This is a genomic window from Serratia sp. KG1D, from assembly GCF_037150675.1.
Classification (GTDB): Bacteria; Pseudomonadota; Gammaproteobacteria; order Enterobacterales; family Enterobacteriaceae; genus Serratia; species Serratia nematodiphila.
In genome coordinates, this window is record NZ_JBAGIH010000005.1 from 1 (window position 1) to 114145 (window position 114145).

At 60.5% G+C, this 114145-nt stretch carries 105 protein-coding genes and 4 tRNA genes (1 of these 109 cut by a window edge); 30 read left to right on the forward strand and 79 right to left on the reverse strand.

The window, feature by feature from the left end:
- Nucleotides 1-40: 40 nt before the first annotated feature.
- From hemG to WFM45_RS20810, 5 genes are all read right to left on the reverse strand, one after another.
- Nucleotides 41-574 carry a menaquinone-dependent protoporphyrinogen IX dehydrogenase gene (hemG, locus tag WFM45_RS20790; protein WP_004934493.1) on the reverse strand — a complete coding sequence of 178 codons (534 nt, stop codon included), beginning with the start codon at nucleotides 572-574 and terminating at the stop codon, nucleotides 41-43.
- A gap of 21 nt (nucleotides 575-595) precedes the next feature.
- Nucleotides 596-2047, reverse strand: a complete 1452-nt coding sequence (gene trkH, locus WFM45_RS20795; protein WP_004934492.1) for a Trk system potassium transporter TrkH — start codon at nucleotides 2045-2047, stop codon at nucleotides 596-598.
- A gap of 35 nt (nucleotides 2048-2082) precedes the next feature.
- Nucleotides 2083-2697 carry an IMPACT family protein gene (locus tag WFM45_RS20800; RefSeq protein WP_004934489.1) on the reverse strand — a complete coding sequence of 205 codons (615 nt, stop codon included), beginning with the start codon at nucleotides 2695-2697 and terminating at the stop codon, nucleotides 2083-2085.
- On the reverse strand, nucleotides 2697-4028 hold the full coding sequence (gene pepQ / locus WFM45_RS20805; protein WP_004934485.1) for a Xaa-Pro dipeptidase: 1332 nt from the start codon (nucleotides 4026-4028) through the stop codon (nucleotides 2697-2699). Before pepQ ends, WFM45_RS20800 begins: the two co-directional genes overlap by 1 nt.
- A gap of 112 nt (nucleotides 4029-4140) precedes the next feature.
- The gene (locus WFM45_RS20810; RefSeq protein ID WP_336957127.1) at nucleotides 4141-5337 is read right to left on the reverse strand and encodes an MFS transporter; all 1197 of its coding nucleotides are present in this window, start codon (nucleotides 5335-5337) and stop codon (nucleotides 4141-4143) included.
- A gap of 233 nt (nucleotides 5338-5570) precedes the next feature.
- Between WFM45_RS20810 and fadB the strand changes: the two genes are divergently transcribed.
- Nucleotides 5571-7760, forward strand: coding sequence for a fatty acid oxidation complex subunit alpha FadB (fadB, locus tag WFM45_RS20815; RefSeq protein ID WP_336957129.1), 2190 nt, complete (start codon nucleotides 5571-5573; stop codon nucleotides 7758-7760).
- A 10-nt stretch (nucleotides 7761-7770) separates the two neighbouring features.
- Nucleotides 7771-8934, forward strand: coding sequence for an acetyl-CoA C-acyltransferase FadA (fadA, locus tag WFM45_RS20820; protein WP_049241621.1), 1164 nt, complete (start codon nucleotides 7771-7773; stop codon nucleotides 8932-8934).
- 173 nt (nucleotides 8935-9107) lie between these two features.
- Here the strand turns inward: fadA and fre are convergent, their stop codons facing one another.
- The 3 genes from fre to pepE form a co-directional block, all read right to left on the reverse strand.
- A complete protein-coding gene (gene fre / locus WFM45_RS20825) occupies nucleotides 9108-9809 on the reverse strand; it encodes an NAD(P)H-flavin reductase (RefSeq protein ID WP_004934474.1) in 702 nt (233 codons plus the stop codon).
- A 50-nt stretch (nucleotides 9810-9859) separates the two neighbouring features.
- Nucleotides 9860-11380 (reverse strand): 4-hydroxy-3-polyprenylbenzoate decarboxylase, encoded by a 1521-nt coding sequence (gene ubiD, locus WFM45_RS20830; protein ID WP_033631521.1) that lies wholly within the window; start codon nucleotides 11378-11380, stop codon nucleotides 9860-9862.
- 62 nt (nucleotides 11381-11442) lie between these two features.
- The gene (gene pepE / locus WFM45_RS20835; RefSeq protein ID WP_076741130.1) at nucleotides 11443-12168 is read right to left on the reverse strand and encodes a dipeptidase PepE; all 726 of its coding nucleotides are present in this window, start codon (nucleotides 12166-12168) and stop codon (nucleotides 11443-11445) included.
- 244 nt (nucleotides 12169-12412) lie between these two features.
- Here pepE and rfaH point away from each other — a divergent pair, with 244 nt between their 5' ends.
- On the forward strand, nucleotides 12413-12901 hold the full coding sequence (gene rfaH / locus WFM45_RS20840; RefSeq protein WP_004934466.1) for a transcription/translation regulatory transformer protein RfaH: 489 nt from the start codon (nucleotides 12413-12415) through the stop codon (nucleotides 12899-12901).
- A 45-nt stretch (nucleotides 12902-12946) separates the two neighbouring features.
- On the opposite strand, the gene hemB is transcribed toward rfaH, so the two are convergent.
- The 12 genes from hemB to udp form a co-directional block, all read right to left on the reverse strand.
- Nucleotides 12947-13969 carry a porphobilinogen synthase gene (gene hemB / locus WFM45_RS20845; RefSeq protein WP_004934463.1) on the reverse strand — a complete coding sequence of 341 codons (1023 nt, stop codon included), beginning with the start codon at nucleotides 13967-13969 and terminating at the stop codon, nucleotides 12947-12949.
- A 14-nt stretch (nucleotides 13970-13983) separates the two neighbouring features.
- Complete coding sequence (gene tatD, locus WFM45_RS20850; RefSeq protein ID WP_048326672.1) at nucleotides 13984-14766, reverse strand: 3'-5' ssDNA/RNA exonuclease TatD; 783 nt, start codon at nucleotides 14764-14766, stop codon at nucleotides 13984-13986.
- A gap of 53 nt (nucleotides 14767-14819) precedes the next feature.
- Nucleotides 14820-15590: a Sec-independent protein translocase subunit TatC gene (gene tatC / locus WFM45_RS20855; protein ID WP_004934456.1), complete on the reverse strand. Its 771-nt coding sequence runs from the start codon at nucleotides 15588-15590 to the stop codon at nucleotides 14820-14822.
- Between the two features lie 3 nt (nucleotides 15591-15593).
- Entirely contained in the window at nucleotides 15594-16145 is a 552-nt protein-coding gene (gene tatB / locus WFM45_RS20860; protein ID WP_021504797.1) for a Sec-independent protein translocase protein TatB, read from the reverse strand.
- Between the two features lie 3 nt (nucleotides 16146-16148).
- Nucleotides 16149-16412, reverse strand: a complete 264-nt coding sequence (gene tatA, locus WFM45_RS20865) for a Sec-independent protein translocase subunit TatA (RefSeq protein ID WP_004934452.1) — start codon at nucleotides 16410-16412, stop codon at nucleotides 16149-16151.
- An 80-nt stretch (nucleotides 16413-16492) separates the two neighbouring features.
- Nucleotides 16493-18124 carry a ubiquinone biosynthesis regulatory protein kinase UbiB gene (gene ubiB / locus WFM45_RS20870; protein WP_004934451.1) on the reverse strand — a complete coding sequence of 544 codons (1632 nt, stop codon included), beginning with the start codon at nucleotides 18122-18124 and terminating at the stop codon, nucleotides 16493-16495.
- On the reverse strand, nucleotides 18121-18729 hold the full coding sequence (ubiJ, locus tag WFM45_RS20875) for a ubiquinone biosynthesis protein UbiJ (RefSeq protein ID WP_088381142.1): 609 nt from the start codon (nucleotides 18727-18729) through the stop codon (nucleotides 18121-18123). Before ubiJ ends, ubiB begins: the two co-directional genes overlap by 4 nt.
- Nucleotides 18730-18742: 13 nt before the next feature.
- Nucleotides 18743-19498 (reverse strand): bifunctional demethylmenaquinone methyltransferase/2-methoxy-6-polyprenyl-1,4-benzoquinol methylase UbiE, encoded by a 756-nt coding sequence (ubiE, locus tag WFM45_RS20880; RefSeq protein WP_004934443.1) that lies wholly within the window; start codon nucleotides 19496-19498, stop codon nucleotides 18743-18745.
- A gap of 78 nt (nucleotides 19499-19576) precedes the next feature.
- Nucleotides 19577-21124, reverse strand: a complete 1548-nt coding sequence (gene rmuC / locus WFM45_RS20885) for a DNA recombination protein RmuC (RefSeq protein WP_118892556.1) — start codon at nucleotides 21122-21124, stop codon at nucleotides 19577-19579.
- 140 nt (nucleotides 21125-21264) lie between these two features.
- On the reverse strand, nucleotides 21265-21795 hold the full coding sequence (locus tag WFM45_RS20890; RefSeq protein WP_004934438.1) for a DedA family protein: 531 nt from the start codon (nucleotides 21793-21795) through the stop codon (nucleotides 21265-21267).
- A 79-nt stretch (nucleotides 21796-21874) separates the two neighbouring features.
- A complete protein-coding gene (locus WFM45_RS20895) occupies nucleotides 21875-22657 on the reverse strand; it encodes a tyrosine-protein phosphatase (protein ID WP_015376302.1) in 783 nt (260 codons plus the stop codon).
- Between the two features lie 294 nt (nucleotides 22658-22951).
- Nucleotides 22952-23713, reverse strand: coding sequence for a uridine phosphorylase (gene udp, locus WFM45_RS20900; protein ID WP_004934432.1), 762 nt, complete (start codon nucleotides 23711-23713; stop codon nucleotides 22952-22954).
- A 493-nt stretch (nucleotides 23714-24206) separates the two neighbouring features.
- On the opposite strand from udp, the gene WFM45_RS20905 reads away from it, so the two are divergent.
- Nucleotides 24207-25034 carry a dienelactone hydrolase family protein gene (locus WFM45_RS20905; RefSeq protein ID WP_099981884.1) on the forward strand — a complete coding sequence of 276 codons (828 nt, stop codon included), beginning with the start codon at nucleotides 24207-24209 and terminating at the stop codon, nucleotides 25032-25034.
- Nucleotides 25035-25120: 86 nt separating this feature from the next.
- Here the strand turns inward: WFM45_RS20905 and metE are convergent, their stop codons facing one another.
- Nucleotides 25121-27409 (reverse strand): 5-methyltetrahydropteroyltriglutamate--homocysteine S-methyltransferase, encoded by a 2289-nt coding sequence (metE, locus tag WFM45_RS20910; RefSeq protein ID WP_085337568.1) that lies wholly within the window; start codon nucleotides 27407-27409, stop codon nucleotides 25121-25123.
- A 90-nt stretch (nucleotides 27410-27499) separates the two neighbouring features.
- Here metE and metR point away from each other — a divergent pair, with 90 nt between their 5' ends.
- A complete protein-coding gene (gene metR, locus WFM45_RS20915; RefSeq protein ID WP_015376299.1) occupies nucleotides 27500-28444 on the forward strand; it encodes an HTH-type transcriptional regulator MetR in 945 nt (314 codons plus the stop codon).
- Nucleotides 28445-28460: 16 nt separating this feature from the next.
- Here the strand turns inward: metR and WFM45_RS20920 are convergent, their stop codons facing one another.
- Nucleotides 28461-29321, reverse strand: coding sequence for a carboxylate/amino acid/amine transporter (locus WFM45_RS20920; protein ID WP_085337569.1), 861 nt, complete (start codon nucleotides 29319-29321; stop codon nucleotides 28461-28463).
- A 151-nt stretch (nucleotides 29322-29472) separates the two neighbouring features.
- Here WFM45_RS20920 and WFM45_RS20925 point away from each other — a divergent pair, with 151 nt between their 5' ends.
- Nucleotides 29473-29802, forward strand: coding sequence for a hypothetical protein (locus tag WFM45_RS20925; protein WP_016929457.1), 330 nt, complete (start codon nucleotides 29473-29475; stop codon nucleotides 29800-29802).
- Here WFM45_RS20925 and WFM45_RS20930 read toward each other — a convergent pair.
- The 12 genes from WFM45_RS20930 to WFM45_RS20985 all read right to left on the reverse strand — a co-directional run bounded on the left by WFM45_RS20930 (nucleotide 29783) and on the right by WFM45_RS20985 (nucleotide 42069).
- A complete protein-coding gene (locus WFM45_RS20930) occupies nucleotides 29783-30739 on the reverse strand; it encodes an AEC family transporter (protein ID WP_336957147.1) in 957 nt (318 codons plus the stop codon). The genes WFM45_RS20925 and WFM45_RS20930 overlap by 20 nt on opposite strands.
- A gap of 60 nt (nucleotides 30740-30799) precedes the next feature.
- Nucleotides 30800-31537, reverse strand: coding sequence for a glycerophosphodiester phosphodiesterase (ugpQ, locus tag WFM45_RS20935; protein ID WP_016929459.1), 738 nt, complete (start codon nucleotides 31535-31537; stop codon nucleotides 30800-30802).
- Entirely contained in the window at nucleotides 31537-32607 is a 1071-nt protein-coding gene (locus tag WFM45_RS20940; protein WP_038874163.1) for a sn-glycerol-3-phosphate import ATP-binding protein UgpC, read from the reverse strand. Before WFM45_RS20940 ends, ugpQ begins: the two co-directional genes overlap by 1 nt.
- Nucleotides 32608-32612: 5 nt before the next feature.
- The gene (gene ugpE, locus WFM45_RS20945) at nucleotides 32613-33458 is read right to left on the reverse strand and encodes a sn-glycerol-3-phosphate ABC transporter permease UgpE (protein ID WP_033638989.1); all 846 of its coding nucleotides are present in this window, start codon (nucleotides 33456-33458) and stop codon (nucleotides 32613-32615) included.
- On the reverse strand, nucleotides 33455-34342 hold the full coding sequence (gene ugpA, locus WFM45_RS20950) for a sn-glycerol-3-phosphate ABC transporter permease UgpA (protein WP_015376293.1): 888 nt from the start codon (nucleotides 34340-34342) through the stop codon (nucleotides 33455-33457). The genes ugpE and ugpA overlap by 4 nt, the downstream gene beginning before the upstream one ends.
- Before the next feature lie 78 nt (nucleotides 34343-34420).
- Nucleotides 34421-35740, reverse strand: a complete 1320-nt coding sequence (ugpB, locus tag WFM45_RS20955) for a sn-glycerol-3-phosphate ABC transporter substrate-binding protein UgpB (protein WP_004934396.1) — start codon at nucleotides 35738-35740, stop codon at nucleotides 34421-34423.
- A 187-nt stretch (nucleotides 35741-35927) separates the two neighbouring features.
- Nucleotides 35928-37115, reverse strand: a complete 1188-nt coding sequence (locus WFM45_RS20960) for an aminotransferase-like domain-containing protein (RefSeq protein ID WP_164123529.1) — start codon at nucleotides 37113-37115, stop codon at nucleotides 35928-35930.
- A 44-nt stretch (nucleotides 37116-37159) separates the two neighbouring features.
- On the reverse strand, nucleotides 37160-37861 hold the full coding sequence (livF, locus tag WFM45_RS20965) for a high-affinity branched-chain amino acid ABC transporter ATP-binding protein LivF (protein WP_085058463.1): 702 nt from the start codon (nucleotides 37859-37861) through the stop codon (nucleotides 37160-37162).
- Between the two features lies 1 nt (nucleotide 37862).
- Nucleotides 37863-38633, reverse strand: a complete 771-nt coding sequence (livG, locus tag WFM45_RS20970) for a high-affinity branched-chain amino acid ABC transporter ATP-binding protein LivG (protein ID WP_336957156.1) — start codon at nucleotides 38631-38633, stop codon at nucleotides 37863-37865.
- Nucleotides 38630-39913, reverse strand: a complete 1284-nt coding sequence (locus WFM45_RS20975) for a high-affinity branched-chain amino acid ABC transporter permease LivM (RefSeq protein ID WP_004934385.1) — start codon at nucleotides 39911-39913, stop codon at nucleotides 38630-38632. The genes livG and WFM45_RS20975 overlap by 4 nt, the downstream gene beginning before the upstream one ends.
- A complete protein-coding gene (gene livH / locus WFM45_RS20980; RefSeq protein WP_015376290.1) occupies nucleotides 39910-40836 on the reverse strand; it encodes a high-affinity branched-chain amino acid ABC transporter permease LivH in 927 nt (308 codons plus the stop codon). Before livH ends, WFM45_RS20975 begins: the two co-directional genes overlap by 4 nt.
- Before the next feature lie 117 nt (nucleotides 40837-40953).
- Nucleotides 40954-42069: a branched-chain amino acid ABC transporter substrate-binding protein gene (locus WFM45_RS20985; protein ID WP_015376289.1), complete on the reverse strand. Its 1116-nt coding sequence runs from the start codon at nucleotides 42067-42069 to the stop codon at nucleotides 40954-40956.
- A gap of 405 nt (nucleotides 42070-42474) precedes the next feature.
- Between WFM45_RS20985 and panM the strand changes: the two genes are divergently transcribed.
- Genes panM through WFM45_RS21000 form a run of 3 tightly spaced genes read left to right on the forward strand, consistent with a single transcriptional unit; the run spans nucleotide 42475 to nucleotide 46137 of the window.
- Entirely contained in the window at nucleotides 42475-42867 is a 393-nt protein-coding gene (panM, locus tag WFM45_RS20990; RefSeq protein ID WP_004934355.1) for an aspartate 1-decarboxylase autocleavage activator PanM, read from the forward strand.
- On the forward strand, nucleotides 42864-44081 hold the full coding sequence (locus WFM45_RS20995) for a DUF3142 domain-containing protein (RefSeq protein WP_033631506.1): 1218 nt from the start codon (nucleotides 42864-42866) through the stop codon (nucleotides 44079-44081). The genes panM and WFM45_RS20995 overlap by 4 nt, the downstream gene beginning before the upstream one ends.
- Before the next feature lie 43 nt (nucleotides 44082-44124).
- Nucleotides 44125-46137 (forward strand): hypothetical protein, encoded by a 2013-nt coding sequence (locus WFM45_RS21000; protein WP_443005964.1) that lies wholly within the window; start codon nucleotides 44125-44127, stop codon nucleotides 46135-46137.
- A gap of 64 nt (nucleotides 46138-46201) precedes the next feature.
- Here WFM45_RS21000 and rpoH read toward each other — a convergent pair whose 3' ends face one another.
- The 4 genes from rpoH to ftsY all read right to left on the reverse strand — a co-directional run bounded on the left by rpoH (nucleotide 46202) and on the right by ftsY (nucleotide 50628).
- The gene (gene rpoH, locus WFM45_RS21005; RefSeq protein ID WP_004934345.1) at nucleotides 46202-47059 is read right to left on the reverse strand and encodes an RNA polymerase sigma factor RpoH; all 858 of its coding nucleotides are present in this window, start codon (nucleotides 47057-47059) and stop codon (nucleotides 46202-46204) included.
- A 317-nt stretch (nucleotides 47060-47376) separates the two neighbouring features.
- The gene (ftsX, locus tag WFM45_RS21010) at nucleotides 47377-48330 is read right to left on the reverse strand and encodes a permease-like cell division protein FtsX (RefSeq protein ID WP_336957160.1); all 954 of its coding nucleotides are present in this window, start codon (nucleotides 48328-48330) and stop codon (nucleotides 47377-47379) included.
- Nucleotides 48320-48991 (reverse strand): cell division ATP-binding protein FtsE, encoded by a 672-nt coding sequence (gene ftsE / locus WFM45_RS21015; protein WP_004934337.1) that lies wholly within the window; start codon nucleotides 48989-48991, stop codon nucleotides 48320-48322. Before ftsE ends, ftsX begins: the two co-directional genes overlap by 11 nt.
- Nucleotides 48992-48996: 5 nt before the next feature.
- Nucleotides 48997-50628, reverse strand: coding sequence for a signal recognition particle-docking protein FtsY (gene ftsY / locus WFM45_RS21020; RefSeq protein ID WP_336957162.1), 1632 nt, complete (start codon nucleotides 50626-50628; stop codon nucleotides 48997-48999).
- Nucleotides 50629-50870: 242 nt separating this feature from the next.
- Here ftsY and rsmD point away from each other — a divergent pair, with 242 nt between their 5' ends.
- Together rsmD and WFM45_RS21030 are read left to right on the forward strand one after the other, a co-directional pair.
- Nucleotides 50871-51491, forward strand: a complete 621-nt coding sequence (rsmD, locus tag WFM45_RS21025) for a 16S rRNA (guanine(966)-N(2))-methyltransferase (protein WP_015376284.1) — start codon at nucleotides 50871-50873, stop codon at nucleotides 51489-51491.
- Entirely contained in the window at nucleotides 51481-51753 is a 273-nt protein-coding gene (locus WFM45_RS21030) for a DUF1145 family protein (RefSeq protein WP_004934327.1), read from the forward strand. Before rsmD ends, WFM45_RS21030 begins: the two co-directional genes overlap by 11 nt.
- A 3-nt stretch (nucleotides 51754-51756) precedes the next feature.
- Here WFM45_RS21030 and WFM45_RS21035 read toward each other — a convergent pair whose 3' ends face one another.
- Entirely contained in the window at nucleotides 51757-52113 is a 357-nt protein-coding gene (locus tag WFM45_RS21035) for a DUF2500 domain-containing protein (RefSeq protein ID WP_015376283.1), read from the reverse strand.
- A gap of 159 nt (nucleotides 52114-52272) precedes the next feature.
- Between WFM45_RS21035 and WFM45_RS21040 the strand changes: the two genes are divergently transcribed.
- Nucleotides 52273-52899 (forward strand): lysoplasmalogenase, encoded by a 627-nt coding sequence (locus WFM45_RS21040; RefSeq protein ID WP_015376282.1) that lies wholly within the window; start codon nucleotides 52273-52275, stop codon nucleotides 52897-52899.
- A 40-nt stretch (nucleotides 52900-52939) separates the two neighbouring features.
- Here WFM45_RS21040 and WFM45_RS21045 read toward each other — a convergent pair whose 3' ends face one another.
- Entirely contained in the window at nucleotides 52940-53317 is a 378-nt protein-coding gene (locus WFM45_RS21045) for an AprI/Inh family metalloprotease inhibitor (protein WP_082997364.1), read from the reverse strand.
- Nucleotides 53318-53372: 55 nt separating this feature from the next.
- Nucleotides 53373-54836 (reverse strand): serralysin family metalloprotease, encoded by a 1464-nt coding sequence (locus WFM45_RS21050; protein ID WP_016929476.1) that lies wholly within the window; start codon nucleotides 54834-54836, stop codon nucleotides 53373-53375.
- Nucleotides 54837-55519: 683 nt separating this feature from the next.
- On the opposite strand from WFM45_RS21050, the gene WFM45_RS21055 reads away from it, so the two are divergent.
- Nucleotides 55520-57838, forward strand: a complete 2319-nt coding sequence (locus WFM45_RS21055) for a zinc/cadmium/mercury/lead-transporting ATPase (protein WP_060558173.1) — start codon at nucleotides 55520-55522, stop codon at nucleotides 57836-57838.
- 80 nt (nucleotides 57839-57918) lie between these two features.
- On the opposite strand, the gene tusA is transcribed toward WFM45_RS21055, so the two are convergent.
- The gene (tusA, locus tag WFM45_RS21060) at nucleotides 57919-58164 is read right to left on the reverse strand and encodes a sulfurtransferase TusA (protein WP_004934314.1); all 246 of its coding nucleotides are present in this window, start codon (nucleotides 58162-58164) and stop codon (nucleotides 57919-57921) included.
- Nucleotides 58165-58384: 220 nt separating this feature from the next.
- On the opposite strand from tusA, the gene WFM45_RS21065 reads away from it, so the two are divergent.
- From WFM45_RS21065 to WFM45_RS21075, 3 genes are all read left to right on the forward strand, one after another.
- Nucleotides 58385-59044, forward strand: a complete 660-nt coding sequence (locus WFM45_RS21065) for a 7-cyano-7-deazaguanine/7-aminomethyl-7-deazaguanine transporter (protein ID WP_004934310.1) — start codon at nucleotides 58385-58387, stop codon at nucleotides 59042-59044.
- Between the two features lie 41 nt (nucleotides 59045-59085).
- The gene (locus WFM45_RS21070) at nucleotides 59086-59520 is read left to right on the forward strand and encodes a GNAT family N-acetyltransferase (protein ID WP_049186133.1); all 435 of its coding nucleotides are present in this window, start codon (nucleotides 59086-59088) and stop codon (nucleotides 59518-59520) included.
- A gap of 80 nt (nucleotides 59521-59600) precedes the next feature.
- Complete coding sequence (locus WFM45_RS21075; protein ID WP_336957169.1) at nucleotides 59601-60164, forward strand: DcrB family lipoprotein; 564 nt, start codon at nucleotides 59601-59603, stop codon at nucleotides 60162-60164.
- Nucleotides 60165-60198: 34 nt separating this feature from the next.
- On the opposite strand, the gene glpC is transcribed toward WFM45_RS21075, so the two are convergent.
- From glpC to glpA, 3 genes are read right to left on the reverse strand one after another with little or no spacing between them, the layout of a single operon-like run.
- On the reverse strand, nucleotides 60199-61398 hold the full coding sequence (gene glpC / locus WFM45_RS21080) for an anaerobic glycerol-3-phosphate dehydrogenase subunit GlpC (protein ID WP_016929482.1): 1200 nt from the start codon (nucleotides 61396-61398) through the stop codon (nucleotides 60199-60201).
- Nucleotides 61395-62663 carry a glycerol-3-phosphate dehydrogenase subunit GlpB gene (gene glpB, locus WFM45_RS21085; RefSeq protein WP_336957252.1) on the reverse strand — a complete coding sequence of 423 codons (1269 nt, stop codon included), beginning with the start codon at nucleotides 62661-62663 and terminating at the stop codon, nucleotides 61395-61397. Before glpB ends, glpC begins: the two co-directional genes overlap by 4 nt.
- Nucleotides 62653-64302, reverse strand: a complete 1650-nt coding sequence (gene glpA / locus WFM45_RS21090) for an anaerobic glycerol-3-phosphate dehydrogenase subunit A (protein ID WP_336957171.1) — start codon at nucleotides 64300-64302, stop codon at nucleotides 62653-62655. The genes glpB and glpA overlap by 11 nt, the downstream gene beginning before the upstream one ends.
- 364 nt (nucleotides 64303-64666) lie before the next feature.
- Between glpA and glpT the strand changes: the two genes are divergently transcribed.
- Together glpT and glpQ are read left to right on the forward strand one after the other, a co-directional pair.
- Nucleotides 64667-66019 (forward strand): glycerol-3-phosphate transporter, encoded by a 1353-nt coding sequence (gene glpT, locus WFM45_RS21095; RefSeq protein ID WP_015376273.1) that lies wholly within the window; start codon nucleotides 64667-64669, stop codon nucleotides 66017-66019.
- 82 nt (nucleotides 66020-66101) lie between these two features.
- Nucleotides 66102-67181 (forward strand): glycerophosphodiester phosphodiesterase, encoded by a 1080-nt coding sequence (gene glpQ, locus WFM45_RS21100; protein WP_336957174.1) that lies wholly within the window; start codon nucleotides 66102-66104, stop codon nucleotides 67179-67181.
- A gap of 43 nt (nucleotides 67182-67224) precedes the next feature.
- On the opposite strand, the gene yigL is transcribed toward glpQ, so the two are convergent.
- Both yigL and pldB read right to left on the reverse strand, forming a co-directional pair.
- On the reverse strand, nucleotides 67225-68022 hold the full coding sequence (gene yigL / locus WFM45_RS21105; protein WP_004934290.1) for a sugar/pyridoxal phosphate phosphatase YigL: 798 nt from the start codon (nucleotides 68020-68022) through the stop codon (nucleotides 67225-67227).
- Between the two features lie 4 nt (nucleotides 68023-68026).
- Nucleotides 68027-69070: a lysophospholipase L2 gene (gene pldB / locus WFM45_RS21110; protein ID WP_085337576.1), complete on the reverse strand. Its 1044-nt coding sequence runs from the start codon at nucleotides 69068-69070 to the stop codon at nucleotides 68027-68029.
- A gap of 147 nt (nucleotides 69071-69217) precedes the next feature.
- Here pldB and rhtB point away from each other — a divergent pair, with 147 nt between their 5' ends.
- The gene (gene rhtB / locus WFM45_RS21115) at nucleotides 69218-69838 is read left to right on the forward strand and encodes a homoserine/homoserine lactone efflux protein (protein ID WP_336957176.1); all 621 of its coding nucleotides are present in this window, start codon (nucleotides 69218-69220) and stop codon (nucleotides 69836-69838) included.
- Nucleotides 69839-69886: 48 nt separating this feature from the next.
- Here rhtB and rhtC read toward each other — a convergent pair whose 3' ends face one another.
- From rhtC to pldA, 3 genes are read right to left on the reverse strand one after another with little or no spacing between them, the layout of a single operon-like run.
- Nucleotides 69887-70507: a threonine export protein RhtC gene (rhtC, locus tag WFM45_RS21120; protein ID WP_048326581.1), complete on the reverse strand. Its 621-nt coding sequence runs from the start codon at nucleotides 70505-70507 to the stop codon at nucleotides 69887-69889.
- Nucleotides 70508-70519: 12 nt separating this feature from the next.
- On the reverse strand, nucleotides 70520-72352 hold the full coding sequence (gene recQ / locus WFM45_RS21125; protein ID WP_004934274.1) for an ATP-dependent DNA helicase RecQ: 1833 nt from the start codon (nucleotides 72350-72352) through the stop codon (nucleotides 70520-70522).
- 43 nt (nucleotides 72353-72395) lie between these two features.
- Complete coding sequence (gene pldA / locus WFM45_RS21130; RefSeq protein WP_004934270.1) at nucleotides 72396-73274, reverse strand: phospholipase A; 879 nt, start codon at nucleotides 73272-73274, stop codon at nucleotides 72396-72398.
- 203 nt (nucleotides 73275-73477) lie between these two features.
- On the opposite strand from pldA, the gene WFM45_RS21135 reads away from it, so the two are divergent.
- Both WFM45_RS21135 and rarD read left to right on the forward strand, forming a co-directional pair.
- Nucleotides 73478-73948 (forward strand): thioesterase family protein, encoded by a 471-nt coding sequence (locus tag WFM45_RS21135; protein ID WP_033631494.1) that lies wholly within the window; start codon nucleotides 73478-73480, stop codon nucleotides 73946-73948.
- 66 nt (nucleotides 73949-74014) lie between these two features.
- Nucleotides 74015-74902, forward strand: coding sequence for an EamA family transporter RarD (rarD, locus tag WFM45_RS21140; RefSeq protein ID WP_033631492.1), 888 nt, complete (start codon nucleotides 74015-74017; stop codon nucleotides 74900-74902).
- Nucleotides 74903-74918: 16 nt separating this feature from the next.
- On the opposite strand, the gene corA is transcribed toward rarD, so the two are convergent.
- Entirely contained in the window at nucleotides 74919-75869 is a 951-nt protein-coding gene (gene corA / locus WFM45_RS21145) for a magnesium/cobalt transporter CorA (RefSeq protein WP_004934262.1), read from the reverse strand.
- A gap of 445 nt (nucleotides 75870-76314) precedes the next feature.
- Here corA and WFM45_RS21150 point away from each other — a divergent pair, with 445 nt between their 5' ends.
- A complete protein-coding gene (locus WFM45_RS21150) occupies nucleotides 76315-76788 on the forward strand; it encodes a WbuC family cupin fold metalloprotein (RefSeq protein WP_004934257.1) in 474 nt (157 codons plus the stop codon).
- A gap of 43 nt (nucleotides 76789-76831) precedes the next feature.
- Here WFM45_RS21150 and uvrD read toward each other — a convergent pair whose 3' ends face one another.
- From uvrD to lptM, 6 genes are all read right to left on the reverse strand, one after another.
- Nucleotides 76832-78994, reverse strand: a complete 2163-nt coding sequence (uvrD, locus tag WFM45_RS21155; RefSeq protein ID WP_015376268.1) for a DNA helicase II — start codon at nucleotides 78992-78994, stop codon at nucleotides 76832-76834.
- A 78-nt stretch (nucleotides 78995-79072) separates the two neighbouring features.
- On the reverse strand, nucleotides 79073-79789 hold the full coding sequence (yigB, locus tag WFM45_RS21160; RefSeq protein ID WP_033631490.1) for a 5-amino-6-(5-phospho-D-ribitylamino)uracil phosphatase YigB: 717 nt from the start codon (nucleotides 79787-79789) through the stop codon (nucleotides 79073-79075).
- Nucleotides 79789-80700 carry a tyrosine recombinase XerC gene (gene xerC / locus WFM45_RS21165; RefSeq protein WP_015376266.1) on the reverse strand — a complete coding sequence of 304 codons (912 nt, stop codon included), beginning with the start codon at nucleotides 80698-80700 and terminating at the stop codon, nucleotides 79789-79791. The genes yigB and xerC overlap by 1 nt, the downstream gene beginning before the upstream one ends.
- Nucleotides 80697-81410, reverse strand: coding sequence for a DUF484 domain-containing protein (locus WFM45_RS21170; protein ID WP_004934247.1), 714 nt, complete (start codon nucleotides 81408-81410; stop codon nucleotides 80697-80699). The genes xerC and WFM45_RS21170 overlap by 4 nt, the downstream gene beginning before the upstream one ends.
- Nucleotides 81407-82231: a diaminopimelate epimerase gene (gene dapF, locus WFM45_RS21175; protein ID WP_015376265.1), complete on the reverse strand. Its 825-nt coding sequence runs from the start codon at nucleotides 82229-82231 to the stop codon at nucleotides 81407-81409. Before dapF ends, WFM45_RS21170 begins: the two co-directional genes overlap by 4 nt.
- Before the next feature lie 71 nt (nucleotides 82232-82302).
- The gene (lptM, locus tag WFM45_RS21180; protein WP_079007581.1) at nucleotides 82303-82509 is read right to left on the reverse strand and encodes an LPS translocon maturation chaperone LptM; all 207 of its coding nucleotides are present in this window, start codon (nucleotides 82507-82509) and stop codon (nucleotides 82303-82305) included.
- A 78-nt stretch (nucleotides 82510-82587) separates the two neighbouring features.
- On the opposite strand from lptM, the gene cyaY reads away from it, so the two are divergent.
- A complete protein-coding gene (gene cyaY / locus WFM45_RS21185; RefSeq protein WP_033631487.1) occupies nucleotides 82588-82908 on the forward strand; it encodes an iron donor protein CyaY in 321 nt (106 codons plus the stop codon).
- Nucleotides 82909-82944: 36 nt separating this feature from the next.
- Here cyaY and WFM45_RS21190 read toward each other — a convergent pair whose 3' ends face one another.
- The gene (locus WFM45_RS21190; RefSeq protein WP_033631486.1) at nucleotides 82945-85497 is read right to left on the reverse strand and encodes a class I adenylate cyclase; all 2553 of its coding nucleotides are present in this window, start codon (nucleotides 85495-85497) and stop codon (nucleotides 82945-82947) included.
- Between the two features lie 316 nt (nucleotides 85498-85813).
- Here WFM45_RS21190 and hemC point away from each other — a divergent pair, with 316 nt between their 5' ends.
- Genes hemC through hemY form a run of 4 tightly spaced genes read left to right on the forward strand, consistent with a single transcriptional unit; the run spans nucleotide 85814 to nucleotide 89839 of the window.
- Complete coding sequence (hemC, locus tag WFM45_RS21195) at nucleotides 85814-86755, forward strand: hydroxymethylbilane synthase (protein WP_033631485.1); 942 nt, start codon at nucleotides 85814-85816, stop codon at nucleotides 86753-86755.
- Entirely contained in the window at nucleotides 86752-87492 is a 741-nt protein-coding gene (gene hemD, locus WFM45_RS21200; RefSeq protein ID WP_103086098.1) for a uroporphyrinogen-III synthase, read from the forward strand. The genes hemC and hemD overlap by 4 nt, the downstream gene beginning before the upstream one ends.
- A 22-nt stretch (nucleotides 87493-87514) precedes the next feature.
- Nucleotides 87515-88639, forward strand: a complete 1125-nt coding sequence (hemX, locus tag WFM45_RS21205) for a uroporphyrinogen-III C-methyltransferase (protein WP_336957185.1) — start codon at nucleotides 87515-87517, stop codon at nucleotides 88637-88639.
- A gap of 3 nt (nucleotides 88640-88642) precedes the next feature.
- A complete protein-coding gene (gene hemY / locus WFM45_RS21210; RefSeq protein WP_033631483.1) occupies nucleotides 88643-89839 on the forward strand; it encodes a protoheme IX biogenesis protein HemY in 1197 nt (398 codons plus the stop codon).
- Nucleotides 89840-90681: 842 nt separating this feature from the next.
- Here hemY and WFM45_RS21215 read toward each other — a convergent pair.
- From WFM45_RS21215 to trxA, 19 genes are all read right to left on the reverse strand, one after another.
- Nucleotides 90682-90758, reverse strand: a tRNA-Pro gene (locus WFM45_RS21215).
- Between the two features lie 74 nt (nucleotides 90759-90832).
- A tRNA-Leu gene (locus tag WFM45_RS21220) sits at nucleotides 90833-90919 on the reverse strand.
- A gap of 42 nt (nucleotides 90920-90961) precedes the next feature.
- Nucleotides 90962-91037 (reverse strand) — tRNA-His (locus tag WFM45_RS21225).
- Between the two features lie 63 nt (nucleotides 91038-91100).
- Nucleotides 91101-91177: transfer RNA gene (locus WFM45_RS21230), tRNA-Arg, on the reverse strand.
- Between the two features lie 135 nt (nucleotides 91178-91312).
- Nucleotides 91313-92716, reverse strand: a complete 1404-nt coding sequence (thrP, locus tag WFM45_RS21235) for a bifunctional threonine/serine APC transporter ThrP (protein ID WP_004934226.1) — start codon at nucleotides 92714-92716, stop codon at nucleotides 91313-91315.
- A gap of 365 nt (nucleotides 92717-93081) precedes the next feature.
- Entirely contained in the window at nucleotides 93082-93822 is a 741-nt protein-coding gene (wecG, locus tag WFM45_RS21240) for a lipopolysaccharide N-acetylmannosaminouronosyltransferase (RefSeq protein ID WP_048326574.1), read from the reverse strand.
- 14 nt (nucleotides 93823-93836) lie between these two features.
- Complete coding sequence (gene wzyE, locus WFM45_RS21245; protein ID WP_004934221.1) at nucleotides 93837-95204, reverse strand: ECA oligosaccharide polymerase; 1368 nt, start codon at nucleotides 95202-95204, stop codon at nucleotides 93837-93839.
- Nucleotides 95201-96286, reverse strand: coding sequence for a TDP-N-acetylfucosamine:lipid II N-acetylfucosaminyltransferase (locus WFM45_RS21250; RefSeq protein ID WP_033631480.1), 1086 nt, complete (start codon nucleotides 96284-96286; stop codon nucleotides 95201-95203). The genes wzyE and WFM45_RS21250 overlap by 4 nt, the downstream gene beginning before the upstream one ends.
- Nucleotides 96283-97533, reverse strand: coding sequence for a lipid III flippase WzxE (gene wzxE, locus WFM45_RS21255; RefSeq protein WP_336957192.1), 1251 nt, complete (start codon nucleotides 97531-97533; stop codon nucleotides 96283-96285). The genes WFM45_RS21250 and wzxE overlap by 4 nt, the downstream gene beginning before the upstream one ends.
- Nucleotide 97534: 1 nt before the next feature.
- Nucleotides 97535-98665 carry a dTDP-4-amino-4,6-dideoxygalactose transaminase gene (gene rffA, locus WFM45_RS21260; protein WP_048326565.1) on the reverse strand — a complete coding sequence of 377 codons (1131 nt, stop codon included), beginning with the start codon at nucleotides 98663-98665 and terminating at the stop codon, nucleotides 97535-97537.
- The gene (gene rffC, locus WFM45_RS21265) at nucleotides 98652-99380 is read right to left on the reverse strand and encodes a dTDP-4-amino-4,6-dideoxy-D-galactose acyltransferase (RefSeq protein WP_048326564.1); all 729 of its coding nucleotides are present in this window, start codon (nucleotides 99378-99380) and stop codon (nucleotides 98652-98654) included. Before rffC ends, rffA begins: the two co-directional genes overlap by 14 nt.
- Nucleotides 99358-100239 (reverse strand): glucose-1-phosphate thymidylyltransferase RfbA, encoded by an 882-nt coding sequence (gene rfbA, locus WFM45_RS21270; RefSeq protein WP_033631476.1) that lies wholly within the window; start codon nucleotides 100237-100239, stop codon nucleotides 99358-99360. The genes rffC and rfbA overlap by 23 nt, the downstream gene beginning before the upstream one ends.
- A gap of 48 nt (nucleotides 100240-100287) precedes the next feature.
- On the reverse strand, nucleotides 100288-101355 hold the full coding sequence (rffG, locus tag WFM45_RS21275) for a dTDP-glucose 4,6-dehydratase (protein ID WP_048326563.1): 1068 nt from the start codon (nucleotides 101353-101355) through the stop codon (nucleotides 100288-100290).
- A complete protein-coding gene (wecC, locus tag WFM45_RS21280) occupies nucleotides 101352-102614 on the reverse strand; it encodes a UDP-N-acetyl-D-mannosamine dehydrogenase (RefSeq protein ID WP_015376252.1) in 1263 nt (420 codons plus the stop codon). The genes rffG and wecC overlap by 4 nt, the downstream gene beginning before the upstream one ends.
- Nucleotides 102611-103741 carry a non-hydrolyzing UDP-N-acetylglucosamine 2-epimerase gene (wecB, locus tag WFM45_RS21285; RefSeq protein ID WP_004934198.1) on the reverse strand — a complete coding sequence of 377 codons (1131 nt, stop codon included), beginning with the start codon at nucleotides 103739-103741 and terminating at the stop codon, nucleotides 102611-102613. The genes wecC and wecB overlap by 4 nt, the downstream gene beginning before the upstream one ends.
- An 86-nt stretch (nucleotides 103742-103827) precedes the next feature.
- Nucleotides 103828-104880, reverse strand: a complete 1053-nt coding sequence (gene wzzE, locus WFM45_RS21290; protein ID WP_033631474.1) for an ECA polysaccharide chain length modulation protein — start codon at nucleotides 104878-104880, stop codon at nucleotides 103828-103830.
- 20 nt (nucleotides 104881-104900) lie between these two features.
- The gene (gene wecA / locus WFM45_RS21295) at nucleotides 104901-105998 is read right to left on the reverse strand and encodes a UDP-N-acetylglucosamine--undecaprenyl-phosphate N-acetylglucosaminephosphotransferase (RefSeq protein WP_004934192.1); all 1098 of its coding nucleotides are present in this window, start codon (nucleotides 105996-105998) and stop codon (nucleotides 104901-104903) included.
- Between the two features lie 296 nt (nucleotides 105999-106294).
- The gene (rho, locus tag WFM45_RS21300; protein WP_004934188.1) at nucleotides 106295-107554 is read right to left on the reverse strand and encodes a transcription termination factor Rho; all 1260 of its coding nucleotides are present in this window, start codon (nucleotides 107552-107554) and stop codon (nucleotides 106295-106297) included.
- 400 nt (nucleotides 107555-107954) lie between these two features.
- The gene (trxA, locus tag WFM45_RS21305; protein ID WP_135637704.1) at nucleotides 107955-108281 is read right to left on the reverse strand and encodes a thioredoxin TrxA; all 327 of its coding nucleotides are present in this window, start codon (nucleotides 108279-108281) and stop codon (nucleotides 107955-107957) included.
- Between the two features lie 131 nt (nucleotides 108282-108412).
- Between trxA and rhlB the strand changes: the two genes are divergently transcribed.
- On the forward strand, nucleotides 108413-109699 hold the full coding sequence (gene rhlB, locus WFM45_RS21310) for an ATP-dependent RNA helicase RhlB (RefSeq protein ID WP_015376249.1): 1287 nt from the start codon (nucleotides 108413-108415) through the stop codon (nucleotides 109697-109699).
- Between the two features lie 5 nt (nucleotides 109700-109704).
- Nucleotides 109705-111201: an exopolyphosphatase gene (ppx, locus tag WFM45_RS21315; RefSeq protein WP_082997370.1), complete on the forward strand. Its 1497-nt coding sequence runs from the start codon at nucleotides 109705-109707 to the stop codon at nucleotides 111199-111201.
- Nucleotides 111202-111233: 32 nt separating this feature from the next.
- Here ppx and rep read toward each other — a convergent pair whose 3' ends face one another.
- Nucleotides 111234-113258, reverse strand: coding sequence for a DNA helicase Rep (gene rep / locus WFM45_RS21320; RefSeq protein WP_336957200.1), 2025 nt, complete (start codon nucleotides 113256-113258; stop codon nucleotides 111234-111236).
- A 109-nt stretch (nucleotides 113259-113367) separates the two neighbouring features.
- Between rep and ppiC the strand changes: the two genes are divergently transcribed.
- The gene (ppiC, locus tag WFM45_RS21325) at nucleotides 113368-113649 is read left to right on the forward strand and encodes a peptidylprolyl isomerase PpiC (protein ID WP_004934175.1); all 282 of its coding nucleotides are present in this window, start codon (nucleotides 113368-113370) and stop codon (nucleotides 113647-113649) included.
- 24 nt (nucleotides 113650-113673) lie between these two features.
- Here ppiC and WFM45_RS21330 read toward each other — a convergent pair whose 3' ends face one another.
- Nucleotides 113674-114145, reverse strand: the 3' end of a protein-coding gene (locus WFM45_RS21330; protein WP_250602276.1) for a M16 family metallopeptidase. 1031 nt of this gene lie beyond the right edge of the window; only the last 472 of its 1503 coding nucleotides appear in the window; its start codon lies beyond the right edge, outside the window; it ends in the stop codon at nucleotides 113674-113676.

Here is a 114145-nt window from a genome sequence, read left to right on the forward strand (position 1 = left end):
GGATTTTTTCGGCAAAACGCTGGCCAAACCCGCGTTTTTGTCACTTTTCGTACTGGATCTGGCTAAATTCCTGGGCGAAACGATCGACCTGCTGCCAATCTGTGTACTCCACTTCCTTACTGGTATCCGTTTCACCGCCCGTCATACGCATAATAAATTGAATCATGATGCGGTCGAACCAACGATAGCGCGGATACCGCAATGCGCCGGCAAACACCGCGCACTGTTTTGGCTGCCACGGCGAGGCCAGCAGGAACTTGCGGGTATAAGCGTTGGTTTGCGGCGAACGCTTTTCCGGTTTACGCGCGGTCAGGTTCACGGCGAAGAAGGCGCTCGGCATCCTATTCAGCTGTTCGGCATGGCGCTTAACGAATTTATCCAGCACCGGGTTAAAGTGCCCATAACGGATAGAAGCACCGATCATCACCTGCTGGTACTGACTAAGGTCGACCTGTTCCGCCTGCAGCAAATCAATCACCTCACAACGCAGCGTGTCCTGCAACTTGCTTGCTATATAAGAAGCGATAGCACGTGTTTGCCCGTCACGGCTCGAATAAAGTATCAATGCCTTCATGGCATACTCCTTATATCAGGCTCACTCACGCCAAAAAGTTGGCGTGAACAGCACCAGCAATGTAAATACTTCCAGGCGCCCGAACAGCATCGTCACCACCAGGATCCACTTGGCCGCCGCCGGCATCGTGGTGAAGTTATCCGCCACCACGCCCAGGCCGGGGCCAAGGTTATTGAGTGTTGCCGTCACTGCGGCGAACGCGGAAAAATCGTCAACGCCGGTGGCAATGATCGCCAGCATGCTGACGATAAACACCAGCGCATAGGCGGAGAAGAATCCCCATACCGCTTCCAGAATGCGTTCCGGCAGCGCGCGATTGCCCAATTTGATGGTATAGACCGCGTTGGGGTGCACCAGCCTCTTCAACTCTCGCGAGCCCTGCAGGTACAGAAGCAGAATACGGATTACCTTCAGGCCGCCGCCGGTCGAGCCGGCGCAGCCGCCGATGAACGCCGAGCACAGCAACAACATCGGCAGGAACAGCGGCCACTTGGCGATGCTGTCGGTCGTAAAACCGGCCGTGGTCGCCATCGATACCACCTGGAAGAACGCCTGATTGAGCGTTTCCATACCGCTCTTATAGACGCCATGTCCCCAGAGCACCAACGTGCATACCACCACCAGCGTCAACTGAACGAAGATGAACATGCGGAATTCAGGATCGCGCCCGTACACCTTCAGACTGCGGCCGCTTAGCAAAGCGAAGTGCAGGCCGTAGTTACAGCCGGAAATCAGCAGGAACACGGCGATGATGGTGTTGATAGTCGGACTGGCGTAATAACCGATACTGGCGTCGTGGGTAGAAAAACCGCCGATGGCGATGGTCGAGAAACTGTGGCCGATGGCGTCGAACACCGACATCCCGGCCCCCCAGAGCGCCAGCGCACAGGCGACGGTCAGCAACACATAGATTAGCCACAGGGTTTTGGCGGTTTCGGCGATGCGTGGACGCATCTTGTTATCTTTCAGCGGCCCGGGCATTTCCGCTCGATACAGCTGCATGCCGCCGACGCCAAGTATCGGCAGTATCGCCACCGCCAACACGATGATCCCCATGCCGCCCATCCATTGCAGCATTTGGCGATAGAACAGGATGGCCTTCGGCAACGAGTCCAGCCCCACCAGCGTCGTTGCGCCGGTAGTCGTCAATCCCGAGAAGGATTCAAAGAAGGCGTCGGTCAGCGACAAGTTGGGCCGTTCCGAAAACAGGAACGGCAATGCCCCCACGCTGCCCAGCACGGTCCAGAACAACACGACAATCAGGAAGCCTTCACGGGGCTTCAGCTCGTGTTTCTGTTTGCGGTTCGGCCACCACAGCATCAGACCGATGGTCAGCGCCACGAAGAAGGTTTGGCTGAACGCGCGCCCCGCCCCATCGCGGTAAATCAATGCCACCAGGCCGGGGATAAACATCGTCCCGGAGAACAGGATGACCAGCAGACCAACGATACGGGTTATGGCGCGAAAATGCATTTCAGCACGATCCTTAGCAATTCAATTGGGAGGAATTATTGCGAAATGGGGGTTAATTGCAAATTACCGCGACTGAGATCACGCAATTTATTCCCAAACAGTTCGACCTCGGTGGCCGGCAACGCCAGATGCAGCACGACGGCGGCGCCGTATTCGCCCTGCAGGATCCGACCTGCGGTTTGCTGCAGCAAGTTCTCCACCAACGCCAACTGCGCATAGTCGCACTGCAAGATATATTCGGCTTCCGGCACCTTTTGTGCCAACGCTAACTGCTTCAACGCCTGTTGAACACCGTTGCCATAGGCTTTCACCAGCCCGCCGGTGCCCAGCTTGACGCCGCCATAGTAACGAACGACCACGGCGGTCACTTCACCGATGCCGCTCCCCATCAGCTGCGCGAGGATCGGTTTGCCGGCGGTGCCCGACGGCTCTCCGTCGTCTGAGAACCCCAGTTGCTGCGAGTCATCGGGGCTGCCGGCGACGAAAGCCCAACAATGGTGTCGCGCCGCCGGATGCTCATCCCGCACCTGCTGAATAAACGCCTTTGCCGCTTCTACCCCGCTGGTCGGCGCCAGCAGGGTGATAAAACGGCTCTTCTTTATTTCTTCGGTAAAGCAGGTGGCTTCCGCCGGTATCGGGTAAGGCCGCATCAGGCCAGGTTCAGATCGCGCGTCATGTTCTCGATGCGCTTTTCGTGGATCACGATGTTGTCTTCGATACGGATGCCGCCATACGGCTTCAGCGCATCGATACGATCCCAGGCGAAGTGCTGCTTGAATTCACCGCTGCGCCACGGTGCCAACAGAGACTCGATGAAGTACAGACCTGGCTCGATGGTCAACACCATGCCCGGCTGCAACACGCGGGTGCAACGCAGGAATGGATACTTGGACGGCGCCGGCAGATGGGTGCCTTGCTCGTCCTGCATAAAGCCGGCGGCGTCGTGCACCTGAAGGCCCAGCGGATGGCCCAGCCCGTGCGGCAGGAACGGCGTGGTAATACCCGTTTCAACCATCGCCTCTTCGCTGAGGCCGTTCACCAACTTGTGATTCTTGAGCAGCTTGGCGATGCGCTGATGCATTTGCACATGGTAGTCGGTATAGCGCACGCCGGGCTTGATGGTGTCGATCAGCGCCAGCTGTTCACCATTGAGATCTTTCACCAGGTGGGCGAACTCGCTGCCGCTTTGCGCCGCGTAGGTGCGGGTCAGATCGGCGGCATAGCCGTTATATTCCGCGCCGGCGTCGATCAGGAAACTCAGGGGTTCGGCCGGCGGCTGATGATCCAGCTTGGTGTAGTGCAGTACCGAAGCGTGTTCGTTCAGCGCTACGATGTTGTCGTAAGGCACGTCGGTATCGCGGTGGCCTGTCGCCGTCAGGTAGGCCAGGTTGATGTCGAACTCGCTCATGCCGGAGAGGAACGCCTCATGCGCCGCACGATGGCCGGTTACCGCCGTCTTCTGCGCTTCGCGCATGCAGGCCAGCTCGTAGCCGGTTTTGATAGAACGGTGGAAATCCAGGTAGTTCAACACCGCTTTCGGGTTGATGTTTTCAGAAGAAATGCCGAGATCGCGTGCGCGCTGTTGCGCATAACCGATATAGCCCACGCGCTCGCGCTGCGGCGGAAGCTGCTGGGCGATGGCGTCGGCGTTGGCCAACGGCATCAATTCAAGGGATTTGGTCCAGAAACTGTCCGGCAGCGGCTCTACGCTGTGCCAGTAGTCGACCGGGGAGTAGAACCACAGCTTCGGCTTATTGACACCGTCGATCCACAACCAGCAGTTCGGCACCGACGTCACCGGCACCCAGGCTTTGAAATGCGCGTTCACTTTGAACGGATAGCTATGGTCGTCCAAAAATACCTTTTGCAGCTCACCGGAGTGAATCAGCAGCGCATCCAACTTGTTGCGCTCCAGCACTTCGCGCGCGCGTTTTTGCAGCTCTGCCAGGTGGTCGTTATACAAAGAAGCCAGCGTTTCCATCACAGTACCCTTATGCCTTAGCACGAAAGAAGTCATCTTAACACAGCGCTCCGGCGCACCAACCTTATCGCGTTGGGCATGCGGAGCAGCTCGCAATTCCCTGCAAATGCCGTTACATCCGCAGTTTAACCATTAGCCAGCCGGCCAGGCCGAGCAACGCTATCGCCAGCGCCCACAGGCCATGGTGCTCCAACAACACCGCGCCGGCCGCGGCAACGCCCGCCAGACACTGCTGCAGAAAGCCGCACAGCGCCATCGCATAGGCGCCGTGCTCTTTGGCGTCGCTGACCGCCATCGCCATGCTGTTGGGAAACAACACCGCCTGGCCAAAAATGGTCAGGCAATACAGCGCGATGAACAGCGCCATACCGGAAAGGCCGGCCAGAATGCCGCTCCACCACAACAGCAGGATCGCCGCCGTCGCCAGAGCCACGATACCGCTGCCGGTTTGCATCAGTTTTTTCCCGCCGACACGCGCCACCGTGCGGTTCACCGTCAGCGCCCCGCTGAAGTAGGCGACGCCGATCACCAGCCCCAGCGCACCGAACGCCGTAACGTTGAGACCAAAACCCTGCTGCATGACGAACGGGCTCACCTCCTGCAATGTCACCGTGGTGGCGAAGCCCAGCCCGCCGACGCAGGCCGGCCAGAAGAACCCCGGCCGCCGCAGAATGGCGAAATAAGTGGCCGCCATCGCCGGGCGTGGCCCACGTGCGCGCCCCGCCTCAAGCGGCAGCGTCGCCATCAGCGCCAGAATGGCCAAACCGGTGGCGCCCATCAGGACGAAGCCCATCTGCCAGTGCGAATATTGGCTGAGCAGGCCGCCGACAAACTGACCGCCGCCCAGCGCGGTGATAAAAGCGATGGAGAGCACCGATAACCGACGCGCCAACTCGTCACCGCTCCAGTTATCCCGCACGATGATACGCGCAATGATCGCCGCACCGCCGGCGCCGACGCCCTGCAGCGCACGCAGCGCCAGCAGTTGGGTACCGTTGCTGCACAGCGCCAACAGCCCGCTGCAGCCAATGAAAAACAGCAGGGAAAGCGTCAGCGGCACTCGGCGGCCAAAGCGATCGGCCGCCGCGCCCCAGAACAGCACCGGCAAGGCAGCGCCGATGACGAAGATCGAAATGGACAGCTCGGTGGCGCGCCGGCTCATCGCCAGCTCGCGCATCACCGTCGGCAGCGAAGGCAGATACACGGTCGTCGCCATCTGCGCCATAAACACCAACAGACACGCCAGCGTCATGGTTCTGGCGGGAATGCTCCATAAGCCGCTGCGTTTGACACAAGCCGCCTTAGTCATGCCTAACCTCGTCTGAATGATAAATCGCTGCAGGCAAGTGTATGAGGGCCGACAACCACCAGCAAATGCCGATAGCACATAAAATATAACTCCGTTTTAAATCAAAACACTAACTTGGTGAGATGTGATCAGACCAGCAAATATGCAATCTCTCATTTGCATATTTTTAACATAAAAACCACACTCCTCTTCATCTGGTCATACCAGATCATACGCTGATTCAGGAGATAGACATGCTCTACCAAGGCGAAACATTACAACTGCACTGGCTCGATAACGGCATTGCCGAGCTGGTGTTCAACGCATCAGGCTCGGTCAACAAGCTGGACACCCGCACCGTCGCCAGCCTGGGCGAGGCGCTCACCGTGTTGGAAAACCAGCCTGAGCTCAAGGGGCTGCTGCTGCGCTCCACCAAAGCCGCATTTATCGTCGGCGCCGATATCACCGAATTCCTTTCTCTGTTTGCCGCACCGGCTGAAAAGCTGCACGAGTGGCTGGTATTCGCCAACAACGTCTTTAACCGGCTGGAAGATTTGCCGGTACCGACCATTTCGGCCATTAACGGCTATGCGCTCGGCGGCGGTTGCGAATGCATTCTGGCGACCGATTTCCGCGTCGCCTCGCCGGACGCGCGCATCGGCCTGCCGGAAACCAAATTGGGCATCATGCCGGGCTTCGGCGGTTCCGTCCGTCTGCCACGCCTGCTGGGTAACGACAGCGCGCTGGAAATCATCGCCGCCGGCAAAGACGTCAGCGCCAAAGACGCGTTGAAAGTCGGCCTGGTCGATGCGGTAGTGGCGCCGGAAAAACTGGCCGAAGCGGCGCTCAACATGCTGCAACAGGCGATCGACGGCAAGCTGGACTGGCGCGCCGCGCGTCAACCTAAGCTGGAGCCGCTGAAACTCAGCCCGATTGAAGCGGCGATGAGCTTCACTACTGCCAAAGGCATGGTGCTGCAGACCGCCGGTAAACATTACCCGGCGCCGATGACCGCAGTGAAGACCATTGAAGCCGCCGCCAAGCTGGGCCGCGATGAAGCGCTGAAACTGGAAACCGCCAGCTTCGTGCCGTTGGCCCGCTCCAACGAAGCGCGCGCGCTGGTCGGCATCTTCCTTAACGATCAGTTCGTGAAGGGCCAGGCGAAAAAGCTGGCCAAGAATGTGGATGCGCCAAAACAGGCGGCGGTGCTGGGCGCCGGCATCATGGGCGGCGGTATCGCTTACCAATCGGCGCTGAAAGGCGTACCGGTGATCATGAAAGACATCAGCGACAAGTCGCTGACGCTGGGCATGAGCGAAGCGGCCAAGCTGCTCAACAAGCAGCTGGAGCGCGGCAAGCTGGATGGCCTGAAAATGGCGCAGGTGCTGTCGACCATTCAGCCGACGCTGGACTACGCCGGCATCGAGCGCGCGCAGGTGATCGTTGAGGCGGTCGTCGAGAATCCGAAAGTCAAAGCCGCCGTGCTGTCGGAAGTGGAAGGCCTGATCGGTGAAGACACCGTTCTGGCGTCGAACACCTCGACCATTCCGATTAATCACCTGGCAAAATCGCTGAAGCGCCCGCAAAACTTCTGCGGCATGCACTTCTTTAACCCGGTGCACCGCATGCCGCTGGTTGAAATCATCCGCGGCGAACAGACCAGCGATGACACCATCGCCAAAGTGGTGGCCTACGCCAGCCGCATGGGCAAAACGCCGATCGTGGTGAACGATTGCCCGGGCTTCTTCGTCAACCGCGTGCTGTTCCCGTACTTCGCCGGCTTTAGCCTGCTGCTGCGCGACGGCGCCGACTTCCGTCAAATCGATAAAGTGATGGAAAAACAGTTCGGCTGGCCGATGGGCCCGGCCTACCTGCTCGACGTCGTGGGCATCGATACCGCGCACCACGCGCAGGCCGTGATGGCCGCCGGTTTCCCGGATCGCATGAGCAAAGACTACCGCGACGCCATTGACGTGATGTTCGACAACCAGCGCTTCGGTCAGAAAAATCAACTGGGCTTCTACCGCTACAGCCAGGACAGCAAAGGCAAGCCGCGCAAGGACAACGATGAGCAGACCGATGCGCTGCTGGCCGAAGTGAGCCAACCGCGCCAGACCATCAGCGACGAAGCAATCATCGCGCGCATGATGATCCCGATGATCAACGAAGTGGTGCGTTGCCTGGAAGAAAAGATCGTCGCCAGCCCGGCCGAAGCCGATATGGCGTTGGTCTACGGCATCGGTTTCCCTCCGTTCCACGGCGGCGCGTTCCGCTACCTGGATACGCTCGGCACCGCCAACTACGTTGAGCTGGCCCAGCGTTACGCACACCTCGGCGCCCTGTACCAGGTGCCGGCCGGTCTGCGCGCCAAGGCCGAACGCAATGAAAGCTACTACCCGGTGGCGACACCGCTGTCCGACGTCGCTACCCGCCAACCGGCATGAGGTCATAAAGATGGAAAACGTAGTTATTGTTGATGCCGTACGCACGCCGATGGGCCGCTCCAAGGGCGGCGCCTTCCGCCAGGTACGCGCCGAAGATCTCTCCGCTCACCTGATGCGTGAAGTGCTGAGCCGCAATCCGGCGCTGGACGCCGCCGAGATTGATGACATTTACTGGGGCTGCGTACAGCAGACGCTGGAACAAGGCTTTAACATCGCCCGCAACGCCGCGCTGCTGGCCGAGATCCCGCACCGCGTGCCGGCGGTGACCGTCAACCGCCTGTGCGGTTCTTCGATGCAGGCGCTGCACGACGCGGCGCGCGCCATCATGGTGGGCGACGCGCACGTCAGCCTGATCGGCGGCGTGGAACACATGGGCCATGTGCCGATGAATCACGGCGTGGATTTCCATCCGGGCCTGAGCCGCAGCGTGGCCAAAGCCGCCGGGATGATGGGGCTGACCGCCGAAATGCTGGCCAAGATGCACAACATCAGTCGCCAGATGCAGGATGAGTTCGCCGCGCGCTCTCACCAGCGCGCGCATGCGGCAACGCTGGCCGGTTACTTCAAAAACGAGATCATACCGACCAACGGCCACGACGCCGACGGCGTGCTGACCCGTTACGATTTCGATGAAGTCATTCGCCCGGAGACCACCGTCGAAAGCCTGTCGGCCCTGCGCCCGGCATTCGATCCGGTCAACGGCACCGTCACCGCCGGCAGCTCCTCCGCCCTGTCGGACGGCGCTTCCGCCATGCTGCTGATGAGCGAATCGCGCGCCAAAGCGCTCGGTTTGAAGGCCCGCGCCCGCATCCGCTCGATGGCGGTCGTCGGCTGCGATCCGTCCATCATGGGCTACGGCCCGGTGCCGGCCAGCAAGCTGGCGCTGAAACGCGCCGGTCTGAGCGTGCAGGACATCGATCTGTTCGAGCTGAACGAAGCGTTCGCCGCCCAGTCGCTGCCGTGCATCAAGGATCTGGGGCTGATGGACAGCCTCGACGACAAGATTAACCTGAACGGCGGCGCCATCGCGCTCGGCCACCCGCTGGGGTGTTCAGGCTCCCGCATCTCGACCACCCTGTTGAACAACATGGAACGTCGCGACGCGCAGTTCGGCCTGGCGACCATGTGCATCGGCCTGGGCCAGGGCATCGCCACCGTGTTTGAACGCGTTTAGCTGTGTCTATCTTGGGATGACCGCGTCACCACTTCAAATCGCGGCATCCCGCCAAGTTTAGTTGCCGTTCTTCCCGCCTGTCAGGGGCGGGTTTTTTATGCCTGAAGTTAGCCGACGCCCAAATAAAAACGGGGCGACCCTCGGCCCACCCCGTTCACTGCGCATCGCCTCTGTCAGATAAACGAAAACGCATCGCCAAACATATGCGCTTCCAGCGCGCCGCGCTCGGCGCAGAAACGCTCGCGGGCGATTTTCGCCATCTCGAAACGCCCGGCGATGTAAATGTCATGCTCCGCCAGCGTGCCGAAATCCTGCAGCACCGCGCTAAGCACGGTGCCGCTGCGGCCACGCCATTCAGCCTCCGGCTGCTCGACCACCGGGATCACCTTCAGATTCGGATGCTGCAGCGACAGCGCTTCCAGCTCGCTCAAATCGTACAGGTGCTTCAGCTCACGCCCGCCCCAGTAGATTGAAATGTCGCGATCCGGCTGCTGCTCCAGCGCGGTCAACAGGATTGAACGCGCGTAAGAGAAACCGGTGCCGCCGGCGATTAGCACCAGCGGACGGCTGCCCTCTTCCCGCAGCCAGGCGTCGCCATGCGGCACGTCAACGGTGATCGCCTGCTCTTTCAGGATGCGATCCATCACCGCCATGGCGTACAGATTCAGCTCAGAAGCGCCGATATGCAGCTCGATGTAATCTTGCTGCGTCGGGGTTGATGCCAGTGAGAACGGGCGCTTGTCGCGCTCATCCATCACCACCATCAGATATTGCCCTGCCTTGAAAGAAAACGGCTGTTCGGGCACCAGACGTACCCGATAAACCGTATCGGTAATGGCCTCTACCGAGGTCACTTTACAGCTCAATATTGTCATGCGTTCCCTCTGTCGGGTCATCAATGCAAAGCTGAGAACAGGGCCTGACGCTATAACGTCGGTTCCCTGTCACTGAAGATTGCGAGCTCATCCCAGATTTCGTCGACGCGCGCACGTACCTTTTCATCCATCTGAATCGGACGGCCCCATTCGCGATCGGTTTCACCCGGCCATTTATTGGTGGCGTCCAGCCCCATCTTCGAACCCAGGCCGGAAACCGGCGAGGCGAAGTCCAGATAGTCGATCGGCGTATTCTCCACCAGAACGGTATCCCTTGCCGGATCCATTCGTGTGGTGATCGCCCAAATCACGTCGTTCCAGTCGCGCGCATTGACGTCATCATCACAGACGATAACAAATTTGGTGTACATAAACTGCCGCAGGAACGACCAGACGCCCATCATCACGCGTTTAGCGTGGCCGGCGTACTGTTTTTTCATGGTCACTACCGCCAGGCGGTACGAGCACCCTTCCGGCGGCAGATAGAAATCAACGATTTCCGGGAACTGCTTTTGCAGGATCGGCACGAACACTTCATTCAGCGCCACGCCCAGGATCGCCGGCTCATCCGGCGGGCGGCCGGTGTAGGTCGAGTGGTAGATCGCGTTGCGGCGCTGGGTGATGTGAGTAACGGTGAACACCGGGAACTGGTCGATTTCATTGTAGTAACCGGTGTGGTCGCCGTAGGGGCCTTCCGGCGCCATTTCACCCGGCTCGATATAGCCTTCAAGCACGATTTCGGCGCTGGCGGGCACTTCCAGATCGTTGGAAATGCACTTGACCACTTCGGTTTTATTGCCGCGCAGCAGCCCGGCAAAGGCGTATTCAGACAGGGTATCCGGCACCGGCGTGACCGCACCGAGGATGGTAGCGGGATCGGCGCCCAGCGCCACCGCGACCGGGAAACGCTCACCCGGGTGCGCCTGGCACCACTCCTGATAATCCAGCGCGCCGCCGCGATGCGACAGCCAGCGCATGATCACTTTGTTCTTGCCCAGCACCTGCTGGCGATAGATGCCGAGGTTTTGCCGTTCCTTATGCGGGCCGCGGGTCACCGTCAGCCCCCAGGTGATCAGCGGCGCGGCGTCTTCCGGCCAGCAGTGCATCACCGGAATACGGCCCAGATCGACATCGTCGCCCTGCCATACCTGCTCCTGACAAGGCGCGGATCCCAGCACCTTGGTCGGCATGTTCAGCACCTGCTTGAACTTTGGCATTTTGTCGAACAGATCGCGGAAGCCTTTCGGCGGCTCCGGTTCTTTGAGGAACGCCAGCAGTTTGCCGACTTCGCGCAGCGCGCTGATGTCTTCCTGCCCCATGCCCATCGCCACGCGATTGGCGGTGCCGAACAGGTTACAGAGCACCGGCATGTCATACCCTTTCGGGTTTTCAAACAGCAGTGCCGGACCGCCCGCTCGCAGGGTGCGATCGGCAATCTCCGTCATTTCCAGGTAAGGATCGATCGGCTGGCTGATGCGTTTTAGTTCCCCTCTCTTCTCCAGCAACGAGAGGAAATCGCGTAAGTCACGGTATTTCATGCTGATCATTATAACGGCCAGTGGGGAGGGCATTATAAGCCCTCTTCACGGTTGTTGCTGCAATTTTGTTAACGCCGCCCGCCGCCGGGTGGCCCTCAGCCGCAGTTGAACGGCACCAGCGCAGCCAGCGCGCGCGTATCCTGATATTCACGCGTCTCCTCACCGTGGCGGAACACCTTGAAGCCCTGCCCGTTAGCGCTGAAGTAACGCAGCGCATTGCCTTCAACGTGCAGCAGGCTACCTTCACGCAGCGCCACCACCGACTCGCTTGGATTGACCGCGCAGAACTCCGCCAGGCGCTCGTCACGGGTTTCGCCCATGTGGCCGCTGATATGTGCGTCGATGTAGTGCGGGTTGATCTGCACCGGGAACAGCCCCAGCGCCGGCAGCACCACGCTGCAGCGCACCGGCATGTCATTGGTGGTGCGAATGCTCGGCGTGGCCACGTTGCAGCCGGCGCTCCAGCCGACGTAAGGCACTTCACGCTCGCGCACCGCGCGCTGGATGGGCACGATCAGGCCTTGTTCGTGCAGCATTTGGTTCAGCAACCAGGTATTGCCGCCGCTGACCAAAATGCACTCCGCCTGCGCGATCGCCGCCGCCGGCGAAGCCGCGTGATGGATGCTGGTGACTTCAATGCTCAGCGTTTGCGCCAGCTCCTGCGCACGCTGGTCGTAGTCGTAACGGATCAGGGCGTAAGGGATAAAGACGGCGGATTTGATGCCGCGACGCGCAATCATCGCCAGCAGTTGGCTTTTGGCGTACCCCAGCAGCTCGGCTTCGCCAGACAGCTTGCCGTTGCTCAACAGAAACAGCTCCATTTCTTTCCCTCTCGGTCAAAACGATGAATAGCGTCACAGCCAGCGGCGCAACGCCTGCCATACTGTGACGGTAACAAATTTTTAGCCCTCTGTTATACCAGCGCCGTATCGATAAGTGTGTGACCCCTCGCTAATAGCCGCAGATTCATAGAGATAGGTGATGTTACACGCTGAAACTTGCATCACTATGTATCCGGAATAGCTTTTGATATGCTTACCGGCTGGCAGAAAGGCATGTGAAACTATGGAATCCTGGTATCTACTTTATTGCAAACGCGGTCAGCTGTTGCGGGCGCAGGAACATCTGGAACGGCAGCAGGTAAACTGCCTCAGCCCGATCATCACGCTGGAAAAGATCGTGCGTGGTAAGCGCATCGCGGTCAGCGAACCCCTGTTTCCCAACTATCTGTTTGTGGAGTTCGACCCGGAGCGCATTCACACCACCACCATCAGCGCCACCCGTGGCGTCAGCCACTTCGTGCGTTTCGGCGCGTTGCCGAGCGTCATCCCGAGCAAGGTGATCGATGAGCTGCGCACGCACGCCAGCGAAACCTATGTCGATCCGGAAACCCCACAGCCAGGGGATACCGTTCTGATCGTCGACGGCGTGTTCGAAGGGCTGCAGGCGATCTACACCGAACCGGACGGCGAGGCGCGTTCCATGTTGTTGCTGAACCTGATCAACAAGCAGGTCAGTCAAAGCATCGACAACCGACAGTTCCAGAAGATGTAATGCAAAAGGCGCCCTCAGGCGCCTTTTTGTTGGCTCATTTTGCGCTTAGCGACGCATCGCATCGTCGTGCAGCCACTGGGCGACACGCTTGGCGAAGTAGGTCAGCACGCCGTCGGCGCCGGCGCGTTTGAAGCACATCAACGATTCCATCACCGCAGGTTGCTCCTGCAGCCAGCCGTTCTGAATCGCCGCCATATGCATGGCGTACTCGCCGGACACCTGATAAGCGAAGGTTGGCACACCGAAGGTATCCTTCACGCGGCGCACGACGTCGAGGTACGGCATGCCCGGTTTCACCATCACCATGTCCGCACCTTCCTGCAGATCCTGCGCAATCTCCTGCAGCGCTTCGTCGCTGTTGGCCGGATCCATCTGATAGGTCTTCTTGTTGCCGCCCTTCAGGTTGCCGCTGGAGCCCAACGCATCGCGGAACGGGCCGTAGTAGCAGGAAGCATACTTGGCGGAGTAAGCCATGATTTGGGTATTCACCAGGCCCTGCAATTCCAGACGATCGCGGATCGCCCCGATGCGGCCGTCCATCATGTCGCTCGGCGCCACGATTTCCGCGCCCGCTTCGGCATGGGACAGCGCCTGACGCACCAGAATGTCTTTGGTCACGTCGTTAATCACATAACCCTGCTCATCGATCACCCCGTCCTGCCCATGCGTGGTGTAGGGATCGAGCGCCACGTCGGTCAGAATGCCCAGCTCAGGCACCGCGTCTTTCAGCGCGCGCACCGTGCGCTGTACCAACCCTTCTGGGTTATAGGCTTCTTCCGCATGCAGCGATTTCAGGCTCGGTTCAATTACCGGGAACAGGGAAATCACCGGCACGCCAAGTTTGGCGATGGTTTCCGCTTCCTTCACCAGCAGATCGATCGTCATGCGCGATACGCCCGGCATCGAGGCCACTTCTTCCTGGCGGTTGCTGCCTTCCATGACAAACACCGGATAAATCAGGTCGTTGACCGTCAGTTGGTTCTCGGCCACCAGGCGGCGGCTGAAGTCGTGACGGCGCACGCGGCGCATACGGCGACCAGGGAAGGTGCCCGGAAATGCATAGCTCATAGTTTTCTCCTAGCTCAAACCAGCCGGAATAGCCGGCGGGCGTTCTCATCGGTTTTTTGCCCCAGCCATTGCGGCTCTTCCTGTCGCCAGACGGCGACCTGCTGCACGATGTGGGGCAGGAAACAGGGTTCGTTGCGGCGAGATGCGGGTTTAGGCTGTAAATCCCGGGGCAACAGATAAGGGGCGTCCGTTTCCAGCAGCAGACGCTCGGCCGGGATCTGCGGCAACAGGGCGCGCAATTCCAAGCCGCGCCGCTCGTCGCAGACCCAACCGGTGATCCCGATCGACAGACCCAGCGACAGGCAGCTTGTTAATTCTTCGGCGGTGCCGGTGAAGCAGTGCACCACGGCCGCGGGCAGTTTATCCAACCACGGCGTCAGTAGCTCGGCAAAACGTGCGTGTGCGTCGCGGCAATGAAGAAACACCGGCAGCGCCAACTCCGCCGCCAGCGCCAGCTGCGCGGTGAACGCCGCTTCCTGCTGTACGGGCGTCGAGAAATTGCGATTGAAATCCAGGCCGCATTCGCCGATCGCCGCCACTTCAGGGCGTACGGCTAACGCATAAATCTGCTCGGCGGTCTGTTCATCCCAACCGCTGGCGTAATGCGGATGCACACCGGCGGTAGACCAACCGTAGCCCGCATGTTGCTGCGCCAATTCCGCCGCTTCGCGGCTCTCTGCCAGATCGGTGCCGGTAATCAATATCCCGGTAACGCCCGCCGCGCGGGCGCGCTCCACTACCGCCTGGCGGTCTTTGGCGAATTGGCTGCTGGTGAGGTTAACGCCGATATCAAACATGATTTTTTCCAAAGCAAAAGCCGCCCAATGGGCGGCTTAGCAATCAAGATGGATCAAGGGGCTGGCGGTTCGTCACCCTCGTCTTCTTCTTCCGCCTGTGGACGACGTTTGCCGGTATAGAAGCGAGCGAAGAACACCCCCACTTCAAACAGCAGGTACATCGGTATTGCCAACAGGGTTTGCGAGAACACGTCCGGCGGCGTCAACAGCATGCCGACCACAAACGCGCCGACCAACACATACGGCCGTTTCTTCTTCAGATCTTCCGGCGAGGTGACGCCACTCCAGCACAGCAGAATGATAGCGACCGGCACTTCGAAGGCGACACCGAACGCCATAAACAGCGCCATGACGAAATCGAGGTAGTTTTTGATGTCGGTGGCAATGGTCACCCCCATCGGCGCGGTCTTGGCAAAGAAGCCGAAGGCCAGCGGGAACACGATGAAGTAGGCGAAAGCCATGCCGAGGTAGAACAGCAGGCTGCTGGACACCAGCAGCGGCATCATCAGGCGGCGTTCATGCTTGTACAGCGCCGGCGCGATGAATGCCCACACCTGATACAAAATCATCGGCGCGGAGACGAACACCGAGACGATCATGGTCAGCTTGATCGGCGTAAAGAACGGTGACGCCACGTCGGTAGCGATCATGCTCGCCCCGGCCGGCAGCTGCTTGAGCAGCGGCGCAGAGACCAACTGGTAGATGTCGTTGGCGAAAAACACCAGCACCACGAACACCGCCAGCACGCAAATAATCGAGTTAAGCAGCCGCTTGCGCAGCTCTATCAGATGACTGATAAGGGGTTGGGTATCTTCAACAGCCATGTATTAACGATCGCCACTAGGTTGGTGAGACGCTGGGGTTTTATCCGCAACAGGTTCGACAGGTGCCGGCGCGGTTTCCGCCGGCGCTTTAGCCGGTTGCGCCGCCACCGGCGCGACGGCTTCAGGTTCCGCTGCCGGTTTTGGCGCGGCGGCGGGCGCACTGGCGCGGGTTGCCGCTTCCGCCGGCGTCACGCCGTCGTGCAAGGCTTCCGGATCGGTGATCTGCGGGTTATGAATGGTGTTCGCCAGCTCTTCTTTCTCGCCCTGGTAGGTGCGTTTCAATGATTCCGCCGCGTCTTTCAGCTCATCCATCGACGCCTTCAGTTCCGGCGTCAGGTTCTGCAGGCCGGCCTGTTCCGCTTTTTTCAGGCTGTCCTGCAGCTCCTGCAGCTTCAGCTCCTGAGACAGTTCGTGCTGCACCGAGGCCGCCAGCGAGCGCAGCGCGCGGATCCAGCCCGATACCGTTCTGACCGCGACCGGCAAGCGTTCCGGCCCCAGAACAACCAGGCCGATCACCAGCACCAGCAGCAGCTCACTAAACCCAATGTCAAACACGGTTTATACCTGCTCTTTGTTCTTCGACTCTTCCGGTTTCACTTCCGGCTGCTTATCGGTAATAGGCTTGGCCGAGAAGTCAGCGTCATCCAGGCTGCTTTTCTCAGCCGTGTTGGGGGTCGACGGCGTATCGTCGCCGATCGCCTTCTTGAAGCCCTTGATCGAGGCGCCGAGATCGGAGCCCAGCGTGCGCAGTTTTTTGGTACCGAACAACAGCACCACGATCACTGCGATGATCAACAATTGCGTAATACTAATACCGCCCATTTTAATTACCTCTAATTTTAAAGGGTCTTTTAAAGCCAGCCCGCATTATAGAGCCGACTTTACCAGAGTAACGAATTAAATCAGGTGGTTCGCTTCCAGCCAATCACCCAGCATACGATGCCAGCGGCCATCATCCAGGCGGGAAACACCTCGATTTGCCCCAGCAGCAACAGCGTGCCGCTTACCAACAGTGTAGCGCCAACGCCGAACAAATAACGTGACTGCCCCTGACGAACCCGCTGAGCCTGCATCTGGTTGGTCAGCTTATCAACGCTTTGTTGCAACAGTTTATGCTGCTGCAAGCTGTCGTAAAACAGCTCGGGCAGTTCCGGCAGCTTCTCCGCCCAAAACGGCGCTTTCTCTTTCAGCGCACGCACCACGGCGGGAATGCCGACCTGATCGCGCAGCCAGCTCTCGAGGAACGGCTTGGCGGTGGTCCACAGATCCAGCTGCGGATAGAGCTGACGCCCCAGTCCTTCAACATACAGCAAGGTCTTCTGTAATAACACCAGCTGCGGCTGCACTTCCATATTGAAGCGTCGCGCGGTGTTGAACAGGTTCAGCAGCACGTTGCCGAAGGAAATCTCCGCCAGCGGCTTCTCGAAAATCGGCTCGCACACGGTGCGGATGGCGAATTCGAAGTCTTCCACGTTGGTGTCGCGCGGCACCCACCCGGAGTCGACGTGCAGTTCCGCCACCTTGCGGTAATCGCGGTTGAAGAAGGCGATGAAGTTTTCCGCCAGGTAGCGTTTATCATCCTTGTTCAGCGAACCGACGATGCCGCAGTCGATGCCGATGTAGCAAGGATCTTCCGGATGTTCGTAGCTGACGAAAATATTACCGGGATGCATGTCCGCATGGAAGAAGCTGTCGCGGAAGACCTGGGTAAAGAACACCTGGACGCCGCGTTCCGCCAATAGTTTCATGTTGGTGCCCTGCTGTTCCAGCGTGGCGATGTCCGAGACCGGAATGCCGTAAATGCGCTCCATCACCAATACGCTTTCGCGGCAGTAGTCGGAATAAACTTCCGGTACGTACAGCATTGGGCTGCCGTCGAAATTGCGGCGCAGCTGAATGGCGTTAGCCGCTTCGCGCAGCAGGTTCAATTCGTCCAGCAGGGTTTTCTCGTACTCGCGTACCACTTCGCGCGGGCGCAGACGGCGGCCGTCCGGCAACAGCTTCGGCACCCAGCCTGCCAGCCGGTACATCAAGCGCACGTCGGCCTTGATGATCGGCCCGATATCCGGCCGGATCACCTTCAGCACCACTTCCTGGCCGGTGGTTTTCAACCGCGCGGTATGCACCTGCGCGATCGAGGCAGAGGCCAACGGCTGCTGATCGAAGTCATCGAACCAGGTCTCCAGCGGGCCGCCCATCGCCAGCTCGATATGCTTACGCGCCAACGCGCCATCGAAAGGCGCCACCCGATCCTGCAGCAGCGTCAGCTGATCGGCAATGTGCGGCGGAAACAGATCGCGGCGGGTCGACATCATTTGGCCGAACTTGATCCAAACCGGCCCCAATTCCTGCAGCGCCAGCCGCAGACGTTCACCCAACGGTTTGTCCTTATGCCGATTCGGCATCCAGAACAGCAGCCGGCGGCCAAAGCGCAGCGGCAGCGTCAACCGCATTTTAGGGATCAGCTCGTCCAGCCCGTAGCTGAGAAAAACGCGGACGATAAAATACAAACGGCGCAGTTCGCCTGGGGTCATCGCTTGCCCTCCAACTTGTCCATGCGGGCAATCAGCGCTTCCGCGCCGCGGGCGAGTGCGTCAACTTCTTCGTTGAACCACACCACCTCCAGCGGCCCCGGCGCCAGGCGCCACTCTTCCGTCAGCGCCTCAGCCATGTCTTGCTGCCGGCGCATAAAGCCGGCTTTCAGCAGTGAGGCGCCTTTTCCCAGCGCCTGTGTAATGCCTTGGGCGGCGATATCGCCGATGTAGGGCGCCAGCCACTCCGCCGGATCCCACTCCGCCAGATCGAGCAGGCCAACCAGCTGTTGCACCACCTGAATATCGCCTTCCACCGTCAATTCGCCGCTGCGCATCAGCACCGGCAACTGCTGGCGATCGCGCAGCTTCAGCAAGGAGGGAATGCGGCTACGCACGGTGCAATCGGCGCTGTCTTCAGACTGCCCCAGCACATCCACGCGCAGTTCGCTGAACACCAGCACCAGCGGCGAAGCCAACTCTTCCAGTTCGATGCGCAGCACCTTGCCCGCCAGGCGTTGGCGGGCGGCTTTCATGCCGCGATCGCGAAACAGCAGGTTATTCAGCGAGGTTTCCAGCGCACCGGTCAGCAGAGGGGTAAACAGCATCGGCATCTCCCTCTCAGAACTTGAAGCCGCGATGCAGGGCGACAATCCCACCGGTCAGGTTGAAATAGGTGACGTTTTCAAAACCGGCGTTGCCCATCATGCCCTTCAGGGTTTCCTGATCGGGGTGCATGCGGATCGATTCCGCCAGGTAGCGGTAGCTGTCCGGATCTTTCACCACCAGCTCGCCGATCTTCGGCAGCACGTGGAAAGAGTAGGCGTCATAGGCTTTGCTCAGCGGCGCCAGCAGCGGCTTGGAAAATTCCAGCACCAGCAGACGGCCGCCCGGCTTCAGCACGCGGAACATCGAGCGCAGCGCTTTGTCTTTGTCGGTGACGTTACGCAGGCCAAAGGAGATGGTGATGCAATCGAAGTAATTGTCCGGGAACGGCAGCGCTTCGGCGTTGGCCTGCACGTAATTGATGTTGCCGACGATGCCGCGATCGCGCAGCTTCTCGCGCCCCATCTTGAGCATCGAATCGTTGATGTCCGCCAGCACCACCTGCCCCTGCTCGCCCACCATGCGGGAGAACTTGGCGGCCAGGTCGCCGGTACCGCCGGCCAGATCCAGCACGCGCTGCCCGCGGCGCACGCCGCTGCAGTCAATGGTGAAACGCTTCCAGATACGGTGAATACCGAACGACATCAGGTCGTTCATCACGTCATACTTTGCCGCTACCGAATGGAAAACGTCCGCCACCATGGCCTGTTTTTCGTCTCTAGCGACGGTGCGAAAACCGAAATCGGTGGTTTCCTGCGATTGATCTGCCATTGTCCTGCCTGCTATTCAGTCAATTTTGTGTGGATGAGTGTACCAGAAGCCCGGTGAATACCCCACCTCGCCACGGCCTCAGCCGTGCGAAACGAAGCCCGGTTCCCCGGCGGTATCGTCATCGTCGTTCGTCTGCGGCAGCGCGGCGACATCATCGTCGTTCGCCTCTTCCGCTTCATCGTGTTGCGCGCCGGCTTGCTGCGCCAGCAGCGGGTTTATCGGCCGTTTGACCTCAACCCCCAACGCGCGGAAACCTTCAATTTGGCCGATAAGATTACCACGGCCTTCGCTCAGTTTGTTCATCGCCTGACGATAACTGCCCTGCGCCTTGTCCAGGCTCTGCCCCAGCGCGGACATATCGTCCACGAACAGCCGCATCTTGTCATACAGTTTCGCCGCGCGATCGGCGATGCGCTGGGCGTTCTGGCTCTGATGCTCATAGCGCCACAGGTTGGTGATGGTACGCAGCGCCACCAGCAACGTGGTCGGGCTGACCAGCATGATGTTGTGTTTAAGCGCTTCGCTGATCAGCTCCGGCTCGCGATCGATAGCCAGCAGGAAGGCGGGCTCGACCGGAATGAACATCAGCACATAATCCAGCGAACGCAGCCCCGGCAGCTGCTGATAGTCCTTGCGGCCCAGCATGCGGATATGGCCGCGCAGCGAAGCGATATGCTCGCTCAGCGCCGCTTCGCGCTCCGCCTCATCCTCGCCGTTGAAATAGCGCTCGTAGGCGATCAGCGACATCTTGGCGTCAATCACTACATCCTTACCCTGCGGCAGGCGCACGATCACATCGGGCTGCATGCGGCTCTGATGATCCACCCGCACGTTGACCTGCGTTTCATACTCATGTCCTTCGCGCAGGCCGGAAGCCTCCAGCACCCGGCTCAGCACCACCTCGCCCCAGTTGCCCTGCGTTTTGTTGTCGCCTTTCAGCGCCTTGGTGAGGTTGATCGCCTCGCGCGCCATCTGCGCGTTCAACTGCTGCAGATTGCGTATCTCGTGCGTCAGCGTATGGCGCTCACGCGCCTCCTGGCCAAAGCTGTCCTGCACCTGCCGGCGGAAACCGTCCAGCTGTTCGCGCAGCGGCAACAGTAAACGATCCAAACTTTGCTTATTTTGCTCGTCCACCTTGCGGCCGCTGTGTTCAAAAATGCGGTTGGCGAGATTTTCAAACTGGGTGGTGAGCCGCTGTTCGCTGTTGATCAGCAGGCGCTGCTTCTCCTCCGCCGCCATGCGCGTCTCTTCCAGACGGATGGTGACTTCGCGCAGCTCGGCCTCCTGCGCGCTGTTCACCTCGCGCTGGGCGCGCAGCTCTTGGTTGAGCAGCTCGCATTCGTTGCGCCAATGGTTGAGCTGTTGCAGCTTCTCATGCCCGGCCGCCAACTGGCTGTGCAAGTTACGCAGCTCCAGCTCGCTCTGGCGCGACTGCTGTTCGTGGCGCTGCAGGGCCTCCTGCCGCACGGCCGTCTCCTGCTGCGCCTGCTGCAACGCTTGCTCCAGCAACCGCAGTTCGGTTTCATGTTGCGCGTTTGTCTGCTGCACACGCAGACTGGCGATCAGCCACCCCAACAGCATACCGATCGCGACGCCGCCAATCCCATAAATCAGACTGGTATCCACCCTGCCTCCTGTTGCACCTTGCCGTTCCAGCGTTTCGCACGCCCATTGCCCGTCACGTTAAGGGGAGGCTGTATGGATGTCCAGCCTGATTTTGCCCGCCGCGCACAATATTGCGCGGCGCTGCGCAATTTAGCGAGAAATCAACCCAGCCACTGGCTGAGCCACTTGATGCCGAACGCCCCCGGCGCCAGAATGCCGAACGCCCAGATCATCGCCGACGTGACGTTGGCCAGTTGGAAGTAGCGCTGCGGCATGCCGCAAATGCCGCCCACCAACGGCACCACGGCGCGCAGCGGGCCGAAGAAGCGGCCAATGAAAATGCCCAGCACGCCCCAGCGTTCAAAGAAGGCGTGGCCGCGCGCCAGCAGCTGCGGATTGCGCGACAGCGGCCACATATGGGCCACGCGATCCTGATAGTGATAGCCGATCCAGTAAGAGAGCCAGTCGCCGAAAAACGCCCCGGCGGCGGCGGCGGCCCAAATCGGCCAAAAGGCGATGCCGCTTTCGCCGATCAGCGCGCCCAGCGCCAGCAGGATCACCGTGGCCGGCAGCAGCAGCGACAAAAACGCCAGCGACTCGCCGAACGCCAGGAAGAAGATGATGGGAATGGCCCAGCCTTCGTGCTGACGCACGACGTCGCTGACCCAGTTGATAACGTCATTGAGGCTCAATACGGGGCTCCTGATACGCGATGGTTCGCCGCCTAGGATAAGCCGGGGCGAGTTAAACCCCGGTTAAACACGCAGCGATTTACTCGAGGTAGAACGCCTGCAGCGCTTCGCGCTGGGCCGCGCCCAGACCGTATTCCGCTTCCAGCCAGCGGTCGGTGGAGCCGTATTGCTGACGGATGCAGCCCAGCGCCGTCATCAGGAACTCCTCGCGCGCGCTGAGCACGTAGGCGAATTGCTCCAGCGCCGCCGCATTCAGCTTGATAGAGAGCTGATCCAGCATCTGCTCGCGGAAAGTGGCCAGCGTGGTTTCAGTCAGCAGATAGTCTTCCAGCACCGTCGCTTCGTCGGCCCCCAGCGCGAACAGCACCAGCGCCGAACCGACCCCGGTGCGATCCTTGCCGACCGCGCAGTGCTGCACGATCGCGCCGCCGCCGGGGTTGCTCAGCAGCTGCGCCAACCGCTGATAGGCCACATTGCCGAACGGCAGGCGGCGATACAGTTCCAGCATGAACGCGCGGGCGTCGAAAGCGGCCAGCGTTTCGTTGGTGAGCTTCTCCAGGTTGGCGTTGACTTCGCTGCTCAGCGGGTTGGCCGGCACGTGATGATAGTCGGCGCCATTCCACAGAATATCCGGTTTGGCCTGCACTTCGTCGGCATCGCGGTAGTCCAGCACCGAACGCACCGGCACGCCGGCGAGAAAGGCGCAGTCGTTTTCCGTCAGCCGCTCGAGGGAACCGGAACGAAACAGCAGGCCGCGCTTGATGCGGCGCCCGTCGGCCACGCCGTTGCCGCCGAAGTCACGGAAATTAATGCCGCCGTCGAGCGGCGCAAGCGAAGGATGAAGCAGGATCTGGGCGGTCATAAACGTCCTCGTTGTTTTTGTTATGACAACGCGCGGCGGCCATCGGCGCAGCGCTGAGGAGTATCACCGTAACAGATTAGTCGCGAATGGAAAAACGGGCCGCGTCGGCGGCCCGTTCAGTCCGTTGACAAAGGAGGAAAAAGCGTGGTTTTTCCTCCTTTGTGGTTATCAGCCGAAAATCAATAAATTGATTTTCCCTGTTTGTTATCCGCTGCTTTCTGCAAACCGGGCAATGGCATGAGGTTTGTCATCAATCTCAACGGGCCGCGGCGGCGGCCCGTTCAGGGGAGGCGATTACAGCAGACGGCGGGCGGCATCCACCACGATCTGCACCGCTTTGCTTTCGGTGTTTTTCATGGTCTCGGCGTTCGGGATCTCTTGCTGGGTGCGGTTAACGATCACCCCAGCCACCATGCCGGCACGCAGGCCCTGGCTGGCGCACATGGTCAGCAGCGTGGCGGACTCCATTTCATAGTTCATCACGCCCATCGCCTGCCACTCTTCCATCGAGCCTTTAAAACGGCTAACCACACGGCCGGAGTAGGTGTCGTAACGTTCCTGGCCCGGGTAGAAAGTATCGGAAGAAGCGGTTACGCCAATGTGGGTGGTCGCGCCGCTGGCTTTGGCCGCTTCCACCAGCGCGGTGGTGCAGGCGAAGTCCGCAACCGCCGGGAACTCCATCGGCGCAAAGTGCAGGCTGGCGCCGTCGAGGCGTACCGCCGCCGTAGTCACCAGCACGTCACCGACGTTGATATTGGCCTGAATGGCGCCGGTGGTGCCGATGCGCAGGAAAGTGCGAATACCCAGCTGCGCCAGCTCTTCCACCGCGATAGAGGTAGACGGGCCGCCAATACCGGTGGAGCAGACGATCACCGCCTTGCCGTCCAGCTCTGCGCGCCAGGTGGTGAATTCACGATGGGAGGCCAGATGCACCGGATTTTCCATCAGCTTGGCAATCTTCTCTACGCGCTGCGGATCGCCCGGCACGATGGCAAGCTGGGCCCCTTGTAAATCGTTCTTGGTGAGGCCGAGATGAAAAACGTCAGACTGAGACATACGAGACTCCTCATGGATCATGTTTATTGGGAGGAACAAAAAAGCACTCTACTGAAAATCGCCGCTTAATTTCGTGACGACAGTCACTATGAAAAGAGAAACAAATTACATGCTACATATTTTTTGTGATTTTTATCACAAAAAAGCACTATCACTATAAGGCATCCAGAATGCACCGCTAAACCTCAGTCTAGCCGACAAACCTTGCAGCTCCCTGCCCGTTGGTTGCCGACTGAAACTATTTAGCTCATCAATCCGAAATAACTCCATCTTATCGGTTGCTTAGGGGCAAAAAAGCCCTCTAACGCACCTTATGGCACTTACGCGGGCCAAAACGCGTAATAACATGATAAAAAGCGCTTAAAAATGCCGCAAAGCCAGATAATTAGCCGTTTTTTATCGACTTGTCCGAAAGTGCGCCACGCAGCGCCAATAATGGGTAATCTTTCCTATAGTTAATCTCAGCGCTTTTTTCTATTGCACGGAGACCGCAATGAAAACCGAACATGTGATGACATTAGAACAGGCTCAGGGGGGATTCGCCCCGGCCGCCGCGCCGTTGGCCGCCTCCGCGATTATCACCGACGAACAGGGCATTCATGCCGGGCAAACGACCATCCCTTCTCAGGGCGACGCGCTGCCGGCCTACGTCGCCAAACCCGCCGACCATAACGGCCCCTTTCCCATCGTGCTGGTGGTGCAGGAAATCTTCGGCGTCCATGAGCACATTCAGGATCTGTGCCGTCGCCTGGCCAAGCAGGGCTATCTGGCGATCGCGCCCGAGCTCTATTTTCGCCAGGGCGATGCCAACGACTACAGCGATATCGGCGAGCTGTTCCAGCAGTTGGTGACCAGGGTGCCGGATCGCCAGGTGCTGTCGGATCTGGATCACGCCGCGCACTGGGCTATCCGCCACGGCGGCGACGCCGGCAAGCTGGCGATCACCGGCTTCTGCTGGGGCGGCCGCATTACCTGGCTGTACGCGGCGCACAACCCGCAGTTGAAGGCGGCGGTCGCCTGGTACGGCAAACTGGTCGGCGAGAAAACGCTGAATTCACCGAAGCATCCGGTCGATGTCGCCACCCACCTGTCGGCGCCGGTACTGGGGCTGTATGGCGGGCAGGACAGCGGCATTCCGCTGGAGACGGTGGAAACCATGCGCCAGGCGATACGCGCCGCCAACGCCGAGGCCGAAATCGTGGTGTACCCCGAGGTCGGGCATGCGTTCAACGCCGATTATCGTCCCAGCTACAACGCCGAAGCGGCGGAGGACGGCTGGCAACGCATGCTGGCGTGGTTCGCCCAGCACGGCGTCAAGTAACCTCCACCGCATAAAAAAGGGCGCCGAAGCGCCCAATCATCACACCAGTCAATCTGTAAGCGGCGGAGCTCATCCGCCGCACGCCATCACGCCTGCTCGCGCAGGCGCTGCGCCGCCAATACCATGTTGGCCAGCGACTGCCGGGTTTCCGGCCAGCCGCGGGTTTTCAGGCCGCAGTCCGGGTTAACCCACAGGCGTTCCGCCGGGATGTTCTGCGCCGCTTTACGCAGCAGCGCTTCGATCCATTCCACGCTCGGCACGTTCGGCGAGTGGATATCGTAGACGCCCGGCCCGATTTCGTTCGGGTATTCGAACTCTTTGAAGGCTTCCAGCAGATCCATATCGGAACGCGAGGTCTCGATGGTGATCACGTCAGCGTCCAGCGCGGCGATGGAGTCCATGATGTCGTTGAACTCGCAGTAACACATGTGGGTGTGGATCTGGGTGTCGTCCCGCGCCACGGCGGCGTTCAATTTGAAGGCGTCCACCGCCCAGTTCAGGTAGGCGGCCCAGTCGGATTGACGCAGCGGCAGCCCCTCGCGCAGCGCAGGTTCGTCGATCTGAATGATGCCGATGCCGGCTTTTTCCAGATCTTCCACCTCGTCGCGCAGCGCCAGCGCAATCTGCTTGGCAATCACTTCGCGGGTCACGTCTTCACGCGGGAACGACCAGCACAGGATGGTCACCGGCCCGGTCAACATGCCTTTTACCGGCTTGTCGGTCAGCGACTGGGCGAATTTCGCCCATTCGACGGTAATGGCTTCCGGGCGGCTGACGTCACCGATGATCACCGGCGGCTTCACGCAGCGGGAGCCGTAGCTCTGCACCCAGCCGTTCTGGGTAAACACGAAGCCGTCGAGGTTCTCGCCGAAATATTCCACCATGTCGTTGCGCTCGGCTTCACCGTGCACCAGCACGTCCAGCCCGAGGCGCTCCTGCTCAACGATCGCCTGTTTGATGTGCTCACCGATGCTGGTGCGGTAGTTGCTGCCGTCCAGACGGCCCTGCTTGAAGTCCAGACGCAGGCCGCGGATCTCGGTGGTCTGCGGGAACGAACCGATGGTGGTGGTCGGCCAGGCCGGCAGGTTGAAACGTTCGCGCTGCGCCCTGGCGCGCTCGGCGTAAGCGCTGTGGCGCTCGCTGTCCTGCGCGGTGATCGCGGCCAAACGGCGCTCAACCTGTGGGTTATGCACACGGCTCGACTGACGGCGGGCGCGGATCGGTGCGCTGTAGGCGTCCAGTTCGGCTTGCTTCGCCGCGTCAGGCGCGTTCAGCGCCGCAGCCAGCAGCGCCAACTCGGCGCATTTTTGCAGCGCGAAGGCGAACCAGCTTTTCACTTCTTCATCCAGACGGCTTTCCACGCTCAGGTCGATCGGGCTGTGCAGCAGTGAACAGGAGGTGCCGATCCACAGTGGGCGGGTGCCCACCAGCGGCTGAAGACGTTCGAACCAGCGGCTCAGATCGGCGCGCCAAACGTTGCGGCCGTTGATCACGCCCAGCGACAGCAGCCAGTCTTGCGGCAATGCGGCGCTCAACGCGGCGATATCGTCATGGCCGGCGACCAGATCGACGTGCAGCCCCTGCACCGGCAGCGTGCGAATAGTGTCGAGGTTGTGGCCGACGCTGTCGAAATAGGTAGTCAACAGCAGCTTAACCTGCCCCTGCAGCGCGTCGTAAGCCGGTTTAAAGGCGTCCAGCCAGGCCTGCGGCAGCTCCAGCACCAGCGCAGGCTCGTCAATTTGCACCCACTCGACGCCGCGTTTCGCCAGCTCGGCCAGCACCTGTTGGTAAACCGGCAGGATATCTTTCAACAGCGACAGGCGATCGAACGGCTCGCCCTTCACTTTACCCAGCCACAGATAGGTCACCGGGCCCAGCAGCACCGGTTTGATGCGGTGACCAAGCGCCAGCGCTTCGTCCACTTCATCCAGAAGTTGGGTCCAGCCCAGCTTGAACTGCTGGCCTTGTTGGAACTCGGGCACCATGTAGTGGTAGTTGGTGTTGAACCATTTGGTCATTTCCGCCGCGGCCGCCGGCTCGCCGGTCGGTGCGCGGCCACGGCCGATGCGGAACAGCGTGTCCAGATCGATCGAGCCATCCGCATTCTGATGACGCGCCGGCACGTTGCCCAGCAGCAGGCTGGTGGTCAACACATGATCGTACCAGGCGAAATCGCCGACCGGCACCAAATCTACCCCGGCCTGCTGTTGCTGTTGCCAATGGCGAGCGCGCAGCTCGCGGCCAACCGCCAACAGCTCTTCCTGCGTTGAGTTGCCAGCCCAGTAGCTTTCCTGAGCTTTTTTCAGCTCACGTCGTAGCCCAACGCGAGGAAAACCCAGTGTGTGATTCAAAATTGCCATCGTCTCATTCCCCATTTAGCCGTCCAGATGTTTACACATCCATAATCAGCAGGTACTGTATTAACCACAAGCGCAATTTATTCACTGTCAATGTGAAGGACTCTCATGATCGAACTGAAACATTTACGGACGCTGCAGGCCCTGCGCAGCAGCGGTTCGCTGGCGGGGGCGGCGGCCCAACTTCATCAGACGCAGTCTGCCCTGTCGCACCAGTTCAGCGATCTTGAGCAACGTCTGGGCTTCAAGCTGTTCGTGCGCAAGAGCCAACCGCTGCGCTTCACCGCCCAGGGCGAGATCCTGCTGCAGCTGGCGGAACAGGTGCTGCCGCAAATCTCACAGGCGCTGCAGGCCTGCCACGAGCCGCACCAGACCACGCTGCGCATCGCCATCGAATGCCACAGCTGCATTCAGTGGCTGACGCCGGCGCTGGACAACTTCCGCCAGCGTTTCCCGCAGGTGGTGATGGACTTCACCTCCGGCGTGACTTTCGATCCGCAGCCGGCCCTGCAACAGGGCGAGCTGGATCTGGTGATGACGTCGGATATTCTGCCGCGCAGCGGCCTGCACTATTCGCCGATGTTCGATTTCGAGGTGCGTCTGGTGCTGGCGCCGGATCATCCGCTGGCCGGCAAGCCGCACATCGAGCCGGCAGACTTGAGCGATGAAACGCTGTTGATTTACCCGGTGCAGCGCCAGCGGCTGGATATATGGCGGCATTTCCTGCAGCCGGCGGGCGTCAACCCGGCATTGAAGAACGTCGATAACACGCTGCTGCTGATCCAGATGGTGTCGGCGCGGATGGGAATTGCGGCGCTGCCGCATTGGGTGGTGGAGAGTTTCGAACGGCAGGGGCTGGTGGTGACCAAAACCCTGGGTGACGGCCTGTGGAGCCGCCTGTACGCCGCCGTGCGCGACGGCGAACAGCGCCAGGCGGTGACCGAAGCCTTCATCCGCTCGGCCCGCCAGCACGCCTGCGATCATCTGCCGTTCGTGCGCGACGCGGCACGCCCCGGCGCGACCGGCGCCAAAGCGTTGGCGGCCGGCGTATAAACTGTCGGCCTCCCGTTTAGCCGAGCTGTTTCGGCGCCACCCAGCGGCGGTGCACCCACAGCGAAGCGACGATCACCGCTCCGCCGATGATAAAGCTCGGCCAGTGCGGCTGTTGCTGCCAGATGGCCAGGTTGACCAACAAGCCGGCCGGCACATGCATGTTGTTCATGATGCCGAGCGTGCCGGCATCCACCTGCGTCGCGCCGTAGTTCCACATGAAATAGCCCAGCCCCGACGCCACCACGCCCAGCCAAACCAGCACGCCCCACTGCAGGTTGGTCGTCGGCAGCTGCTGCGGATTGCCCCACAGGAACCAGGCCGCCACCGCCACCGCCGCCGCCCCCAGGTAGAACCAGGAAAAGGCGGTGTGTTGCGGCAAGGGGTGCACTTCCATCAGGCGCTTATAGCCGACCATGCCGATGGCGAAGCTGATGTTCGCCGCCTGCACCAACAGCAGCCCCCACCAGAAGTGTTCGCTCAGTTGGTGATAGCGAATGATCGCCGCGCCCAGCACCGCCAGCAGCGCGCTGAACACATAGCCCCAGCGTAAACGTCGGCCGCTCAGTAAGTCGTAGATCAGCGTGATGTACAGCGGCGTCAACACGGTGAACAGCAGGAATTCGGGTACCGTCAGGTAGAGATAGGCGCGGAAGCTGAACAGATACATGATGCCCAGCTGGAAGGCGCCCACCAGCATATACAGCAGGATCACCCTGGGCTTGATATTGCGCCAACGCAGGAACGGCAGGAACACCAGCGCCGCCAGCCCGATGCGCACCAGCGCCGAAAACCCGCTGTCGACCTGACCCGCCAAATACTCGCCGATCAGGCTGAAAGAAAACGCCCACAGAATGGTGGTTATAACCAAAAGCAGCACGATGGGTTCACCCTAAAAAGACCGAAAGGGCGATTGTAACGGAAGATGGGCACCGCGTTGGCGAAAAGGCGGTTTACATTTGAACAAAATACAAACTACCAGCAAAATTTCACCGCTGGGTTAGGCTTAATAAAAAAGCGAGGTAACCATCATGAAAACGTCTCACATCCTGTTCGCTCTGCTGTTGCTGCCCGGCCTGGCTGCAGCGGCCAACGGCGTAACCGATCTGCGTTCACAGCAGCAGCTTCTCAACCAAAACAGCCAACAGGCGCAGCAACAGCGCTTGTTGAACAACCGGCAGATGGATCAACGCCGCCTGCAACAGCAGCGCCAGTTCGACAATCAACGGCAACAGCTGTTGCAAACCACGCCGAACGGCGGCCAGCTGCTGCCTAACGGCAACCAGCCGCGCGATCCGTTCAACCGCACCGCGCCGGCGGTGCCGCAGGCCCCGCTGCCGGCTACGCCCGCACGCCCATAACGGTGAGGATCAGCGGCGTGGTGATCGCCGCCAGCACGGTGGACATCACCAGGCTGGTGGCGGCCGGGCCGGTGAGCGTATTGAACTGACGCGACATCAGGTAGACATTCACCCCCACCGCCATTGAGCCCAACAGCACCACCACGCGGGTCTCCATCGGCGGCAGATCCATCATCCAGGCCAGCAGCCAAATCACCAACGGCTGCACCAGCAACTTCAGCACGCAGATGGCGCTGCTCAGCTGCCAGCCTTCGCTGATGCGATACTCCGCCAGGCCCATGCCGAGCACCACCAGCGACAGCGGCGCCGCCACCTGGCCGAGCATGCTGACCGGCCGATCGACGAAGTCCGGCAGCGGCAAGCCGGTCAGGCTAAACAGCGTGCCGGACAAAATGCCGACGATCAGCGGGTTGGTCAGCACGCTGCGCGCGGTTTTAGCAAAGCCCCCCAGCGTCGGCGAGCCGTTGCGCGCCCATTCGATCGACACCGTGACCAGCGTCCACAGGATCAGGCCGTTGAACACCAGCACCAGCGCCACCGACGGGATCGCCGCCTGCCCCAGCATCACGCTGGCGATCGGTAAACCGAGCATCACGTTATTGGAGAAAATACCGCCCAGCGCAAACACCGATCCGGCGACGCCATCCAGCCGGAAGAGGTGCCGGGCAACCAGGCGGCCGAGTACGAACACGATCAGGCAACTGCCGAAGAACGCGATCAACAGCCGGGCATCGACCGCCGGGCGCTGCGAGAAGTCGCACATCATGCGAAACAGCATGGCGGGCAAGGCGAGGGAAAACACAAAGCGCGTCAGGCCATCGGTGATGCTGGAAGGCCATTTCCCCCAGCGAATCAGCCCATAACCCAACGCGATCAGGACGAACAGCGGTAAAGACAGCACGATCTGGTGCCACAGTGACATCATAAAGCCTGGCATCGCATTCCTTCCGTTGGCGCGGCGGCAAGGCTTGTCGTCGCGGGATTTATCGGCGCCGGATTAAAAATCCGAGCCAATCAAATCTATCCGGTCGGTGCAAATGCAGTCAACGCCCCAGTCGAGCAGCAGGCGCGCGCGATCCGGTTGGTTGACGGTATACACCAGAATGCGCAGCCCGGCGTCTTTCAACGCGTTCACCCGCTCGGCGGTCAGCGCTTTGTGGTCGATATGCAGCGAGACGCAGTCCAGACGCTCCGTCAGCTCGCGCCAGTTGTCGTCCCACTCCTCCAGCAGCAGGCCACGCGGCAAATCCGGCACGGTGCGCTGCGCCGCCGCCAACGCTTCCACCGAGAAGGAGGAGAGCAGCGGGTCGGTCTGCCCTTGCCACAGCAACCGCGCCGCCAGCGCCACCACCCGGCCGGTTTCATCGTCGCTGCCGGTGGTCGGTTTGATCTCGATATTGGCCATCAGGCCATGTTCCCGGCAGCGTTCCGCCACCTCCGACAGCAGCGGCAGCCGCTCGCCCTTGAAGGCCGAGCTGTACCAGTTGCCGGCGTCCAGCTGCACCAGTTTATCCCACGGCAGTTCGCCCGCCACGCCCCAGCCGTTGCTGGTGCGATCCAGCGTATCGTCATGCAGCAGGAAAATTTGTCCGTCCTGCGCCAGCTTGGCGTCGAACTCGATCATCTTGTGGCCGTGGCGCGCGCCGACGTCGATCGCCGCCAGAGTGTTTTCCGGCGCCAGAGAACCGCCGCCGCGGTGGGCGACAATATGAGGGTAAGGCCAGGGTCTCGTCATCAATCCATCCGTAATCCGCTGTGGGTGTCAAAGAAGTGCAGCGCCTGAGCAGGCAGCTGCAAATATAGCGTACTGCCCGCCGCCGGCAAGGTTTCATGCGACAGCCGCGCGATCACCCCGTGACCGCCCCACTGGCCGTGCGCCAGATTATCGGCTCCCAGCAGTTCCAGCGTCTGCAGCTGCAGCGGCACGCCCTGGCCTTGCGCCACCAGCTGAATATGCTCCGGCCGAATGCCCAGCGTCAACTGCCGTCCCGCCCACTGCGGCTTGGCCGCCGGCAACGGCAGCGCCATGCCGTCCGCCAGCAGCAGCTGGCCGCCGTCGGCGCTCAGGGTGCCGGGCAACAGGTTCATCGCCGGCGAGCCGATAAAGCCGGCGACGAACAGCGAAGCCGGCCGTTGGTACACTTCGCTCGGGGTGCCGATCTGCTCCGCCACGCCCTTATTCATCACGATCACCCGCTGCGCCAGCGTCATCGCCTCCACCTGGTCGTGGGTCACGTACAGGCTGGTGGTTTTCAGGCGTCGGTGCAGCTGTTGCAGCTCCAGGCGCATCTGCACCCGCAGTTTGGCGTCCAGGTTGGACAGCGGCTCGTCGAACAGGAATACCGCCGGTTCGCGCACGATGGCGCGCCCCATCGCCACGCGCTGGCGCTGGCCGCCGGATAGCTCGCGCGGTTTGCGCTTGAGCAGCGGCTCCAGCTCCAGAATGCGCGCCGCCTCCTCCACCCGCTGGCGGATATGATCCTTGCCGAAACCGCGGATCTTGAGGCCGTAAGCCATGTTGTCGTACACGCTCATGTGCGGATAGAGCGCGTAGTTCTGGAACACCATCGCGATGCCGCGATCCTTGGGCTCCAGATCGGTCACGCGCCGGGTATCGATATAAATATCACCGCTGGTGGTGCGTTCCAGCCCGGCCACCATGCGCAGCAGCGTGGACTTGCCGCAGCCGGACGGGCCGACCATCACGATGAACTCACCGTCCGCCACATCGAGATCGATCTGTTTGATCACCGGCGTTTTACCGTCGTAAGACTTGGTGACCGCCTGTAGTTTTAATCCTGCCATCGTCGTTATTTCTCGCTATCAACCAGACCGCGCACAAACCAGCGCTGCATCAGAAGCACCACCGCCAACGGTGGCAATAAAGTCAGAATCATCGCCGCCATCACCTGGTTCCACTGGGTCGGCGCGCCGGAAGTGGAGATCATGCTCTTGATGCCCGCCACCGCGGTGCCCATCGAGGCGTCGCTGGTGATCAGGATCGGCCACAGGTATTGGTTCCAGCCGTAGATAAAGGTGATGACGAACAGCGCCGCCAGATTGGTTTTCGACAGCGGCAACACGATGTCCCAGAAGAAACGCATCGGCCCGGCGCCGTCGATGCGCGCCGCCTCCAGCAGCTCATCCGGCAACGTCATGAAGAACTGGCGCAGCAGGAAGGTGGCGGTGGCCGAGGCCATCAGCGGCAGCGTCAGGCCGGTATAGCTGTCCAGCAGGTTGAGGTTGGAGATCACCTCCACCGTCGGGAAAATGCGCACCTCCACCGGCAGCATCAGGGTGAGGAAAATCAGCCAGAAGAACAGGCTGCGCAGCGGGAAACGGAAATATACGATGGCGTAAGCCGACAGCACCGACACCGCGATCTTGCCGCAGGTGATCGCCAGCGCCATGATCACGCTGTTCAGCAGCAGCAACGAGAAGGGCACTTTGAGGTTGCCCACGCCGCCCTGCCAGATATTGCGGATGTTCTCCCACAGGTGGCCGCCGGGCACCAGCGTCATCGGCACCTGAAACACCTGTTTGTCGTCCAGCGTGGCGGCGACAAAGGCCACGTACAGCGGGAACAGCACCACCAGCACGCCGATAATCAGCATCACATGGCTGAAGACATCCAGCCCGCGTCGATTCTCAATCATTGGTAGCGCACCTTACGTTCAACGAAGCGGAACTGGATCACCGTCAGGCCGATCACCAGCAGCATCAGGATCACCGACTGCGCGGCGGAGCTGGAGAGATCCAACCCGGCGAAGCCTTCGCGGTAGATCTTGTAGATCAACGTGGTGGTGGACTGCACCGGCCCGCCGCCGGTGGCGGCGTCGATCACCGGGAAGGTATCGAAGAAGGCGTACACCAGATTGACCACCAGCAGGAAGAAGCTCACCGGCGCGATCAGCGGCAGCACCAGATGGAAGAAGCGGCGTACCGGGCCGGCGCCGTCGATGGCCGCCGCCTCCACCAGCGAACGCGGGATCGACTGCAGCGCCGCGAGGAAAAACAGGAAGTTATAGCTTATCTGCTGCCATACCGAGGCCAGCACCACCAGGAACATCGCCTGGCCGCTGTTTTGCGCATGGTTCCAGTTATAGCCCAGCCCATTGAGGAAGTGGGTGATCAACCCGAGACCGGGGTTGAACAGAAAGATCCACAGCACCGCCGCCACCGCCGGCGCCACCGCGTAGGGCAGGATCATCAGCGTGCGATAGAGGCGGCTGCCGCGCAGCACGTAGTCCACCAGCGCAGCGAAGAACAGCGAGACCGCCAGCCCGATGCCCGCCACCAGGAAGCTGAAGATCAGCGTGGTGTAGAACGAGTCGAGGTAGTAAGGATCCTGGAACAGCTGCTTAAAGTTATCCAGCCCGACAAACTGGCTGGACAGGCCGAACGGATCGAGACTCTGCACCGAATACCACAGCGCCTCGCCGGCGGGCCATAAAAAGAACACGGCGGTAATCAGCAGCTGCGGCAGCACCAATGCATAGGGCAACCAGCTGCAGCCGAAACCGGGACGGGAAGATGACATAGCAGTTAAACCATTAATCGGGCACGGAAGGATCGGCGTGAAGACGCGGGCCCGGTCCGCCGGGCCCGCGACGCAGGGTTATTTGGTTGATGCTTCGAAGCGACGCAGCAGTACGTCACCGCGCTGCACGGCCGCGTCCAACGCCTGCTGAGGCGTTTTCTTGCCGGTCCACACGCCTTCCAGCTCCTCATCCACCACGCTGCGGATCTGCGGCATGTTGCCCAGGCGCAGGCCCTTGGTGAACGGCAACGGCGGCTTGTTCAGCATCTGGCGAGTGGCGACGTCGGCGCCCGGGTTCTTGTCATAGAAGCCCTGCTGCTTGGTCAGGTCGTAAGCCGCGGTGGTGATCGGCAGATAGCCGGTCTTCTGGTGCCATTCGGCGGCGATTTCCGGCTGCGCCAGGTACTGCAGGAATTCGGCTACGCCCTTGTAGGTGGCGGCGTCTTTGCCGTTCATCACCCACAGGCTGGCCCCGCCAATGATGGCGTTCTGCGGCGCGTTTTTCGCGTCGGCATCGTACGGCATCATGCCGACGCCGTAGTTGAATTTGGCGTAGTGCTTGATGTCCGCCAGCGAACCGGAAGAGGCGGTGGTGATGGCGCAATCGCCGTTGTAGAACTTCTCGGTGGATTCGTCTTTGCGGCCGAAGTAGGTGAAATCACCCTTCTTGTTCATCGCTTCGAGCAGCGCGATATGCTTGACCTGCAGCGGTTGGTTGAACTCCAGCTTGGCACTGGTGCCGCCGAAACCGTTGTTTTCACTGGCGAACGGCACGCCGTGCCAGGCGCTGAAGTTCTCCAGTTGGATCCAACCTTGCCAGCCGCTGGCGTAACCGCACTTCATGCCGGCTTCGCGCAGCTTGGCGGTATCCGCCGCCAGTTCCTGCCAGGTTTTCGGCGGTTGATCCGGGTTCAGGCCGGCCTTTTTGAAGGCGTCTTTGTTGTAGTACAGCACCGGCGTGGAGCTGTTGAACGGCTGCGACAGCAGATGCCCGCTCTTGTTGTCGGTGTAATAGCCGGCCACCGTCGGCACGAACACCGATTCGTCGAAGTTGATACCGGCCTCTTTAAACACTTCGTAGACCGGCTTGATGGCTTTGCTGGCCATCATGGTGGCGGTGCCCACTTCGTAAACCTGCAAGATCGCCGGCGCCTTGCCGGAGCGGTAAGCGGCGATACCCGCCGCCAGGCTCTGTTCGTAGTTGCCTTTATAAACCGGTACAATCTTGACGTCGCTGTGCGACTGGTTGAAGCGATCCGCCAGAGAGTCCACTTCTTTACCCAGTTCGCCTTCCATCGAATGCCAGAACGGGATTTCTGTCGCCGCCAGCGCCTGGGCGCTGACCGCCAGGGTCAATGCGACGCACAGCGTGGTTTTGCGAATAGCGTAGGTGAGCATGCCTAACTCCTGAAAAAGCTGGTGTAAAAGCGCGTGAGCGAAAAGAATCAGTTTTTTGTTCGGAAGCTAACATGCCATGCGCGGATGACAGAAAAATAACCGTTAGATGACAGCCACATGACGGCAAGGTGAAGTGAAGATGGCGGTTTGATGTCGGCGGCGGGCATCGGCTCCGCCGCCGCGAGGCTTACAGCGAACGGCGCAGGCGCGCGACCGCTTCTTGCATCTGCTGCTCGGTGGCGGTGGCGAACGACAGGCGGAAGGTCGAACGATCCGGGTTGTCGGAGAAGAAGTATTCCCCCGGCACGAACACCACGCCCTGCTGCAGCGTGGTGTTCAGCCATTCGGTGGCGTTGAACGGCTGGCGGAAACGCGCCCACAGGAACATGCCGCCCTTCGGTTTATCGAAGGTGATGTAGTCGCCCAGCTCCTGCTCCACCAAACCGGCCAGGATCTCGCCCTTCAGTTTGTAGGCGGCGCGGATCTTGTCGATCTGAGCCGGCAGGCGATCCAGGCCGAGATAGCATTCGACGATGCTCTGCGACAGGGCGCTGGCGTGCAGATCCGCCGCCTGTTTGATGATCGCCACTTTATGCAGCAGGAACGGCGGCAGGATCGCCCATCCCAGGCGCAGGCCCGGCGCCAGGATCTTGGAGAAGGTCGAGGTATAGATGATGTGGTCGGTATTGCCCAGCACCCGCTGCGACACCTGATGCAGCGTCGGGTGGCGCTCTTCGGTGAAACGCAGCTCGCCGTACGGATCGTCTTCGATGATCAGGAAGTTATGTTCGGCGGCCAGCTTCACCAGCAGTTCGCGGCGCGCGGCGCTGAGGGTGATGCCGCTCGGGTTGCCGAAGTTCGGCACCACGTACACGCCCTTGATACGCTGGGTTTTCAGCAGCTCGGCCAGCTCTTCCACCACCATGCCGTCGCTGTCGGACGAGACCGACATGATGTTGGCTTCCGCCAGTTCCAGCGTTTGCAGCGCCGCCAGGTAGGTCGGGCGCTCCACCACGAACACGTCGCCCGGGTTGACGATGGCGCGCATCACCAAATCCAGTGCCTGCTGAGAACCGGCGGTGACCATCACCTCTTCCGCGCGCGCGGTGACGCCGCGCTCGGCGCACAGCGCGCAAATGCGCTCACGTAGCAGCGGGCTGCCCTCGGTCAGGCCATACTGGAACGCGCTTTTCGGCTGTTCGGTGATCGCCTGCTGGGTGGCAATGCTCAATCCTTCGAAATCGAACAGCGCATCAGAGGGGATGCCGCCCGCCAGCGAAATGACGTGTTCCATCTTGCTGTGCTTAAGCAATTCACGGATGGCCGAACTTTTTACGTTAACGATGCGCTGCGCGAGTAACCCTTCTGTCTTCATTTCTTCTTCTCGTACCTGATTATTTTAATTCGTAGGGGGGCGGATTAACCGCCCAGATACGCCGACCTCACTGCTTCGTTGGCTAACAATGCAGCCCCCGTATCTTCCAACACCACGCGGCCGTTTTCCAGCACATAACCGCGGTCCGCCAATTTCAGCGCCTGATTGGCGTTTTGCTCCACCAGGAAGATGGTCATGCCCTCTTCCCGCAGTTGCTGAATGATGTCGAAAATCTGCTGGATGATGATGGGCGCCAGCCCAAGCGAAGGTTCGTCGAGCAGCAGCAGCTTCGGCTGGCTCATCAGCGCGCGGCCGATGGCCAGCATTTGCTGTTCGCCGCCGGACATGGTGCCGGCGCGCTGGTTTCGGCGCTCCAGCAGGCGCGGGAACAGCGTGAACACCCGTTCGATGCGCTGTTGATACTGCTGGCGATCGGCGAAGAAGCCGCCCATCGCCAGGTTTTCTTCCACCGTCATGCGCGAGAAGACGCGCCGCCCTTCCGGTACGATCGCCACCGCTTCACGCATGATGCGCGAGGTTTGCCACTGGGTGATGTCCTGGCCCTGAAAGACGATGCTGCCTTCGCTGGCGCGCGGTTCGCCGCACAGGGTGCCGAGCAGCGTGGTTTTACCGGCGCCGTTGGCGCCGATTAACGTCACGATTTCGCCCTGACTTATCGTGAGACTGACCTGATGCAGCGCCTGAATTTTGCCGTAATGGGCGGATACCTGATTGAATGACAACATATTATTCTTCGCCCAAATAAGCCCGGATCACGTCCGGGTTGTTACGGATCTCCGCCGGTGTGCCCTGCGCCAGCGGCGTGCCCTGATTCACCACGTAAATGCGATCGGAAATGCCCATCACCAGCTTCATGTCGTGCTCGATCAGCAGCACCGAGACCTTATGCCGATCGCGCAGCTCGACGATCAGATGATCCAGCTCGTCGGTCTCTTTCGGGTTGAGGCCGGCGGCCGGTTCGTCCAGCATCAGCAGCTCCGGCCGGGTCACCATGCAGCGGGCGATCTCCAGCCGACGCTGCTGCCCGTAGGCCAGGTTGCCCGCCGAACGGTTGGCCATCGATAGCAGGCCGACGCGCTCCAGCCACTCCGCCGCGCGCGCCAGCGCTCCGGCTTCGGCGCGGCGGAAGGCCGGGGTTTTCAGCAACCCGGCGAACACGCCGCTTTTCAGGTGCTGATGCTGCGCCACCAGCAGGTTCTCAATCACCGTCATTTCACGGAACAGCCGCACATGCTGGAAGGTGCGCACCACGCCCATACGGGCAATGGCCTGCCCCGCCAGCCCTTCCAGATGGCGATCGCGCAATTTGATGGTGCCGCCGCTCGGACGGTAAAAACCGGTCAGGCAGTTGAATACCGTGGTTTTACCGGCGCCGTTGGGGCCGATCAGCGACACGATTTCGCCTTCATTGAGCGTCAACGCCACATTGTTGACCGCCAGCAACCCGCCGAAACGCATCGACAGGCCTTCCACCTGAAGTAAAGGTTGAACGCTCATGCCTGTTCCCCCTTGCCCGCGTGAATGTCCGCCGCCTGCAGCTTCAGCTGCGGCCGTTTCATCGGCAACAGCCCCTGCGGCCGCCAAATCATCATCAGCACCATCAGCGCACCCAGCAGCAACATGCTGTATTCATTCAGATCGCGCATCAGCTCGCGCGACACCACCAGCAGGATCGCCGCCAGAATGACCGCGAACTGCGAGCCCATGCCCCCCAACACCACGATCGCCAATACGAAGGCCGACTCGACGAAGGTGAAGGATTCCGGGCTGACGAAACCCTGGCGCGCGGCGAACAGCGTGCCGGCAAACCCGGCGAAGGCGGCGCTGATGGTAAAGGCGGTCAGCTTGATGCGCGTCGGGCTGAGGCCCAGCGAGCGGCAGGCGATCTCGTCTTCACGCAGCGCTTCCCAGGCGCGCCCGAGCGGCATGCGCAGCAGGCGGTTGATGACGAACAGCGTCAGCACCACCAGCAGCAGCGCCACCAGGTACAGGAACACGATGCGATCGCTCGGATCGTATTTCAGGCCGAAGAAGTTATGGAAGGTATCCCAACCGCCGTCGCGCACGCTGCGGTTGAACTCCAGGCCGAAAAAGGTCGGTTTCGGGATCTGGCTGATGCCGTTCGGCCCGCCGGTGATCTCGGTATTGTTCAGCAGCAGGATGCGCACGATCTCGCCGAAGCCGAGCGTCACGATCGCCAGATAGTCGCCGCGCAGCCGCAGCACCGGGAAACCGAGCAGGAAGCCGAAGGCGGCGGTGACGATACCCGCCAGCGGCAGGCTCTCCCAAAATCCGAAACCGTAATAGTGATTCAGCAGCGCGTAGGTGTAGGCGCCGATAGCATAGAAACCGCCGTAGCCGAGCACCAGCAGACCGGACAAACCCACCACCACGTTGAGGCCGAGGCCCAGCATCACGTAGATCAGCGTCAGGGTGGCGATATCCACCGTGCCGCGCGACACCAGGAACGGCCAGGCGACCGCCGCGACGATGAGCAGAGCCGCCAGCAGCTTTTGCCGCGGCGTGGTGCCGTCGAAGCTCGGCAGCACGAACGCCGGGCCGGAGACCTTTTTCAGGCCCTGCAGCAGCAGCGGGCGCAACAGCTGGAAGAAAAAGACGATGACGCAGCCGATGCCGATCCACATCCAGCGCACTTCCGCCGCGCCGTGCACCACCAGTTTGGTGCCGTCCAGGCTGAGCTGCATGCCCATCAGGAACGACGCCATCACGAACAGCACCGCCGTGGCGATCAGCGCATTAAGCAGATTGAGTTTCATACTTTCTCAACCTCCGGACGCCCAAGAATGCCGGTCGGCATGATCAGCAGCACCACGATCAGCAACGCGAACGACACCACGTCTTTGTATTCGGTGCTCAAATAAGCGGAGGTCAGCGCTTCCGCCACGCCCAGCACCAGGCCGCCGATCATCGCGCCGGGAATGCTGCCGATGCCGCCCAGGACCGCAGCGGTAAAGGCTTTCATACCGGCCATAAAGCCGATGTAAGGGTTGATGACGCCGTAGAACTGGCCGAGCAACACCCCGGCCACCGCCGCCATCACCGCACCAATGACGAAAGTCAGCGAGATCACCCGGTCGGTGTTGATGCCCAGCAGGCTGGCCATCTTCAGATCTTCCGCGCAGGCGCGGCAGGCGCGGCCCATGCGTGAATAGCGGATAAACAGCGTCAGCGCCAGCATCGCCAGGAAGGTCACGAGCCAGATGGTCAGCTGCATGGTGCTGATGGTGGCGGCGAAGCCGTTGCTTTCCCCCAGCACCCACTGGCCGGTCACCAGGCTGGGCAGCGCCAGATCGCGCGAACCCTGCGTCAGGCTGACGTAGTTTTGCAGGAATATCGACATGCCGATGGCCGAGATCAGCGCAATCAGGCGCTTGGAGTTGCGCACCGGTTTGTAGGCCACCCGCTCGATACTCCAGCCGTAGGCGCTGGCGATGACGATCGAGACCAGGAACGCGGCGCCGATCAGCAACCAGCCGACGTCGATGCCGAGCATCATCAGGGCGGCGATAACGATAAAGGAGACATAGCTGCCGATCATGTACACCTCGCCGTGGGCGAAGTTGATCATGCCGATGATGCCGTAAACCATGGTGTAACCGATGGCGATCAATGCATAGGTGCTGCCCAACGTTAAGCCGTTGAACATCTGCTGCAGAAAATAGAGGAGCTGCTCTGACATACTCTGAACCCTTGGCTGCGAAACCCGCCGGCGGAGAACCGGCGGGTAAAGGGAGACGGGGCCGGCAAGCCGACCCGCCGGGCGCAGCGGGCTGCGCCCCACCCTAATCATTATGGCTTATTTGATCGGTGTGGACGTGCCGTTGGCATGCCATTCGAACACGCCGAACTCGAAGCCTTTCAGATCGCCCTTGTCATCCCAGCTCAGCGGCCCCATCACGGTGTCCACCGGCTTGCCGGTTTTCAGATCCTTGACGATGTCCGCCGGCTCCTGGCTGCCGCTGCGCTCCATCCCGGTGGTCAGCGACTGCAGCGCGGCATAGGTGGTCCAGACGAACGGGCCGGTCGGATCCAGCTTCTTGGCCTTCAGCGCATCGACGATCGGCTGGTTGGCGGGCACCTGATCGTAGCGTTTCGGCAGCGTCACCAGCATGCCTTCCGAGGCGGCGCCGGCGATGTTGGACAGCGAGGAGTTGCCCACGCCTTCCGGCCCCATGAAGCGGGTGGTCAACCCGGCCTGTTTGGCCTGACGCAGGATCTGGCCCATTTCCGGGTAGTAACCGCCGAAATACACGAAATCGATATTCTCTTTCTTCAGGCGCGCCACCAGGGTGGAGAAGTCTTTGTCGCCGGCGGTGATGCCTTCGAACATCGCCACTTCGGTACCCTGTTTTTTCAGGCTGTCGCGCACCGAGCGCGCCAGGCCTTCGCCGTATTGCTGCTTATCGTGCACCACGGCGATGCGCTTCGGCTTGATGTCGCTGAGGATGTATTTGGCGGCGGTCGGGCCCTGATCCGAATCCAGACCGGTGGTGCGCAGGATCATCTTGTAGCCGCGAGTGGTCAGATCGGCGTTGGTGGCCGCCGGGGTAATCATGATCACGCCTTCGTCTTCATAGATATCGGACGCCGGCTGGGTGGAAGAGGAACACAGGTGGCCAATCACGTAGCGAATGCCGTCGTTGATCACCTTGTTGGCGACCGCAACCGCCTGTTTCGGATCGCAGGCGTCGTCGTATTCCACGCCGACCAGCTTGTCGCCCTTGATGCCGCCCTTGGCGTTGATATCGGCAATCGCCTGGCGCGCGCCGGTAAACTCCATGTCGCCATACTGCGCGACCGGGCCGGACATCGCCCCGACGATCGCCACCTTGATGTCTTTCGCCATAGCCGCCTGGCTCATGGCCATCGCAATGCAACCCGCCAGCAGTGCCTTACCTGTTGTTAATTTCATCCGCAAATCCCCATCTGTCGTTGTGAACGTACCTGTTGTGTTTGCCTGCGCCCGATCGTTATTGACCGCTTTTGTTATAAGTAATAATGATTTAGGCGCTTTGTTGGCATTATTTTCTAATAAGACTTTATTTTTCATGCCATTAAACAGGAATTTTCTGCTGCAAATCAACTTCATCAGGCAGAAACAAGCGGTGTAAACAGGATAAAATTCGAATTAAATCTGCGCCGTTTACCTTGAGGCGTAGCGCGTTGTGCTGGTTAACAATCCCTTTACTAACTATTTACTCGGAAAATGCCCCGTGCAAAAAACATATTGCACAGTAATCGTACAGAAAAACTTACACAACGCTCTGCGCAAGATCTATTACACTGTCGGCATCATTTAGCTGCGCGGAAATTCTGCATGAAACTGACCATCGAGCGCCTGACCGCGCTGTCCCCGCAAGACCTTATCGATCTCGGTAAAATTTGGCCGCATCAGCAGCCGGAACAGTGGCAGAGCTGGTTGAGCGGCGGCAAGGCGCTGTTTGCCGCCCGCTTCAACGAGCGTCTGCTGGGCGCGGTGAAAATTGCGCTGCAGGATGACCGCGCCGAGCTGCAGGACTTGCTGGTGCGCGAAGTGACGCGCCGCCGCGGCGTCGGTCTTTACCTGGTGCAGGATGCGCAGCGTCAGCTGCCGCAGGTCGCTCACTGGCAGCTGTCGACCGCCGGCCTGGCGCCGCGCGAACGCGGGGAAGTCGATAACTTCATGCGCGCCTGCGGCTTCGCACCGCAGGGCGATCTCTGGCAAAAATGAAACGCCGGTTGGCGGCGCTGGTCTTGATTGCGCTGGGGCTGGCGGCCGCGTTCCTCGGGCGCCAGCAGGCGCTGCGCCTGGCCTCAGACTGGGATCAGCAGGTTTATGTCTGGCAGCGGGTCTGGACGCCGCAGCACGCCGATGCGCTGGCGCACAGCCGCGATCTGTTCGCCGGGCTGCGGGTGCTGGCGCTGCAGGTGCATCCACGCGAGGGCTGGCGAGAAATCCCGGCCGATCTCAGCCTGCTGAAGCAGGACGGCCGCCCGCTCTGGCTGGTAGCACGCCTCGACGGCCAGCTGCCGCAGCTGGACCAAGAAGCCATTATCCAGCGTCTGCTGGCGCTCGCCCAGCGCTGGCAGGCGGCCGGGCTGCCCGTCACCGGCGTCGAGATCGATCATGACGCCGCCACGGCCCGCCTGCCGGACTACCAACGCTTTCTGCAGCGGCTGCGCCAACGGCTGCCCGCCGCTTTGCAACTCGGCATCACCGCCCTGCCCGCCTGGATCGGTTCACCCGGCCTGCCCGGCGTACTGCAACAGGCCGACAGTTCCGTCCTGCAGGTGCATGCGGTGCTCTCGCCGCAGCAGGGGCTGTTTGACGGCTCCTTAGCGCTACGCTGGGTGCGGCAGTACGCCGCCGTCACACCGAAGCCGTTTCGCGTCGCGCTGCCGGCCTACGGCATGGCGCTGCTGGGGTTTGATGCACAGGGCGCGCAGGTGGAGAGCGAATCCTCGCTGCGCATGGCGGGCAACGGCCGCGAACTGACGGTCGCGCCGCAGCAGATCGCCGATTTTCTGCAAACGCTGGCGCAGCAAACGCCGCCCCGGCTGCGCGGCATTATCTGGTTCCGCTTGCCGCTGGCGGACGATCGGCGCGCCTGGTCGCTCGCCACGCTGCGAGCGGTGATCGAACGGCGGCCGCTGAATGTCGACTGGCAGGTAAAATTTAGGCCTCAGCCACAGCAAAACGGGCTGTATGATCTGATAATTCATAACAACGGGCCGGTGGACGCCCCGCTGCCGCAAGAAGTCATCATCCGCGCCGACGACTGCCTGGCGGCGGACGCGGTCGGCAACTACCGGCTGGAATCCGCACCGCAACGGCAACGCTTTATTCGCATCAGCGGCGATCAGCTGCGCGCCGGGCAATCCCGGCCGCTGGGCTGGCTGCGCTGCCAACAACTGACGCCAGGAGGCACCCTTGTCACACCTTGATACGCGCGCGGCACGGAACACCCGCCGCCTTCTTCCGCTGGCCATGCTGATCGGCGCCGCACTGCCGCTGGGCGGCTATGCCTGCGGCCCGGATTTTCCTAACCGGCTGCTGATCGATCGCAACGGCACCCTGCTGTATATGCCGGAGGGCAATTTCGCCTTCGAAGCCGGCCGGCTGGTGCCGGCGGACAGTCAGTTGCCGCACTGGCAGGCCCCGCCGCCGCCGATGCCGCCGAAACCGATGCCGCAATCGCCGGAAACGATAGCGATCGGCAAAATGCGCGCCGCCAAAACGGTGGAAGAGGCTGACGCCGTCAATACGCAAGGGTTGTCCAACGCTGCGCGTCTCTATCAACTGGGCGCCGTGGCTTTCGCCAGCCACGATCCGCGCGCCGCAGACTATTTCCAGCAGGTGCTGAAGCTACCGGCCGCCGAGCAGGGCGACTGGGGACTGCGGGCGCAGTATTCGCTTGGCCGCGTCCTGATGGCTGACCACGGTACACCGGTGAATGAATCCGGTGAAGCGGTTCCCGCCGCCGAGCATCCGCCTAAAGCCGAACTTGAACAGGCGCTGACGGCATTCCAGCAGGTGATCGATCGGGTGAAAAACGGCGCCACCGATCCCGATCAGCTGGCGCTGAGCAGCCTTGGGCAGCAGGCGCGCATCCACCTGTGGCTGGGTGACGTCGCCCCCGCCGCCCACCTGTACGCACAGCAGGCGGCGCAGGGCGATCCGAGCGGCGGGCAGTCGCTGCAGTACGTCTCCAGCCTCCTGGTCAACCCCGACCATTTGGACACGCTGAAACAGATTATCGGCGATCCGTTGATCCAGCAGTTGGTGACCATTGAGCTGTTCGCGCGCAGCGGCAACCTGCAAATGGCGGATACCGACGGCAACGGCCGCTCCGCCCAGATCATCAGCCAGATCCTGACGCTGCTGGACGGCTCAGTGAAAAGCGGCTTCGCCGGCAGCGATCGGCTGGCGGCGTTGGCTTACCGTTCGGGGCAGTACCCGATGGCGGCGAGCCTGCTGAAAAACGCCGGCGACAGCGGCCTGGCGTGGTGGCTGCGCGCGAAAATGGCGCTGCGCGACGGCGACGTGAAAGCCGCCACCGCCGCCTACGCCAAGGCGGCAAGCGCGTTCCCCGCCGACGAAAGCTGGGGCGAGCAACGCAACGCCGACTTTGTTGCGGAAACCATCGTGCCCGAATGCCGGGTGGCCGGCGAACAGGCCATCCTGGCGCTGAACCGCGGCGACTATCTGCAGGCGATGGACCTGCTGTATCGCGGCAAAGCGCTCTACTGGGCCGACGTGGCCGACGTGGCGGAGCGGGTGCTGACCGTCGATGAGTTGAAAGGTTTTGTCGATAAGCACGCCCCGGCGCCGACGACGCCGCTCAAGCCGGTTAATCCGGACGACTACGGCGGCCAGCAGATCACGCCGGAGGTGCAGCTGCGCGAACTGCTGGCGCGGCGGCTGATGCGCGCCGGACGAGCGCCGGAGGCGCTGGCCTACTTCGATATCCCCAACTACCGGCAGGCGGCGCAGCAGTACGCCGACGAGCTGAAGGCCGCCAAGGACAAATCCGCCGCACCGCTGGCGCGCGCGCAGGCTTACTATCGCGCCGCCAACCTGCTGCGCGCCCAGGGGCTGGAGTTTACCGGGTATGAGATGACGCCGGATTACGCCATCTATGGCGCCGGCTATTCCTATCTGGGGGATGCGTTCGATACTCGCGAGCTGAAGCATAAAAGCTGGATCGACAGCGCAGAAGCGGCGCGCGCCAAGGCGGCGCTACCGGAGGAAGACAACCGTTTCCTGCACTATCGCTGGCAGGCGGTGGGGCTGGCGCAACAGGCGGCCGATCTGCTGCCGCCGAAGAGCCAGGCCTATGCCGCCGTGCTGTGTAACGCCGCCAGCTGGGTTATCAAGCGCGATGCCAAAACCGGCCGGGCGCTTTATCAGCGCTACATCAACACTGGCACCCGCTACCCGTGGGCGGCGAAATTCGGCTACGACTGCCCGGCGCCAGACTTTGCCGCCGTGGCGCCATAGCGCCGAATTTCAGGCACTAAAAAGCCCGGCTTGCCGGGCTTTTTTTATCGAATCTCGCATCGACTCAGGCTTCGATCGCCATTTTCAGTTTCTTCATGGCGTTCTTTTCCAGCTGGCGCACGCGTTCGGCGGAAACGCCGTACTGATCGGCCAGCTCCTGCAGCGTCGACTTGTTGTCGTCGTCCAGCCAACGGGCGCGAATGATATGCTGGCTGCGCTCGTCCAGACCTTCCAGCGCATAGGCCAGTTTGTCTGCGGCGTTGCTTTCCCAGTTATCTTCCTCGATGCCTTCGGCGAAGTCCGAGCTCTTGTCCTGCAGGTACAGCACCGGCGCCATCGACTGGCCGTCGCGGGCCTCGTCGTCCGGAGTCGGATCGAACGTCATGTCCTGCGCCGCCATGCGCGATTCCATCTCGCGCACGTCTTTGCTGGTTACGCCCAGCTCACGGGCCACCAGTTCCACTTCGTCCTGGTTGAACCAGCCCAAACGCTGTTTGGTTTTGCGCAGGTTAAAGAACAGCTTGCGCTGCGCTTTGGTGGTCGCCACTTTCACGATGCGCCAGTTGCGCAATACGTACTCGTGGATTTCCGCCTTAATCCAATGCACCGCAAAGGAAACCAGACGCACGCCGACTTCAGGGTTGAAGCGGCGAACGGCTTTCATCAGGCCGATATTGCCTTCCTGAATCAGATCCGCCTGCGGCAGACCATAGCCTGAATAGTTGCGGGCAATATGAGCGACAAAGCGCAGGTGAGACAGGATGAGCTGCTTAGCGGCATCCAGATCGCCCTGATAATGCAGCCGTTCAGCCAGCTCCCGCTCTTCCTCTGCCGTCAGCATCGGATAGGCGTTGGCTGCCCGGATATAGGCTTCCAAGCTACCTTGGGGTACTAAGGCTAAAGTTTGCATTTCTTTGGTCATTCAAACCCTCTCTATGAGAATACAAAATCATGCAGGTGATTATTACAGCGGGGAAATGATTGATTCTACGGCAGTTGCTGAAGCAAAAGCGGTTCCACACGCCGGGCACCTTAACATTTGCTGCAATTTTTGACCGTATTCCGCCCCAGAAGTTCACCCTTTTTTGCAAGCATTGTTGCTGACAATACGTGACGAAGGTGCAGGCCGATAGGGAATTTGTGCGCTAAGAAGAGAGGGATGGTGCTGACTTCGCTTGAGGTCACTCTTCTCCCGCAACGCGATCAAAAGCAGCAGGAGAAGAGTATACCAAAAAAATCTTACTGTGGTGTAAATCGGCGTAAATGTTGCACCGTCGCCAGCCAGGCGGCGATCCAGCCGATCATCGCGGAGATGATCAGCAGCAGCAGCGCCTCATCCCAGCCCAGCCCGTGCAGGGTGAAGGTGGTGCCGAACACCTTGGCCACGCCGGCGACCACCGACTCCAGCTGCCACACCAGCGCCCCGGACAGCACCAGCGACAGCAGCGCGCCGGCAAAGCCCAGCATCGCCCCGCCGTTGAGGAACGGCCGCAGGATAAAACCGTCGGTGGCGCCGATCAGTTTCATCACGTTGATGGTGTCGCGGCGGCTGAAGATGCTCAGACGCACGCTGTTGCCAATCACCAGGAACACCGCCACGATCATCAGCACGCCGATGATCGTGGCGATCTGGCCCGCCAGCCCGGTCAGCGCCGCCAGGCGGGCAAACCAGCTGTCATCCATACGCACTTCTTCCACGCCCTGCACCGCCGCCACGCGATCGCGCAGGGTGTTGAGGGTGTCCGAACTCTGGAAGCTCAGCTTCGGCGTGACGATCGCCACCGCCGGCAGCGGGTTCTCTTCCAGCATGTCCAGCGCGCCGCCAAAGCCCGACCAGTTGCGGAACTCGCCGCGCGCTTCTTCACGCGACAGGTAGTTCACCTTCTCCACGCCGGCTTCCGCCTTGATGGCGTCGAGCACTTTCAGCGCGGCGTCGTCATCGAGCGATTTATCCAGATAGACGGTCAGCTGCGGCGTTGGATACCACTGGCTGGCCGCGGTGCTGACGTTTTTCCACACGATGTAGCACACGCTCGGCAGCGTCAGGGAAATAGCGATCACCATCACCGTCAGCAGCGTCGCCAACGGCTGACGCAGCATGTCTTTGATGGCGTTCATCCAGGCGTAACGCCACTGTTCGCGCCAGCCGCCGCGCAGCGCCTTGCTCTTGGCGGTTTTTGCGTTATTGGCCATGGTGAGCGCCTCCTTGCATGCGGCCCTGGCTCAGCGTCAGGATGCGGTAATTGCGGCGGGCGATAAGCCCGGTGTCGTGCGTCGCCATCAGAACGGTCACGCCGACGCGGTTGAATTCTTCAAACAGGCGCAAAATGCCTTCCGACAGCGCATCGTCCAGGTTACCGGTCGGTTCATCCGCCAGCAGCACCGCCGGCTTGTTCACCACCGCACGGGCGATGCCCACGCGCTGCTGCTCACCGCCGGACAGCTGAATCGGGAAGTTCTTCGCTTTATCCAGCAGACCGACCTTGTCCAGCGCGGCGGAGACGCGGCGACGGATGTCTTCGGTGCTGGCGCCGGCGATGATCAGCGGCATCGCCACGTTGTCATACACCGTGCGATCCAGCAGCAGGTGGTGATCCTGGAAGATCATGCCGATCTGCCGGCGCAGGAACGGCACCTCGCGGTTTTTCAAACGGCTGATGTCGTGGCCGCCAAACCAGATGTGGCCGGCGCTGGGCCGTTCGATACCGCAAATCAGTTTCAGCAGGGTACTTTTCCCCGCGCCGGAATGGCCGGTCAGAAACGCCATTTCCGCCGGGCGCAGATGGAAATCAACCCCCTGCAGCGCTTGCCGTCCGCCCAGATAAGCTTTACTGACCTGTTCAAAGCGAATCATCCGTATTAATCCTCTCGGGCAAAAAGTGCCTCAATAAAATCGTCAGCCTTAAACGGCCGCAAATCTTCGATGCCTTCCCCGACGCCGATATAGCGGATCGGGATACCGAACTGATCGGCGATGGCGAAGATCACCCCGCCCTTGGCGGTACCGTCCAGTTTAGTCAGCGTGATGCCGGTTAAGCCCACGGCCTCATTAAATAATTTCGCCTGACTGACGGCATTCTGGCCGGTGCTGGCATCGAGCGTCAGCATAACCTCATGGGGGGCCTGGTCGTCCAGTTTTTTCATGACGCGGACGATCTTCTTCAGCTCTTCCATCAGGTGCGATTTGTTCTGCAGACGGCCGGCGGTATCGGCGATCAACACATCGATGCCGCGCGCCTTGGCGGCCTGCACCGCATCGAAGATCACCGAAGCGGAATCCGCGCCGGTATGCTGCGCCACCACCGGAATGCGGTTGCGTTCGCCCCACACCTGCAGCTGTTCCACCGCCGCGGCGCGGAAGGTGTCCCCCGCCGCCAGCATCACCGACTTGCCTTCCGCCTGGAACTGGCGCGCCAGCTTGCCGATGGTGGTGGTTTTACCCACGCCGTTCACGCCGACCATCAGGATGACATACGGGGTTTTCCCGCTGACATCCAGCGGCTGATCGACCTTGGCCAGAATTTCGGACATTTCCTCCTTCAGCTTGCCGTACAGCGCTTCGGCGTCTTTTAGCTGCTTGCGGCTGGCGTGCTGAGTCAGGGAGGTGATGATCTTGCGCGTGGTGTCCACGCCAACGTCAGCGATCAGCAGCTGTTCTTCCAGCTCGTCGAACAGGTCGTCGTCGATCTTTTTACCGCGGAACAGCCCCATAAAGCCGGAGCCGAGGTTCTGCTTGGTCTTCAGCAGGCTGCGCTTCAGGCGCGCGAAGAAGCCCTCTTTGGTCGGGCGCTCCTGCTCTTGCGCAGCGGCCGGCACGCCGAGTTCCAGCGGCTCTTCTTCCGCTTCCGGCTCGGGTTCGATGACCGGCTCGGGTTCGACGACCGGCTCAGGTTCGACGACCGGTTCGGGTTCGACGACCGGCTCAGGTTCGACGACCGGCTCAGGTTCGACGACCGGCTCGGGTTCGACGACCGGCTCGGGTTCAACCACCGGCTCAGGCTCAACGACCGGATCGGGTTCGACGACCGGCTCAGGCTCAACGACCGGCTCGAGTTCAACGACCGGCTCAGGCTCAACGACCGGCTCGGGTTCGACGACCGGCTCAGGTTCGATGACCGGCTCGGGTTCGACGACCGGCTCGGGTTCGGTGACAGGTTGCTGCTGCGCCGCCACCTGTTCGGTGACGCTGACGATCTCTTCGGCCAGCGCTTGCGCCGTCGGATGCTCGGCCGCCGCAGGCAGATTTTCCGCGATTTGCTCGCCGGCCTGACCGTTATCCCACTCTCCCGGGGTGTCGACGGAGGCGGCAGGTTCAGATTCCTGGGCGGGGAGCTTGTCGTCCAGCTTGGCGGCGACCGGTTCAGCCGGCGTCTCCGCGGCCTGAGGTTCCGCCTGCTCTACCGACGGCTCAGGTTGCTGTTGCTCTTCTTCCTTCTCCTTCTGGCCAAAGCCCAGCCAGGAGAAAAACCCACGTTTCTTATCTTTTGCCATGTTATGACTCTACTCCGTACCGAAGGCTCGCTTACCCTCCATACCTGAAGGATATATGCTGACAATAATCCGCCGAGTCTATCACTTTCCCTCGCCCAGCAACACGCATCCGGCATGCTTTCCGGCGTGAAATCAGACAACAACGTTTTACCGTTCCCCCCGACGCCCGTCACCGGTAGAATAGGGACAACTTTTCGTTAACCTCGGCGGCCCCGCGCCGCGAAAGAAACCAAACAACGCTTATGACAAGACTCTCGCCACGGGCGGCGGCCAAAAAACCGCCCCAGGCCGCAGCCGGACAGATCCGCATCATCGGCGGCCAATGGCGCGGTCGCAAACTCCCGGTGCCGAACAGCCCGGGGCTGCGCCCCACCACCGATCGGGTACGCGAAACCCTGTTCAACTGGCTGGCGCCGGTGATTCAGGGCGCGCGCTGCCTCGACTGTTTCGCCGGCAGCGGCGCATTGGGGCTGGAAGCGCTGTCGCGCTATGCCGGCAGCGCCACGCTGCTCGAATTCGAACGGCCGGTGGCGCAGCAGCTGGAAAAAAATCTGGCGCTGCTGCAGGGCAAAGGGGTGGTTATCAACACCAACGCGCTGAGCTGGCTGGCGGGCGATGGCCAACCGTTCGACGTGGTGTTCCTCGATCCGCCGTTTCGCAAAGGCCTGCTGGCGGAGACCGCCCTGTTGCTGGAGCAACGCGGCTGGCTGGCCGACGAGGCCTGGATCTATGTAGAAGCCGAGGCGGAAAGCGCCGCGGCGGACGTGCCTGCCAGCTGGCAGCTGCACCGGGAGAAGGTCGCCGGCCAGGTGGCCTATCGCCTTTATATTCGTTCGCAAGAGAAAACCGACCATGTTGATTAATCTGGGCCGCCTGCTGATGCTGTGCGTGTGGGGCTTCCTGCTCTCTAACCTGTTCCATCCGTTTCCCAAGCCGCTGAAGTATTTCATCGACGTGGCGCTGTTCTTTATGGTGGTGATGCACGGCCTGCAGCTGGTGCTGTTGAAATCCACCCAGCCGAAGGATCAGCCGATCAGCTACTGGCAAGAGGCCAAGATCTTTATCTTTGGCGTGTTCGAGCTGCTGGCCTGGCAAAAGAAACAGCCGCCCATCAAGAAGAAGTGACCGCTACGGCTGAGCGGTGAACGAGACGAAGCGCGTGCCCTGCATGTTCAACGTGCCTTGCGCGCCCTTTTCTATCGGGTTGTACTGCCATTGCTTCAGCCGCAGCTGGATGTCTTCACCGCCCTGTACCGGGCTGAACACCACCTCGTAATTCATCGGTTCATTGACCAACGGCTCGCGCTGCGGCGCGCGGGTCTTGGTGACCGGCACCGCGCGTTTGTCGCTCACCGTCACCTGCAGACTGCGCATCGGCGCGCGATCGTTTTCCGCCTCCTGCTGCCGCTGCTTGAAGTAGCGTTGCGTGGCCAGCACGGCGATCAGCGCAATCACGGCGACAAAAAATAACGGTGGCTTACTCATCGGTTTCCCATTTCCTTCGCGGCTAAATCAGCGTAAACATAGCATTCTCAAGAAAGCATTGTCGATCGCCGGCAGGCTACCTACACTGAAATGAAGAAGTGACATGGGTGACAGTTTGGAGCCGGTTGTTGCGGCTCCCTCCTACATAAGGAAGACATAATGAGTTGGCCGTTCCTTGCCGTATTCTTTTCCGGTTGGCTATTCGTCGACGCCTCTTACCGTGGGCCGCGCTGGCAGCGCTGGGTGTTCAAACCCGTCACGCTGCTGCTGCTGTTGCTGTTGGCCTGGCAGGCGCCGGTGCTCAGCGCTGCGGGTTATCTGATCGTACTCGGCCTGCTGGCGACGCTGATCGGCGACGCATTGCTCCTGTTGCCGCGCGAACGGGTGCTGTATGCCATCGGCGCCTTTTTCCTGTCCCACCTGCTGTATACCCTGAGTTTCGCCAGCCAGATGACGTTCAGCCTGTTCTGGCCGCTGCCGCTGGCGCTGCTGGCGATCGGCGCACTGCTGCTGGCCACCGTCTGGACCCGGCTGGAAGAGATGCGCTGGCCGATCGTTACCTACGTAGCGATGACGCTGCTGATGGTCTGGCTGGCGGGCGAACAATATTTCCTGCGCAGCACCGATTTCGGCTTCTCGCTGCTGACCGGCACCTCGCTGCTGCTGCTGGCCAACGTGGTTTGGCTGCTCAACCGCTACCGCTTCACCTTCCGCGCGGCGGACGCCATCGTGGCTTTCTGTTACTTCTCCGGCCACTTCCTGATCGTGCGTTCGCTCTACCTGTAGAGGCCTGCCGCGGGTTCGGCGCGCCGAACCCGTTTCTTCATCAAGCCAGCGCTTTCAACGTCAAAGCATCATCCGCACCCAGCTGATTGCGGTACAGATCGCCGTCGCGCGAGAAGAACGCCAGCGTGCTGCCATCCGCCCGCAGCAGGGCGATGCCGTCCGGAGCCGGGCGCCAGCCCACGACTTCCGCCGCAAACACGCTCTGCAAACACTGTTGCCGATCCACCAGCTGATAGCCGTTGGTCTCGTTTTGTTCATGCGCCAGAAACTCGATTTGGCATTGCCGTTCGCTGTCGGCCACCTGCCATTGTCCCGCCAGCGACTGCGCGGTCGGCAATGCCAAACTGCCGGCCATCACCGCACTCGTCACCATCATGCCACCCGCCGCCAAAGCGGTGCGCGCTAAAGTACCTTTCATACCGGGCTCCTGCATCACGCCCGGCCGAGACTGCGCCGGGCGTTCCGTTGCTGTGTTACACGATAAAGTCCGTGGCGACGTCTACCTGGCCGACGATTTTCACCAGGAAGTCCGGCGCCTGATGCCCGCCGATGTTCACCGACAAATCGGTCACGTTGCTGGACGCGTTGTAGCTCAGCAGCGCCTCACCGGCCGTGCCGCTGAAGTGATCGACGAAGTGAATGAAATCGCTGCTCTGCGCTTCTTTATTGAAGAACGACAGGTCGATCTTGTCGATCCCTTTCTGGAAGTCGCGGATCCAGTCGGAAGCACCCGGTGCGGAATCGCTGGCGGCAGAGAACACAAAGATGTCTTTGCCGGCACCGCCCCACAGTTCATCCGCCCCGCCGCCGCCGAACAGCACGTCGTTACCCGCGCCGCCTTTCAGCACGTTGTTGGCCGCGTTGCCGACGATCACGTCGTTGCCGGAACCGCCAATGGCGTTCTCAATGGTCACACCGGCGGCGATCGAGACGTTGCCCTTCAGGCCGCCCACGTCGGAGAACGATTTCTCATTCAGGTTGATGCGCTGGTTAGCGGTATAACCGGAGAAATCGAAGGTATCGTTGCCACCCGCATCCCAGGCCGCAAAGATCACTTTCTGCGAATTGCTGGTGGTGCTGAGGAAGTCACGACCGGTATTGGAGTTAAAGCCGTACACGGTGTCGCCGGTGCGGGTCGACAGGTTCGCGCCATACAGATGCTGAATGGCGGCAATGTCATCCAGCAGCGGAGCTGCGGCGTAATGACCGCCGTTATCGCCACCGGTGTTGGTTTCGCTCCAGTAGCTCATCAGGCTGAACTGGCGGGTGTCTTCCGCATAGGTAACGTCGCGATAGGTCGGGTTGCCTTCACCGGCGTTGTAATCGCCCGGATGGCTCAGACCCAGCGCATGGCCAATCTCATGGGTGAACGTCTGGCGGCCGTAGTCTTCGGTCGCCGGATGCTTCACGTTGGATTGGTTGACGTTGTACCAGGTCTGGCCGCCCAAATCCTGGCCCTGCCAAATGGTGTTCGGCAGGAAGGCGTAGGCCTGGGTACCATAATCATAGTGGCCGGGACGATCCTGGCTGTAATTGCCGAAGGTGATATTGGCCTTTTGACCGGCCGCCACTTCGGTGAAGGTGATATTGGCGACGTCGGCCCAGGACTGCAGCGACAGCTTAGCCTGCTGCTGCTGTTCCGCGCTGAACTTGCTCAGCCCGGTATCGCCGGCGACGTTGGTGGAAGAGAACTTATAGTCCGGGAAGGAGAAGGTTAATTTGACCGGCTGGCCAAATACCTTGTAACCGTTCCAGGTTTGGTTCTCGCGGGTAATAAACAGCCCAGCTTGCTCGTTAGAAAATGAATCCTTGCCATTAATCTGAATCCCGTTACCCCGCTCATGATAATGCAGCAGGTCATCTACAGCATCGTAGCCGGTTGTCGCGGCCGCAAGGCTGGATTCAGTAATTTCAATTGCCTTTTTAGTAGATTGCATTGGTTCGATTCCACTCATTACCTGATTGATACCAATCAGACAGATAGACATAACCTCCCCGTAAGCCACGGTTAATGAACCTTAAGCTTGCTGGAAGGGGCTTATGCGCCGTTACCGGCAGTGTGTTAGGTAGAATTAATGCATATATATCAGCAAATAAGATCACCATTAAAAATGGTAATCGATTCCAATTATAGGCAGGGTCGCAAAACTGCACATAAAATAATCAACCATTTATTATCGCAACGAAAGTTTGTTATGCTGCTTTTTAGGCTTATTTACAAAACAAATGAAACTTGGTGAGGATAAGTTGGCACCAAACTTCAATAGCAATGCGGCCTGCAGACTCAAGCGAATCATGCTGGCTTTACTCAGGGGAAAAGGTAAATTTTGCTAAAGCGTTATAGATTAATAACTCTTTATTATTAGGTCAGGCGATTTTTTAGTTTCTATAGGAATATTATTTTCTTATTTAAACTAACGGTGGCGAGCCTTTTCGCCCCAAGAGGGGATAAGAAAAGCCGATAGATTAAAATCCGCATTATTCATTATTGAATGAATACCCCCTTCTCTACGCTTGAACGCCGTTAGCAATAATTCTCATCCGGCGCTTGACTCTGGAGTGGACTCCAGGGTGTAGAGTCAGTTGAGCAAACCCGTTTAACAGCCCGAAGGGGGACGTTATGCACAATCAGCAAAACCATAATCATCAGGAACATCACCACGCCGAAGGCGGATGCGGCTGCAACCACAGCCACAGCAAAACTCAGCACGGCTGCAGCAGCGAACCGAAAAACGCCGCCGCACAGGCCGAACACGCCCACCATCATCACGATCATGGCGATAGCGGCTGCTGCACCGCCGCACCCGACGATCCGGACGAGGAAAGCGACAGGCTGGCCGCCGCTCCCCCTTCCGGCAGCCAACGTTTCAGCTGGAAAGTCACCGGCATGGACTGCCCCAGCTGCGCCAAGAAAATCGAAAATGCCGTCACCGCACTCCCCGGCGTCGACAGCGCGCGCGTGTTGTTCGCCACCGAGAAACTGGTGGTCGACGCGCAGTCCGACATCAGCCTGCGGATCCAGGACGCGGTCGCCCAGGCCGGCTTTACCCTGCTCGGCGCTCAGACCGCCAAAACCGCCGCGCCCAAAACCTCACGCTTCGGTGAATTCGCGCCGCTGCTGCTGTTAACCACCCTGATGGTCGTCAGTTGGGTGCTGGATCGGGTTAACCCGGAGCTGGGCCGCATCGCCTTTATCGCCACCACGCTGGTCGGGTTGGCGCCGGTCGCCGCCAAGGCGCTGCGTTTGATTCGTTCCGGCACGCCGTTTGCCATCGAAACGCTGATGAGCGTGGCGGCCATCGGCGCGCTGTTCATCGGCGCCACCGCCGAAGCGGCGATGGTGCTGCTGCTGTTTATGGTCGGCGAACTGCTGGAATCCTACGCCGCCAACCGCGCACGGCGCGGGGTGAAGGCGCTGATGGAGCTGGTGCCAGAAGATGCGCTGCTGCTACAAGGCACGGAACGCAAACGCGTGCCGGTCGCCAGCCTGCGCCCCGGCGACGTGATTGAAATCGCGCCCGGTGGGCGCCTGCCGGCCGACGCCGAGCTGCTCAATCCGTTCGCCAGCTTCGATGAAAGCGCCCTGACCGGCGAATCGGTGCCGGTCGAGCGCCAACAGGGGGAGAAAGTGGCTGCCGGCAGCCTGTCCGTCGATCAGGCGGCGCAGATGAAGGTGATCTCCGAGCCCGGCAAAAACGCCATCGACCGCATCCTGCAGCTGATTGAAGAGGCCGAAGAGCGCCGCGCGCCGATCGAACGCTTCCTCGATCGCTTCAGCCGCTATTACACCCCGGCCATTATGCTGCTGGCCGTCGCGGTGATCCTGGTGCCACCGCTGCTGTTCTCGCAGCCGTGGGATACCTGGATCTATCGCGGCCTGACGCTGCTGCTGATCGGCTGCCCATGTGCGCTGGTGATCTCAACGCCGGCGGCCATCACATCCGGACTGGCGGCCGCCACGCGGCGCGGCGCGCTGATTAAAGGCGGCGCGGCGCTGGAGCAACTGGGCCAGATTCAAACCATCGCCTTCGATAAGACCGGCACCTTGACCGAAGGCAAGCCGACGGTCACCGACGTGCTGCCTATCGGTGCGCTCACCGAACAACGGCTGCTGCAGCTTGCCGCCGCGGTGGAAGCCGGTTCACATCACCCGCTGGCGCAGGCGATCATCAACCGCGCCGCCGCAAGCGGGGCTGAGTTGCCGCTGGCGCAGGCGCGCCGCGCGCTGGCCGGCGTCGGCGTGGAAGGGCTCGTGGACGGCAAGACCGTGCTGATCAGCGCGCCGGGCAAACTGGCGCCGGGCCTGCTCGGCACCCCATGGCAGAGCCAGGTAGACAAGCTGGAAAACGCCGGCAAAACGGCGGTGGTGGTGCTGGAAGACGGCGCGCCTATCGGCTTGCTGGCGCTGCGCGATACGCTGCGCGGCGACGCCAAACAGGCGATAGCCGAACTGAACGCGCTGGGCATTCGCGGCGTGATGCTGACCGGCGACAACCCGCGCGCCGCCGCGGCGATCGCCGGCGAGCTGGGCCTCGACTATCGCGCCGGTCTGCTGCCGGAAGATAAGGTCAAAGCGGTCACCGAGCTGAGCGAACTGCGCCCGACGGCGATGATCGGCGACGGCATCAACGACGCCCCGGCGATGAAAGCCTCCAACATCGGCATCGCCATGGGCAGCGGCACCGACGTGGCGCTGGAAACCGCCGACGCCGCCCTGACCCACAACCGGCTGCTGGGCGTCGCGGAGATGATCCGCATCTCACGCGCCACCCACGCCAATATCCGGCAAAACATCACCATCGCATTGGGGTTGAAGGGGGTCTTCCTGATCACCAGCCTGCTGGGGCTGACCGGTTTGTGGCTGGCGGTACTGGCTGACTCCGGCGCCACCGCGCTGGTCACCGCCAACGCGCTGCGGCTATTGAGAAAGCGCAGCTAAGCTCTGAAACAAACACGGGCGCGGCATACCGCGCCCGTTGTCATTTGGGGGAGGGAACTTTTAACTCGGCCGCGCCGCCGTTAGACGCCTTTACGTAACAGATAACGGTATGGCACCTGTTCGGTCTCCTGCGCCACCAGCGTGTGCTCCATAAAGCGGCAGAACCCCGGGATATCGCGGGTGGTGGCCGGATCGTCGGCGATAATCAGCAGCGTTTCGCCGTTGTCCATATGGCGCACGGTTTTACGCACCATCATCACCGGTTCCGGACAGCGCAGCCCCAGCGCGTCGAGCGTCTGGTCTGCCTGAGCAAATAAGTCAGTCATGCAATTTTTCTCGTTCAAAAACGATCGGCGAACGCTCGCCGCATCTCATTAGCGCCTAGTTTACGCCGGTAGTTTTTCTGCGCAAGATGCGTTAACGTTTGCGTTAAATTTAACCATTGCATTGGTTGCGCAAACGCGTATCATGCCGCCGCGCAGCGTTTTTTGCTGTTTTGACAAGACACACTGGGTTCCCTCACCCCACTGCTAAAAAGGCTACAACATGTATTCGTTTACCGCACAGCAGCGCTTCACCGCGTTGGTCTGGCTTTCGCTGTTTCATATCGCCATCATTACCTCCAGCAACTACCTGGTGCAGCTGCCGATCACCGTTTTCGGCTTCCATACCACCTGGGGCGCCTTTACTTTCCCGTTTATCTTCCTGGCGACCGATCTGACCGTGCGCATCTTCGGCGCGCCGCTGGCGCGGCGCATCATCCTGGCGGTGATGGTGCCGGCGCTGTTCATCTCTTATGTGATCTCCACCGTCACCTATCAGGGAGAATGGCAGGGCTTTGCGGCGCTGAACAGTTTTAACCTGTTCGTGGCGCGCATCGCCGTCGCCAGCTTTATGGCCTATGTGCTCGGGCAGATCCTCGACGTACACGTCTTCAACCGCCTGCGTCAACGCAGCGCCTGGTGGGTGGCGCCGGCGGCGGCGATGTTCCTCGGCAACATCAGCGATACGCTGGCGTTCTTCTTCATCGCCTTTTATAAGAGCAGCGATCCCTTCATGGCCAACAACTGGGTGGAGATCGCGCTGGTGGATTACAGCTTCAAGGTGATGATCTGCCTGCTGTTCTTCCTGCCGATGTACGGTGTGTTGCTGAACATGCTGCTCAAACGCATCGCGGCGCGCAGCGGCGGCCTGCAGCCGGGCTGAGTCGTGTTATTCTGGGCGGCCCTATCCTTTGGAGGCCGCTCATGACCCCAATCGTCCGCACCGCCACGCTTGAAGACATCCACCGCCTTTACCAACGCATCCCCGAATTCGGCGGCCTGCATAGCCTGGCCGATCTGCAGCGGCGCATCGGCACCGCCCCCGCCAGCCTGTTGATCGCCGAGATAGCCGGACAACCGGCCGGTTTCAAACTCGGTTATCAACGGCAGGAAACGGTGTTTTACAGCTGGCTGGGCGGCGTGCTGCCGGCATTTCGTCGCCACGGCGTGGCGCAGGCCTTGTTGGCTGAACAGGAACGCTGGGCGCGGGCGCAGGGCTATCGCCAACTGACGGTCAAAACCCGTAACCGGTTCCGCGCCATGCTGACGATGCTGATCGCCCACCACTATCAGATTGTTCAGCTGGAAAAGAAAGGCGAAGTGGCTGATTATCGGCTATTACTGGAAAAAAACTTGTGACAACATCTGCCTTGCATTTCAACCTGGAATAGGTTGCGATACGACAGTGAATCCCTACCGGAAAGGAAGAAGGAAGCCCGATGCGTAAAGTAGCGAAATTGATGGGTATCAGCCTGCTGGCGCTTGGCCTCGCGGCCTGCGACGGCGAAACCAAAGACACCAAGGCGGCAACGGACGGCACGGCGGCCAGCGCGCCGGCCGGGCAGCAGGTGAGCCTGCTGGACGGTAAACTGGCGTTCACCCTGCCTGTCGGCATGGCGGATCAGAGCGGCAAGCTGGGCAACCAGGCCAACAACATGCATGTTTACGCAGACAGCACCGGCCAGCGCGCGGTGATTGTGATCCTGGGTGACAAGACCGCCGACAGCCTGGAGACCCTGACCAAGCGCCTGGAGAATACCCAACGCGCGCGTGACGCCAACCTGCAGGTGATCACCAACAAAGCGCTCGACGTCAACGGTGTGCCGCTGCGTCAGCTGGACAGCATCATCACCAGCGGCGGCGAGAAAGCCTATTCTTCCGTCCTGATCGGCTCGCTGAACAACAACATGCTGACCATTCAGGTAACGCTGCCGGCGGACAATCAGCAGCAGGCGCAGACCGAAGCCGAAGGCATCATCTCCACCCTGAAGCTGAAGCAGTAATCCCACAAAGGGCCGGCTTGCCGGCCCTTTCGTTTTATGCCAGCGCCTGCGCCAGCAGGGTGATCGGATGTTCGCAGCGTTTGCTGGTGGACATTTCTATCTGCCATTTGCAGGTCTCGCAGTCGGTCACCACCAGATCCACCCCGCTCTCTTCTATCTGCCGGAACAGCGGCGCGCCGATGCCCTGCGACGTGGCGTAGTTCTCCGATTTGAACCCGTAGGTGCCGGCGATGCCGCAGCACTGCGAATCCAGCACCACCAGCTCCAGCCCCGGTATCTGCCGCAGCAGCTCCAGGGTGTAGGCGGTCCAGCCCATCTTCTCCATATGGCAAGGCGTGTGATAAGCCACCCGCAGCGGCGTGCGTTTCAGCGGCAGACTGCGCCCCTGATTGATCAGACGATAGAGATAGCGCGTCGCCAGCTCCACCCGATCGCGCACCGGGGTGGTGTCTACGTCCAGCAGATGAGGGTATTCGTCACGCAGGGTGAAGGTGCAGCTCGACGAAGTGGCCACCACCGGAATGCCGCGCTCCAGCACCGTTTCATGCAGCGATTCGGCATTGACCCTGGCCTGCTTTTTGGCCTGCTCGATAAACCCGTTGGCGATCAGCGGCACGCCGCAGCATTTCTCGCGCTTCAGCAGCTGCACGCCGATATCCAGCGCATTGAACACCCGGATCAAATCCTTGCCCAGCTGCGGGTGGTTATAGTTGACGAAGCAGCCGTGGAAGAACGCCACCTGCTCGGCGTAACGCTGCTGCGCCTGCGCCTGTTGCCGGTACCAGCGACGGAAGGTGCCGAAGGAATATTTCGGCAGTTCACGACGGTGATCGATCTTCAGCGCCTTGTCCAGCAGCTTGCGCACCGGTTTCAGCCCGGTGGCGGCGTTGACGATCGGCGCGAACGGCGTCGACAGCGATCCCATGATATCGGTGTGGCTGAGGATGGCGTCACGCAGCGTCGGCTTGCTCTGGGCAAAGTCGGCGCGGGCGCGCTGAATGATGTCGCCGATTTTGACGTCGGACGGGCAGGCCACTTCACAACGCTTGCAGTTGGTGCAATATTTCAACGCCTCGTCGTACAGCGCCGGGTCTTTCAGCCGCAGCCGCTCGCCGTCTGGCCCCGCCTGTTTCGGCCCCGGGTAGAGCGGGTTCACTTTGGCGACCGGGCAGTAGGTGGTGCAGACGGTGCATTTGATGCAGCTTTCAAAGCTGTGATCCTGATGCAGACTCATGCGTTCTCCTCCGCGGCGATCTGCTGCGCAACGTGCAGCGCACCGATCAATGACACGCCGGCGCCGCAGCCCTGCTGCAGCGGATCGTAGCCGCCGGCGACCGCACCGATGGCATACAGATTGTCGAACGGCATTCCCTGCTTCATCGCCCGCAGCCTGCCGTCGGTACGCACGCCAAACTGCAGATAAGGCTGTGGCGCGAACAGCTCGCGCCGGCTCCAGTCGGCGCGATCGGCGCGGCTGTGCACGTCCAGCCCGAAGATCGGCTCACGCACTTCATCGAAATCCGCCACCAGCCCGTTGCTGAAGAAGCTGCCGCTGGCCAGCACCACCTGCTGCGCCCGCAGCGGAATATCGCCGTGGTTGCGGGTATACAGGCCGGTGACGCAGCCGGCTTCACACTCGGCGCGCAGCACGCTGTCGCCCGGCATGAAAACGCCGCCCAGCTGCTGGAAACGCCGCCGCAGCGCCTGATGCAAGCGCATGCCGGGCACCGAAGGCGGCAGCGTCGGCAGCAGCCGGAGCGGCTTGCCGACCGCATCCTGCAGCACCGCCAGCGACGCGTCGTCCTCCAGGCCCAGACAGGCCGGCAGGAAGAGCGCCTCGGCCTCGCCCGCCAGCCGCCGCAGCTCTTCGGCCATCGGCGGCAGGCTTTCCATCAAATCCAGTACCCGGGCGATGTTCACCGCACGGAACTCGCTGGGGTTATTGCGCAATCTGTCCAGCGCCGGCATGTGCAGATAGGCCACATCCGCCTCTACGCCGAGCTCGCGGCTCAGAGAGTCGGCGGCCATCTGCGGTTGGAAGTCGAGGAACCCTTCGATGCCGATTACCGCAATGCGCCGCCAGGGCAGTTGGCCGGTCAGCGGCAGCGTCGGGATCGCCTGCGGGCTGAGCCAGGTAGCGCGGCGCGTGCCGAGCGGCGTAATGCGCAGATGGTTGTTCACCCCCTCGCCCTGCAGATTCAGCCCGCAGCGTTCCAGCAGCCGCTGCGCGGCGGCGGACAGCGCCGCCACCCGGCCGGGGCCAATCAGAGAATACGGATGCTGCGGCGCCTGTTGCGCCAGCTGCGGCAGCGCCGCCAGCGGCATCTCGACCGGCGTGCCGTCCGGCAATCTCGCCAGCAGATCGAGCGAGCCGGAGGAGAAGTAGAGCGCGCTCTGGCCGGAACTGACCACCGCACAGCGTTTGCCCTGTTCGGCCACGGCAATGGCGCAGCTCAGGCCCGCCAGGCCGCCGCCAATCACCACTACGTCAAATCGCATCATCCGCCTCCTGCTCTTTGTCTGCCTGGGCCTCAAGCCCGCATAACCCTTGGTAAACCCAACTGGTGAATTCGCTCTCGCGCAGCGCATCGCCCCAGGCGATCGGCCGCACGCCTTTCCAGCGTTCGTTGAGGAACTGCGACAGCTGCGCGATGGATTGCTGCGGCGTGCTGACCTTGAAGCGCGTCAGCAGTCCGGCGGCGCGGCAGGCGCAGAGTTCACCCTGGCAGGTGCCCATGCCGACGCGGGTGCGGCGGCGCAGATCCACCAGGTTATTGACGGTCAGCGAATTGACCGCATAGCGCACTTCCCCGGCGGTCACCGCCTCGCACTCGCACACCAGGCTGGTGTCGAGCCGATCGGCCGCCGGCACCTGGCTGGCGCGATCGCCGTGCCGGTAAATCGCCGAGCCGCGAATGCTGGCGGGCAGAGAAACCACGCTGCGCACCGTTTCCTCCGCCGACTGACGGGATCCGGGCAACGCGTCCTGCGCGGTGGTGCACGGGCGGTTTACCCCGAGCTTTTCGCACACCTTGTCGGTGGCCCACTCCGCCATCAGGCGGTAGGTCATCAGCTTGCCGCCGGTGATGGTGATAAACCCTTCCAGCCCGTCGCGGGCGGCGTGATCGAGCAGCACGATGCCGCGGCTGACGTTGCGCCCGCTGGGATCGTCGTCGCTGGCCACCAGCGGCCGCACCCCGGCATAGGCGCGCAGAATGCGGGTCTGCGCCAGGGTGGGCGCCAGCAGCACCCCCTCGCGGATCAGAATGTCCACCTCCTGCGGGGTCACCAGCATGTTATCGATTTGGTCGTAGTCGATATGGGTCGAGGTGGTGCCGATCAGCGAGATGGTGTCGCCCGGCACCAGGATGTCGGCGTCCGCCGGTTTGCGGCAACGGTTGATCACCATGTTGTTGATGCGGTGACCGAGGATCAGCAGCGCTCCCTTGGCCGGGAACATGCGGATACGCAAATCGGCGTATTCGGCGATCTGCTGGCCCCAGATGCCGGCGGCGTTGACCACCACCGGCGCGTGCAGCTCATAGCGCCGCTGATTCTGATGGTCGTAAACGCGCACGCCCGTCACCCGGTCGCCGCTGCGCAACAATCCGACCACCTGGTGGTAAGTCAGGATCTGCGCGCCGTGCTCGCGCGCATCCAGCATGTTGGCGGCGGTCAGCCGGAAAGGATCGACGGTGCCGTCCGGCACCCGCACCGCGCCAATCAGCGCCGGATTAGCCGCCGGCTCCAGCCGCAGCGCCAGCTGCGGGTCGATCGCTTCGGCGTCGATGTCGGCCTGGCGACAGGCGGCGATAAACTGTTGCTGATACTCCAGCGAGTCCTGCGGCAGGGTGATGAACAGCCCATCGGTGCGCTCGATACAGTGATGCGCGATGCGTTTCAGGATGCGGTTCTCTTCGATGCACTCGCGCGCCGACTCGCCGTCGGTCACCGCATAGCGCGCGCCGCTGTGCAGCAAGCCGTGGTTGCGGCCGGTGGCGCCGGTGGCGATGTCGTGACGCTCCAGCAAAATGCAGCGCAAACCGCGCCGCGCACAATCGCGGGCAATGCCTGCGCCGGTGGCGCCGCCGCCGATGATGATCACATCCGTTTCGCCGCCGTCAAAATAGCTGCTCATGTCGCTCCCTCAGGATCGGTAGTTATGAGCCTATTGAGCCACGGTTATTAGGGTCTTTGTTTGATAAGGAACAAGAACGAACATAAAACGAAATAAAAATGTCCACAAAAAACCATCAATGTGATCATAATCACGATTTTTGGACGTTTTTCTATTTCATAACGTTAACGAATCGCTCAAAATCCGCCGTGGTTTCATGAAAGTGTAACAATTGCGCCATTCGTCACAGCGACACCAGGCGTATTTGTCGACAATGGCGCTCGTTATGGAACACAAAAACACCACATTCGATATCCGCTCAATCATCAAATGAACGTAAAAGGTCATATTGATGTGATAACAGATAAAGCCATCGGAGGCGCTCATGTTGAGTATTTTTAAGCCGGCCGCACACATCGCCCGTGTGCCGAGCGATAAGGTAGACCCGCTCTACCGTAAGCTGCGCTGGCAAATTTTCCTGGGGATCTTCTTCGGTTACGCCGCTTACTATCTGGTGCGTAAGAACTTCACCCTGGCCATGCCTTACCTGATCGAACAAGGCTTCAGCCGCGGCGACCTCGGCTTCGCGCTGTCGGGCATCTCCATCGCCTACGGCTTCTCCAAATTCATCATGGGTTCGGTCTCCGACCGTTCCAACCCGCGAGTGTTCCTGCCTGCCGGCCTGATCCTGGCGGCGGCGGTGATGTTGTTCATGGGCTTCGTGCCGTGGGCCACCTCCAGCATCGCGGTGATGTTCGTTCTGCTGTTCCTGTGCGGCTGGTTCCAGGGCATGGGTTGGCCGCCGTGCGGCCGTACCATGGTGCACTGGTGGTCGCAGAAAGAACGCGGCGGCATCGTTTCCATCTGGAACTGCGCCCACAACGTGGGTGGCGGCCTGCCGCCGCTGCTGTTCCTGCTGGGCATGGCCTGGTTCAACGACTGGCACGCAGCGCTGTACATGCCGGCCTTCGGCGCCATCCTGGTGGCCCTGATCGCCTTCGCCCTGATGCGCGACACCCCGCAATCCTGCGGCCTGCCGCCGATTGAAGAGTACAAAAACGACTATCCGGACGACTACAGCGAAAAAGACGAAGAAGAGCTGACCGCCAAGCAGATCTTCATGCAGTACATCCTGCCGAACAAGCTGCTGTGGTACATCGCGGTCGCCAACGTGTTCGTCTACCTGCTGCGTTACGGCATTCTGGACTGGTCGCCGACCTACCTGAAAGAAGTGAAGCACTTCGCGCTGGACAAGTCTTCCTGGGCCTACTTCCTGTATGAATACGCCGGTATCCCGGGCACTCTGCTGTGCGGCTGGATGTCGGACAAAGTGTTCAAAGGCAACCGCGGCGCCACCGGCGTGTTCTTCATGACGCTGGTGACCATCGCCACCGTGGTGTTCTGGATGAACCCGGCCGGCAACCCGACCGTGGACATGATCTGTATGCTGGTCATCGGCTTCCTGATCTACGGCCCGGTTATGCTGATCGGCCTGCACGCGCTGGAGCTGGCGCCGAAGAAAGCCGCCGGCACCGCCGCGGGCTTCACCGGCCTGTTCGGCTACCTGGGCGGCTCGGTCGCGGCCAGCGCCATCGTCGGTTACACCGTAGACTTCTTCGGTTGGGACGGCGGCTTCATGGTGATGATCGGCGGCAGCATCGCAGCGGTCATCCTGCTGCTGCTGACCATGCTGAACGAGAAGAAACACCACGCGGAAATCGCCGCCAAGCGCGGTTAAGCGTCACACGACTTTTGCATGATTTAAAGGCCGCCCTGCGGCCTTTTTACTACCCTGCCCCCAACAACACGGAGAAAACGGAATGCGGACTCAAGTCAAAGCCCTGCTGACAGGGATCATTCTCGCCACCTCGATGGTCAGCGCCGCGCAGGCGGCGGACAAAGTGGTCATCGCCCACCGCGGCGCCAGCGGCTACCTGCCGGAACACACCCTGCCGGCGAAGGCGATGGCCTACGCGCAGGGCGCCGATTATCTCGAACAAGATCTGGTGATGACCAAGGACAACGAGCTGGTGGTGCTGCACGACCATTACCTCGATCGCGTCACCGACGTCGCCGAACGCTTCCCGGACCGCGCGCGTAAAGACGGCCGTTATTACGCCATCGACTTTACGCTGGCGGAGATCAAATCGCTGAAGTTCACCGAAGGCTTTGAAATCGAAAACGGCAAGAAGGTGCAGGGTTACCCTGCCCGCTTCCCGATGGGCAAATCCGACTTCCGCGTGCACACCTTCCAGGAGGAGATCGAGTTCGTGCAGGGTCTGAACCATTCGACCGGCAAGAACATCGGCATCTACCCTGAAATCAAGGCGCCTTGGTTCCACAAACAGGAAGGCAAAGACATCTCCAGCAAAGTGCTGGCGGTGCTCAAGCAGTACGGCTACACCGGCAAGAACGACAACGTCTACCTGCAGTGCTTCGACGCCAACGAGCTCAAGCGCATCAAGAACGAGCTGGAGCCGAAGCTGGGCATGGATCTGAAGCTGGTGCAGCTGATCGCCTATAACGACTGGCAGGAAACCTACGAGCAGAAAGCCGACGGCAAGTGGGTGGAATACGACTACGACTGGATGTTCAAACCGGGCGCGATGAAGAAAATCGCTCAGTATGCCGACGGCATCGGGCCGGACTACCACATGCTGGTGGTGGCGGATCAATCCAAGCCGGGCCACATCGTGCTGACCGACATGGTGAAAGAAGCGCACGCCAGCAAGCTGGCGGTGCATCCGTTCACCATCCGCGCCGATGCGCTGCCGAAGTACGTGACCGACGTGAACCAACTGTATGACGTGATTTACAACCAGGCCGGCGTCGACGGCGTGTTCACCGACTTCCCGGACAAGGGCGTGCAGTTCCTGCAGAAGCAGGGCCAGCACAAGTAATGCCAAGGGCGCCGCGAGGCGCCCTTATTATTTAATGGTTATTTCAGAGGAACATCTTGCGCAGGTAGTGCGGCACCGCGTTATCGACGTTGGAGCCGATCACTTCCAGCTCCGGCAGCATGTCCTTCAGGCGCTGATGCGCGTCGCGCATGATGCAGCCCTTGCCGGCCATCGACAACATCTCCAGATCGTTCATGCCGTCGCCGAAGGCGATGCACTCTTGCAGCGTATAGCCGATGATCTTGGCCACTTCTTCCAGCGCATGCCCTTTCGACACGCCGCCCGCCATCACTTCCAGGCAGGTCGGGAACGAGAAGCTGACGTTGACCCGATCGCCCCAGCGCGCGTTGATGGCGTCTTCCACCTGCAGCAACCGCTCGTGATCTTCACAGGTGAAGTAAACCTTGCAGACGCCGTCGGTTTCCAGCAGGCCCGGCTCAAACAGCTGATATTTGAACACCGACTCCTGGAAGAACTCTTCCTGCTCCGGGCTTTCGCGGTTGGTAAACCAATCGTCGTTACGGTAGACGTTGGTGGTGATATCCGGATCGTCGTGCAGCATGCCGTACAGATCGCGGGCGATATCCCCGTCCAGGTTGTGGCTGAAAATCAGTTCGCCGGCGGTGTTGTGCACCCGTGCGCCGTTGGAGGTGATCATAAAGGCGCTGATCTCCAGGCTGTCGCGGATCTGCGCCACGTCGATATGGTGGCGGCCGGTGGCGAACACGAAATGCACGCCGCGCTGAGTCAGCAACTTCAGCGTTTCTTTAGCGTACGGCGACAGGGTATGGTCGGGAGACAGCAGCGTGCCATCTAAATCGGAAGCGACGACGTGATACATAGCGTTATGTTCTAACCTCTGATGGAGTTGTCGGCGGCAGCGCACCGCCTAAGTGTTGAGCAAAGAAGCGCAGAATTGCGTTCAGTGCTTCGGCGCGCAGCGCGTCCCGCTCGAACAGGATCTCATGGCGTGCGCCGTTGATAACCCACGGGAGCCCCCCTTCGCAAGGGCGCCCCGCGTCTGACAGAGCCTGACAAAAAGCCTGGTGCGAACGGTTGTCGACTACCCGTTCTTCACCGGCCTGCAAAAGCAACAGCGGCGTGGTGATCTTCCCGGCCCGCGCGATAATCTGCCGGCCGGCGCGGATGCTCTCCCGCACCCAATGGTAGGTCGGCCCGCCCACCTGCAGCTCGGGGTAATCGGCATAATAACGCAGGCTGCGCCGGTAACGCTCGCGGCTATGGGTCAACACGTTGACCACATAGGGCAACGGACGCCACTGGCCGGTGCCCACCGCGTAATAGTCGCGGATCGCCGGGCGGGTCTCCGCCCAGTCGAGAATGCGATCGGCCAGCCAACCCGGCATCGGCAACCGGATGCCGAACATCGGCGCGCAAAACGCCGCCGCGTCGAACGCCTGCGGCCGGCGCTGCAGGAACTGCGCCAGGATCGCGCCGCCCATCGAATGCGCCAGCGCGAAGCGCTGTCGATAACCGCGCGATTCGACCTCGCGCAGCCACAGCTGTTCGAAATCGTCCACGTAGTCGGCGAAGTTTACCACATGACCGCGGTGCGTATCCGCCAGTAAACGCCCGGAACGCCCCTGGCCGCGATGATCGACGATCACCACGTCGTAGCCGCAGTGGAACAGATCGTAGGCCACCTCAGGGTATTTCACGTAGCTTTCGATGCGGCCGGGGCTGACCACCACCACTCGCTGATGCCGCGCAGAACTGAAGCGCACAAAGCGGATCGGCACGCCGTCCACGCCGCTGAATTCGCCTTCTTCGCGCTGCCGCCAGAAATCCAGCAGCGGCCCGGTGGCGAAGGCAGCGAACTGCGTTTCACGCGTTAACCAGTCATCGGAGCTGAGAGTGAACGAGGTCATCGAGAGCGTTTTCCCTGTGGGGCCGGCGGAAAATGTGACCGCTGGCACAAGAAATCATACTAGCGTATTGTGATTCAATTCTGACAAAAACGGCGCCGCCTCGGCGCATTGTGGCACAAAACGACACTTTCAGGGAGCCGAAGCACCATGACCTTGGACTGGTGGTTAACCTATCTGCTGACCACGCTTATCCTGAGCCTTTCCCCCGGCTCAGGCGCCATCAATACCATGAGCACCGGCATCAGCCACGGCTATCGCGGCGCCGCCGCCTCGATCGCCGGGCTGCAGATCGGGCTGAGCGCGCACATCGTGCTGGTGGGCATCGGTCTCGGCGCGCTGATATCGCAATCGCTGCTGGCGTTCGAACTGTTGAAATGGTTGGGCGCCGCCTACCTGGTGTGGCTCGGCATCCAGCAGTGGCGCGCCGCCGGCGCGCTGGATCTGCATGCGCTGGCGGGCAGCATGCCGCGCCGCCGTCTGTTCCGCCGCGCGGTGCTGGTCAACCTGACCAACCCGAAAAGCATCGTGTTTCTCGCCGCGCTGTTCCCACAGTTCATCTTGCCCAATCAGCCGCAGGCCGAGCAGTATCTGGTGCTCGGCGTCACCACCGTGGTGGTGGATATTCTGGTGATGATCGGTTACGCCACTCTGGCGACGCGCATCGCCGGCTGGCTGAGAACGCCGCGCCAGATGCAGTTGCTCAACCGACTGTTCGGTTCGCTGTTCATTCTGGTGGCGGGGCTGCTGGCGACTGCCCGCAAAGCCTGACAAAAAAGGCCGGGCATCGCTGCTCGGCCTTGGGCATGTCACCGCCGATCAGCGGGTAAAGATCAGGTGTAACCCGAAGCCGGTAAACAGCACGCCCGCCACCCCGTCTATCCACTTGGCCAACCGCTGATAGCCGCGGCGCATCGCCGGCAGCGCGAACACCACCGCCACCAGGCTGAACCAGACGAAGGTCTCGGCGACGATCAGCAAGAACAGCCCCCAGCGCGCTCCGGCGCCAACGCTGTCGCCGACGAACAGCGAGAACACGCTGCCGAAATAGATCACCGCTTTCGGGTTGGACAGATTGGTCAGGAAGCCGCGAATAAAGCTGCGCCCGGCCTTGGGCAACGCCACCTGGGCCTCCGCCGCCGGCGGAGCTTGCTGCGCCCGCGCGGAACGCAGCAGTTGCCACCCCATCCAGCACAGGTACATCCCGCCGCCGACCATGATGATCTGATGCAGCCAGGCCATCTTCTGCAGGATCAGGTGCAGCCCCATCAAGGCCACGCCGGCCCACACCACGATGCCGAGCGAAATGCCGACCACGCCCATCATCGCCTCGCGGCGCGAGCGGCTGGCGGCGGTTTGCGACACGAAAAAGAAGTCCGGCCCCGGGCTCATCAGCGCAATCAGATGCACCAGCGCCACGGTGAGAAACAGCATTAGCATGATTTATCGCCCTCAGTCTTCATCATTGTCGAGATGGTCGCGGATCATCGCCATAAAGGGCGCGCCGAAACGCTCCAGTTTGCGCTGGCCGACGCCGTTGACGCTCAGCAGATCGCCGGCCTTGATCGGCATCTGTTCGGCCATTTCCAGCAGCGTGGCGTCGTTGAACACCACGTAGGGAGGAATGTTTTCTTCGTCGGCGATCGATTTGCGCAGTTTGCGCAGCTTGGCGAACAGCTTGCGATCGTAATTGCCGCCATAGGATTTCTGATTGGCGCTGCTGCGCGACTTCAGGCTCTGAATGCGCGGCACCGCCAGCTGCAGCGCCACCTCGCCGCGCAACACCGGGCGCGCCGCCTCGGTCAATTGCAGCGCCGAGTGCATGGCGATGTTCTGGGTGATAAAACCCAGGTGGATCAGCTGACGCAGCACGCTGGTCCAGTGTTCGGTGGTCTGATCGCGGCCGATGCCGTACACCGGCAGCTTGTCGTGGCCATATTCGCGAATACGCTGGTTGTTGGCGCCGCGCAGCACTTCCACGATGTACCCGAGGCCAAAGCGCTGGCCGACGCGATACACGCAGGACAGCGCCTTGCGCGCGTCCTCCAGCCCGTCGTAGCGCTTGGGCGGATCGAGGCAGATATCGCAGTTGCCGCAGTTCTCGTGCTTGCCTTCGCCAAAGTAGTTGAGCAGCACCAGGCGGCGGCAGGTTTGCGCCTCGGCGAACGCGCCCATGGCGTTCAGCTTGTGGCGCTCGATGTCCAGCTGTTGCCCGGCGGGTTTCTCCTCCAGGCAGCGGCGCAGCCAGGCCATATCGGCCGGATCGTACAGCAGGATGGCTTCGGCCGGCAGGCCGTCGCGCCCGGCGCGGCCGGTCTCCTGATAATAGGATTCGATATTGCGCGGGATGTCGAAATGCACCACGAAACGCACGTTGGGTTTGTTGATGCCCATGCCGAAGGCGACGGTGGCCACCACCACCTGCAGATCGTCACGCTGGAACGCTTCCTGCACCTGGGCGCGGCGATCGTTGTCCAGCCCGGCGTGATAAGCGCCGACGCTCAGCCCGCGGCTTTGCAGGCGCGCGGCGGTGTCTTCCACCTTGGCGCGGCTGTTGCAATAGATAATGCCGCTCTTGCCGCGCTGATCCTGCACGAAGCGCCACAGCTGATCGAGCGGTTTGAATTTTTCCACCAGCGTGTAGCGGATGTTCGGCCGGTCGAAGCTGCTGACCTGCACCAGCGGATCCTGCAGCGACAGCAGGCGCACGATATCGCCGCGGGTGGCCTCGTCGGCGGTGGCGGTCAACGCGATCACCGGCATCGACGGGAAGCGCTGTTTCAGCTGACCCAGCGCGCGGTATTCCGGCCGGAAATCGTGGCCCCATTGGGAGATGCAGTGCGCCTCATCCACCGCCAGCATCGCCGGCGGGCAGTGATCGAGCAGGTTGAGGAAGCTTTCCATCATCAGCCGCTCCGGCGCGATGTACAGCATCTTGATGGTGCCGTTGCGGCAGCCGGCCATGACGTCCAGCTGCTCCTCGCGGGTTTGCGTCGAGTTGTAGCAGGCGGCGGAAACGCCGTAGGCCAACAGCTGATCGACCTGGTCCTTCATCAGCGAGATCAGCGGGGAAACCACCAGGGTCAGGCCGTCCATCACCAGCGCCGGGATTTGGTAGCACAACGACTTGCCGCCGCCGGTCGGCATCACCACCAGGCAATCCTGCCCGCCGATCGCGGCGTTGATAATCGTTTGTTGGCCCGGACGGAATTGCTGGTAGCCGAAGGTATCGCGCAATACCTGCTCGGCCAGCAACTCTCTGTTAATCACTGCTGCGGTTGACACACACTTCCCCATTTTTTCATCGGTACACACCCATCGGGTATGATTACATAATATCGTTCAGCATGACACCAACGCCCACCCGTGTCTGCCGGAAGTTATAGTCGATCAGCGATTCGCCGTAGCCGCTGAACACCTGGGTATAGAAACGCACGTTGCGGGTGATCGGGTAACTCCAGCCCAGTTCCGCGCCGCCGTAGCCGCTGTTCCAGTTGTAGTGGCTGTCGACGCTGAACACGCTGTCGCCCCAGGCGTAACCGACCTTCAACCGGTAGTATCCCATGTATTTGGTGATGTCCGGGTTGTCGTCGTTGCTCGAGCTCTCCGAGAAGCGGAACCAGGGCTTGAGATCCACCTGCCAGTTGCCATTTTGCGCCATCAGCCGCGCATAGCCGCGATTCCAGCTGCGCGACGTCGGATCCGAGCGGCCGTTAGACTGATGGTTAACGCCGATTTCAACATCGCGCAGCGTCCAGCCGGCAAAGCGGTAATCGGTCGCCCACCCCACGAACAGCTGCGGCTCGTAGTTGGTCTCGCGGAACGGCGAAGACTCGCCGCGGTTGGACAATTGCCACCAGGAGCGCTGAGTATAAGACGCGCCGAGCACCGAGTTGTCGCCGGCAATGCCCCGCCACAGCGGAAACGCCAGGCTAAGCTGGTATTTCACCTCGTCCTTGCGCGCCTTGTCGGCCCAGTTGTACGTCTTGATGGCTTCTTTGTTGATATCGCTGGTGTCGGTGTACAGCAGGTAATTGGGATCGTAAGGATACAGCGTGAATGGATTATCGTGCTCCTGCAGCAGGTTGGCGATAATGCTGCCGCGCACCGCCGGCTTATCGTGAATCTGCTGCTCTTTGGCTTCCTCAGCCAATGCCAGCGCCGGCATCAGCAGCGTGGCGGAAACGATCCCTGACAAAATGCGCATAACCTCTCCTTACTCCAACGAAAAAGGGCAAGCCCGGAAAAAATCAGGCCATTTTACACACAAAGGAGGATTTACCGCAGCGTGGTCCGGTTTTATTGGAATAGTCTGGAAAGCAACAAAGGTTAAGCATAAAATCAACATTCCATTAACCTGGACTGACCAGTTAGCTCCCTTAAAACGCAAAAGAAAAACGGAACCCCGCTATGTCGACCACTGCTCTGACCCTGGAAGCCGCCCGCCGCAAGATCGGCGAAATCTTTGTCTACCACATGCCGTTCAACCGCGAGCTTGGCCTGGAGCTGCGCCGCTTCGACGATGACTACGTCGAGCTGAGCTTTACCAACCAGCGCAAGCTGGTGGGCAACGCCGCGCAGGAAATTCTGCACGGCGGCGTGATCGCCGCGGTGCTCGACGTCGCCGCCGGGCTGGCTTGCGCCGGCGGCGTGCTGACGCGCCTGGAGCCGCTGATCGAAGAAGAGATCGCCGCCAAACTGTCGCGTATGGGCACCATCGATCTGCGCGTCGACTATCTGCGCCCCGGCCGCGGCGAACACTTCGTCGCCTCCGCCAGCGTGCTGCGCAGCGGCAACAAGGTCGCCGTCGCGCGCGTAGAACTGCATAACCACGACGGCCTGCATATCGCCACCGCTACCGCCACCTATCTGGTCGGCTGATGATTGTGTGCGGTGAGCGACTTCAGTACACTCACCGCATCTTACGTTCCCCACCAGAGTGACGTCATGGACGCAAAGCAAACGCGTCAGGGCATTTTCTTCGCCCTGGCCGCCTATTTTATGTGGGGCATCGCCCCGGCCTATTTCAAACTGATCCAGCAAGTATCCGCGGACGAGATCCTCACCCACCGGATCATCTGGTCGTTTTTCTTCATGCTGGCGCTGATCACGCTGGGCCGCAACTGGCAGAAAGTGCGCGCCGCCTGCCAAAACCGCAAACGGCTGCTGTTGCTGGCGGTCACCGCGCTGTTGATCGGCGGCAACTGGCTGCTGTTCATCTGGGCGGTGAACAACCACCATATGCTGGAAGCCAGCCTGGGCTACTTCATCAACCCGCTGGTTAACGTGCTGTTGGGGATGCTGTTTCTCGGCGAACGTTTCCGCCGCATGCAGTGGGTGGCGGTGGCGCTGGCGTTCACCGGGGTGCTGGTGCAGCTCTGGCAGTTCGGTTCGTTGCCGATCATCGGTCTGGGCCTGGCGTTCAGCTTCGCCTTCTACGGTCTGCTGCGCAAGAAAATCGCCATCGACGCGCAGACCGGCATGCTGATTGAAACGCTGTGGCTGCTGCCGGTGGCGGCGGGCTACCTGTTCCTGTTCGCCGACAGCCCCACCAGCCACCTGAGCGCCAACCCGTGGTCGCTGAATCTGCTGCTGGTCGCCGCCGGCATCGTCACCACCGTGCCGCTGCTGTGCTTCACCGCGGCGGCTACCCGGCTGCGCCTGTCGACGCTCGGTTTCTTCCAGTATCTCGGCCCGACGCTGATGTTCCTGCTGGCGGTCACCTTCTACGGCGAGACCGTCGGCCAGGACAAGCTGGTGACCTTCGGCTTTATCTGGGCGGCGCTGATCCTGTTCACCCTCGACGCGCTCTATACCCAGCGCAAGCTGCGCTGAGCCCGGCGCCGCCGGGTTACAGCCAGTTCTTGCGCTTGAAGTACAGGTAAGGGGCCAGACCCGCCAGGATCATCAAGGTGATGGCGCCCGGGTAGCCGAACGACCATTTCAGTTCCGGCATGAATTCAAAGTTCATGCCGTAGCTGGAGGCCACCAGCGTAGGCGGCAGGAATACCACCGACACCACCGAGAAGATCTTGATGATGCGGTTCTGTTCGATGTTGATGAAGCCCATCGCCGCCTGCATCAGGAAGTTCACCTTCTGGAACAGCGATTCGTTGTGCGGCAGCAGGGATTCGATGTCGCGCAGCACTTCACGCGCCTGCTCCAGCTGGCCGGTCGGCAAACGCGCCTTGCGCACCAGGAAGTTGAGCGCGCGCTGGGTATCCATCAGACACAAACGCACCTTCCAGCCGATATCTTCCAGCTCCGCCAGCGTCGACAGCGCGGCGTCGTATTCGTCGCCCTGATGCCCTTCCATGATCACCCGGCTAAGCTGTTCCAGATCGCTGTAGATGTTCTCTATCTCATCCGCCAGCTGTTCAATCTTGGTTTCGAACAAATCCAGCAGCAGTTCGTAGGCGTTGCCTTCGAGCATGGTCTGGTTGCGGGCGCGCATGCGGTACAGGCGAAACGCCGGCAGTTCGCGCTCGCGCAGGGTATACAGGCGGCCGTCGCGGATGGTGAAGGCCACCGTGGAGTTGCCGGCGTGGTCTTCCGCATCTTCGAAATAGAAGAAGGAGTGGATATGCAGACCGTCTTCGTCTTCGAAGAAACGGGCGGAGGCTTCGATGTCGTCCAGTTCGGGACGCGTCGCCAGGCTTTGTCCCAGCTCATTCTGCACGCGCTCACGCTCGCCCTCTTCCGGCTCGACCAGATCAACCCACAGCGATGACGTGAGATCATCCGAGTCGTCCAGTTCCAGACGGGACAAGCGGCGGTTATCTAATTTAAAAGCGCTCAGCATGTGCCAAAACTCCGTGAAGGTAACGGGTGCGGACAACGCGTTGAAGCACAGAAACAGAGGGGATGCGTATCACCGATTTGTTTCAGACCATGAAGAGATCTGACTCATAGCGACGCTTTGCGGGGTCGCCGACAACCACGAAGGCTATCAGCAAAAACGGAGAGCCTTAGAAGTTATACCTGCGGCGCAGGTCAGTGAGCCAGTATCTACTGGGTGTGTCCAAGGCGTCTGTCCTCAATGATAATAGTGCGCGCATGTTACGCCGAGAAGAAAAAGCCTGTCAACACGTTAGGCGGGATAATTGCGCAACAAATCATCACGATGATCAATGGCAGAAATGGCGCTTAAACCGTACTGAAAAAGTCGCGGCGATCGCTTACCACCTCCCAGAATGTTGCTAAGATGACATCACCCTAATGGTACGACAAGCATGCGGATTTAAACGATGAAACAGATTACCGCCCATGAACTGACCGCGATGAGCGAACAGGCCGCCAGCGTGGCCCGCCTGCGCGCGCACCGCACCCTACATGAAGAGCTGAGCGACCCGGTGCAACGCCTGGCGATCGCCATGGAACCCGGCACCTATATCCGCCCGCACCGCCACCCGCAAACCTGGGAGCTGCTGACGCCGCTGCGCGGCCGTTTTGTCGTGTTACAGTTCAACGATGACGGCGTCGTGACGCAGCGCACCCTGCTCGGCGAAGAAACCAAAGTGCTGGAGATGCCGGCCTTTACCTGGCATGCGGTGCTGTCGGTCGATGCCGGCGGCGTAGTGTTCGAAGTGAAGCAGGGGCCGTATCAGGCGCTGACCGAAGAAGACTGCATGCCGTGGGCGCCGCAGGAAGGCGGCGAAGGTACCGAAGCGGTGATGCGCTGGTACGCCACCGCACAGGTTGGCGACCGCTACCCTCACTGATCGTGAAAGGTTGCAGGGGCTTGCCCCTGCAACGCCTCTCTCGTTAGACCGTTTCCAAACGCGCGTAGGCCGCCACCAGCCATTTGATGCCCTCGCCCGGGAAGGCGATCTGCAGCCGGCTGTGCTCGCCGCTGCCCTCCAGATTGACGATGGTGCCTTCGCCAAACTTGGGATGGCGCACGCGCTGGCCCAGCTTATAGCCGGTATCGTTCTCGCTGATCGGCGTGCCCATGCGGCGGTGATTGACCGGGCGCGATACGCTGGCGCGCAGGCGCACTTCTTCCACGCACTCCTCCGGCAGTTCGCCGATAAAGCGCGACGGCCGATGGTAAACCTCTTTGCCGTACAGACGGCGCGTTTCGGCATAGGTCAGCGTCAGCTTCTGCATGGCGCGCGTTACGCCCACATAGGCCAGACGGCGCTCCTCCTCCAGACGGCCGCCTTCATCCAGCGACATCTGGCTCGGGAACATGCCCTCTTCCATGCCGACGATAAACACCAGCGGGAACTCCAGCCCCTTGGCCGAGTGCAGAGTCATAAGCTGCACCGCGTCCTGATAGGCGTCGGCCTGGCCTTCGCCCGCTTCCAGCGCCGCATGCGACAGGAACGCCTGCAGCGGCATCAGATCCTGATCTTCGTCCTGATAGCTGAACTGGCGCGTCGCCGTCACCAGTTCCTCGAGGTTTTCGATACGCGCCTGCCCCTTCTCGCCCTTCTCCTGTTCATACATGATGAACAGCCCGGAGTCGCGGATCACCCGGTCGGTCTGCACGTGCAGCGGCATGTCGGCGGTTTCATGGGCCAACGATTCCACCAGTTCGATGAAACGCTGCAGCGCCGACGCGGCGCGGCCGGCCAACACCTTGTCCTGCATCAGCTCGCGCGTCGCCTGCCACAGCGTCAGCTGGCGATCGCGCGCCGCCTGGCGCACCACGTCGAGGGTGCGATCGCCGATGCCGCGCGTCGGGGTGTTGACCACGCGCTCGAAGGCTGCGTCGTCGTTGCGGTTGGAAATGAGGCGCAGGTAAGCCAGCGCATCCTTGATTTCCTGGCGTTCGAAGAAGCGCTGGCCGCCGTAGATGCGGTACGGCATCGCCGTCTGCAGCAGCGCCTCTTCCAGCACCCGCGACTGGGCGTTGCTGCGGTACAAAATGGCGCAATCGTTCAGCGCCCCGCCGTTGTCTTGCCAGGTCTTGATGCGGTTGACCACGAAGCGCGCTTCGTCGAGTTCGTTGAAGGCGCAGTAGAGGGAAATCGGCTCGCCTTCACCGCCTTCGGTCCACAGGTTTTTGCCCATGCGCCCGTCGTTGTTGGCAATCAGGGTGTTGGCCGCTTTCAGGATGTTGCTGGTGGAACGGTAGTTCTGCTCCAGGCGGATGGTTTCCGCGCCGGGGAAATCCTTCAGGAAACGCTGGATGTTTTCCACCTGCGCGCCGCGCCAACCGTAGATTGACTGGTCATCGTCGCCGACGATCATCACGCTGCTGTTGCCGCCCGCCAGCAAGCGGATCCAGGCGTACTGGATGCTGTTGGTATCCTGGAATTCATCCACCAGCACGTTGGTGAAACGTTCGCGGTAGTGGTTGAGGATATGCGGCTTGTTCAGCCACAGCTCGTGCGCGCGCAGCAGCAGCTCGGCGAAATCCACCAGCCCCGCGCGATCGCAGGCTTCCTGATAGGCCTGGTAGATGCGCAGCCAGGTGGCCTCCACCGGGTTGTTGTAAGTTTCGACGTGCTGCGGGCGCAGGCCCTCATCTTTCTTGCCGTTGATGTACCACATCGCCTGACGCGGCGGCCACTGCTTCTCGTCGACGTTCAGCGCCTTGATGATGCGCTTGAGCAACCGCAGCTGGTCATCGCTGTCGAGGATCTGGAAATCCTGCGGCAGGTTGGCCTCCAGGTGATGGGCGCGCAACAGACGATGCGCCAGGCCGTGGAAGGTGCCGATCCACATGCCGCCCTGGCTGGTGCCGATCAGATGTTCGATACGGTGACGCATTTCCGCCGCCGCCTTGTTGGTGAAGGTCACCGCCATGATCGAATACGGCGAGCAGTTCTCCACCGACAGCAGCCAGGCGATGCGATGCACCAGCACCCGCGTCTTGCCGCTGCCCGCTCCGGCCAGAACCAACAGGTTGCTGCGCGGCGCCGCCACGGCTTCACGTTGTTTTTCATTCAGGCTGTCGAGCAGATCGGAGACGTCCATAGGCACCACTAATGGTTAAGGGAAAACCCGCCGGTGACGGGTTTTTCACTGGAAATTTATACAGAGTTCTGGCAGGGATTATAACAATGCTGTCAGCGATGCCAACTGCGAAATCTCAATATGCGGCAGCAGGCGGCTGTCGGCGGCCTGCATCAGGCTGCGTTGCCGATCGTTGATCCAACAGGCCTGTAGCCCCGCGCGCAGCGCACCGGCGACGTCGGTAGTCAGATCGTCGCCCACGTGCAGGATCTGCCCGGGCGCCACGCCCAGCCGTTCGACGGCCAGGTGATACATGTCCTGGTACGGTTTGGCGCGCCCGTCCGGCCCGGATCGCAACACGAACTGGAAGTAACCGTCCAGGCCGCACTGCGCCGGATCGGCGTTGCCGTTGGTGATCGCCACCAGCGGGTAGCGCGCGGCCAGCGCCTTCAGCGTGGCGTGGGTCGCTTCCGGTACTTCGATGCGGCTGCGCCACAGCGCGAAGTTCTGCATCGCCGCATCGGCCCCGACCGCCGCCTCGGCATCGCGCAGCCCCTGCCGGCTCAGCGCCAGATGAATGGCGCGCCAGCGCCACTGGGTGACGTCGTGGTAGATCTCCGGATCCTGCTCGCGCAGCTCCTGGCGCAGGCGGTGGAAATCCGCCGACTGGAAGCTGTTCAGGCCGGGATGGTAGCTCTGCAGGAAGGCCACCGACTGCTGCTCGGTTTGCCGGATCACCGGACGGTTGTCATACAGCGTGTCGTCCAGATCGAAAGTCAGCGCCGCCAGCGGGCGCAGCGGGCGATAAAAATGCATCAGGATTTCCCCCGTTTGGCGCGCGGATGCGCGGCATCGTACACGTTCGCCAGATGTTGAAAGTCGAGGTGGGTATAAATTTGCGTGGTGGTCAGGTTGGCGTGGCCGAGCAGCTCCTGCACCGCGCGCAGGTCGCCGCTGGACTCCAGCATGTGGGTAGCAAAGGAGTGACGCAGTTTGTGCGGGTGAATGTGGCTGTTGACGCCCTGTTTCACGCCCCATTCGGCGAAGCGCTTTTGCACGTTGCGCGTCGAGATGCGTCGCCCCTGATTGGACAGAAACATCGCATCATCCTGCGGCCCAAACAGATCGCGCATCGCCAGCCAGTGTTCCAGCCAGGTGACGGCGGTGCGTCCGATCGGCAGTTTACGCTCTTTGCTGCCTTTCCCCATCACCCACACCTCGCCGGCCGCCATATCGACATGGCGGCAATCCAGCCCCACCAGCTCGGAAAGACGCAGGCCGGCGCCGTACATCACCTCCAGCATGGCGCGATCGCGCACCGCCAGCGGATCGTTGAGATCGATCTCCAGCAGTTGGTTCATTTCATCGACGTCGATATTTTTCGGCAGATGGCGACCGCTGCGCGGCGTGCGGATGCCTTTGGCCGGGTTGGCGTGCAGCACGCCCTGGCTGACCAGCCAGTCGAGGAAACTGCGCAACGAAGAGAGCCGCAGCGCCAGGCTGGCGGACTGCAGGCCGGCGCGTTTGCTGCGCGCCGCCAGCATGCGCACCCGGGCGGCATCCAGCGCCGCCCAGTCGGTGACGCCGATCTCCTGCGCCAGGCACATCAGCGCCGTCAGCTGGCGTGAATAGCTGAGCTGCGTCAGCGGGCTGAGTTGCCGTTCTACCTTGAGATAACGCAGAAAAGCGTCCACCGGCTGCTGCAGGCTGGGCGCAATCGGCGTCATGCGCGTTCGATCCAGCGTTCCAGCAATTCCGGCAGCATGCGCGCCAGTTGATTGAGCATTACCGTGCCCATGCCCTGCTGATAATGTTGCGTATCGCGGCTGCTGAAGATCACCATGCCCAGCTCGCCATCGTCGCCCAGCATTGACAGCGCTACCGAACCAATCTGGCCGATCTGTTTGGCCTGCGGCAACAGCAGCAGCAGTTCGGGGCCGTTCAGGCCGCCGAGGTAGTGTTGTTCGCTGCCCAGCCGCTGGATGCGGAACGGCTCGAACGCCGAACGCGTCAGCGCCAGATGGGTGAAATCGGAAGGCGCGCCGATATTCCAGCGCTCGGCGAACAGACGCACCGTGGCGCCGGCCAAACCGAAGCCGCGCGCCCAGCGCTGCAGCCGGTTGAGCATGTCCTGCAAGCTGTCGGCGGTGGCCAGATCGGCCTGCAGGTGCAGCAGCCTGGCGAACAGCCCTTCGTTGGCGCTGGCCTGCTCCATCAGCAGCGTGATCTCTTCTTCCAGCCGTTCGATATGATTGCGCTGGCGGGCCAGATGCCATTCCACCAGCGAAACGGTGCCGCGCACCGGGTGAGGCACGCGCATCTGCTCAACCTGGCGCGCGTTGCGAATAAAGAAATCCGGGTTCTGCAGCAGATACTGCATCACGGTGTCGTCATCCAGCGCCAGGCCGGCGACGCTCTGTTCTTCTACGCTTTTCATAGATGAATAAATCCGTCATAGACATGGGTTGCCGGACCGGTCATAAACAGCGGGTTGCCCGGCCCTTTCCAGCGAATATGCAGGCTGCCGCCCGGCAGCTCTACATGCACTTCTTCTGACAGCAATTCCTGTTGGATCCCCACCGCCACCGCCGCACAGGCGCCGCTGCCGCAGGCCTGCGTTTCACCGGCGCCGCGCTCATAAACGCGCAGCTTGATATGATCGCGGCTGACCACCTGCATAAAGCCGATGTTGGCCCGTTCCGGGAAGCGTTCATGCCCTTCCAGCACCGGCCCGAGCAGCTCCACCTTGGCGGTGTTTACGTCGTCCACCTGCAAAACACAATGCGGGTTGCCCATCGACACCACGCCGCACAACACGGTATGTTCCGCCGCGCGCATGATGTAGGTCTTTTCAGCCTTGGCGGCGCGGAACGGCACCGCCTGCGGGTCGAAATTCGGCTCACCCATGTTGACGCACACCAGATCGTCGTCGGTGACGCTGAGCACCATGCGCCCGGTTTGGGTGCTGACGCGGATGTCGCGTTTGTTGGTCAGCCCTTTCAGCCGCACGAAGCGCGCGAAGCAACGCGCGCCGTTGCCGCACTGCGCCACTTCGCTGCCGTCGGCGTTAAAAATTCGGTAGTGAAAATCCAGTTCGGGATCGTAAGGCGGTTCTACCACCAGCATCTGGTCAAAGCCGACGCCCAGGTGCCGATCGGCCAGCCGGCGGATCAGCTCAGGTGAAAAATAGACATTCTGTGTAACGGCATCGACCACCATAAAGTCGTTGCCCAGACCGTGCATTTTGGAGAACTGCATATCATACTCCGCTATCTGGACGCGCTATCCGTCTTGATTTTACGGCGGCGCTCGCCACCGCAAACAGGGTGTTACTGGTCAACCATCGACGGTTTTTGCTGAGAGCCAGACTGCTCCTGCTGGTTCTTTTGCACCTGATCGCCCGTTTGCACCGGCGGCTTGGCCGGTTTCTGGCCGGCGGAGTCGGCAGGCGGGAAGTAAAGCGGGCCTTTCAGACCACAGCCGGCGAGGCCGGTAACCAGAACTGCCATCAGCGCATAGCGTAGTTGTTTTTTCATTTGCATTAATGCCTGTAATTCATGCGTCCAAGGTCTCTATAATCGCAGGTGGATCATGAAAAGCAATAGGAATTGAATATGAACGACAGCGAGTTTCACCAGTTGGCCGACCAGCTGATGCTGAATATTGAAGAGACACTGGACGATTTTGACGGCGATGCGGACATCGATTACGAAACCCATGGCGGCGTGATGACGCTGAGCTTCGAAAACGGCACCAAAATCGTCATCAACCGCCAGGAGCCGCTGCACCAGGTGTGGCTCGCCACCAAGGCCGGCGGTTACCACTTCAACTACCGCGACGGCGTTTGGCTATGCGATCGCAGCGGGCAGCCGTTTTACCAACTGCTCAGCGAAGCGGCCAGCGCGCAGGCCGGCGAGGAACTGAGTTTTTCCTGAGGCTAAGCAGGGCTCGGCAACCGAGCCCTTGCGGCGTCAATGCAGCTGGAACTGCTGCTTCAGCGGCTGAGCGGCGCCGTCGGCCACCGTCACGCACAGGCTGGACAGCACGTTGCTGCGGAACGGGATCACCTGCGTGCGCCCGTCGAGCTGCACGATTTGATAGAACTGCGGCAGGTTGAAGTTGATGAAGCTGGAGCCGTAGGTAAAGCGGTCGTGCGACGAGGAATAGAAGCGGCTGACGTCACGCACCAGCTCCTCTTTGCTGCCCTCGCAGTGGTGATACACCTCCACCCGATTCGACTCATCCAGAATATAGATGTTGAAGCCCTTGTCGTCTGAAGTGTCTTCGAAGAAGAACTGGATGATCCCCTCGCTGGCGAAGCCGTCCACCACCGGCGGCAGATGCACCTGATCGGTTTCCACCTTGATAGACAGGCCGTGCAGCTTGTTGTTGGAGATGGCGCCGTAAAACTCCACCGCGTTCTCCAGCTTCTGCACCGACACGCTCAGGCGCTCGAAGAACAGCCCCCAGGTTTGCCCGGCGACGCGCACCGCCTTGAAGCGGCCGGGTTCCAGCCGGGTGCTGGACAGGCGCAGCTCGATGCACTCCGACACCAGCTGCTGAATGCGGGTGCGAATAAGGCCGCGCAGGTGCTGACTGTAGCAGAACACTTCCACCGACTCCGGCGGCGCGGCGTCCTGGTGCATTTTGCCGAGAATGGTTTTCAATGCTTCCAGCACCGACTGCTCGCCGCTGAAATGCAGGGTACGCACTTCGTTCCAGGAGTTGCGGTACAGCAGATCGATGCTGCCCACCAAACACTGCTGCTGCTGGCCGAAGCTGAACACGTCCAGCTTGCGGAAATCGAAGTGCACCACCTGATTGCGGAAGGCGGCGGTCGGATCGTTTTCCAGATTGACGATGATCGCCAGATGGCGAATCTCGCACGGGCTGTACAGCGCTTTCGGCGTCGGCGCCGGCAGGCGCAGCGGGAAGTGATGAGAAACGTCGGCCACCAGCTCCTGCAGCTTGGCGGTGTCGCACAGGTTGCCGCTCTTGATGTGCAGGCGGGTCTGCGGCGTCAGCAGGCCGTTGAAATAGGCCCAGGCCACCAGCTTGTTCAGGTAGCGGTTATATTCCAGCGGCTGATGGCTGACGATCGAATCCATGGCCGGCGCCTGATTGTACAGGTACCAGCCGGTGCGGTTGGCGCGGCCAACCGGCACGTGAATAAAGGTTAAATCGTTTTCCGACAGGTCCGGTGAAATCTGCGGGTTCACCAGCGTCACCTTGCCGGGCAGCGCTTCGAACGCCGCATACAGTTTGCGGGTCAGCACGCCGATATCCTGCGGGCTGGCGCTGACGCTGAGGTTATTGCGGCGGGCGAAACGGATCAGGTTGCGGTAGCTCTGCATCATCGCATCGAGCAACTCGTTATGCGCTTCGCGCACCCGCTCGATCTTCCAGTTGGCGCGGTTGTCCAGCATCGCCAGACGCTCGTCGCTCCAGCCCCACTCGCTGACCAACTGGCTGAGGATCTCGCGCCGCCAGCCGACGCAGGCCTTGGCCAGCGACAGCTTTTCACACACTTTCAGGTAGAAACAGCGGCGGGCCAGATCGAGGCGGGTGGTGTCGTTGATGTCGGTCAGGTAGCGAGTGACGCGCTCGAGCATCATGCAGTAGGCGTCGAGCCCGAAGCTGACGATCTCACCCTGATGCAGGCGATGTTTGATGTCCGTCGCCAGCAGCTGGGTATTGGGGTATTCCCAGGAATAGGCTTCCAGCAGCAGGGTCTTCAGCACCGCCTTGTAAGGCGAATCGATGCTCTTGTACAGCTGCCACAGGCTGGCGCCGAAGTACTCTTCCGCCGACAGCGAACTCAGGCCGCCGAGATCCAGCCACTCGTTCGGCGTCAGCGCGCCCTGCGCGTACAGAGACAACACGTATTCATCGTAGTGCGCTTCTTCTTCGCCCGGCACCATGTTCCACAAGATACGTTTGCCGGCCAGGCGCACCGCGGTGCGGTAGAACTCGTCGAGCAACAGGATGTGCTGCGTCGAGCCGCAGTCTTCGCCGCCCAGGCTGCCACTTTCATTATGGCGGAAACGGTTTTCGTCGATCAGGAAGAAGCTGACTTCCACCCCCATCGAGGCGGCCCACTTCTCAAGCAGGCTGCATTTTTGCTGCAGGCGGGTGCGTTCTTCGTTGTCCAGCCAGGACTGGTGGCAGACCCAGATGTCGAGATCCGAGCTGCAGCTTTGGCCGATAGACGAGGTGCTGCCCATCGAATAGACGCCGGTGATCGGCAGCTCGCCGCTGGCCGGTTTGTCAAACGGGCTGCCCCATTTGTCTTCTAAATCGTTCAGGTATTCTTGTTGAGTTTCATCAGGCGTGTAGAGGCAAATGCCGTGGGGAACGTTACCGTTCAGGTAACCCGGCATCAGCGGGTGGTGGTGGTGCAGTAAGGTGGGCAGCAGACTGTATACCCGTTGAAACGCGGGCTTCATAGCCGCCAGGGCGCGATCGACGCGTAGCTGATTGATCGCATCCAGTCTCTGCTTCAATGTCTCGATGTAGAGGTACAAGACGTCTCGCCTGATTATCCCGGTGTTTAGAAAAAAACCCGTATTCCATAAGCGCCGTTAGTGTAAGAAGAATATTTGGCGACTTATTGCTGGAAACGTGATCAATTTAACACCTTGCTGATTGACCGTAAAGGAGGTAACGCTTCACAATTATTGTAGCGCTTCCCTAAACGATTTACCCGCAGTGTTAACTGCCCCAAAGCACATCACACGTCCCTTTGATTCCGTTGTCCTTTTTCCGCCTCCGGCTTCTTGCACTGACAGTATTGACTCTCAGTGGTAGGATGGATGGCGAAATATAAAAACGGTAACAAGCATGTTAGACAAAATTATTCGAATTGCCACCCGACAAAGCCCGCTTGCACTTTGGCAAGCACATTATGTGCAGCAACGTCTGATGGCCTGCCATCCCGGCCTGCAGGTCGAGTTGGTGCCGATGGTCACCCGCGGCGACGTTATTCTGGATACGCCGTTGGCGAAAGTCGGCGGTAAAGGCCTGTTTGTTAAAGAACTCGAGCTCGCGCTGCTGGAAGGCCGCGCCGACATCGCCGTGCATTCGATGAAAGACGTGCCGGTCGATTTTCCTGCCGGGCTCGGTTTGACCACCATTTGCGAACGCGAAGATCCGCGCGACGCTTTTGTTTCCAATCGTTTCGCCTCGCTCGATCAGCTGCCGCTGGGCAGCGTGGTCGGCACCTCCAGCCTGCGCCGTCAGTGCCAGCTGCGTGAACGCCGCCCGGATCTGATCGTGCGCGACCTGCGCGGCAACGTCGGCACTCGCCTGGCCAAGCTGGACAACGGCGACTACGACGCGATTATCCTGGCGGTGGCCGGCCTGAAGCGTTTAGGTCTGGAGCAACGCATCCGCAGCCCGCTGAGCGCCGAAGAGTGTCTGCCGGCGGTCGGCCAGGGTGCAGTCGGCATTGAATGCCGTCTCGACGACAGCGTCACCCGCGCGCTGCTGGCGCCGCTGAACCATGCGGCCACCGAAACCCGCGTGCGCGCCGAGCGGGCGATGAATACCCGCCTGGAAGGCGGCTGCCAGGTGCCGATCGGCAGTTATGCCGAACTGGATGGCGACAGCCTGTGGCTGCGCGCCCTGGTCGGCGCGCCGGACGGCAGCCAGATGGTGCGCGGCGAACGCCGCGGCCCGGCCGCCGAAGCCGAACGGATGGGCGTTGAGCTGGCGGAAGAGCTGCTGGCGCGCGGCGCGCGCGAGATCCTGCGCGAGGTTTATCAGGGAAATCCGCCGGCATGACGATCCTGGTAACCCGCCCATCGCCTTCGGGGGAGCTGTTAGTGAGCCGGCTGCGCGCACTCGGCCGGGTTGCCTATCATGCGCCGCTGATCGACTTCGCCCCCGGCGGCGATCTGCCGCAGCTGCCGCAGGCGTTGCAGCAGCTTAGCGCCGGCGATCTGGTGTTCGTGCTGTCGCAGCATTCGGTGAACTATGCCGATTCGGTCATTGGCCGCGCCGGGCTGAGCTGGCCCGCTCACCTGGCTTATTACGCCATCGGCCGCACCACCGGGCTGGCGCTGCACCGCATCAGCAGTTTGCCGGTGGAGTACCCGCGCGAACGCGAGATCAGCGAAACGCTGCTGCTGCTGCCGGCGCTGCAAAAGCTGGCGGGCAAACGCGCGCTGATTTTACGCGGCAACGGCGGCCGCGAACTGTTGGGGTCGACGCTGAGCGAGCGCGGCGCCGACGTCAGCTATTATGAATGCTATCAACGCAGCCCGGTGCACTATGACGGCAGCGAGCAAAGCGCCCACTGGCAACGCGCCGGTGTGGATACGCTGGTGGTGACCAGCGGTGAAATGTTACAACAGCTCTATACTTTAGTTCCTGATTACTATCGTTCTTCATGGCTGCTGCGTTGCCGCCTGGTAGTAGTGAGCGAACGCCTGGCTACCCTCGCCCGGGATTTGGGCTGGCGTACGATTCGGGTAGCTGACAACGCCGATAATGACGCGCTGATCCGCGCGCTACAATAATCTGACTATGGGATGTGCCACTATGACGGAACAAAATACCCCATCCGCCCCGGTTGAAGAGCCAACCACCGCGGTTGAGAGCTCCCAGCAGCCAGCCGCTGCCAGCCGCAAAGGCAAGAACACCGGCCCGGTGCTCGGCGCGATCGCTATCGTGCTGGTCATCGCCCTCGGCGCGGGCGGCTATTACCACACGCACAAGCAGGCGCAACAGCTGATCGCCGCCAATCAGGCGCTGCAACAGCAGCTTGAAGGCGTAAAGCAGAGCCAACAGCAGGAAAGAAATGCGCTGGAAGGCCTGCTGCAGCAGCAGGGTAAAACCCTGGACGCCGCCGATCGCGAGCAGGCGAATCTGGCGCGCCAACTGAGCGAGCTGCAGGAAAAAGTGGCGACCATCTCCGGCAGCGACGCCAAAACCTGGCTGCTGGCGCAGGCCGATTTCCTGGTGAAAATGGCCGGCCGCAAGCTGTGGAGCGATCAAGACGTGACCAGCGCCGCCGCGCTGCTGAAAAGCGCCGACGCCAGCCTGGCGGACATGAACGATCCGAGCCTGCTCGACGTGCGCCGCGCCATTACCGAAGACATCAGCACACTTTCCACGCTGACCCAGGTCGATTACGACGGCATCATCCTCAAGGTCAATCAGCTGTCCAATCAGGTGGATAACCTGCGCCTGGCGGACAACGACACCGACGAAGCGCCGATGGATCAAAACAGCAGCGAGCTCTCCGGCTCGATCGGCGAATGGCGGCAGAACCTGGCCAAGAGCTGGCGCAATTTCATGGCCGACTTCATCACCATCCGCCGCCGCGACACCAGCGCCGAACCGCTGCTGGCGCCGAACCAGGACATCTACCTGCGCGAGAACATCCGTTCGCGCCTGCTGGTGGCCGCACAGGCCATCGCGCGCCATCAGAACGAGACCTACAAGCAGTCGCTGGAAACCGTCTCCACCTGGGTGCGCGCCTATTTCGACACCACCGACCCGGCGACCAAGGCCTTCCTGGAAGAGCTGGACAACCTGAGCCAACAGTCGATCTCGATGGATGTGCCGGATCAGCTGAAGAGCCAGCCGCTGCTGGAAAAAGTGATGCAGACCCGGGTGCGCAACCTGATGACCCAGTCCCCTGCCGCTCACCAGGAGGGTTAAGCCATGTTACGCGTGCTATTTCTGTTCCTGGTGGTGATCGCCAGCGTGGTGCTCGGGCCGATGTTGGCCGGGCATCAGGGCTATGTGCTGATCCAGACCGATAACTACAATATTGAAACCAGTGTCACCGGCCTGGTGATCATGCTGGTGCTGCTGTTCGTGGTGCTGCTGGCGATCGAGTGGATCCTGCGCCGCATCTTCCGTACCGGCGCCCGCACGCGCGGTTGGTTTATCGGCCGCAAGCGCACCCGCGCGCGCCAGCAAACCAAAGCCGCGCTGATCAAACTGGCGGAAGGCGACTACAAGCAGGTTGAAAAGCTGATGACGCGCAACGCCGCCCACGCCGAACAGCCGGTGGTGAACTACCTGCTGGCCGCCGAGGCCGCACAACAACGCGGCGATGACTTCCGTACCAACCAATATCTGGAGCGCGCCGCTGAAGCCGCCGATACCGATCAGCTGCCGGTGGATATCACCCGGGTTCGCATCCAGCTGGCGCAGGGCGAGAACCATGCCGCGCGCCACGGCGTCGATCGCCTGCTGAACCAGGCGCCGCGCCATCCGGAAGTGTTGCGCCTGGCGGAACAAGCCTATCTGCGCACCGGCGCCTACGCGTCGCTGCTGGAAGTGCTGCCGTCGATGCGTAAAATCGAGCTGCACAGTGAAGAGCAGCTGCAGGCATTGCAGCAACAGGCTTATATCGGGCTGATGAATCAGGCGATGGCGGACGAAGGCAGCGAAGGCCTGAAGCGCTGGTGGAAAGATCAGAGCCGCAAGACGCGTCACGAAGTGCCGCTGCAAATCGCGATGGTGGAGCACCTGATCGAATGCAACGACCACGAACTGGCGCAGGAGATTGTGCTCGACAGCCTGAAGCGCCAATATGACGAGCGCCTGGTGCTGTTGCTGCCGCGGCTGAAGTCCGGCAACCCCGAGCAGTTGGAAAAAGCGCTGCGTCAGCAGATGAAGCAACACGGCGCGACGCCGCTGCTGAACAGCACGCTGGGGCAACTGCTGATGAAGCATGGCGAGTGGCAGCAAGCGGCCGACGCCTTCCGCGAAGCGTTGAAACAGCGCCCGGATGCTTACGACTACGCCTGGTTGGCCGATACGCTGGAAAAACTGCATCGTTCGGATGAAGCGGCGCAGATGCGACGTGAGGGACTGATGTTGACGCTGAAACAGAACGGCGGCGAATAATGCCCTGCCCAAGTGAGAAAAGCGCGGCTCCGATGCCGCGCTTTTTTTTGCCCAGGGTTTTCTGTGGCGCAAAAAAAAACACTTGCCGTATGGCAAGTGTATAAAGAAGCAATCAGGTCTAGGACAACAGGGGCGGTGCCTCACTCAACGTTTTGCCCTGAGCGTGATGACGGGTTAGTCATCGTTCTCGTGGGCGATAGGCACCCTAAATCGGCTCTGCGTCATTCCCAGGGTTTATGAAGCCGAAGGCGAACATAAGAGGTGGAATGAGCATCTACGCTATAGGTATTGCATTTGACGTGCCAACTTTCAGATCCAGGAAAGTCGCCATAAAAAATAGCATTCAATTTATTGAAAATATTGAATTTTTACTTACCCTCTAACTTTCTCTCAGCATGCCGTCCCCTGTCGTTCTTTACCCACGGCCGATCTGATGCTGTCGCCGCAAAACGACGACTTAAACCAAAGCCACTTTTAATGTTTAAAATCAATGGATTATTTGTCTCAAACTGGCGACAACTTCAAACCACATTGTCGCTGAAAACCTACACACGTGCCGGTTGAGACAAAATGCCAATGTTCAGATACGCAAAAACCCGTGTAATGCTGCACGGGTTGGTCGCTATGCGTTTCGTCGCAGCGGGAAGGACTTAACCTCATAAACGGCGGACGTAAAAAAACCGACTTACGTCGGTTTCTTTGAAAATGGTCAGCGAGAGAAAGATTACGCGCCCTGCGGGCCGTTGCTAAAGCAACGTCCTCTCGAACCTCCTGCGGAGGTGCTCATCCCCATAAACTGCAGACGAAAAAAAACCTGCTTTAAAAAGCAGGTTTTTCGAATGTGGTCGGCGAGAGAGGATTCGAACCTCCGACCCACTGGTCCCAAACCAGTTGCGCTACCAAGCTGCGCTACTCGCCGATTTGTGTTGCTCATACTACCCGATTTATCAGACCGTTGTCCATATAAATCTTATATTTATCAGATATTTTGCGTGGTGCGAAGAGAGGGACTTGAACCCTCACGTCCGTAAGAACACTAACACCTGAAGCTAGCGCGTCTACCAATTCCGCCACCTTCGCACTGTCACAAAATACTGCTAAATCTTCACTTCGCTTAGGAAGTGGGGTGGCTAATGGGACTCGAACCCACGACAACTGGAATCACAATCCAGGGCTCTACCAACTGAGCTATAGCCACCATTACTACTTCTTCTTACTCACGCGGTAATATTACCACCGCAGCTCCTGCGCACAAACTTAATGGCGCGCCCGACAGGATTCGAACCTGAGACCTCTGCCTCCGGAGGGCAGCGCTCTATCCAGCTGAGCTACGGGCGCGTAGCGCCGTTGCGGGAGGGGATACTACGGATTTACGCCAATCCTGTCTAGTGCTTTTTCGCAGAAATGTTGCGTTTGATTACGCTTTGCTCACTCCTGCGCAGGAAAGCGCACTCCGTAGCCCCTTTTCACCGTTTATTGCCGTGTTTCTACCCTATTTTCAGCCGGATGATGTTTCTTATGCATGCCGAAAGCGAAGTAGCACAGGCTGACGCCCGCTAAGAAAATCGCCCCGACCAGCAGGGAAATCCGCGTATCCGGGTTGATTCCCATGCCGACCAGCACGCAAACCAGAAAAGCGATGGTCAGATAGTTCACATACGGGAACATGATCGACTTAAAGCTGTGGTTTTTGATCGCTTCCTTATGGGCGCGGCGGAAATAGAGCTGGCTTATCAGCACCACGAACCACGGCACCATGCCCGGCAGCACGCTGGCGCTGTAGACATAGACGAACACCTGCTCCGGATTCGGGATAATGTAGTTCAGCGCAGATCCCACCAGCAGGCAGCCGATGGTGACGGCGATGCAATTCACCGGCACGCCGCTGGCGGAAAGCTTGGTCAACGCCGCCGGCAGTTGGCGATTCTTGGCCAGGGCGTACAGCATGCGGCCGCCGCTGTACATGCCGCTGTTGCAACCGGAGAGCGCGGCGGTCAAGACCACGAAGTTGATGATGCCGGCGGCGGCAACGATGCCGATCTTGGCGAAGGTCAGCACGAACGGGCTGCCGGTAGTGCCGATGCCGTTCCAAGGGAAAATGGTGACGATGACGAAGATCGCGCCAACATAGAAGATCAGGATGCGCCACAGGATATTGTTGATCGCGCGTTTCAGCGTCACCTGCGGGTTCTTGGCTTCCCCGGCGGTGATGCCCACCAGTTCAACCCCCTGATAGGACGCCACCACGATGCACAGCGCAAACAAGAAGCCTTTCCAGCCGCCGGCAAAGAAACCGCCGTGCGCCGTCAAATTGGCGAAACCGATAGGTTCACCGCCGTTGCCGAAGCCGAAGAAGATCACCCCCAGCCCCACCAGAATCATCACGATGATGGTGGTGACCTTGATCATGGCGAACCAGAACTCCAGCTCCCCATACAGGCGCACCGCCGCCAGGTTGGCCAGCGCCACCATCGCCACGGCAATCAGCGCCGGCACCCACTGCGGTATTTCCGGGAACCAGAACTGCACATACACCCCGATGGCGGTGATCTCAGAAATGCCGACGGCAATCCACATAAACCAGTAGCCCCAGGCGGTCAGATAACCGAAGTAGGGATTCATGTACTTATGCGCGTAAACGGCAAACGACCCGGCGACCGGCTCAAGGAACAGCATTTCTCCCATCGAACGCATAATGAAGAATACGAACAGCCCGGCGATGATGTAAGCCAGCAGCACCGATGGCCCCGCCCACTTCAGCGTACTGGCCGAGCCCATAAACAGGCCGACGCCGATGGTGCCCCCCAGAGCGATAAGCTCGATGTGCCGGGCCTCAAGACCCCGGTGTAGCCCTTGCGGTTTCTCTTTGTGTGCCATAAATCCTCAATAATTTTTCTCGGGTTGTGTTTGCCTGCCGGCCGCTGCCGGTCGTTATTGTCATTATTAAAAGAATAAATCATCCCCTGCCGATCGGACTGGCATCAACGGGTAGTCGGAGCGAAGTTACCGTGAGAAGGACATCGTTCAGCGCTGTCGCATCAGGCTTCAGCGGCCAGGGATAATTTCCGGGCGGTATCGTTTCGCATTTCGCCGCTATAAGCAAACCGCAATTTAAAACTTTATGGAATAAATGCGGCGGCGTTTAGGGCCGAGGGTTATAGATATGCGGGAGAAACGCGCAAAAGCAGATTATTGGTACAGCAGTCCGGAGCGGAACAGCACTTTCCACCCCGGATGAGAGGTTACATCTTGCCGCTGTAGTAGTAGCCGACAAACTTCAACAGCTTCAACTGCCGGCCGATGCGGCTGGGTTGGCTGAGCAGGCGGTAGAGCCATTCCAGACCAAGGTTCTGCCACACCTTGGGCGCACGCTTCACATGCCCGGTAAAAACGTCGTAGGTGCCGCCCACGCCCATATACAGCGCCTGCGGATGCACCTTGCGGCAGTCGCGCATCAGGATCTCCTGCTTCGGCGATCCCATCGCCACCGTCACGATAGCGGCGCCGCTGGCACGAATACGCTCGAACAGCGCCTCTCGCTGATCCGGTTTGAAATAGCCGTCCTGGCTGCCCACCAGGTTGACATTCCACTGGCTGCGCAGCTTCTGCTCGGTTTCCGCCAAGACTTCCGGCTTGCCGCCGACCAAGAAGACCGGCGTGCCTTCGCGGCCGGCGCGCTGCATCAACGCTTCCCACAGATCGGCGCCCGCGACGCGCGACACATCCGCCGCCGGGTATTTGCGGCGAATCGAGCGCACCATGCTGATGCCGTCGGCGTACTTGTACTCCGCTTCATCCAGCAACGCATGCAGCGCCGGGTCCTCTTCCGCCTTCAGGATCTTTTCCGCATTCATCGCCACCAGCGTGCCCTGTTTGACCCGGCCGACGTCGAACAGAAAGTCCATGCAATGCGCCATATCGCGAAAGCCCCACAGGCTGAAACCGCGCAGCTCATACTGCGGCACCGAAATCTTTGTTTCCATCGTTCTCATTACCCTTACAAAAGACCGTTGGCCCGAGGCGGAGACGCCAGCGCGCGGGCACGCGTCACTCTGGCCTTGATCAGCCCGGCGGTATCGAACAGCCAATACAGCAACTTCGCCAGCACCAGACAGGCGCCGAAAATAATGCAGAAGAACACCACGCGCGACACGAATGAGTCCACCCCTTCACGCGCCAACACGATCATGTTGAACACCGCGCCGAAGCAGAACCCCTGCAGAATGGCCGCCTTATAACGGTTCGGCTCTGTTTTGCCCAGCTCATACAGCCAGTCGAACCACTTGATGATCATGCCCACCAGAATCGCGCCGAGCGGGATAAACAGTGCGCCGCCCATCACCACCAGCGAACCGATCAGCGTCGGCGAAATCGCCAGCCCGGAGTGGTTGTTCAGCACTTCCCAGGTGAAATAGTTGGCCGAGTTCAGCACCACGTCCGGCCGGCCCGGCCATAGCCAGGTTGGGATAAAGACGTAGAAATCACGCAAGATCGGCGCCAGACCCTGGAAATCGATCTTGTCGTAATTTTGCAGCAGCAGCGCCAGGTTTTCCCACGGCGAGAAGGTATCGCGGGTCAGGTAGAGGAAGGTATAAAACGCTTCCGCGCCGCTGACGTCCAGGCTATAGCGCTTCAACGCCAGCCAGAACATGCCGACCACGCCGAATATGCCCGCCGCCGCCAGCATCCACAGCGTGATCCAGCCGCGCACGATGCCGATAAACAGGAACAACGCGAAAGCGATGATGATATTGGCACGGGTGCCGCCGACGATCACGTAGGTCAGAATACCGAACGCCACCGTCGCCACCAGGAACAAAAACCAGGCACGCAGATCCTGCCGCAGGAAATAGACCACCAGCATCGCCGGAATGAAGAAGTAGAAGAACCGCTTGAGCGCCACGCCGGACACGTCGCTGGAGAAGATCTGACTGTAGGAATTGAGCTTGAACAGCAGGAAGCCGTTCTGCATGAAGAAGATCCCAACGGTACCGATCGCCACCAGCGCCAGCAGCACCCAGGTCATATGAGTCTCTACCCGGTTCATGGTAAACAGCGCCGCGCGCGGCTGAGTGCGGCGCTTGCGCAGCCGGGTCTTGTAGGTGACGTAATAGATGGCGTAAAACGCCGTCGCCGACAGCAGGGCGTACAGCAGAAACTCCACCGGCACCACCTCGACGTCAAACTGAAACACCAGCAGGCAGGTTAACGGGAAGCCGAAATAGAACGTCAGCAAATACAGCAGCGAGAAGAAGACGTTGAAGTTAAAACGCACGCGCCGAAACTCCTGGTAGGTCAGCGTCAGGATAAACGTCAGGCTGACCAGATAGACGACAAACAGGCCGCCGAATTGCGCCAACGTCATGAGTGCTCTCCCGCCGCCAACGCCAGGGCTTGCTGCCAGCCGTCAACATAGTTCGGATTGAAGAAGGCGATCGTCTGTTTATCCACCGCCGCCAGCTGACGCTGCGCTTCGCGCACCACCGCCTCGTCCAGCGAATCGCCGTAGAACAGCACCGGCAGGTGCTGTTCCGCCAAATCCTGCCAGAACGGGTTCTGCCGGCTGAGCACAAAAGGCACGCCGAACTGAATCAGTAGGCACAGGGTGCCAATCCCCTGCTGGCGATTGAAAATGAAATAGCCCAGATCGCAGGCGCGCAGGATGTTGAGGTAGTCCTCAAACGCTACCTGCTGCGTGAGCAGCTGCAGGTTTTTCTCGCCGAACAGCGGCAACCCGGCGGCGCGCACCTGCTCGATGTAAGCATCGTTGTTGGCCGGATAACCCATCGGCAGGATCACGCGCACGTCGGCGCCGAACTGCTGATGTATCGCCTGCAGCGCTTCGATATGCCGGTTGCTGCGATCGCCGGAGTTGCCCACCAGAATCGTCATCGGTCCGGCCAGGTTTTTCTCGACGTGAACGTCGGTCAGCGCCGGATCCATGCGGGTCGGGAAGTACAGCAGCGAGGCCGGCACCCGCGCATGGCGCTGCTGGTAGTGAATCACGTCGCCGCGAGTGGCAAACACATTCCCTACCCGCCCCTGCGCAATGCGGCGCAGCAGATAGAACAGCCGGAATTTCCAGCTGGTGGCGTCCTCATACAGATCGGCGCCCCAAATATGCCAACTGACCTGACGCGCCTTGATCTTGCCGCTCAGCAGCGCCAGCCATAACCCCGGGTTGAACTGACCGTGCAGGAAGAAGCGCGCATCGCGATCGGCCTGGGCGCGCGCGATCACCGCCGCAGCCAGGCTTTTCTTGTCCGCGTAGGGCTCAATGTTCAGGGCGGGGAAATCTCCCAATGCCGCCACATCCTTGGCCGCCACCATAAAATGCCGCGTCTGCTCAGCCGGCAGACGCGGCGCCAGCACGTCATTGAAGAAGCGCAGCACCGTCTGGTTATGATGCGGGATATCGGATCCCAGAACGTGAATCAGTGTGGTCATACTCGTCTACGATAGATAAGAAACACGCAGCTACAGAGCGTGAAATACACGATGTAGGTTGCCATATAGGCCTGAGCCGCCCCCAGCGCGCCGTGCAGCGGGATCAGCCAGTGTGAGAACAGCGTCAGCAGCAGAAACTGGCTGACTTCCGTCAGGATATAAAAGCGCAGCGACGCTTTGGCGATCACCAAATAGCCGAACACATAGGCCCCGACTTTCAGCACGTCGCCCACCAGTTGCCAGGCAAACAGATCGCGCATGACGACGAACTTGTCCGAGAACAGCAGCCAGATGGCGAAATCACGCAGCAACCACACCGTAAAGCTCGCCGCCGCTACCGCCGGCAGCACGAATTTCAGCGAGCGCACGATCTCCCGCGAGATGGCGCCCTTGTCCGTCAACCGCGACAGCGTCGGCAGCAGATAGACGGTAAACGAGGCGGTGATGAACTGCAGATAGGCATCGGAAATGCTGCTGACGCCCTGCCAAATCCCCACCTCATCCCAGCCGTAATGCGCGGCCAGCAGGTTACGCATCATCACGTAAGCCACCGGCAACGTCACCGAGGTGATCAACGCCATGAGGGTGAATTTGCCGAGGTTGCCGGCCACGAGTTTGTCCCAACGCGGCGCCAGATAGCGCAGCGGCAGCGTTTTGCGCCGCCACAGCATCAGCCCGGCCGGCAACACCACCAACGCCGGCACCAGCGCCAGCCCCGCCAGCGCGCCTTCATAGCCCCCCAGCTTGAAGCACAGGTAATAAGCCACCACGCCAATCAGGCTGCCGCCGATCACCGCCAGCGCATTGCCCATCGCGTCGCGATAGCCTTTCAGCACCGCCATGAACAGGTTGGCGTAGGCGATGCCCATCTGAATGAAAGCGACGGCGCGCACCACATCGACGTAATCGGCATGCCCGAACAGCCCGATGCTGATCGGTTCGGCGGCGAACAAAAACACCAGCGCCAGCAAGGTCGAAAAACCCAGCACGATGCTCGACGCGGTGCCCACCGCCAGACGCAGACGCTGCGAGTCCTGGTGGTACTCCGCCACGTATTTGGTGATGCCGTTAAAAATGCCCGCGCCGGACAGCACGCCCAGCACGGTGATCAACTGGCGAAAGTTACCCGCCTGCCCCACGCCGCTGGGGCCAAACGCCACCGCCAGCAGTTTCACCACCAATAGTCCCACGCCAATTTTGATCAGCGTGGAGCCGGCGGTCCATATCGACGCTTTTGCCAACGACATATCAGGCGAAGAAGCTCAGGATGGTATTGATTACCGTACGTTGATTAGCATCGGACATATTGTAGAACAGCGGCAAACGCACCAGGCGCGCGCTTTCCTGGCTGGTATAGCGATCTTCACCGGCAAAGCGGCCAAACTGTTCGCCGGCCGGGCACGCATGCAGCGGGATATAGTGAAACACCGTCATGATCTCAGCTTCCTTCAGGTAGTCGATAAAGGCGGTGCGATCGTCGATATCACGCAGCTTGATATAGAACATGTGCGCATTGTGCTCGCAGTCCGCCGGCACAGTCGGCAACTCGATACGGCCGGCCTGCGCCAACGGCAGGAAGCTGTCGTAGTACTTCTGCCACAGAGCCAAACGGCGCTGGTTGATGCGTTCCGCCACTTCCAGCTGGCCCCACAGGTAGGCGGCCTGCAGGTCAGACATCAGATAGCTGGAACCGATGTCGCGCCAGGTATATTTGTCGACCTGGCCACGGAAGAACTGACTGCGGTTGGTGCCCTTCTCGCGGATGACTTCCGCCCGATCGATCAGGGCAGGATCGTTCACCAGCGTCGCGCCGCCTTCGCCGCCGGCGGTGTAGTTTTTGGTTTCATGGAAGCTGAAGCAGCCGATATGGCCGATGGTGCCCAATGCCTTGCCTTTGTAGGTCGACATCACGCCCTGCGCGGCGTCTTCCACCACGAAGAGGTTATATTTCTTCGCCAGCGCCATGATGGTATCCATCTCGCAGGCAACGCCAGCATAGTGCACCGGTACAATCGCGCGGGTTTTATCGGTGATCGCCGCTTCGATTTTGGTTTCGTCGATGTTCATGGTGTCCGGACGCAGGTCGACGAACACCACTTTAGCACCGCGCAGCACAAAGGCGTTGGCGGTGGAAACGAAGGTAAAGCTCGGCATGATCACTTCGTCACCCGGCTGGATATCCAGCAGGATGGCGGCCATTTCCAACGACGCGGTGCAGGAAGGCGTCAACAGCACTTTCGCGCTGCCGAAACGCTGTTCCATCCACTGCTGGCAGCGACGGGTAAAACCGCCGTCGCCGCACAACTTGCCGCTGCTCATCGCAGCCTGCATATATTCCAGTTCAGTGCCAACAACCGGTGGAGCGTTAAATGGAATCATGTCTACCTCTGTATAACCAGTACGCGGTGCTTTCAATCACGGCACCCTGTCGTTGATAGAGTCGTAATGCGGCGATATTGCCTACCTGGGTCGCAACCCGCAGGCGTTGCATCCCCTGCCGCCGACATTCGGCCAGCGCCGCCGCCATCAGTCTGGAGCCAATGCCCCGGCCTGATGCGCCGGGGTAGGCCGCCAGCAAGCCGATACGCATTTCCTGGCCGCCAATGTCGCGCAGGCTGACAAAGCCTTCAGGTTGCCCCTGGTTACCCAATACCAGCAAGCATTGATGATCGAAGGTGCCCAGCACCGCTTTTTCGATCCAGGCCGCATAGAATCGCCCGCTATCGGTGCGCTCGTACCACGGTGCGCGAAATCGGCTGGCGGCGAACACGTCACCGGCGGCAGCCCGCAACGACGGGATGTCCTCAGGCACGGCCATGCGCACCCCGGCCGCAGCGGTATCGACCGTCTCGCGTCCAGTTGCAATGTTCACGGCCAGATCCACTTCGCCTTCGACCAGCTGGAAGCCCAGCGCCGACAGTGCATCGGCCCACTCCAATCGGTAAGCGGGAATTTTAGCCTGCACCAACGCATAAGCGTCCAAATCAGCGTGGCTGACGGGGGCCGCAGAGTCATCGAAATGCAACTTGGCGCTTTTCAATTGGAAGAAGTCGCTCTCCCAATTCAGCGGTTCAATACTGGCGTGGACGCGCATGCAATAAATCCAGTAAGTATTTGCCGTAACCTGTTTTGGCCAGCGTCTGAGCCGCGCGTTTCACGCCCTCATCATCCAGCCAGCCATTGCGCCAGGCGATCTCTTCAAGACAGGCGATTTTAAAGCCCTGACGTTTCTCGACCGTTTGCACGAAGCTACTGGCTTCCAGCAGGCTGTCGTGAGTCCCGGTGTCCAGCCAGGCAAAACCGCGCCCCAGCAGCTCGACGGTCAGCTCGCCACGCTCCAGATACATCTGGTTGATGCTGGTGATCTCCAATTCTCCCCGAGCTGACGGCTTGATCTGCTTGGCGAACTCCACCACCTGAGCATCATAAAAATATAATCCGGTCACCGCCCAATTGGACTTCGGTTTAACCGGCTTTTCTTCGATCGACAGCGCGCGGAAGTGGTCGTCAAACTCCACCACGCCGAAACGCTCGGGATCCATCACCTGATAGCCAAATACAGTGGCACCGGCGGTGCGCGCCGCAACGCTTCTCAGCTTGGGGCTGAACCCCTGACCAAAGTAAATATTATCGCCCAACACCAGGCAACTCGGCTCACCGGCCAAGAATTCTTCGCCAATCAGAAATGCCTGAGCCAGGCCATCGGGGTTAGGCTGCTCGGCATAACTGAGATTGACGCCAAACGCTTCGCCGCTGCCCAACAGACGCTTGAAAGAAGGCAGATCTTCCGGGGTGGAGATGATCAAAATGTCGCGGATCCCCGCCAACATCAGTACCGACAGCGGGTAATAGATCATCGGCTTGTCATAAATCGGCAGCAGTTGCTTGGACACGCCGCGCGTGATCGGATGCAGACGCGTACCGGAACCGCCAGCCAGCACAATACCTTTCATACTTACTCCAAAACCCGCCGCACCGCCGCAAAGCGACGCGGCGTTAAATTAATCTGACAACCCCAAACGCTCGCCGGCATAAGAACCGTCTTGCACCCGGCGCCACCAGGTTTCGTTAGCCAAATACCAGGCGACCGTCTTGCGAATGCCGCTTTCAAACGTTTCCTGCGGCCGCCAGCCCAACTCGCGATCGATTTTGCCGGCGTCGATGGCGTAACGCATATCGTGGCCTGGGCGATCCTTCACGTAAGTGATCAGATCGCGGTAGTGCGCCACGCCCTGCGGCTTGTTCGGCGCCAGTTCTTCCAGCAGATCGCAAATGGTCTGCACCACTTCAATATTCTTGCGTTCGTTATGGCCACCGATATTGTAGGTTTCGCCTACCACACCTTCGGTCACGACCTGATAAAGCGCGCGCGCGTGATCCTCGACATACAACCAGTCGCGCACCTGCGCGCCGTTGCCGTATACCGGCAGCGGTTTGCCGGCTAGCGCATTCAGGATCACCAACGGAATCAACTTCTCCGGGAAGTGATAAGGGCCGTAGTTGTTCGAACAGTTGGTCACGAGGGTCGGCAAACCGTAGGTGCGCAACCAGGCACGCACCAGATGATCGCTCGATGCCTTGGAGGCGGAATACGGACTGCTCGGCGCATATGGCGTGGTTTCGGTGAACAGATCGTCGGTGCCGTGCAGGTCGCCGTACACTTCGTCGGTGGAGATATGATGGAAACGGAAAGACTGCTTCTTCTCCGCCGCCAACGGCTGCCAGTAATGGCGCGCCGCTTCCAGCATCGTGTAAGTGCCAACCACGTTGGTCTCGATAAACGCCGCCGGGCCGTCGATAGAACGATCGACGTGGCTTTCCGCCGCCAGGTGCATCACCACGTCCGGCTGATAGCGGGCAAATACCCGATCCAGCTCGGCACGATCGCAGATGTCGACCTGCTCGAAAGCATAGCGCTCGCTGTCGGCCACCACCGCCAGCGACTCGAGGTTGCCGGCATAGGTCAGCTTATCCACTACCACCACGCTGTCGCCGGTGGCCTCGATGATGTGCCGCACCACTGCGGAACCAATGAAACCGGCGCCGCCGGTGACTAAGATACGCTTCAACGCCAGACTCCCTTGGTATCCACCACCCAGCTTTGCTTGATCTCTTCCGGCCGGATGGCCTTGAACTGTTGGTGATCGACCAACATCACAATCACATCGGCCTGCTGCAACGCCTCAGCGATTGGCGTCAACGTCACATGGCCCGCCAGCGACTTCGGCAACTGTTCGACGTTCGGTTCCACCGCCAGCGTTTCGCCGACGTGCCATTCGGCGATCAGGTGCGCCACTTCCACCGCCGGGCTTTCACGCAAATCGTCGATATTCGGTTTGAAGGCCAGGCCGAAGCAGGCGATTTTCACCTCGGACGCGCGCTTGTCGGTGGCGGCCAGGCAATCGGCCACCGCCGCTTTCACCCGGTCGACCACCCACAGCGGTTTGCCGTCGTTCACCAGGCGTGCGGTGTGGATCAGACGCGCCTGCTGCGGGTTTTGCGCCACGATAAACCACGGATCGACGGCGATGCAGTGACCGCCTACGCCCGGCCCCGGCTGCAGAATATTCACCCGCGGATGGCGGTTCGCCAGGCGGATCAGTTCCCAGACGTTGATCCCCTGTTCGGCGCAAATCAACGACAATTCGTTGGCAAAGGCGATATTCACGTCGCGGAAGCTGTTTTCCGTCAGCTTGCACATCTCGGCAGTGCGTGAGTTGGTGACTACGCATTCCCCCTCGAGGAAAATCTTGTACAGCGCGCTGGCTCGTTCCGAGCACTTCGGCGTCATGCCGCCGATCACGCGGTCGTTTTGAATCAGCTCGACCATCACCTGCCCCGGCAACACGCGCTCCGGACAGTAGGCGATATTCACGTCCGCCGCTTCGCCCGCTTGCTGCGGGAAGCTGAGATCGCTGCGCGCCTGCGCTAACCAGTCCGCCATTTGTTCAGTGGCGCCCACCGGCGAGGTGGACTCCAGGATCACCAGATCGCCTTTTTTCAGCACCGGCGCCAGCGATTTCGCCGCTGCTTCGACATAGGCCAGATCCGGCTCGTGATCGCCCTTGAACGGCGTAGGCACCGCGATCAGGAACGCATCGGCCGCCAGCGGTTTGGTCACCGCCCGCAGGAAACCGCCGTCGACGGCGTCCTTGACCACTTTGTCCAGATCCGGTTCGACGATATGGATCGCGCCGCGGTTAATGGTATCTACCGCATGTTGGTTAACATCTACGCCCACCACTTTTTTCTTGCGGGAAGCAAACGCCGCCGCCGTTGGCAAGCCGATATAACCCAGGCCGATAACCGAAATAGTGTCAAAACTCATAGTGTCACCTGATGATTCTTTAAAGCTTCGAGGATACGCTGACAGGCATGCCCGTCGCCGTATGGGTTATGCGCCCGGCTCATCGCGTGATATTCGCTTTCGTCCGTCAACAGCCGGGTCACCGCTTCAACAATTTTGGCCACATCGGTGCCGACCAGGCGCACCGTGCCTGCATCTACCGCCTCCGGGCGCTCGGTAGTGTCGCGCATCACCAGCACCGGCTTGCCTAACGAGGGCGCCTCTTCCTGAATGCCGCCGGAGTCAGTCAGGATCATGTAAGCGTGGGTCATCAAATAGACAAACGGCAAATAATCCTGCGGCTCGATCAGCATGACGTTGTCGATGCCTTTCAAAATGCGATTCACCGGCTCGCTGACATTCGGATTGAGATGCACCGGGTACACCACCTGCACTTCCGGGTGGCTGCGGGCGATCTCCGCCAGCGCACTGCAAATCCGCTCAAAACCGCCGCCAAAACTTTCCCGGCGATGGCCGGTGACCAGAATCAGTTTTTTGTCGGCATCGAGGAACGGGTAACGCTGCGCCAGGCTGGCGCGCAGCGCAGCATCGCTCATCACGCGATCGCGCACCCAGAACAGCGCGTCGATCACCGTATTGCCGGTCACAAAAATACGGTTGTCCGGCAGCAGCTCGCGCAGCAGGTTTTGGCGCGAGTTCTCGGTCGGCGCGAAGTGGTACATCGCCAGATGGCCGGTCAGTTTGCGGTTGGCCTCTTCCGGCCAGGGAGAATACAGATTGCCGGTACGCAGCCCGGCCTCGACATGCCCGACGGGGATGCGTTGATAGAACGCTGCCAGACTGGTCGCCAGCGTGGTGGTGGTATCGCCGTGCACCAGCACCACGTCCGGTTTGAAGTCTTCCAGCACTCCTTTCAGCCCTTCCAGGATGCGACAGGTGATTTCCGTTAGCCCCTGGCCGGGTTTCATGATGTTCAGGTCGTAATCCGGCGTGATCTCGAACAACCGCAATACCTGATCCAACATCTCACGATGCTGTGCCGTTACGCAGACTCTTGCTTCAAAGGCCTCATCCTGGGCCAGTGCATGTACCAGCGGTGCCATTTTAATGGCTTCAGGTCTGGTGCCGAAAACAGTCAACACTTTCACAGCGAATCTCTTTTGGTCGGTTAATCGCAGGCCCCGCCTGCGAATGGGGCGCTCACGCGCCCTGCATCAGATTATTATATTATTTTTTAACTACGCGGCCGACGCGCCAAGGCAACACCCGCGCCAACCAAAGCGCCCATCGCGCCCCACAGAATCAGCCAGAATACCCGGCGCGGGCTGTCGCGTTTTACCGGCTCTTCCGGCGTGCGCAAATAACGATAGGTCTGGAACTTCTCATCCAACGTCGGGCCAACGTTCAGCGTCGCCAACATTGCGCGATTCTGATCGTAATCCAGATCGTAGGTCGGGCCGGAGGCCTGCAGGCCTTCCAGACGCGCCTGCAGCATTGGCCGGCCCAGCAGGAACAGATCCGAATCCGGCAACTGTTCTGCCGGGGTGTCGGTTTGCGTGCGGCTGATCCCCTGGCTCTCGGCAATTTTCAACGCCTGCTGCGTGGTGTTCAGCTCGCGCTTGTAAACCGACTCCGCCACCGCTTCCTGACGCTTGACCTGCGCTTTCATCGAGGTAGTGCGAGCAGCCCACGCCCCCTGAATCTCTTCGTTCAGATGCAGAGCAGCGCGGTGGCTGGCGAAGGCCACGTATTGACGCAGCAGGCGGTTGGCGTCTGCGGCGGTTTCCGCCGTTAGCTTCACGCCATCGTTCGGGACTTTTTTGTCGTCGCGCGGCGTGAACAGAATGTTATTGATCAGCTCGTCGAGCAATGCCGCATCGGCGCGGGCATCCCCTTCCTGGCGCTGTTTGTAGTAATCGCTCTGCAGCCAGAAATCGCGACGCGTGTCGTAAGCCGCCAGCTGCATGATGAACTCATTGTACGCTTCATCCGCGATGCTCGGCTGATCGCCGGCCGTCGCCGGCAACGTGCGCACGTCCAGGTTGCGCAGGAACTGCTGCTGGGAATAGTAACCGCCCAGCGCATTCACCGTGGGTTTGTCGGTGATTGCGGTCGCGCTCCACTCTTGCTTAACCAGGTAAGAAACGATCAGCGCGACCGCCGCGAACAGCACCGCAATGCCGATAATCCACGGTTTGCCGCGCCACAGGGTGCAGCACAGGCCGCGGATATCGAGTTCGTTATCCACCGCCGGGGTATGCTTGTCAGACGTTGTTTCTGGATTCATCACAGCCAAAAAGCCTCTGGTTAAGATACTTGCTTGTTATCGCTCGAACGCCGCAGCCGGCGCTTGATACGCTTAATGTACCGCGCAACCCGCCAGGCGCGCTTGATGCAGTAACCGTACAGGAAGAAGGCAAGCAAGAATAATGCCAACATAACCCACTCAGGGATAAAAGTCAGGCGTTCGCCGATCACGCCCACCGCCGCCAGCAATGCGGCCGCCAGGGTGATCAACACGAAAGCCTGCCGCGGCGTAAAGCCGGCGCGCATGATCAGGTGGTGAATATGTTGACGATCGGGAGAGAAGGGGCTCATCCCCTTGCGTAAACGACGGTACATGATTGCTATCATGTCCATCAGCGGAATAGCGATGATCCACAGCGCGGTCACCGGGTTGATCGAGTGTGCCTTACCCTGCGAGCTTTGCAGCAGCAGCCAAATGGCGGTAAAGCCGATCAGGGTGCTGCCGGCGTCCCCCATAAACACCTTATAACGGCGGCCGAGGATGCCGAGGTTGAGCAAAATATAGGGAACGATGGTGGCGATCATCGCAAAGCACCAGAACGCCAGCTCATGATGGCCGCTCAGGTACAGCAGCAGGCCCAGCGCCCCGAAGGAAACGCACGACAGCCCACCCAGCAGGCCATCGATGCCGTCGACCATGTTGAAGGCGTTGATCGCCGCCCATACCGCGAACAGCGTCACCAGATAGCCGAACGGCCCCAGCAGCATCTCCCAGTCACCCAGCACATGGCCGAAGCTGCGCAGATACAGACCGGCGAACACCATCATCGCGATGCCGACCAGCGCCTGCACCAGGGCGCGAATTTTAACGCTGATGTCGAAACGATCGTCGAGCGCGCCCACAAACACCAGAATGCCGGCGCAGGTGAGATAAAGCTTGGCGTGTGCGATGGGTTGTTCAGAGATCCAAAACGCGAAGCACAACCCGGCATAAACGGAAATACCGCCGACCAGCGGAATCAACCCCTGATGGCGTTTGCGATAATTGGGTTTATCTACCAGACCAATACGTTTTGCCGCCTTGCGGGCAACAAAGAGAAAAGCCAAAGAAAACAGGAAAACAAATAGAATTTCAGTACTCATAGTGAGTAAGTTCACAGTTAACAGATCTCTGTAGAAGATAAGGCAGCTTACCACGGGCAATAGCTTGTGCCATCGGCCCCCGCCACCTTTCGGTCATTTCCTATGACAACGGTGATTCATGCCTATTTTCTTCGCATCGGCTGACAAAACGACAGCAGCAAAGCCGACCGGCACCGGGCCGACCGACAAACAAGATGAATTCTCAATAAGTCGAGGAAACAACTTACTTTTCCATTACTGCTACTTATCGTATCCGCCAAAAGCGAAAAACGCCACGACTAGGCGTGGCGTTCAGCGAATTTTTTAACGAATTATGAGCGTTTCATCATATCGAAGAATTCATCGTTGGTTTTAGTCATCGCCAACTTATTAATGAGGAACTCCATCGCGTCAATCTCACCCATCGGGTGAATGATTTTGCGCAGGATCCACATTTTCTGCAGCTCTTCGGAAGTGGTGAGCAGCTCTTCTTTACGGGTACCGGAGCGGTTGTAATCGATCGCAGGGAATACGCGTTTCTCGGCGATTTTACGCGCCAGATGCAATTCCATGTTGCCGGTACCTTTAAATTCTTCGTAGATCACTTCGTCCATCTTCGAACCGGTATCAACCAGCGCGGTCGCGATGATGGTCAGGCTGCCGCCCTCTTCCACGTTACGCGCCGCACCGAAGAAACGCTTCGGACGATGCAGGGCGTTGGCGTCCACACCACCGGTCAGCACCTTGCCAGAGGCCGGTACCACGGTGTTGTAGGCACGCGCCAGACGGGTGATGGAGTCGAGCAGAATGATCACGTCTTTCTTGTGCTCAACCAGGCGCTTGGCCTTCTCGATCACCATTTCGGCCACTTGCACGTGACGCGAAGCCGGCTCGTCGAAGGTCGAGGCGATCACTTCGCCTTTCACCAGGCGCTGCATCTCGGTCACTTCTTCCGGACGTTCGTCGATCAGCAGCACCATCAGCACGCAGTCTGGGTGGTTGTAGGCGATGCTCTGCGCGATATTCTGCAGCAGCATGGTTTTACCGGCTTTCGGCGGTGCCACGATCAGGCCACGCTGGCCGCGGCCAATAGGCGCCGCCAGATCCAGTACGCGCGCCGTCAGGTCTTCGGTCGAGCCGTTGCCGCGCTCCATCCGCAGACGGGAATTGGCGTGCAGCGGCGTCAAGTTCTCGAACAGGATCTTGCTGCGGGCGTTTTCCGGCTTGTCGTAGTTGACTTCGTTGACTTTCAACAGGGCAAAATAGCGCTCGCCTTCTTTTGGCGGACGAATCTTACCGGAAATGGTGTCACCAGTGCGGAGGTTGAAGCGGCGGATTTGGCTAGGGGATACGTAGATGTCGTCGGGACCGGCGAGGTAGGAACTGTCTCCAGAGCGGAGGAAACCGAATCCATCCTGCAATATCTCGAGCACGCCGTCGCCGAAGATATCTTCTCCGCTTTTCGCATGTTGCTTCAGAATGGAGAAGATAATGTCCTGCTTGCGCATGCGGGCAAGGTTTTCCAGCCCCATATTTTCGCCGAGAGTAATCAGCTCAGAAACCGGCGTATTCTTTAATTCGGTAAGATTCATAGTGGTGGGTTCTTAAACTCGGGGTATGTCTCGAACTTGTATCGTGAATGGTATGGCAGCGAAATGCGTGCCTGTTTACTGGACGTTCGATCACCGGGCGCAGAGCCGTCGCGGTAAGAAATGGCTTACATCGGGCGCACGCATTGACGGTTGAAGATCGAAGGTACCTTAAAAATGATTTTTGCAAAACCGTTTGATTGCCAAAACACGGGCTGAGTTCAGTTTACTTTCAACGCCAGTGGTTCGACACAGAGTATAGCTTTAGATTCAAACTCTTTAGATTTAAAACTTCGGGCAAGTTCTATATGCAGTGTGGTTAAACTTAACACGCTTCTTGGCAGGCGTCTAGCGGTGAATTGAACATCACCGCCAGGCGCCTGATACTGGGCTTCCCGCCCGATTACAGATTCGCGTTCAGGAAATCTTTGAGCTGACCTTTGGACAACGCGCCAACCTTGGTCGCGGCCACTTCACCGTTCTTGAACAGCAACAGCGTAGGGATGCCACGGATACCGTACTTAGGCGCGGTAGCCGGGTTCTGATCGATATTCAGCTTGGTGATGGTCAGTTTGCCTTCGAACTCTTCGGCAATCTCATCCAGAATCGGAGCAATCATCTTGCACGGCCCACACCATTCAGCCCAGAAATCGACCAGGATCGGCCCTTCCGCTTTCAGCACGTCAGATTCGAAGCTGCTGTCAGTCAGGTGAATAATTTTATCGCTCATGTTCTACTCCACAGGATTATGTCTACCTTGTTGGTGTAGCATTAACCAACTCAAGGTGATTTTATTGCACCGCGTTTATTTCAACGGATGTGCTTTCGTAAAGCAATAGTTAGCTGATATTCTACCACACTATGAGCAAAACACACTTGACCGAACAGAAGTTTTCCGACTTCGCCCTGCACCCGTTAGTCCTTGAAGCCCTTGAGAAAAAAGGGTTTCACAATTGCACGCCCATCCAGGCGTTAGCATTGCCGCTCACGCTCTCCGGGCGTGACGTTGCAGGTCAGGCGCAAACCGGTACCGGAAAGACGCTGGCGTTTTTGGCGTCTACTTTTCACTATTTGCTGACTCACCCGGCGAAACAGGATCGCCAGACCAATCAGCCGCGCGCCTTGATCATGGCGCCTACGCGTGAACTGGCGGTGCAAATCCACTCCGATGCGGAAGCGCTCTCCCAGAGCACCGGCCTGAAACTGGGCCTGGCCTACGGCGGCGACGGCTACGACAAACAGCTGAAAGTGCTGGAAAGCGGCGTGGACATTCTGATTGGCACCACCGGCCGTTTAATCGATTACACCAAACAGAACTATGTCGATCTCGGCGCGATGCAGGTCGTCGTGCTGGATGAAGCCGATCGCATGTACGATCTTGGCTTTATCAAAGACATCCGTTGGCTGTTCCGCCGCATGCCTGCGGCCGATCAACGCCTGAACATGCTGTTCTCCGCTACCCTGTCCTATCGCGTACGCGAACTGGCCTTCGAGCAGATGAACAACGCCGAATATGTTGAAGTGGAACCGGAACAGAAAACCGGCCACCGCATTAAAGAAGAGCTGTTCTACCCGTCCAACGAAGAAAAAATGCGTCTGCTGCAGACGCTGATCGAAGAAGAGTGGCCGGATCGCGCCATCATCTTTGCCAACACCAAGCACCGCTGCGAAGACATCTGGGGCCATCTGGCCGCCGACGGTCACCGCGTGGGCCTGCTGACCGGTGACGTGGCGCAGAAAAAACGCCTGCGCATCCTCGACGACTTCACAAAAGGCAATCTCGATATTCTGGTCGCCACCGACGTCGCCGCGCGCGGTCTGCACATCCCTTCCGTCACGCACGTCTTCAACTACGATCTGCCTGACGACTGCGAAGACTACGTGCACCGCATCGGCCGTACCGGCCGCGCAGGCGCCAGCGGCCACTCCATCAGCCTGGCGTGTGAAGAGTATGCGCTCAACCTGCCGGCGATCGAGACCTATATCGACCACAGCATTCCGGTGAGCAAGTACAACAGCGATGCGCTGCTGACCGATTTGCCGGCGCCGAAGCGCCTGTCGCGCCCGCGCGGCGGCAACGGCCCACGTCGCAACTCCGCGCCTCGTCGCGGCGGCGCGCCGCGCAACAACCGTAAACGTTCGAGCTGATCGCCATGCTCAGTTCCAGCACGCTTTATGCTGCCATCGATCTCGGCTCCAACAGCTTCCACATGTTGGTAGTGCGCGAGGTGGCCGGCAGCATTCAGACTCTGGCGCGGATCAAGCGCAAAGTGCGCCTGGCGGCCGGGCTGGATCAGAACAATCACCTGTCGCATGAGGCCATGCAACGCGGCTGGCAGTGCCTGCGGCTGTTCTCAGAACGCCTGCAGGACATTCCGCGCGAGCAGATCCGCGTCGTCGCCACCGCCACGCTGCGTCTGGCGTCCAACGCCGATGAGTTCCTGCAGGCAGCCGAGCAAATCCTCGGCTGCCCGGTACAGGTGATCAGCGGCGAAGAAGAGGCACGGCTGATCTATCACGGCGTCGCACACACCACCGGCGGGCCGGATCGTCGGCTGGTCGTCGACATCGGCGGCGGCAGCACCGAACTGGTCACCGGCACCGGCGCACAGGCAACGCAGCTGTATAGCCTGTCGATGGGCTGCGTCACCTGGCTGGAACGCTACTTCAGCGACCGCAACCTTGGGCAAGAAAACTTCGAGCGCGCCGAACAGGCCGCGCGCGACATGGTGCGGCCGATCGCAGCGCAATTGCGCCAGCAAGGTTGGCAGATCTGCGTCGGCGCTTCCGGCACCGTGCAAGCGCTGCAGGAGATCATGGTGGCGCAGGGCATGGATGAGCGCATCACCCTGCCCAAACTGCGCCAGTTGAAACAGCGCGCCATTCAGTGCGGCAAGCTGGAAGAGCTGGAGATCGAAGGGTTGACGCTGGAGCGCGCGCTGGTGTTCCCGAGCGGCCTATCCATCCTGTTGGCCATCTTCCAGGAGCTGGGCATCGAGAGCATGATGCTGGCCGGCGGGGCGCTGCGTGAAGGTCTGGTTTACGGCATGCTGCATCTGCCGGTGGAGCAGGATATTCGCATCCGCACCATCCGCAACCTGCAGCGCCGCTACCTGATCGACACCGAGCAGGCCGAACGCGTCAGCCAGCTCGCCGCCAACTTCTCCCAGCAGGTCGCCAACGAGTGGCAGCTGGATGCGCGATGTCGCGAGCTGTTGCACAGCGCCAGCCTGATCCACGAACTCGGCCTCAGCGTCGATTTCAAGCAGGCGCCGCAACACGCCGCCTACCTGATCCGCCACCTGGACTTACCCGGTTTTACCCCGGCGCAGAAAAAACTGCTGGCCACCCTGCTGCAAAATCAGAGCAACACCCTCGACCTGTCGCTGTTGAACCAGCAAAACGCCCTGCCGCCGCGCACTGCGCAGCGCCTGTGCCGCATTTTGCGCCTGGCGATCATCTTCGCCAGCCGCCGCCGCGACGACACGCTGCCGGCGGTGCGGTTACGCGCCAATCAGGACGATGAGCTGACGGTGATCTTGCCGCCGGGTTGGCTGGAACAGCATCCGCTGCGCGCCGAGGCGCTGGAGCAGGAAAGCCACTGGCAGAGCTACGTCCACTGGACGCTGCGGTTGGAAGAACAACGTTGACATGACCAGGGCGCGAATCGCGCCCTTTCTTTTTAATTCCCGCCTTTGGCCTTGGCCAGCTGGGCGCGGATATTGGCCAGATGGCTCTGCCCCTTCTGCATCCGCTCCTGCGGGCTCACCACTTTGCGTTCGGTTTCCCACGCCAAATCGTCCTGCGGCAGCTCCAGCAGGAACCGGCTCGGCTCCGGCCGCACCAGCTCGCCGTACTGGCGGCGCTCGCGGCACAGGGTGAAAATCAGCTCTTTTTGCGCGCGGGTGATCCCTACATAGGCCAGACGCCGCTCTTCATCGACATTGTCTTCGTCGATGCTGCTCTGGTGCGGCAGCAGCCCCTCCTCCATGCCCACCAAGAACACGTAAGGGAACTCCAGTCCCTTTGAGGCGTGCAGCGTCATCAGCTGCACCTGATCCAGCTCCTCTTCACTTTCGCCGCGTTCCATCATGTCACGCAGGGTGAAGCGCGTCACGACCTGGGTCAGCGTCATCGGCTCGTCCAGATCGTTGCCTTCCAGCATTTCCGTCATCCAACCGAACAGCGTGTTGACGTTTTTCATCCGCATTTCGGCGGCCTTCGGGCTGGTCGAGGTTTCAAACAGCCAGCTCTCATAATCCACGCCGCGGATCAGATCGCGCACCGCCGCCACCGGCTCACGTTCCGCCTGCTGGGCGATGCCGCCCAGCCAATGGGTGAAGCGCTGCAGCGATTCCAGCCCGCGTCCGGTCAAGTGCTGGCTCAGCCCCAGATCGAAGCTGGCATGGAACAAACTTTTGTTGCGCTGGTTGGCCCACTCGCCAAGCTTCTGCAGCGTTGCCGGGCCGATCTCGCGCTTGGGGGTATTGACGATGCGCAGGAAGGCGCTGTCGTCTTCCGGGTTGGTCAGCACGCGCAGGTAAGCCAGCAGATCCTTGATCTCGGGGCGCGAGAAGAACGAGGTGCCGCCGGAAATCTTGTACGGGATACGGTTCTGCATCAGCATCTTTTCAAACACCCGCGACTGGTGGTTGCCGCGGTACAGGATCGCATAGTCGCCGTAATTGGTCTTTTTCACGAAGTGGTGGGCGATAAGCTCCCCCACCACCCGCTCGGCTTCGTGATCCTCATTGTTGGCGGTCACCACCTTCAGCTCTTCGCCATACCCCAGCTCAGAAAACAGCCGCTTTTCAAATACGTGCGGGTTATTGGCGATCAGAATGTTGGCCGCCTTCAGAATGCGCTCGCTGGAACGGTAGTTTTGCTCCAGCTTGATCACCTGCAGCGCCGGGAAATCTTCCTTCAGCAGCACCAAGTTCTGCGGCCGCGCGCCGCGCCAGGAGTAGATCGACTGGTCGTCGTCGCCCACCACGGTAAAGCGCGCGCGGTTGCCCACCAGCAGCTTCACCAGCTCGTACTGACTGGTGTTGGTATCCTGGTACTCATCCACCAGCAGATAGCGGATGCGCTGCTGCCAGCGTTCGCGCACCTCTTCGTTGCGTTGCAACAGCAGCGTCGGCAGCAGGATCAAGTCATCGAAGTCCAGCACATTGCACGCCCGCATATGGGCGTGGTAAAGACCGTAGCAGTGGACGAACAGCTTGTCGCGTTCCGAGCGCGCCAACTCTGCCGCCCGCTGGGGATCGATCAGGTCGTTTTTCCAGTTGGAGATGGTCGAAATCAGCTGCGCCACCAGCGTTTTGTCGCTTTCCAGCCACTTTTCGGTCAGCTCTTTCAACAGCGCCAGCTGATCCTGATCGTCGAACAGCGAGAAGTTTGACTTCATCCCCAACGCCACGTATTCCCGCTTGATGATCTCCAGCCCCAGGGTATGGAAGGTGGAAATCATCAGCCCGCGCGCCTCTTTGCGACCCAGGGTTTGCGACACGCGCTCTTTCATCTCGCGCGCGGCCTTGTTGGTAAAGGTCACGGCGGCGATGTGCCGCGCCTGATAGCCGCAGTGGTGGATCAGGTGGGCTATCTTGTTGGTGATAACGCGCGTCTTGCCGGAACCGGCGCCGGCCAACACCAGGCAGGGCCCGGTAACGAATTCGACGGCTTGTTGTTGGCTGGGGTTTAATCGCATGGTGCTGGCTTGCTCAACTGTAAAACGTGGAAGGGAATTGTAGCAGAAAGCGCCGATGAGATTTAGCGGGTATAATCAGCGCAATTTTCGCATCGACAAAGGCAATACCATGGCAAAAACGGCGTGCGCCCTGCACATTCTGGTAGACAATGAAAAGCTGGCCAACGAGCTGCTGGCCAAGCTGAAGCGCGGCGTCAGCTTCGACACGCTGGCACGCAAATATTCGAGCTGCCCGTCAAAACGCAACGGCGGCTCGCTGGGCGAATTCAACAAGGGCGCGATGGTGCCGGCGTTCGATAAAGCGGTGTTCAGCATACCGCTGCTCAAACCTTACGGCCCGGTCAAAACCCAGTTCGGTTACCACATCATCAAGGTGCTGTACCGCAACTAGGGGGCCTGCGCCCCCTGCTGCGAATTACTGCGCGCCGGCGTCCGTCGTCGGCGCAGCCACCGCGGTGTCGGCCGGTTTGGCTTCTTCCGTCACCACCGCCGGCGCCGGCATCATGATGCCGTCATAGGTTTCCTGCAGCTGCTTCATGCTCATTTCCGGCTCGCCCTTCGGCTGCATCAGCACCAGCGTCGCCTCCTGAGACAGCTGCAGCTTCAGCGCCTGATTCAGCGTCTCCAGCGTCAGGTTGGCCAGGAATTCCTGGCGCAATTTCTGATACAGCTCCGGCGCGATATCCACCACCCCGCTCTGCTGCGAACGCAGGCGCTGGCTCATCAGCACATCGGTGTCGGTGCGGGCGTAGGTGGCGAACAGCTTGCTCAGCTGATCGTTTTTCTGCGCCAGCAGCGCATCGAATTCCTCTTTCGACAGACCGTTATCACGCACGTTGGCCAGCTCGCGGGCGATAAAGCCCAGGCTGCCGTTCAGATTGTTGTTC

Bases quoted from the DNA above. Each gene is read 5' to 3' on its own strand.
- hemY (WP_033631483.1), top strand. From the start codon at position 88,643: ATGTTACGCGTGCTATTTCTGTTCCTGGTGGTGATCGCCAGCGTGGTG.
- rhtB (WP_336957176.1), top strand. From the start codon at position 69,218: ATGACCTTGGACTGGTGGTTAACCTATCTGCTGACCACGCTTATCCTG.
- WFM45_RS21135 (WP_033631494.1), top strand. From the start codon at position 73,478: ATGTCGACCACTGCTCTGACCCTGGAAGCCGCCCGCCGCAAGATCGGC.
- WFM45_RS21065 (WP_004934310.1), top strand. From the start codon at position 58,385: ATGTATTCGTTTACCGCACAGCAGCGCTTCACCGCGTTGGTCTGGCTT.
- xerC (WP_015376266.1), bottom strand. From the start codon at position 80,700: ATGACGCCGATTGCGCCCAGCCTGCAGCAGCCGGTGGACGCTTTTCTG.
- ftsE (WP_004934337.1), bottom strand. From the start codon at position 48,991: ATGATTCGCTTTGAACAGGTCAGTAAAGCTTATCTGGGCGGACGGCAA.
- glpB (WP_336957252.1), bottom strand. From the start codon at position 62,663: ATGCGATTTGACGTAGTGGTGATTGGCGGCGGCCTGGCGGGCCTGAGC.
- rho (WP_004934188.1), bottom strand. From the start codon at position 107,554: ATGAATCTTACCGAATTAAAGAATACGCCGGTTTCTGAGCTGATTACT.
- WFM45_RS20905 (WP_099981884.1), top strand. From the start codon at position 24,207: ATGAAAACCGAACATGTGATGACATTAGAACAGGCTCAGGGGGGATTC.
- wzxE (WP_336957192.1), bottom strand. From the start codon at position 97,533: ATGTCGTTGGCAAAAGCGTCGATATGGACCGCCGGCTCCACGCTGATC.
- WFM45_RS20960 (WP_164123529.1), bottom strand. From the start codon at position 37,115: ATGAAGACAGAAGGGTTACTCGCGCAGCGCATCGTTAACGTAAAAAGT.
- ubiE (WP_004934443.1), bottom strand. From the start codon at position 19,498: ATGGCAGATCAATCGCAGGAAACCACCGATTTCGGTTTTCGCACCGTC.
- WFM45_RS20925 (WP_016929457.1), top strand. From the start codon at position 29,473: ATGAAAACGTCTCACATCCTGTTCGCTCTGCTGTTGCTGCCCGGCCTG.
- tatC (WP_004934456.1), bottom strand. From the start codon at position 15,590: ATGGCTGTTGAAGATACCCAACCCCTTATCAGTCATCTGATAGAGCTG.
- corA (WP_004934262.1), bottom strand. From the start codon at position 75,869: ATGCTGAGCGCTTTTAAATTAGATAACCGCCGCTTGTCCCGTCTGGAA.
- WFM45_RS20800 (WP_004934489.1), bottom strand. From the start codon at position 2,697: ATGCGGCCTTACCCGATACCGGCGGAAGCCACCTGCTTTACCGAAGAA.
- fadA (WP_049241621.1), top strand. From the start codon at position 7,771: ATGGAAAACGTAGTTATTGTTGATGCCGTACGCACGCCGATGGGCCGC.
- thrP (WP_004934226.1), bottom strand. From the start codon at position 92,716: ATGGCACACAAAGAGAAACCGCAAGGGCTACACCGGGGTCTTGAGGCC.
- pldB (WP_085337576.1), bottom strand. From the start codon at position 69,070: ATGACCTCGTTCACTCTCAGCTCCGATGACTGGTTAACGCGTGAAACG.
- rfaH (WP_004934466.1), top strand. From the start codon at position 12,413: ATGGAATCCTGGTATCTACTTTATTGCAAACGCGGTCAGCTGTTGCGG.
- WFM45_RS20810 (WP_336957127.1), bottom strand. From the start codon at position 5,337: ATGACTAAGGCGGCTTGTGTCAAACGCAGCGGCTTATGGAGCATTCCC.
- tatD (WP_048326672.1), bottom strand. From the start codon at position 14,766: ATGTTTGATATCGGCGTTAACCTCACCAGCAGCCAATTCGCCAAAGAC.
- livH (WP_015376290.1), bottom strand. From the start codon at position 40,836: ATGTCAGAGCAGCTCCTCTATTTTCTGCAGCAGATGTTCAACGGCTTA.
- dapF (WP_015376265.1), bottom strand. From the start codon at position 82,231: ATGCAGTTCTCCAAAATGCACGGTCTGGGCAACGACTTTATGGTGGTC.
- cyaY (WP_033631487.1), top strand. From the start codon at position 82,588: ATGAACGACAGCGAGTTTCACCAGTTGGCCGACCAGCTGATGCTGAAT.
- glpQ (WP_336957174.1), top strand. From the start codon at position 66,102: ATGCGGACTCAAGTCAAAGCCCTGCTGACAGGGATCATTCTCGCCACC.
- WFM45_RS20985 (WP_015376289.1), bottom strand. From the start codon at position 42,069: ATGAAATTAACAACAGGTAAGGCACTGCTGGCGGGTTGCATTGCGATG.
- trkH (WP_004934492.1), bottom strand. From the start codon at position 2,047: ATGCATTTTCGCGCCATAACCCGTATCGTTGGTCTGCTGGTCATCCTG.
- WFM45_RS21170 (WP_004934247.1), bottom strand. From the start codon at position 81,410: ATGAAAAGCGTAGAAGAACAGAGCGTCGCCGGCCTGGCGCTGGATGAC.
- WFM45_RS21000 (WP_443005964.1), top strand. From the start codon at position 44,125: ATGCTGATCGGCGCCGCACTGCCGCTGGGCGGCTATGCCTGCGGCCCG.
- ugpQ (WP_016929459.1), bottom strand. From the start codon at position 31,537: ATGACGAGACCCTGGCCTTACCCTCATATTGTCGCCCACCGCGGCGGC.
- rffC (WP_048326564.1), bottom strand. From the start codon at position 99,380: ATGCGCGTCCACGCCAGTATTGAACCGCTGAATTGGGAGAGCGACTTC.
- rhlB (WP_015376249.1), top strand. From the start codon at position 108,413: ATGAGCAAAACACACTTGACCGAACAGAAGTTTTCCGACTTCGCCCTG.
- tatA (WP_004934452.1), bottom strand. From the start codon at position 16,412: ATGGGCGGTATTAGTATTACGCAATTGTTGATCATCGCAGTGATCGTG.
- ubiD (WP_033631521.1), bottom strand. From the start codon at position 11,380: ATGCCCTCCCCACTGGCCGTTATAATGATCAGCATGAAATACCGTGAC.
- rsmD (WP_015376284.1), top strand. From the start codon at position 50,871: ATGACAAGACTCTCGCCACGGGCGGCGGCCAAAAAACCGCCCCAGGCC.
- fadB (WP_336957129.1), top strand. From the start codon at position 5,571: ATGCTCTACCAAGGCGAAACATTACAACTGCACTGGCTCGATAACGGC.
- livG (WP_336957156.1), bottom strand. From the start codon at position 38,633: ATGAGCGTTCAACCTTTACTTCAGGTGGAAGGCCTGTCGATGCGTTTC.
- hemC (WP_033631485.1), top strand. From the start codon at position 85,814: ATGTTAGACAAAATTATTCGAATTGCCACCCGACAAAGCCCGCTTGCA.
- WFM45_RS20930 (WP_336957147.1), bottom strand. From the start codon at position 30,739: ATGCCAGGCTTTATGATGTCACTGTGGCACCAGATCGTGCTGTCTTTA.
- fre (WP_004934474.1), bottom strand. From the start codon at position 9,809: ATGACAATATTGAGCTGTAAAGTGACCTCGGTAGAGGCCATTACCGAT.
- glpT (WP_015376273.1), top strand. From the start codon at position 64,667: ATGTTGAGTATTTTTAAGCCGGCCGCACACATCGCCCGTGTGCCGAGC.
- WFM45_RS21070 (WP_049186133.1), top strand. From the start codon at position 59,086: ATGACCCCAATCGTCCGCACCGCCACGCTTGAAGACATCCACCGCCTT.
- ppx (WP_082997370.1), top strand. From the start codon at position 109,705: ATGCTCAGTTCCAGCACGCTTTATGCTGCCATCGATCTCGGCTCCAAC.
- WFM45_RS21050 (WP_016929476.1), bottom strand. From the start codon at position 54,836: ATGCAATCTACTAAAAAGGCAATTGAAATTACTGAATCCAGCCTTGCG.
- WFM45_RS21035 (WP_015376283.1), bottom strand. From the start codon at position 52,113: ATGAGTAAGCCACCGTTATTTTTTGTCGCCGTGATTGCGCTGATCGCC.
- WFM45_RS20895 (WP_015376302.1), bottom strand. From the start codon at position 22,657: ATGACCGCCCAGATCCTGCTTCATCCTTCGCTTGCGCCGCTCGACGGC.
- WFM45_RS20995 (WP_033631506.1), top strand. From the start codon at position 42,864: ATGAAACGCCGGTTGGCGGCGCTGGTCTTGATTGCGCTGGGGCTGGCG.
- hemX (WP_336957185.1), top strand. From the start codon at position 87,515: ATGACGGAACAAAATACCCCATCCGCCCCGGTTGAAGAGCCAACCACC.
- rhtC (WP_048326581.1), bottom strand. From the start codon at position 70,507: ATGCTAATGCTGTTTCTCACCGTGGCGCTGGTGCATCTGATTGCGCTG.
- ugpE (WP_033638989.1), bottom strand. From the start codon at position 33,458: ATGATTGAGAATCGACGCGGGCTGGATGTCTTCAGCCATGTGATGCTG.
- rfbA (WP_033631476.1), bottom strand. From the start codon at position 100,239: ATGAAAGGTATTGTGCTGGCTGGCGGTTCCGGTACGCGTCTGCATCCG.
- glpC (WP_016929482.1), bottom strand. From the start codon at position 61,398: ATGAGTCTGCATCAGGATCACAGCTTTGAAAGCTGCATCAAATGCACC.
- WFM45_RS21030 (WP_004934327.1), top strand. From the start codon at position 51,481: ATGTTGATTAATCTGGGCCGCCTGCTGATGCTGTGCGTGTGGGGCTTC.
- ppiC (WP_004934175.1), top strand. From the start codon at position 113,368: ATGGCAAAAACGGCGTGCGCCCTGCACATTCTGGTAGACAATGAAAAG.
- rep (WP_336957200.1), bottom strand. From the start codon at position 113,258: ATGCGATTAAACCCCAGCCAACAACAAGCCGTCGAATTCGTTACCGGG.
- yigL (WP_004934290.1), bottom strand. From the start codon at position 68,022: ATGTATCACGTCGTCGCTTCCGATTTAGATGGCACGCTGCTGTCTCCC.
- WFM45_RS20940 (WP_038874163.1), bottom strand. From the start codon at position 32,607: ATGGCAGGATTAAAACTACAGGCGGTCACCAAGTCTTACGACGGTAAA.
- udp (WP_004934432.1), bottom strand. From the start codon at position 23,713: ATGTCTCAGTCTGACGTTTTTCATCTCGGCCTCACCAAGAACGATTTA.
- WFM45_RS21150 (WP_004934257.1), top strand. From the start codon at position 76,315: ATGAAACAGATTACCGCCCATGAACTGACCGCGATGAGCGAACAGGCC.
- ftsY (WP_336957162.1), bottom strand. From the start codon at position 50,628: ATGGCAAAAGATAAGAAACGTGGGTTTTTCTCCTGGCTGGGCTTTGGC.
- WFM45_RS21055 (WP_060558173.1), top strand. From the start codon at position 55,520: ATGCACAATCAGCAAAACCATAATCATCAGGAACATCACCACGCCGAA.
- WFM45_RS20975 (WP_004934385.1), bottom strand. From the start codon at position 39,913: ATGAAACTCAATCTGCTTAATGCGCTGATCGCCACGGCGGTGCTGTTC.
- WFM45_RS21250 (WP_033631480.1), bottom strand. From the start codon at position 96,286: ATGACCACACTGATTCACGTTCTGGGATCCGATATCCCGCATCATAAC.
- lptM (WP_079007581.1), bottom strand. From the start codon at position 82,509: ATGAAAAAACAACTACGCTATGCGCTGATGGCAGTTCTGGTTACCGGC.
- wecG (WP_048326574.1), bottom strand. From the start codon at position 93,822: ATGGAAACAAAGATTTCGGTGCCGCAGTATGAGCTGCGCGGTTTCAGC.
- uvrD (WP_015376268.1), bottom strand. From the start codon at position 78,994: ATGGACGTCTCCGATCTGCTCGACAGCCTGAATGAAAAACAACGTGAA.
- rarD (WP_033631492.1), top strand. From the start codon at position 74,015: ATGGACGCAAAGCAAACGCGTCAGGGCATTTTCTTCGCCCTGGCCGCC.
- livF (WP_085058463.1), bottom strand. From the start codon at position 37,861: ATGTTGTCATTCAATCAGGTATCCGCCCATTACGGCAAAATTCAGGCG.
- hemD (WP_103086098.1), top strand. From the start codon at position 86,752: ATGACGATCCTGGTAACCCGCCCATCGCCTTCGGGGGAGCTGTTAGTG.
- pldA (WP_004934270.1), bottom strand. From the start codon at position 73,274: ATGCGCATTTTGTCAGGGATCGTTTCCGCCACGCTGCTGATGCCGGCG.
- hemG (WP_004934493.1), bottom strand. From the start codon at position 574: ATGAAGGCATTGATACTTTATTCGAGCCGTGACGGGCAAACACGTGCT.
- WFM45_RS21075 (WP_336957169.1), top strand. From the start codon at position 59,601: ATGCGTAAAGTAGCGAAATTGATGGGTATCAGCCTGCTGGCGCTTGGC.
- rffA (WP_048326565.1), bottom strand. From the start codon at position 98,665: ATGATTCCATTTAACGCTCCACCGGTTGTTGGCACTGAACTGGAATAT.
- pepE (WP_076741130.1), bottom strand. From the start codon at position 12,168: ATGGAGCTGTTTCTGTTGAGCAACGGCAAGCTGTCTGGCGAAGCCGAG.
- WFM45_RS21045 (WP_082997364.1), bottom strand. From the start codon at position 53,317: ATGAAAGGTACTTTAGCGCGCACCGCTTTGGCGGCGGGTGGCATGATG.
- ugpA (WP_015376293.1), bottom strand. From the start codon at position 34,342: ATGTCATCTTCCCGTCCCGGTTTCGGCTGCAGCTGGTTGCCCTATGCA.
- trxA (WP_135637704.1), bottom strand. From the start codon at position 108,281: ATGAGCGATAAAATTATTCACCTGACTGACAGCAGCTTCGAATCTGAC.
- metR (WP_015376299.1), top strand. From the start codon at position 27,500: ATGATCGAACTGAAACATTTACGGACGCTGCAGGCCCTGCGCAGCAGC.
- metE (WP_085337568.1), bottom strand. From the start codon at position 27,409: ATGGGGAATGAGACGATGGCAATTTTGAATCACACACTGGGTTTTCCT.
- wzzE (WP_033631474.1), bottom strand. From the start codon at position 104,880: ATGAATCCAGAAACAACGTCTGACAAGCATACCCCGGCGGTGGATAAC.
- wecC (WP_015376252.1), bottom strand. From the start codon at position 102,614: ATGAGTTTTGACACTATTTCGGTTATCGGCCTGGGTTATATCGGCTTG.
- wzyE (WP_004934221.1), bottom strand. From the start codon at position 95,204: ATGACGTTGGCGCAATTCGGCGGCCTGTTTGTCGTCTATCTGGTCAGC.
- WFM45_RS21040 (WP_015376282.1), top strand. From the start codon at position 52,273: ATGAGTTGGCCGTTCCTTGCCGTATTCTTTTCCGGTTGGCTATTCGTC.
- ubiB (WP_004934451.1), bottom strand. From the start codon at position 18,124: ATGACCCCAGGCGAACTGCGCCGTTTGTATTTTATCGTCCGCGTTTTT.
- ugpB (WP_004934396.1), bottom strand. From the start codon at position 35,740: ATGCTCACCTACGCTATTCGCAAAACCACGCTGTGCGTCGCATTGACC.
- panM (WP_004934355.1), top strand. From the start codon at position 42,475: ATGAAACTGACCATCGAGCGCCTGACCGCGCTGTCCCCGCAAGACCTT.
- pepQ (WP_004934485.1), bottom strand. From the start codon at position 4,028: ATGGAAACGCTGGCTTCTTTGTATAACGACCACCTGGCAGAGCTGCAA.
- ubiJ (WP_088381142.1), bottom strand. From the start codon at position 18,729: ATGCTGTTTACCCCTCTGCTGACCGGTGCGCTGGAAACCTCGCTGAAT.
- rpoH (WP_004934345.1), bottom strand. From the start codon at position 47,059: ATGACCAAAGAAATGCAAACTTTAGCCTTAGTACCCCAAGGTAGCTTG.
- ftsX (WP_336957160.1), bottom strand. From the start codon at position 48,330: ATGGCCAATAACGCAAAAACCGCCAAGAGCAAGGCGCTGCGCGGCGGC.
- tusA (WP_004934314.1), bottom strand. From the start codon at position 58,164: ATGACTGACTTATTTGCTCAGGCAGACCAGACGCTCGACGCGCTGGGG.
- yigB (WP_033631490.1), bottom strand. From the start codon at position 79,789: ATGCATTTTTATCGCCCGCTGCGCCCGCTGGCGGCGCTGACTTTCGAT.
- glpA (WP_336957171.1), bottom strand. From the start codon at position 64,302: ATGAGCAGCTATTTTGACGGCGGCGAAACGGATGTGATCATCATCGGC.
- hemB (WP_004934463.1), bottom strand. From the start codon at position 13,969: ATGAGCTATGCATTTCCGGGCACCTTCCCTGGTCGCCGTATGCGCCGC.